This window comes from Psychrobacter halotolerans (genome assembly GCF_039680845.1).
Lineage (GTDB): Bacteria > Pseudomonadota > Gammaproteobacteria > Pseudomonadales > Moraxellaceae > Psychrobacter.
The window spans coordinates 403,701-519,043 of record NZ_JBDKWD010000002.1 but is presented as its reverse complement, the minus strand read 5'-3'; the positions used below and the strand labels follow the sequence as shown (position 1 = coordinate 519,043).

General features: G+C 44.7%; 95 protein-coding genes and 3 tRNA genes (2 of these 98 cut by a window edge). 46 read left to right on the top strand and 52 right to left on the bottom strand.

Annotated elements, in window-relative coordinates; all coding sequences use genetic code 11:
- The 3 genes from AAJP47_RS05870 to AAJP47_RS05860 form a co-directional block, all read left to right on the top strand.
- A protein-coding gene (locus tag AAJP47_RS05870) for an NAD+ synthase (RefSeq protein WP_346716964.1) crosses the window boundary here: on the top strand, positions 1-998 show its 3' portion. It extends 688 nt beyond the left edge of the window; the window shows 998 of its 1,686 coding nt (coding positions 689-1,686); its start codon lies beyond the left edge, outside the window; its stop codon occupies positions 996-998.
- Between the two features lie 427 nt (positions 999-1,425).
- Positions 1,426-2,700: a polyamine export protein PaeA gene (paeA, locus tag AAJP47_RS05865; RefSeq protein ID WP_346716963.1), complete on the top strand. Its 1,275-nt coding sequence runs from the start codon at positions 1,426-1,428 to the stop codon at positions 2,698-2,700.
- A gap of 116 nt (positions 2,701-2,816) precedes the next feature.
- A complete protein-coding gene (locus AAJP47_RS05860) occupies positions 2,817-3,584 on the top strand; it encodes a phosphatase PAP2 family protein (protein ID WP_346716962.1) in 768 nt (255 codons plus the stop codon).
- Positions 3,585-3,609: 25 nt separating this feature from the next.
- Here AAJP47_RS05860 and AAJP47_RS05855 read toward each other — a convergent pair whose 3' ends face one another.
- Positions 3,610-4,338 (bottom strand): YggS family pyridoxal phosphate-dependent enzyme, encoded by a 729-nt coding sequence (locus AAJP47_RS05855; protein WP_346716961.1) that lies wholly within the window; start codon positions 4,336-4,338, stop codon positions 3,610-3,612.
- Positions 4,339-4,727: 389 nt separating this feature from the next.
- Here AAJP47_RS05855 and AAJP47_RS05850 point away from each other — a divergent pair, with 389 nt between their 5' ends.
- On the top strand, positions 4,728-5,783 hold the full coding sequence (locus AAJP47_RS05850) for a type IV pilus twitching motility protein PilT (RefSeq protein WP_346716960.1): 1,056 nt from the start codon (positions 4,728-4,730) through the stop codon (positions 5,781-5,783).
- A gap of 80 nt (positions 5,784-5,863) precedes the next feature.
- Positions 5,864-6,985, top strand: coding sequence for a PilT/PilU family type 4a pilus ATPase (locus AAJP47_RS05845; protein WP_346716959.1), 1,122 nt, complete (start codon positions 5,864-5,866; stop codon positions 6,983-6,985).
- A gap of 190 nt (positions 6,986-7,175) precedes the next feature.
- Here the strand turns inward: AAJP47_RS05845 and fur are convergent, their stop codons facing one another.
- The gene (fur, locus tag AAJP47_RS05840) at positions 7,176-7,610 is read right to left on the bottom strand and encodes a ferric iron uptake transcriptional regulator (RefSeq protein ID WP_346716958.1); all 435 of its coding nucleotides are present in this window, start codon (positions 7,608-7,610) and stop codon (positions 7,176-7,178) included.
- A 326-nt stretch (positions 7,611-7,936) separates the two neighbouring features.
- On the opposite strand from fur, the gene AAJP47_RS05835 reads away from it, so the two are divergent.
- Positions 7,937-8,356, top strand: coding sequence for an outer membrane protein assembly factor BamE (locus AAJP47_RS05835; protein ID WP_346716957.1), 420 nt, complete (start codon positions 7,937-7,939; stop codon positions 8,354-8,356).
- Between the two features lie 28 nt (positions 8,357-8,384).
- Here the strand turns inward: AAJP47_RS05835 and AAJP47_RS05830 are convergent, their stop codons facing one another.
- From AAJP47_RS05830 to AAJP47_RS05815, 4 genes are all read right to left on the bottom strand, one after another.
- On the bottom strand, positions 8,385-8,762 hold the full coding sequence (locus AAJP47_RS05830) for an RnfH family protein (RefSeq protein WP_346716956.1): 378 nt from the start codon (positions 8,760-8,762) through the stop codon (positions 8,385-8,387).
- Positions 8,750-9,892, bottom strand: coding sequence for a hypothetical protein (locus AAJP47_RS05825; protein WP_346716955.1), 1,143 nt, complete (start codon positions 9,890-9,892; stop codon positions 8,750-8,752). Before AAJP47_RS05825 ends, AAJP47_RS05830 begins: the two co-directional genes overlap by 13 nt.
- A gap of 233 nt (positions 9,893-10,125) precedes the next feature.
- The gene (locus tag AAJP47_RS05820; RefSeq protein ID WP_346716954.1) at positions 10,126-10,794 is read right to left on the bottom strand and encodes a c-type cytochrome; all 669 of its coding nucleotides are present in this window, start codon (positions 10,792-10,794) and stop codon (positions 10,126-10,128) included.
- Between the two features lie 324 nt (positions 10,795-11,118).
- Positions 11,119-11,469 (bottom strand): c-type cytochrome, encoded by a 351-nt coding sequence (locus AAJP47_RS05815; protein WP_346716953.1) that lies wholly within the window; start codon positions 11,467-11,469, stop codon positions 11,119-11,121.
- 430 nt (positions 11,470-11,899) lie between these two features.
- Between AAJP47_RS05815 and yihA the strand changes: the two genes are divergently transcribed.
- Positions 11,900-12,685 (top strand): ribosome biogenesis GTP-binding protein YihA/YsxC, encoded by a 786-nt coding sequence (yihA, locus tag AAJP47_RS05810; RefSeq protein WP_346716952.1) that lies wholly within the window; start codon positions 11,900-11,902, stop codon positions 12,683-12,685.
- Between the two features lie 104 nt (positions 12,686-12,789).
- Here the strand turns inward: yihA and AAJP47_RS05805 are convergent, their stop codons facing one another.
- Together AAJP47_RS05805 and AAJP47_RS05800 are read right to left on the bottom strand one after the other, a co-directional pair.
- On the bottom strand, positions 12,790-13,503 hold the full coding sequence (locus AAJP47_RS05805) for an HAD family hydrolase (protein WP_346716951.1): 714 nt from the start codon (positions 13,501-13,503) through the stop codon (positions 12,790-12,792).
- A gap of 148 nt (positions 13,504-13,651) precedes the next feature.
- Positions 13,652-14,662, bottom strand: coding sequence for an RluA family pseudouridine synthase (locus tag AAJP47_RS05800; RefSeq protein ID WP_346716950.1), 1,011 nt, complete (start codon positions 14,660-14,662; stop codon positions 13,652-13,654).
- Between the two features lie 1,222 nt (positions 14,663-15,884).
- Here AAJP47_RS05800 and AAJP47_RS05795 point away from each other — a divergent pair.
- On the top strand, positions 15,885-20,207 hold the full coding sequence (locus tag AAJP47_RS05795) for an Rne/Rng family ribonuclease (RefSeq protein WP_346716949.1): 4,323 nt from the start codon (positions 15,885-15,887) through the stop codon (positions 20,205-20,207).
- A 111-nt stretch (positions 20,208-20,318) separates the two neighbouring features.
- Here AAJP47_RS05795 and AAJP47_RS05790 read toward each other — a convergent pair whose 3' ends face one another.
- A complete protein-coding gene (locus AAJP47_RS05790; RefSeq protein WP_346716948.1) occupies positions 20,319-21,248 on the bottom strand; it encodes a DUF808 domain-containing protein in 930 nt (309 codons plus the stop codon).
- 387 nt (positions 21,249-21,635) lie between these two features.
- Between AAJP47_RS05790 and AAJP47_RS05785 the strand changes: the two genes are divergently transcribed.
- The 5 genes from AAJP47_RS05785 to AAJP47_RS05765 all read left to right on the top strand — a co-directional run bounded on the left by AAJP47_RS05785 (position 21,636) and on the right by AAJP47_RS05765 (position 27,574).
- Positions 21,636-22,517, top strand: a complete 882-nt coding sequence (locus AAJP47_RS05785; protein ID WP_346716947.1) for a DsbC family protein — start codon at positions 21,636-21,638, stop codon at positions 22,515-22,517.
- A gap of 207 nt (positions 22,518-22,724) precedes the next feature.
- Positions 22,725-24,080 carry a homoserine dehydrogenase gene (locus tag AAJP47_RS05780; RefSeq protein WP_346716946.1) on the top strand — a complete coding sequence of 452 codons (1,356 nt, stop codon included), beginning with the start codon at positions 22,725-22,727 and terminating at the stop codon, positions 24,078-24,080.
- A 148-nt stretch (positions 24,081-24,228) separates the two neighbouring features.
- Positions 24,229-25,410 (top strand): thiolase family protein, encoded by a 1,182-nt coding sequence (locus AAJP47_RS05775; RefSeq protein ID WP_346716945.1) that lies wholly within the window; start codon positions 24,229-24,231, stop codon positions 25,408-25,410.
- Between the two features lie 437 nt (positions 25,411-25,847).
- A complete protein-coding gene (locus tag AAJP47_RS05770; protein ID WP_346716944.1) occupies positions 25,848-26,696 on the top strand; it encodes a DUF2382 domain-containing protein in 849 nt (282 codons plus the stop codon).
- Between the two features lie 284 nt (positions 26,697-26,980).
- Positions 26,981-27,574: a YsnF/AvaK domain-containing protein gene (locus AAJP47_RS05765; protein ID WP_346716943.1), complete on the top strand. Its 594-nt coding sequence runs from the start codon at positions 26,981-26,983 to the stop codon at positions 27,572-27,574.
- 141 nt (positions 27,575-27,715) lie between these two features.
- Here AAJP47_RS05765 and AAJP47_RS05760 read toward each other — a convergent pair whose 3' ends face one another.
- Positions 27,716-28,261, bottom strand: coding sequence for a hypothetical protein (locus tag AAJP47_RS05760; protein ID WP_346716942.1), 546 nt, complete (start codon positions 28,259-28,261; stop codon positions 27,716-27,718).
- A gap of 202 nt (positions 28,262-28,463) precedes the next feature.
- Positions 28,464-31,241 carry a preprotein translocase subunit SecA gene (gene secA, locus AAJP47_RS05755; protein WP_346716941.1) on the bottom strand — a complete coding sequence of 926 codons (2,778 nt, stop codon included), beginning with the start codon at positions 31,239-31,241 and terminating at the stop codon, positions 28,464-28,466.
- A 527-nt stretch (positions 31,242-31,768) separates the two neighbouring features.
- On the opposite strand from secA, the gene mutS reads away from it, so the two are divergent.
- Positions 31,769-34,948: a DNA mismatch repair protein MutS gene (gene mutS, locus AAJP47_RS05750; protein WP_346716940.1), complete on the top strand. Its 3,180-nt coding sequence runs from the start codon at positions 31,769-31,771 to the stop codon at positions 34,946-34,948.
- Positions 34,949-35,073: 125 nt separating this feature from the next.
- The gene (fdxA, locus tag AAJP47_RS05745; RefSeq protein WP_055123496.1) at positions 35,074-35,397 is read left to right on the top strand and encodes a ferredoxin FdxA; all 324 of its coding nucleotides are present in this window, start codon (positions 35,074-35,076) and stop codon (positions 35,395-35,397) included.
- A gap of 100 nt (positions 35,398-35,497) precedes the next feature.
- On the opposite strand, the gene AAJP47_RS05740 is transcribed toward fdxA, so the two are convergent.
- From AAJP47_RS05740 to AAJP47_RS05635, 22 genes are all read right to left on the bottom strand, one after another.
- Positions 35,498-36,007: a pilin gene (locus tag AAJP47_RS05740; RefSeq protein WP_346716939.1), complete on the bottom strand. Its 510-nt coding sequence runs from the start codon at positions 36,005-36,007 to the stop codon at positions 35,498-35,500.
- Between the two features lie 214 nt (positions 36,008-36,221).
- Positions 36,222-36,677 (bottom strand): pilin, encoded by a 456-nt coding sequence (locus AAJP47_RS05735; RefSeq protein WP_346716938.1) that lies wholly within the window; start codon positions 36,675-36,677, stop codon positions 36,222-36,224.
- Positions 36,678-36,986: 309 nt separating this feature from the next.
- Complete coding sequence (locus AAJP47_RS05730; RefSeq protein ID WP_346716937.1) at positions 36,987-37,421, bottom strand: type IV pilin protein; 435 nt, start codon at positions 37,419-37,421, stop codon at positions 36,987-36,989.
- Entirely contained in the window at positions 37,421-37,963 is a 543-nt protein-coding gene (locus AAJP47_RS05725; RefSeq protein WP_346716936.1) for a type IV pilin protein, read from the bottom strand. The genes AAJP47_RS05730 and AAJP47_RS05725 overlap by 1 nt, the downstream gene beginning before the upstream one ends.
- Before the next feature lie 18 nt (positions 37,964-37,981).
- Complete coding sequence (locus tag AAJP47_RS05720) at positions 37,982-42,151, bottom strand: pilus assembly protein (RefSeq protein ID WP_346716935.1); 4,170 nt, start codon at positions 42,149-42,151, stop codon at positions 37,982-37,984.
- 43 nt (positions 42,152-42,194) lie between these two features.
- Positions 42,195-43,058 carry a PilX N-terminal domain-containing pilus assembly protein gene (locus AAJP47_RS05715; RefSeq protein WP_346716934.1) on the bottom strand — a complete coding sequence of 288 codons (864 nt, stop codon included), beginning with the start codon at positions 43,056-43,058 and terminating at the stop codon, positions 42,195-42,197.
- Positions 43,059-43,073: 15 nt separating this feature from the next.
- Positions 43,074-44,069: a prepilin-type N-terminal cleavage/methylation domain-containing protein gene (locus AAJP47_RS05710; RefSeq protein ID WP_346716933.1), complete on the bottom strand. Its 996-nt coding sequence runs from the start codon at positions 44,067-44,069 to the stop codon at positions 43,074-43,076.
- Positions 44,069-44,629 (bottom strand): type IV pilus modification protein PilV, encoded by a 561-nt coding sequence (gene pilV, locus AAJP47_RS05705; RefSeq protein ID WP_346716932.1) that lies wholly within the window; start codon positions 44,627-44,629, stop codon positions 44,069-44,071. Before pilV ends, AAJP47_RS05710 begins: the two co-directional genes overlap by 1 nt.
- Positions 44,629-45,135, bottom strand: a complete 507-nt coding sequence (locus AAJP47_RS05700) for a pilus assembly FimT family protein (RefSeq protein WP_346716931.1) — start codon at positions 45,133-45,135, stop codon at positions 44,629-44,631. Before AAJP47_RS05700 ends, pilV begins: the two co-directional genes overlap by 1 nt.
- A 508-nt stretch (positions 45,136-45,643) precedes the next feature.
- Positions 45,644-46,489 (bottom strand): ComF family protein, encoded by an 846-nt coding sequence (locus tag AAJP47_RS05695; RefSeq protein WP_346716930.1) that lies wholly within the window; start codon positions 46,487-46,489, stop codon positions 45,644-45,646.
- 24 nt (positions 46,490-46,513) lie between these two features.
- Positions 46,514-47,968, bottom strand: a complete 1,455-nt coding sequence (locus AAJP47_RS05690) for a phospholipase A (RefSeq protein ID WP_346716929.1) — start codon at positions 47,966-47,968, stop codon at positions 46,514-46,516.
- Between the two features lie 409 nt (positions 47,969-48,377).
- The gene (gene dsbD / locus AAJP47_RS05685; protein WP_346716928.1) at positions 48,378-50,495 is read right to left on the bottom strand and encodes a protein-disulfide reductase DsbD; all 2,118 of its coding nucleotides are present in this window, start codon (positions 50,493-50,495) and stop codon (positions 48,378-48,380) included.
- A gap of 38 nt (positions 50,496-50,533) precedes the next feature.
- Entirely contained in the window at positions 50,534-51,103 is a 570-nt protein-coding gene (locus AAJP47_RS05680) for a protein-disulfide reductase DsbD domain-containing protein (protein WP_346716927.1), read from the bottom strand.
- Between the two features lie 254 nt (positions 51,104-51,357).
- Positions 51,358-51,891, bottom strand: a complete 534-nt coding sequence (gspG, locus tag AAJP47_RS05675; RefSeq protein ID WP_346716926.1) for a type II secretion system major pseudopilin GspG — start codon at positions 51,889-51,891, stop codon at positions 51,358-51,360.
- A gap of 545 nt (positions 51,892-52,436) precedes the next feature.
- On the bottom strand, positions 52,437-53,639 hold the full coding sequence (gene gspF / locus AAJP47_RS05670; protein ID WP_346716925.1) for a type II secretion system inner membrane protein GspF: 1,203 nt from the start codon (positions 53,637-53,639) through the stop codon (positions 52,437-52,439).
- Positions 53,640-53,722: 83 nt separating this feature from the next.
- Positions 53,723-54,799: a hypothetical protein gene (locus AAJP47_RS05665; RefSeq protein ID WP_346716924.1), complete on the bottom strand. Its 1,077-nt coding sequence runs from the start codon at positions 54,797-54,799 to the stop codon at positions 53,723-53,725.
- A 379-nt stretch (positions 54,800-55,178) separates the two neighbouring features.
- Positions 55,179-56,117 carry an AraC family transcriptional regulator gene (locus AAJP47_RS05660; protein WP_346716923.1) on the bottom strand — a complete coding sequence of 313 codons (939 nt, stop codon included), beginning with the start codon at positions 56,115-56,117 and terminating at the stop codon, positions 55,179-55,181.
- 523 nt (positions 56,118-56,640) lie between these two features.
- Positions 56,641-56,716 (bottom strand) — tRNA-His (locus tag AAJP47_RS05655).
- Positions 56,717-56,756: 40 nt separating this feature from the next.
- Positions 56,757-56,833: transfer RNA gene (locus tag AAJP47_RS05650), tRNA-Arg, on the bottom strand.
- 99 nt (positions 56,834-56,932) lie between these two features.
- Positions 56,933-57,009 (bottom strand) — tRNA-Pro (locus AAJP47_RS05645).
- A gap of 357 nt (positions 57,010-57,366) precedes the next feature.
- Positions 57,367-58,938, bottom strand: coding sequence for an McrC family protein (locus AAJP47_RS05640; RefSeq protein ID WP_346716922.1), 1,572 nt, complete (start codon positions 58,936-58,938; stop codon positions 57,367-57,369).
- Positions 58,939-58,993: 55 nt separating this feature from the next.
- Positions 58,994-60,511, bottom strand: coding sequence for an McrB family protein (locus AAJP47_RS05635; RefSeq protein WP_346716921.1), 1,518 nt, complete (start codon positions 60,509-60,511; stop codon positions 58,994-58,996).
- 528 nt (positions 60,512-61,039) lie between these two features.
- On the opposite strand from AAJP47_RS05635, the gene AAJP47_RS05630 reads away from it, so the two are divergent.
- Both AAJP47_RS05630 and AAJP47_RS05625 read left to right on the top strand, forming a co-directional pair.
- Positions 61,040-61,756: a DUF4442 domain-containing protein gene (locus AAJP47_RS05630; protein WP_346716920.1), complete on the top strand. Its 717-nt coding sequence runs from the start codon at positions 61,040-61,042 to the stop codon at positions 61,754-61,756.
- Positions 61,757-61,908: 152 nt separating this feature from the next.
- Positions 61,909-62,406: a RidA family protein gene (locus AAJP47_RS05625; RefSeq protein WP_346716919.1), complete on the top strand. Its 498-nt coding sequence runs from the start codon at positions 61,909-61,911 to the stop codon at positions 62,404-62,406.
- Positions 62,407-62,640: 234 nt separating this feature from the next.
- Here the strand turns inward: AAJP47_RS05625 and gspE are convergent, their stop codons facing one another.
- The gene (gspE, locus tag AAJP47_RS05620) at positions 62,641-64,182 is read right to left on the bottom strand and encodes a type II secretion system ATPase GspE (protein ID WP_346716918.1); all 1,542 of its coding nucleotides are present in this window, start codon (positions 64,180-64,182) and stop codon (positions 62,641-62,643) included.
- 349 nt (positions 64,183-64,531) lie between these two features.
- Between gspE and AAJP47_RS05615 the strand changes: the two genes are divergently transcribed.
- Together AAJP47_RS05615 and AAJP47_RS05610 are read left to right on the top strand one after the other, a co-directional pair.
- Positions 64,532-65,356 (top strand): thiazole synthase, encoded by an 825-nt coding sequence (locus tag AAJP47_RS05615; protein ID WP_346716917.1) that lies wholly within the window; start codon positions 64,532-64,534, stop codon positions 65,354-65,356.
- Positions 65,357-65,541: 185 nt separating this feature from the next.
- Entirely contained in the window at positions 65,542-66,969 is a 1,428-nt protein-coding gene (locus tag AAJP47_RS05610; protein ID WP_346716916.1) for a WS/DGAT/MGAT family O-acyltransferase, read from the top strand.
- 179 nt (positions 66,970-67,148) lie between these two features.
- Here AAJP47_RS05610 and AAJP47_RS05605 read toward each other — a convergent pair whose 3' ends face one another.
- Positions 67,149-67,976 carry an inositol monophosphatase family protein gene (locus tag AAJP47_RS05605; RefSeq protein WP_346716915.1) on the bottom strand — a complete coding sequence of 276 codons (828 nt, stop codon included), beginning with the start codon at positions 67,974-67,976 and terminating at the stop codon, positions 67,149-67,151.
- Between the two features lie 525 nt (positions 67,977-68,501).
- The gene (gene dxs, locus AAJP47_RS05600) at positions 68,502-70,556 is read right to left on the bottom strand and encodes a 1-deoxy-D-xylulose-5-phosphate synthase (protein WP_346716914.1); all 2,055 of its coding nucleotides are present in this window, start codon (positions 70,554-70,556) and stop codon (positions 68,502-68,504) included.
- A 563-nt stretch (positions 70,557-71,119) separates the two neighbouring features.
- Between dxs and ribA the strand changes: the two genes are divergently transcribed.
- The 3 genes from ribA (at position 71,120) to AAJP47_RS05585 (ending at position 73,622) form a co-directional block, all read left to right on the top strand.
- Entirely contained in the window at positions 71,120-71,848 is a 729-nt protein-coding gene (ribA, locus tag AAJP47_RS05595) for a GTP cyclohydrolase II (RefSeq protein ID WP_346716913.1), read from the top strand.
- Positions 71,849-71,859: 11 nt separating this feature from the next.
- Complete coding sequence (gene hemF, locus AAJP47_RS05590; protein ID WP_346716912.1) at positions 71,860-72,855, top strand: oxygen-dependent coproporphyrinogen oxidase; 996 nt, start codon at positions 71,860-71,862, stop codon at positions 72,853-72,855.
- A gap of 293 nt (positions 72,856-73,148) precedes the next feature.
- A complete protein-coding gene (locus tag AAJP47_RS05585; RefSeq protein WP_346716911.1) occupies positions 73,149-73,622 on the top strand; it encodes a c-type cytochrome in 474 nt (157 codons plus the stop codon).
- Between the two features lie 97 nt (positions 73,623-73,719).
- Here the strand turns inward: AAJP47_RS05585 and AAJP47_RS05580 are convergent, their stop codons facing one another.
- The 3 genes from AAJP47_RS05580 to AAJP47_RS05570 form a co-directional block, all read right to left on the bottom strand.
- Positions 73,720-74,694, bottom strand: a complete 975-nt coding sequence (locus AAJP47_RS05580) for a mechanosensitive ion channel family protein (protein WP_346716910.1) — start codon at positions 74,692-74,694, stop codon at positions 73,720-73,722.
- 114 nt (positions 74,695-74,808) lie between these two features.
- Positions 74,809-75,384 carry a lactoylglutathione lyase gene (gloA, locus tag AAJP47_RS05575; RefSeq protein ID WP_346716909.1) on the bottom strand — a complete coding sequence of 192 codons (576 nt, stop codon included), beginning with the start codon at positions 75,382-75,384 and terminating at the stop codon, positions 74,809-74,811.
- A 185-nt stretch (positions 75,385-75,569) separates the two neighbouring features.
- The gene (locus AAJP47_RS05570) at positions 75,570-76,208 is read right to left on the bottom strand and encodes a carbonic anhydrase (RefSeq protein WP_346716908.1); all 639 of its coding nucleotides are present in this window, start codon (positions 76,206-76,208) and stop codon (positions 75,570-75,572) included.
- A 344-nt stretch (positions 76,209-76,552) separates the two neighbouring features.
- Here AAJP47_RS05570 and potA point away from each other — a divergent pair, with 344 nt between their 5' ends.
- The 5 genes from potA to AAJP47_RS05545 all read left to right on the top strand — a co-directional run bounded on the left by potA (position 76,553) and on the right by AAJP47_RS05545 (position 81,125).
- Entirely contained in the window at positions 76,553-77,809 is a 1,257-nt protein-coding gene (gene potA / locus AAJP47_RS05565; protein WP_346716907.1) for a spermidine/putrescine ABC transporter ATP-binding protein PotA, read from the top strand.
- Positions 77,809-78,687 carry a spermidine/putrescine ABC transporter permease PotB gene (gene potB, locus AAJP47_RS05560; RefSeq protein WP_346716906.1) on the top strand — a complete coding sequence of 293 codons (879 nt, stop codon included), beginning with the start codon at positions 77,809-77,811 and terminating at the stop codon, positions 78,685-78,687. The genes potA and potB overlap by 1 nt, the downstream gene beginning before the upstream one ends.
- Positions 78,687-79,505: a spermidine/putrescine ABC transporter permease PotC gene (potC, locus tag AAJP47_RS05555; protein ID WP_346716905.1), complete on the top strand. Its 819-nt coding sequence runs from the start codon at positions 78,687-78,689 to the stop codon at positions 79,503-79,505. Before potB ends, potC begins: the two co-directional genes overlap by 1 nt.
- A 123-nt stretch (positions 79,506-79,628) precedes the next feature.
- The gene (locus AAJP47_RS05550) at positions 79,629-80,519 is read left to right on the top strand and encodes a LysR family transcriptional regulator (RefSeq protein WP_346716904.1); all 891 of its coding nucleotides are present in this window, start codon (positions 79,629-79,631) and stop codon (positions 80,517-80,519) included.
- A gap of 141 nt (positions 80,520-80,660) precedes the next feature.
- Complete coding sequence (locus tag AAJP47_RS05545; protein WP_346716903.1) at positions 80,661-81,125, top strand: NUDIX hydrolase; 465 nt, start codon at positions 80,661-80,663, stop codon at positions 81,123-81,125.
- A gap of 154 nt (positions 81,126-81,279) precedes the next feature.
- Here the strand turns inward: AAJP47_RS05545 and crcB are convergent, their stop codons facing one another.
- The 4 genes from crcB to AAJP47_RS05525 all read right to left on the bottom strand — a co-directional run bounded on the left by crcB (position 81,280) and on the right by AAJP47_RS05525 (position 84,071).
- Positions 81,280-81,651, bottom strand: a complete 372-nt coding sequence (gene crcB, locus AAJP47_RS05540) for a fluoride efflux transporter CrcB (RefSeq protein ID WP_346716902.1) — start codon at positions 81,649-81,651, stop codon at positions 81,280-81,282.
- A 56-nt stretch (positions 81,652-81,707) separates the two neighbouring features.
- Positions 81,708-82,757, bottom strand: coding sequence for a tRNA (adenosine(37)-N6)-threonylcarbamoyltransferase complex transferase subunit TsaD (tsaD, locus tag AAJP47_RS05535; RefSeq protein ID WP_346716901.1), 1,050 nt, complete (start codon positions 82,755-82,757; stop codon positions 81,708-81,710).
- 172 nt (positions 82,758-82,929) lie between these two features.
- A complete protein-coding gene (locus AAJP47_RS05530) occupies positions 82,930-83,445 on the bottom strand; it encodes a c-type cytochrome (RefSeq protein ID WP_346716900.1) in 516 nt (171 codons plus the stop codon).
- Between the two features lie 206 nt (positions 83,446-83,651).
- Positions 83,652-84,071, bottom strand: a complete 420-nt coding sequence (locus tag AAJP47_RS05525; protein WP_346716899.1) for a hypothetical protein — start codon at positions 84,069-84,071, stop codon at positions 83,652-83,654.
- 477 nt (positions 84,072-84,548) lie between these two features.
- On the opposite strand from AAJP47_RS05525, the gene rpsU reads away from it, so the two are divergent.
- Positions 84,549-84,764, top strand: coding sequence for a 30S ribosomal protein S21 (gene rpsU, locus AAJP47_RS05520; protein ID WP_010195908.1), 216 nt, complete (start codon positions 84,549-84,551; stop codon positions 84,762-84,764).
- A gap of 198 nt (positions 84,765-84,962) precedes the next feature.
- Positions 84,963-85,412 carry a GatB/YqeY domain-containing protein gene (locus tag AAJP47_RS05515; RefSeq protein ID WP_346716898.1) on the top strand — a complete coding sequence of 150 codons (450 nt, stop codon included), beginning with the start codon at positions 84,963-84,965 and terminating at the stop codon, positions 85,410-85,412.
- Between the two features lie 103 nt (positions 85,413-85,515).
- Here AAJP47_RS05515 and AAJP47_RS05510 read toward each other — a convergent pair whose 3' ends face one another.
- Positions 85,516-87,156, bottom strand: coding sequence for a M48 family metallopeptidase (locus AAJP47_RS05510; protein WP_346716897.1), 1,641 nt, complete (start codon positions 87,154-87,156; stop codon positions 85,516-85,518).
- A 555-nt stretch (positions 87,157-87,711) separates the two neighbouring features.
- Between AAJP47_RS05510 and AAJP47_RS05505 the strand changes: the two genes are divergently transcribed.
- The 4 genes from AAJP47_RS05505 to thiS all read left to right on the top strand — a co-directional run bounded on the left by AAJP47_RS05505 (position 87,712) and on the right by thiS (position 90,105).
- Positions 87,712-88,167, top strand: coding sequence for a sulfurtransferase TusA family protein (locus tag AAJP47_RS05505; RefSeq protein ID WP_346716896.1), 456 nt, complete (start codon positions 87,712-87,714; stop codon positions 88,165-88,167).
- A 241-nt stretch (positions 88,168-88,408) separates the two neighbouring features.
- Positions 88,409-89,272: an RNA polymerase sigma factor RpoH gene (gene rpoH / locus AAJP47_RS05500; RefSeq protein WP_346717109.1), complete on the top strand. Its 864-nt coding sequence runs from the start codon at positions 88,409-88,411 to the stop codon at positions 89,270-89,272.
- A gap of 70 nt (positions 89,273-89,342) precedes the next feature.
- Positions 89,343-89,717: a DUF423 domain-containing protein gene (locus AAJP47_RS05495; RefSeq protein WP_346716895.1), complete on the top strand. Its 375-nt coding sequence runs from the start codon at positions 89,343-89,345 to the stop codon at positions 89,715-89,717.
- 187 nt (positions 89,718-89,904) lie between these two features.
- On the top strand, positions 89,905-90,105 hold the full coding sequence (gene thiS / locus AAJP47_RS05490) for a sulfur carrier protein ThiS (RefSeq protein WP_346716894.1): 201 nt from the start codon (positions 89,905-89,907) through the stop codon (positions 90,103-90,105).
- A 271-nt stretch (positions 90,106-90,376) separates the two neighbouring features.
- Here thiS and hpf read toward each other — a convergent pair whose 3' ends face one another.
- Positions 90,377-90,757, bottom strand: coding sequence for a ribosome hibernation-promoting factor, HPF/YfiA family (gene hpf / locus AAJP47_RS05485; protein WP_346716893.1), 381 nt, complete (start codon positions 90,755-90,757; stop codon positions 90,377-90,379).
- Positions 90,758-91,114: 357 nt separating this feature from the next.
- Entirely contained in the window at positions 91,115-92,761 is a 1,647-nt protein-coding gene (locus AAJP47_RS05480; RefSeq protein ID WP_346716892.1) for an RNA polymerase factor sigma-54, read from the bottom strand.
- 373 nt (positions 92,762-93,134) lie between these two features.
- Between AAJP47_RS05480 and AAJP47_RS05475 the strand changes: the two genes are divergently transcribed.
- Positions 93,135-94,043: a nitrilase-related carbon-nitrogen hydrolase gene (locus AAJP47_RS05475; protein WP_346716891.1), complete on the top strand. Its 909-nt coding sequence runs from the start codon at positions 93,135-93,137 to the stop codon at positions 94,041-94,043.
- A 56-nt stretch (positions 94,044-94,099) separates the two neighbouring features.
- Here AAJP47_RS05475 and AAJP47_RS05470 read toward each other — a convergent pair whose 3' ends face one another.
- The 4 genes from AAJP47_RS05470 to lptM all read right to left on the bottom strand — a co-directional run bounded on the left by AAJP47_RS05470 (position 94,100) and on the right by lptM (position 98,195).
- On the bottom strand, positions 94,100-95,119 hold the full coding sequence (locus tag AAJP47_RS05470) for a tyrosine recombinase XerC (RefSeq protein WP_497198697.1): 1,020 nt from the start codon (positions 95,117-95,119) through the stop codon (positions 94,100-94,102).
- A gap of 53 nt (positions 95,120-95,172) precedes the next feature.
- Complete coding sequence (gene dapF / locus AAJP47_RS05465; protein WP_346716889.1) at positions 95,173-96,060, bottom strand: diaminopimelate epimerase; 888 nt, start codon at positions 96,058-96,060, stop codon at positions 95,173-95,175.
- A gap of 342 nt (positions 96,061-96,402) precedes the next feature.
- Positions 96,403-97,629 carry a diaminopimelate decarboxylase gene (gene lysA, locus AAJP47_RS05460; protein WP_346717108.1) on the bottom strand — a complete coding sequence of 409 codons (1,227 nt, stop codon included), beginning with the start codon at positions 97,627-97,629 and terminating at the stop codon, positions 96,403-96,405.
- Positions 97,630-97,886: 257 nt separating this feature from the next.
- Positions 97,887-98,195: an LPS translocon maturation chaperone LptM gene (gene lptM / locus AAJP47_RS05455; RefSeq protein ID WP_346716888.1), complete on the bottom strand. Its 309-nt coding sequence runs from the start codon at positions 98,193-98,195 to the stop codon at positions 97,887-97,889.
- Positions 98,196-98,933: 738 nt separating this feature from the next.
- On the opposite strand from lptM, the gene AAJP47_RS05450 reads away from it, so the two are divergent.
- From AAJP47_RS05450 to AAJP47_RS05395, 12 genes are all read left to right on the top strand, one after another.
- On the top strand, positions 98,934-100,166 hold the full coding sequence (locus tag AAJP47_RS05450; RefSeq protein ID WP_346716887.1) for an acetate/propionate family kinase: 1,233 nt from the start codon (positions 98,934-98,936) through the stop codon (positions 100,164-100,166).
- Positions 100,167-100,338: 172 nt separating this feature from the next.
- A complete protein-coding gene (gene pta, locus AAJP47_RS05445) occupies positions 100,339-102,486 on the top strand; it encodes a phosphate acetyltransferase (RefSeq protein WP_346716886.1) in 2,148 nt (715 codons plus the stop codon).
- Positions 102,487-102,923: 437 nt separating this feature from the next.
- Positions 102,924-103,808: a nicotinate-nicotinamide nucleotide adenylyltransferase gene (locus AAJP47_RS05440; RefSeq protein WP_346716885.1), complete on the top strand. Its 885-nt coding sequence runs from the start codon at positions 102,924-102,926 to the stop codon at positions 103,806-103,808.
- A gap of 138 nt (positions 103,809-103,946) precedes the next feature.
- Complete coding sequence (rsfS, locus tag AAJP47_RS05435) at positions 103,947-104,354, top strand: ribosome silencing factor (protein ID WP_346716884.1); 408 nt, start codon at positions 103,947-103,949, stop codon at positions 104,352-104,354.
- A gap of 250 nt (positions 104,355-104,604) precedes the next feature.
- Positions 104,605-105,054: a carboxymuconolactone decarboxylase family protein gene (locus AAJP47_RS05430; protein WP_346716883.1), complete on the top strand. Its 450-nt coding sequence runs from the start codon at positions 104,605-104,607 to the stop codon at positions 105,052-105,054.
- A complete protein-coding gene (locus AAJP47_RS05425) occupies positions 105,044-105,781 on the top strand; it encodes a helix-turn-helix domain-containing protein (protein WP_346716882.1) in 738 nt (245 codons plus the stop codon). The genes AAJP47_RS05430 and AAJP47_RS05425 overlap by 11 nt, the downstream gene beginning before the upstream one ends.
- 135 nt (positions 105,782-105,916) lie before the next feature.
- Complete coding sequence (locus AAJP47_RS05420; RefSeq protein ID WP_346716881.1) at positions 105,917-106,681, top strand: MOSC domain-containing protein; 765 nt, start codon at positions 105,917-105,919, stop codon at positions 106,679-106,681.
- A gap of 48 nt (positions 106,682-106,729) precedes the next feature.
- Entirely contained in the window at positions 106,730-107,917 is a 1,188-nt protein-coding gene (locus AAJP47_RS05415) for a competence protein CoiA family protein (protein ID WP_346716880.1), read from the top strand.
- Between the two features lie 94 nt (positions 107,918-108,011).
- Entirely contained in the window at positions 108,012-108,887 is an 876-nt protein-coding gene (locus tag AAJP47_RS05410) for an N-acetylmuramoyl-L-alanine amidase (protein ID WP_346716879.1), read from the top strand.
- A gap of 645 nt (positions 108,888-109,532) precedes the next feature.
- Entirely contained in the window at positions 109,533-110,723 is a 1,191-nt protein-coding gene (gene kbl, locus AAJP47_RS05405; RefSeq protein WP_346716878.1) for a glycine C-acetyltransferase, read from the top strand.
- Positions 110,724-110,792: 69 nt separating this feature from the next.
- Positions 110,793-111,818 carry an L-threonine 3-dehydrogenase gene (gene tdh / locus AAJP47_RS05400; RefSeq protein ID WP_346716877.1) on the top strand — a complete coding sequence of 342 codons (1,026 nt, stop codon included), beginning with the start codon at positions 110,793-110,795 and terminating at the stop codon, positions 111,816-111,818.
- A gap of 262 nt (positions 111,819-112,080) precedes the next feature.
- Complete coding sequence (locus tag AAJP47_RS05395; protein WP_346716876.1) at positions 112,081-113,826, top strand: anti-phage protein; 1,746 nt, start codon at positions 112,081-112,083, stop codon at positions 113,824-113,826.
- A gap of 1 nt (position 113,827) precedes the next feature.
- Here AAJP47_RS05395 and AAJP47_RS05390 read toward each other — a convergent pair whose 3' ends face one another.
- Together AAJP47_RS05390 and purL are read right to left on the bottom strand one after the other, a co-directional pair.
- A complete protein-coding gene (locus tag AAJP47_RS05390; protein ID WP_346716875.1) occupies positions 113,828-114,433 on the bottom strand; it encodes a Cap15 family cyclic dinucleotide receptor domain-containing protein in 606 nt (201 codons plus the stop codon).
- A 457-nt stretch (positions 114,434-114,890) separates the two neighbouring features.
- Positions 114,891-115,343 carry the end of a phosphoribosylformylglycinamidine synthase gene (purL, locus tag AAJP47_RS05385; RefSeq protein ID WP_346716874.1) on the bottom strand. Its footprint extends 3,564 nt past the window's final position, so 453 of the gene's 4,017 nt are visible here — the last part of the coding sequence; its start codon lies beyond the right edge, outside the window; it ends in the stop codon at positions 114,891-114,893.

Here is a 115,343-nt window from a genome sequence, read left to right as displayed (position 1 = left end):
TATTTGACGGCGGATCTATGGCCGTACAAGCTGACGGTAGCGTGGCCCATGAAGCACCGCGCTTTATGAGTCAATTGTTGCTTGCAACATTAGATATTAAAACGTCTAAATTTAATAATCAGCCCAAAGCGCCATTGACCTTGAGTCATGAGTCAGAGATGTATCAGGCATTGGTCGTCGGTTTACGCGACTATGTCAATCATTCAGGGTTCTCGGGTGTCATTGTTGGCTTGTCTGGTGGGATAGATTCAGCATTGACGCTGTGTATCGCAGTCGACGCCTTGGGCGCTGACAAAGTCTATGCGGTCATGATGCCATACGAGTATACCTCTCAAATCAGCTTAGAAGACGCGCAGGCACAAGCACGCCGCTTAAACGTTTCTTATACGGTTTGTCCTATTTTTGATGCAGTTGAAGGCATTCGCCATACGCTTGCCCCATTATTTAATAAGTCGCCAGCAGATACCACAGAAGAAAACATCCAAGCGCGTGCGCGTGGCGTGGTGCTAATGGCACTGTCTAATAAATTCGGCCATCTGGTCATTACGACTGGCAACAAGTCAGAATTGGCGGTTGGTTATGCCACCTTGTATGGTGATATGGCAGGCGGCTTCGATGTGTTAAAAGACGTTTATAAATCGCAGGTTTATAAATTGGCCAGTTATCGCAACCGTTTAGAGGACACACCTGTTATCCCTGAGCGCGTTATTACTCGTCCGCCATCGGCTGAGCTACGTCCCGATCAAAAGGATCAAGACAGCTTACCGGATTACGATGTGTTGGATGAGATTTTGAAGTCCTACATCGACGAAGACATGGGCTATCAAGATATTGTGGATAAAGGGTTTGATGCTGATTTGGTCGCAAAAGTCATCAAAATGGTTGACCATAGCGAGTACAAGCGTCTGCAATCGCCCATCGGTACTAAAATTAGTCACAAAGCCTTTGGTCGTGAACGCCGTTATCCCTTAGTCAATAAATGGTCGATAAAAGGCTAAATGTTTCTGCTTGCTCAGCTTTGATACTTATCAAAGCTGAGTGACACAGATATAGTCGATTTAGAATAAAATCGGCACATAAAATAAATTGGTATATTAATAGCCACGTGCTACTGGGGAAATTTTTCTTGCTTGCTGCTCATAAGCGCGGCAGAGGCTATAAAAAATTTATCTTAGTAGCACTTTATCGATTTTAAAGTGACCCGACTACAGCAGTCATTTTTTATAAAGAATCTATTTGAACAAAGTCTACTGATAAAATATCAAGCCTATAAAAATATGACTCTTTATAATTGGCTGGGAACTCTCCCAGCTTTTTTAGTTTCATAACCAACATTTTTATACCCAGCACCGTACTGCGTGCTAGCCATCCTGCCTCAACCTATTACTATTATTTCTAATCCCTAGACTTTTTACCGAGTATGTCATGAGTTTGCTAACCGCCAGTCTCTTCCTTGTTGTATTACTTGCTCTCAGTGCCTTTGTTTCCGCTGCTGAAATTGCCATTGCTGCGGCTCGCAAAATCAAGCTGCAAATCATGGCAAAAGAAGGCGATGTGCGTGGATTCGATGTCCTAAAAATGCAAGAGCATCCGGGCAGTTTTATCACGGTCGTCCAAGTGGTGCTCAATGCAGTCGCTATTTCGGCGGGTGCGGTTGGAGAGTCTGCCATCAGCCCCTACCTTCAGCAGTTGGTGAATAACGAAGCGATATCGTCTGTCATATCCTTTGTGTTGATTACCAGCTTGTTTTCTTTACTTGCTGATCTGATGCCCAGACGTCTAGCCATGTCAAACACTGAAACGATCGCGGTGCGACTCGTTAGACCGATGATGCTGTTGATTTTTTTATTCAAACCTGTGATTTGGGTTTTCGATGGCGCTGCCACGGGCCTTTTTAAGCTATTGGGTATCTCCACCATACGCCAAGACGATATGACGCCAGAAGATATTTATGCGGTGATGGATGCAGGTGCGGAAGCAGGGGTAATCAAGAAGCAAGAGCATCATCTCATCGAAAACATCTTTGATATGCAAGAACGCACGGTGACATCAGTGATGAATCCGCGCGAAAATATCGTATATTTCGATACCAAAACCAGCACCGAAGCCGTCGTTGAGGTTATGATCGAACAGCCGCACAATAAATTCTTGGTCTGTCATGAAGATGATTTAGAACAGATCTTGGGTTATGTAGAATCGCGTAGTTTTTTGGCATTGGTTCTCAACCAGCAACAGGTCAGCCTAACTGACAAGGCGCTACTCAAACCGGCCTTGTTTGTTCCTGATACCTTGTCGTTGTTTGAAGTGTTAGAGATGTTTAAGTCTACGGGTGCTGACTTTGCCGTGATTGTGAATGAGTATGGATTGGTGGTTGGGGTAATTACCCTCAAAGACGTCATGAGTATCGTCATGGGCGAGCTTGTGACCATGGAGGAGCAGCCCATTGTCCAGCGTACAGACAACTCTTGGTTAATCGATGGCATGACGCCCATTGAAGATGTGGTTCGCGCTTTAGATATTGTCAGCTTGCCGCGCAGTCAAAACTATGAAACCATCAGTGGCTTTATGATGTATATGCTACGCAAAATTCCAAAGAAAACAGACACGATTGAATATGCCAATTATCGGTTCGAAATTATCGCCACTGACAATCTCAAAATCACGCAAATGCTGGTGACCAAGTTTGATGACCTGATTTGATGATTTGATGATTTGATGATTTGATGATTTGATGATTTGATTCAAAATTATCCTATTTATAATCTTTTACCATTCACAAAATGAGATAAATTTTACTAAGCAAAGGCAAGTGCATTATGGAAGCAGAAACTAAGCGTGCAGGGCTTTTAGCGATGTTTCTGATCATCGGTTTAAGGATGGCCATATTACTGATGTGGCTGTTTTCTGCATTGGCAAGCCAAGTCTTAGAAGACAAGTTAGAGACCTTTGACAACCACATCATTGGATTTTTTGAAACCATCGCCACCTCCTCACTGGATGTCATGTATACGTTAGTGACAGAAATCGGCTCTGTGTGGTTTTTATCCAGTGTGTCGGTGATTGTGGTTTTATTACTGTGGTTTAAAGCCAAAGATAAGTGGACAACGTTATTTTTTATCATTGCAATCGGCGGCAATGGCGCATTGACGTGGTTATTAAAACAAATTTATGAGCGAGGGCGACCGTCTATCAATGAGGCAATCGATGCGATTGGCTTTAGTTTCCCAAGTGGTCATTCCATGGGCTCGTTTGTTTTTTACGGGTTTCTGATATATTTAATTATCAAAAGCACACATAAAAGCGCTATAAAAACAGCGCTATCCATTATCCTCAGCGTACTCGTTTTATTAATTGGTACCAGTCGAATCTACTTGGGTGCCCATTTTCCAAGCGATATCGTAGCAGGTTACCTTGCAGGCACCATTTGGCTCACGCTCTGCGTATTGGCGCTTGAATGGGTACAATGGCAACACCGCAGCAAGTTGCCTTTTGTCCATGCGTTACGGAAACTTTTTCTCACTCAGTATGGTGCTTTGATACACCATCACAAACTTGACGAGCCTTCAATAAAAAATCGCGAATAAAGACAGCCATGTTAGCAAGTTATCACTACTCTCTTGCGCCAAAGATTGCTGTTCCCACCCGTACGATGGTGGCACCGTTAGCAATTGCCTCGGTCATATCGCCGCTCATGCCCATACTTAACGTATCCCAGCCACTCAGCTCTGGGTGGCGATGCTTAATATCGTCAAATACTTGCTTGGTGCGAGCAAAAGCATCGGTATCTGCTTTGGCAGGAATAATCATCAAACCTCGCAGCTGCAAGCGTTCATATTCCTTAATAGTATTTATTAGTTCAGGCAATTGTTCTGGCAAGCATCCTGATTTACTTGCTTCATTATCAATATTCAACTGAATTAGAATGTTCAATGGTGACATCTCGGCTGGACGTTGGTCATTTAAACGCTTGGCAATGATATCGCGCTCAACCGTTTGTACCCAATCGAAATGTTCGGCAATATCGCGGGTCTTGTTACGCTGGATACTACCGATATAGTGCCAAACGATATTCTCGCATTCAGGTTTGTCTTTTAAGGCGTCTATTTTTTCGATGGCTTCTTGCAAGTAATTTTCGCCAAAATGCGTTTGTCCCTGTTTAGCCAATGTTGCCACCATATCCGCAGGTTTGGTTTTAGAGACTGCTAGCAATCGCACGCTTTCAGCGGGCCTGCTTGCTTGCTCACAAGCCTGAGTTACTTGTTTACTGACTTGTTGCCAATCATTGATAAGACTTTGGTCATCGATATCTTTATTAATATTGTTTTTAGAATTTGTCATAGAAGGCTCACAAGGATAATGAAACAGATCGTTTGTAATGATTGGACACGCTTTAGCATATTACCTTTAGCAATTATCACTGCCAGTCTTTGTGACTACTCGTATTTATCACTAAAGTTCTGCCAAAAGTTGGTTATTTAGCAGTCCACGCTTTGATTACCAGCATAACTAATTTTACATTTTGTTGATGTAGTAGATGGTTAAATGACAATAGTCTTGTTATTATATTGTTACATGAAATAACATATATGGCGGCATGTGAAAGTAATGGTAAGTGGTATCGCTTATTATCCATCAAATTTATTGGCCGAAACAAGAGCATCTATCGATTGGCAACCGCACACCTTTAAGCTCTTTTGTCTTACTCTTATTGATAGGAATAGTTGATTATGGCTGAAAAAAACACCTTAAGCATTGAAGACCTGCTGCGCTTTACCGTCAAACACAAAGCGTCAGATTTGCATATTTCGGCGGGTATGCCAGCCATGATTCGAGCGGATGGCGAGATGACCCGCATCAATATGCCTTCGATGACGCATCAAGTGGTGCATCAGCTTATTTATGACATTATGAATGATAAGCAGCGTGCAGACTTTGAAGAGTTTTTTGAGACAGATTTTTCTTTTGAGATCCCCAATTTAGCGCGTTTTCGGGTCAATGCTTTTAATCAAAATCGCGGCGCCGGTGCTGTCTTTCGTACCATTCCTTCCAAGGTCTTGAGCATGGAAGATTTGGGGATGGGCGATGTATTCAAACGCGTCTCAGACTTTAAACGCGGTGTGGTATTGGTTACCGGTCCGACTGGTTCTGGTAAATCGACCACCTTGGCTGCCATGATTGACTACATCAACGAAAACCGCAAAGAGCATATTTTAACCATTGAAGATCCGATTGAATTTGTCCATGAGTCCAAAAAAAGCCTCATTAACCAGCGTGAAGTTCATCGTCACACGTTAGGGTTTGAGCCTGCCCTACGCTCTGCATTACGTGAGGATCCAGACGTGATTTTGGTCGGTGAGCTGCGTGATCTTGAAACCATTCGCTTGGCATTGACGGCGGCCGAAACAGGGCATTTAGTATTTGGAACCTTGCACACCAGCTCAGCAGCTAAAACCATTGACCGTGTTATTGATGTGTTTCCCGCTGCAGAAAAAGATATGATTCGTGCGATGCTATCAGAATCACTACAAGCCGTTATTTCACAAACGCTGCTGCGTCGTCAAGGCGGTGGCCGCGTGGCTGCTCACGAAATCATGCTGGGCACGCCTGCCATTCGCAACTTGATACGGGAAAATAAAATCGCTCAGATGTACTCGGCCATTCAAACGGGTGCAGGTGACGGGATGATTACGCTTGACCAAACGCTCAAGAATTTGGTTGGTAAAGGCACTATCACCAAAGACGTGGCTCGCCCTTACGCCAAACAACCTGAAGCTTTTTTATAGTAGTACCATCATTATTAGCAATCTTTACAGCATGATTTCAGCCACTTTTCTAATCGATTTACATCGAATGCAGGTACGATATGGACATTGATAAACTATTGCAATTAATGATTAATAAAAATGGCTCTGACCTTTTTATTACTGCTGATGTCGCCCCTTCTATGAAAATAAATGGGAAAATCCTGCCAGTGGGCAAAACGCCCTTAAGTGCTGAGCAAACCATGAGACTGGTTAAAGGGGTGATGACACCAGGCCAGCAAGCGGAATTTGAAGAGACAAACGAGTGTCAATTTGCCATCTCTGATGAAGCGCAGCAAGCACGTTTTCGGGTCAGCGCCTTTATACAGCGTGATATGGCAGGAATGATTTTACGAAAAATTGAGAATAAAATCCCAACGGTTGAAGAATTGCGCTTACCGCCCGCACTAAAAGAGCTGGCAATGAAAAAACGTGGGATTATCTTGTTGGTTGGTGCCACGGGTACGGGTAAATCCTCGACCCTTGCGGCCATGATCGGACATCGCAATCAAAACTCTCAAGGTCATATCATTACCATTGAAGATCCGATTGAGTTTGTTCATAAGCATCAAGGCTGTATCATTACCCAGCGAGAAGTCGGTATTGATACACACTCCTTTGAAGCGGGTCTAAAAAATACCTTACGCCAAGCGCCTGATGTTATTTTGATTGGTGAGATTCGTAATCGTGAGGTCATGAGTTACGCGATTCAATATGCTGAAACAGGTCACTTAGTTTTTGCCACCTTGCATGCCAATAATGCCAACCAAGCGATTGACCGTATTATTCACTTCTTTGAAACCAGTCGCCACAATCAGTTGTTTATGGACTTGTCGCTTAACCTACAGGCCATTATCGCGCAGCAGCTTATTCCAACCCCGGATGGTAGAGGACGACGCGCCGCCATTGAGATTTTATTAAACTCACAATTGATCAGTGACTATATCCGTAAAGGTGAGGTTCATGAAATCAAAGATGTGATGACGCGCTCACGCGATAGCGGTATGCAGACCTTTGATCAGGCCCTATTTGACTTATACGAACAAGGGGAAATCACTTATAAAGAAGCCATTCTCCATGCCGACTCGCCAAATGATTTGCGCTTAAAAATCAAACTGAGTAGTAAAAGTGGAACGGTCAATTTGGATGAAGGCGCTGATAGCTTATCACTCGATATCACTTAGTTACACCTATCCTGTCCAATCTACTGTGCTGGTTTTGCGACTGGCACACATACGTTTTAAAATGCAAAAAGCCTTCATTTTTAGTAGTGAAGGCTTTTTTAATGTCGAGACTTTGATTACTTTCTCTAAAAGGAGCGTTATTTTACTTAACTAAGCGATATGTAATTATGCTGCTTAATCGCCAACCTAACTATTTGGCGCTGTCGCGACATTCTTGGTTATTACAGATGCCGTACAATACCAATGAGTGTCCTGATAATTTAAAACCATGCTTTTCCGCGACTCGAAGTTGCTCTTCTTCAATCACCTCGTTATGGAACTCTATAATTTTGCCGCAAACGTCACAAACCAAATGATCGTGATGTCCTTCTTGAGTGATTTCAAACACCGATAGATTGTTTTCAAAGTTGTGACGCTCAACGATTCCAGCTTGCTCGAACTGGGTGAGCACACGATAAACCGTTGCCAAGCCCACATCCTCACCTTGCTCGATGAGCGCTTTATAAATCTCTTCTGCACTCATGTGATGCAACTCGGCACTCTCGAGCAGCTCTAAAATCTTGATACGAGGTAATGTCACCTTTAATCCGGCTTTACGTAAATCTTGATTGGTAAAAGAAGCCATAGTATTCCTTCTGACTATAAAAGTCTTAGCAAATAAAAAATCAAAAATATGAGATAAATAATCGTTAATGATTACTTTTTATTCGATATAAAATATTCTAATAACCGCAAACTGGCTTGCTCTAAATAAATGGCTAGCTTGTTCTTTTTGAGAAAATCTCAATGCAAGTCTATGAATTTTAAATATAAATAACCAAATCGCTCAGGTAGCGTTTGGTAAATAATGTCGTAAGTGGTAGGAAATTGCAAGTAAATGACGTATCATTTGTCCAAGATTGTCGGCCAGACAAGTATCAATCAACGTTGGCCGTGCCTAATTCATTTCTTATGAGTCATCTTACCATGATAAAGACATTAAATTTTCGTCCATTAAGCCCTACCAGCGCATTACGCAAGATTGTCATTACCAGTATGCTAAGTGCTGCTGTGGCTATGTCTGGCTGCTCACTACTGAGTGTTTATAGGATTGACTTGCCACAAGGTACTGCGATTACTCAGACCCAAGCTCAAAAACTACAAGTGGGCATGAACCAAAACCAAGTGCTTTATATTCTTGGTAGTCCGGCCATTAGAGACACGCTTGAGCCTAAGCGCTGGGATTATATTTATGACTATCAAGCGGGTACAGAAGGCCGACGCAAAGGCATCGCCGATGTGAAAGATGCCAGCCAGCATTTGGTTGTTTATTTCGATGATAATGGCTTGGTTAGCCGTATTGAAGGTATAGAGAGCCTTCCGGTCTCTTAATTGCCATCAACGCTCTATCATTGCCGTTTTAGCCCCGAGTTTTACTTTTGCGCTGAGACATTGGATCAGCGCTTAAGCTACGATATACCTCGATGCGGTCAAGTGGCTGCAACTGATAGTTGAGCGGTTGTTTTTTTGCATAGACACCCACATGCCAACGCTTAGCCGTGGGTGTGACAATGTCTATAACCTCCTGACACCAGTTATCAAGCTCTGGAAACTGCTCCAACCATCCTGCTTGCACAAGCGCATCATACAAACTGTTTCCATGGCTCACTTGTAACGCCAAATAATGCTGGCGCTGTGCGTCTTCTGCATAGGCCAAATATACTGTCATTGGCTCGCGTCCTACAGATGCCGCACTTTGACTGTCTGTTTTATCGTCCTTCACTATCAGCTCAGCCACTGCATTACCCAACCGATCAGAGCAAGTAACAACGCTAACGGTACCACTAAGCGTATAGCCACCCTCCATAAGTTGTACAAGGCTTCATTACCAAAGTTCAATGACTTGCGCAAATGGCTGATTTTCATTTGCCAGCCCACGAATACTGACAACAATAAAACCGCCACGCTACTAATAATGACCAAGATACCAACCAACCATGTGGTTGGAATAGCAACGACTAATATCAGTGCTAATACTAAGGTTGCGACCAAGCTGATCAATAGACCAAACTTATGCGCCAATTGCTGAGTACTATAGTGCAGCAAATAGCTAACCACAAACAGCACCCCTACCCAATATAATAGCTGACCAATCGGTGGTAATGACATACCGCTTAATAGTAATGCAACCACCCCAACGACCAACTGCAATATCCAGATCGGTAGTACCAATTTGCTCGCGCGATACTCGTTAGCTGCACGCTTGCGCGCAGACTTTTGCGCATTAGCTTTGTTGGCATCGACGGCTGTAATGACCTGTTTGCTCACAAGATTTTGACCAAACCAATATAAGCCGGTACCCGCCCCAACACTGACCAATGCCAGCGCCACCGCACGTGCCCATTCACTTAAGCTGATATCCGTCATGGCAAAATCAATCGTGGGCAAGCCATTTGCCACGCCCAATAATAAACCCACCACCATCAGCCCTAGCCCAATGGGTAAAGGTGCCACACCAAGCAAACTTAGTAGAACCGTAATAACAATTAAACCTGCACCAAGCGCAAAGCTTGGCAAATCTGGTGCGCTATTGAGATCAGTCAGTGCGGCTAATATACCTGTGCTAGCACCCGATATAACCAGTGCGGCAATAACAATAGATACCAATGCTGCCAACCAACCGAAGCTACGCCATACTGGGCTGGCATCCGCCTCACGAGTAAGCTTCTGCATTCCTGCTAATGGTGCCTCGACACTGCGATAGGCCAACGCGATTTCAGCATAAACGATCGGCAGCGATACCACTATCATGGCAAGCAGCCAAAGCAACCAAAAATCGATCTCACCAACTGAGGCAGGCGCAAACCAGCGAAACAGCAATAACGGTAGCAAAGCTGCGATAAAATAAGAAGCATAACGGATCATCATAATCTAAATCCAAACGATCTAATGGGAATAACGACAATGTATCATCACACAGAGTAATGGCAAACGCCTGTATATGATTTTACTTTGATATTGTCTCTATAATATGAGGGACAGACAGCTGTAAAAAAACCCCGAAATCGGGGTTTGATAGCTAAATCGTAACGAAAATAAATTGTGCGTGCATGTTGTTGTCGATAAAGGCGACAGCAACTGGCGTAAACAGTACCGATGAGTTAGTGGATAGCGCTTATATAGTCAGACAATACGCGAATGTCGCGGTCTGATAGCTTAGAGGCCACTGTTTGCATCATGCCCATTTCGCCTTCTTTTGCCGCATCGTTGACACGCTTTTGCTCATCACTATCGATGTCATCAACACGGCCTGCGGCACGGAATAATTTTAACTGAGTGGCGATATATTGAGCGTGCTGACCACCTAGACGTGGAAATGCTGCCCATTCATTACCAGCAGCATCTGGACCATGACAACCTGCACAGCCAATGATACCGCGTGTTTTATCACCACCTAAGAAAAGCTTGGTTGCTTCTTGGTTGGTGGCAGGATTACCAAAACCCACGCCCCAAGGTGCTTGACTGGCATAGTAACCGGCCACATTGGCCAAGTCCTGCTGAGATAAGTTTGCCACTTGCGACTGCATGATACCATTTTTACGGTAGCCCGCTTTAAAGTTGACCAACTGTTTGTAGAGATATTTTACGTTTTGACCGCCTAAATTAGGCTGCGCAGGAACCACACTAACACCATCAACACCATGACAAGCGGCACAAACGGTTTCTGCAACTTGCTTACCGGCGTTAATATCATACTCAGGAACAACAATAGCAGCTTGTACGCTGAAACTTGCAACGCATAAGCTGGCAGCAGCGATTAACTTTTTCATTGATACAAATCCTACTAGCTCGGCGTAAGCATTATTTAGAGTGATTGTACTAATAAGATACCCAGTATAAGCTGCCCTTTTATTAACAAAGCAGACATGTATTTTAAGGTCTTGGAGACAAGCAGTCTGAAAGTACTTACTATCATCAGGGTTTATTTTTAATTATTATAGCAAGACTTTGCAGGATTTGCCTACTTAATCGTCATATCCGCCAGTTTTTCTAATGCTGTACTAAAAAATCACTTAAATAAAAGTGTGCAAAAACACCTGTGCTTTGTCTTAATAATTCGGTGTCTTAATAATTCGGTGTTATTGATAAGGCCTTTATTTACTCATATAATCAATCAGCTGACGATAGTCATCATCGTCACAATTGCCGCACAGTCCGCCAGCAGGCATTTGACTCATGCCGCGCTTTACTGAATTGATCAGGGTTGGCATACCTTTTTGCTGTATAAGCTGTTGCCATTTTGCGCTGTCACCTTTTTTGATGGCATTTAACGCGCCACTATCGTGGCAGGCAGCACATGAGTTATCATAGGTCGTTGCGATATCTGCGGCTTGCGCGCTGGTCATCATGGCACTACTTGCTAATAGCCCAGTCAACAGTAATCCAGCTGCATTACCGATTAGAGTTCGAGGAGTTTGACTGAAAATCTTGGTAATTGAGAACATAGAACACCTCCATTTGATGTGTCATCCGTTTAATCAGCCCTTCGACCAAACGATGTTCATTCAACATATCTGAGTAAACATTGTAACAATGTATGTCATGGAAACCTAGACAAATAAAGTTTGGCTTTGGTAACGCTTTTTATGCCAGTGCTAGGGTCAATCACAGATGACATTTAATGTTATGCTGGCATTTATATGATGTTAATCACCGTTATTTCAATCAGTAAGACAGGTAATAGTATAGAATAGTCAGTATTCTAAAAAGATTGCTTTAAAGATTGTCTTGTTGTCTGCTGATGACCAAAAATCAATCCACACTCTCTATCAGTCCGTTTGTGTCCCTGATCTTTTTATCTTAATTTTGACTAGAACCATTACCCCATTAAAGATTTGCGACCGTATCCATTTTTTGAAGATTAATGAGCCATTTATGAGTACCCCGTTTACAGATGTTGCCGCAGAACACGCGTTGTTCAACACCAAGTCTCGTCAGAAAATTCAACAAACCGAATTTATGACATCAGCGCCTACCTTTCGTCTCTGTCCCCCTGATGTGGGTCTAGAGGTTGCTTTTGCAGGACGCTCAAACGCAGGCAAATCTTCGGCGATCAATGCCTTGACCAATCAGCGACAGCTGGCCCGCTCATCTAAAACGCCTGGGCGTACGCAGATGATTAACTTTTTTAGTATCGGCGATACTGATAGAAGATTGGTTGATTTACCAGGCTATGGCTATGCGGCCGTACCGCTTGAGATGAAAAAAGAGTGGCAAGTTGAGCTAGAAGAATATTTGGTTTCACGCTCAAGCCTTGCAGGGTTGGTGCTGATGACAGATATTCGTCATCCGCTAAAGTTTTTCGATGAGCAAATGCTACACTGGGCCAAAGATGGTGACCTGCCAGTACACATCTTGTTGACCAAAGCAGACAAGCTTAAGTACGGCGCTTCCAAAAACGCCCTTCTGAACACGCGCAAAAGACTGAAAAAACTGGGTTTGAAGTGTACGATTCAGTTATTTTCAGCGTTAAGAAAAGAAGGTCTTGATGAGTTGGCGGGCGTGATGGGCAACTGGTATGACTACCAGCTTAACGATGACAAACTTATTGAGACCGATCTTAGTGAGTCAGATGCTACTGACAATGATGCTACTGACCATAACGATACTGAAAACGGTGACAATAAACCGTCAGATATTGTGCAAAACATTGATAAGTAAAAAAGCGCTAACTAAGCAGCGTCTGTCATAAAAAAGGGTTTATCGTTATTTGCGATAAACCCTTTTTGATTAGTGCCTTTATTAAACAGTTATAGCTTTTTGCACTATCCGCATAATAAATCCGCTAAAGCTTGCGGCGTCTCTACTTGATAAGTGGGGTTCTGCGCAGCCAGCTCCGCACTTGATGCTGTACCGTAATTAACCGCAATACTGGTCATGCCCAGTTGCGTGGCCATCTGAATATCATAGATGCTATCACCAATAAAAACGGCGTCAGAAATCTGTTGCTGCGTATAATCTAAGATGTCGTTAAGCATCTGTGGATCAGGTTTTGAACCTGCCTCGTCCGCACAGCGTGTCATAACAAAGTAGTCATGGCTTTTGGAGGCATCCAATACCCGATCAAGTCCTCTTCTTTTTTTGCCCGTGGCAACCGCCAGACGTTTGCTTTGCTGTTGCAAGGTCTGCAGCATCGCTTCTATGGGCGCAAAGAAGGGCGTGCGATGACTATTAGGAATATAGTAATCGGCGTAGCTTTGTTGAATGGCCAGCTTTTGGGTATCGGTTGCTTGAGGATATAAAATCTCAATGCCATTCATTAGACTCAGTCCAATGATGTCTTGTACTTCCTTATCCGTCGTTTGGAAGCCATGCGCCTCGCCTGCTACATGCATGGATTCAACAATCAAGCCGATTGAGTCCATCAGCGTGCCATCCCAATCAAAAATAATCAGCGTTTTATCTGCTAAGAGATGCGAGTCTGATGATTGAGAGGGTTTCGCGGGTGCTCGATTAGGGGCGATAGAGGGTTCACTCATGAATTGACCTTAACGAATAGTGATAGTAAATAGTGAATACAAAAACGTCACGGCAAATTATTAGTGATTAATAATAAGGGATCGTGACGTTTAAGGAGATAGTTTTCAACAGAAGTAGCCTGTAGACAATGACTTCTACGTTTCAATCTTATTCAGGCAATTTGGTTTGCTCTGGTAACCAGTCTGCCATATCTTCTGGTAGCGGTGCAGTAATTGTCTCATAGCCTGGAATATCTAAGCGCCACGCATGTAGACACAGACGATGTACGCCTGATTTATCATGTACGTTATATTTATCATCACCCAAAATAGCGTGACCGATATGAGCCAAATGCACACGGATTTGATGGGTGCGGCCTGTTAATGGTTTGGCTTCGATCAAGCTAACTGACTGACCTGCCAGTGTAAAACGATTATGTACGACAATGTCCGTTTGGCATTCTTTGGCCTGTGGATCTTGCGCATCAACTTTGACACGGCGCTCGCCGCTCGCCAGCGTATAACGTAGTAATGGCGCATCAATACATTGCTCATTGAGCGCAGGCTGTCCTTTAGCAAGACATAAATAGTGCTTTTGAATGGTTTTGTCCACAAGATACTGCTGCAACGTTTTTAAGGCTGAGCGTTTTTTAGAAATCATCAATAGCCCTGAGGTATCTTTATCGATGCGATGTACCAGCTCTAGGTATTTTTTACCCGTCACTTCGCGCATGGCTTCAATCACCCCAAAGTCCAAGCCACTGCCGCCATGAACCGCAATGCCAGAAGGTTTGTTAAGAACCAGCATGCCTTCATCTTCATAGACCACACGTGCCAGTAAGCTGTTGGCAAATTCGGTGCTGATAATGGGTTTGTCGCGCGTTGCAAGCTCTACCGGGGCAATACGTACCACGTCTTCACGCTGTACTCTGTCATGCGCTTTACAACGTTTGTTATTAACGCGCACCTCGTCGGAGCGAATCATTTTATAGATATGCGATTTTGGTAGCCCTTTTAAGCGATTGAGTAAAAAGTTATCCAAACGCTGGTCGTGCTGATGGCGCGTGACTTCAAGATAGTTCACCTTGCCAAAATTGCTGATCTCATCGTCAGCGCTTTGCGGGCGTGTTTTACTATTGAAGATAGCAGGGGCTTCATGGATTGGTGCGTCGTCGGTCATTTTTGAGTTCGTCATTTTTAGTTAGGTATTTACACAAAGATTTGTTATAGTTTAGCATGTTGAGCGCCAATTAAGCAGAAGCTACAGCAATAATCATTGTTGTTTCAGATAGCCTATCCTCATTTTTACTACTAGTTGGTAAGATGGTATACGCTATATACCCTGTAAAGGTTGAACGTTTCATCTGATTTTAGGGCCTACGGTCTATTGGCATATATCACTTATAGATATTAATAGATGTGACCCCATAAATTGAAGTAACTGCATTGATTATAGTCAATTACATGAAATAATCAGTGCCATAAAATAAATAGTGATACTACATACTTTTGTGTTCATAGACTCAGCGTGAATAAGCAAGGCCAAGCGCCTGTTTGTTGACCGATAATGACACAACATTGACTCACCACCCGCATGACAACGACTTTACTGGATAACTATTTATTATTTAATAATTACTTATCTGATGGTCTTTTACGCGAGCGTCGTTGAGCAAGTATGGGCTGTTTAACGTTAGGATCGAGAAGTAACTCGATAGCTGCCTAAGTATTGGTGGCCAAACAGATGACAATAAATAAGATGTAAATACAGCACTGCCCCTATAAGTTTGGTCATGTATTCTGTTTGCCAAGTACGCCCCGCTGATCACCGAAGCTGCGATACTTAATGTTAAAACGCCCCAAATATTATTGACGTGACATTTGACAGAACGATAAATAAAGAGTAACCAATTGCTTCACCTAAATGGATAACCGCTGCGACACCTATTTTAGATAATAGACTTTGTAACAGCGATATTATTGCTAGACTTTGATGGATGGACTGCACCAGCACGATACTGCTTTAGTATCAGTATTTTTAAACCAGTAACTGACCGTCGCGCGCTTTTGTAACGTGCGCCGCCCAAGCTACCACCAGAACTTACTGATAATACAATAGTATGCTTATGCATTAATATTTAACCCAAGCCGACCAATAATAGGATAAAAATATAAATACATAGACTTACACCCTATTGCGTTTATATTCTCATTAGCGACATTACTCCTGCTAATCATTTTAGGTAAATAAGCCATTGAAAACCGACGTGTTTTATTAAACCCACCATTTACGTTTTACTGTTAATCACAATCCGTCAACGCTAATCTTACCATTAGCCATACTTGCCACCACGCTTGAAAGCCCATCTTGTCGTTGTTATGCGTACTCATAGGATATTAATATGAAACGCATCTTGATCAACGCTACTCAAAACGAAGAAATTCGTGTCGCCTTATGTAAAGGCAACCATCTATACGATTTCGACTTAGAAAACCGTACCCGTGAACAAAAAAAATCCAACATCTATAAAGGTCACGTAACGCGTGTCGAACCGTCACTTGAAGCCGTGTTTGTCGAATATGGCTCACAGCGTCAAGGTTTTTTGCCCATTCGTGAAATCTCAACCGAATACTTGAGTGGCAATCCACGTGATGAAAATATCAAAAAGCTGATCAAAGAAGGCGACGAGCTGATCGTTCAAGTCGAAAAAGAAGAACGCGGCAACAAAGGCGCTGCATTATCGACTTATGTATCATTAGCGGGACGCTATCTGGTATTGATGCCAAACAACCCTCGCGGCGGCGGCATCTCTCGTCAAATCTCAGGCAAGCTGCGCGAAGACATGAAGCGTATGCTCAGCAATCTTGATTTACCAAAAGGCATGAGCGTCATCATTCGCACGGCTGGTATTGGCAAAACGCAAGAAGACTTGCAACATGATTTGAACCATTTGCTCAACATTTGGCAAGCCATCCAAGAACAAAACCAAAAATATCCGTCGCCACGTTTGGTGCACCAAGAAGCAGGCGTCGTTACCCGTGCTGTCCGTGACTATTTGCGCGATGATATTTCTGAGATTTGGATCGATAACGAAAACGCTTACATCGAAGCGGCAGGTTTCATTGACGCCGTCATGCCAAAACAAGCGGAAAAATTGCGCAAATATACCGATTATGAGCCAATGTTTTCACGCTTTAATATCGAAAAACAAATCGAAACGGCGTACCAACGTGAAGTGCGTCTGCCATCAGGCGGCTCAATTGTTATTGACCAAACAGAAGCGTTGGTTTCTATCGATATCAACTCAGCCAAATCGACCAAAGGCTCAGACGTTGCTGAGACCGCTTACCATACCAACTTAGAAGCCGCAGATGAGATTGCACGCCAACTGCGTCTGCGCGATATGGGTGGTTTGATCGTTATCGACTTTATCGACATGAACGACAATAAGCATCAAAAAGAAGTTGAAAAGCGCCTGATTGATGCCACCAAATACGACCGCGCGCGCGTACAGTTTGGCGATATCTCTAAGTTTGGTTTGATGGAGATGAGCCGTCAGCGTCTGCGTCCGTCATTAGAAGAATCAACGGGTTATATCTGCCCGCGCTGCCATGGTAATGGCATGATTCGTGATTTGCGCTCCTTGTCACTATCCATCATGCGTCAGATTGAGCAAATTGCGTTAAAAGAGCGTCAAGGTGAAGTACAAGCAGAAGTACCGACTGACATCGCCGCCTTCTTATTAAATGAAAAGCGCGACAGCCTCGTATATCTTGAACAAGACAGCGGCACTCGTATCACGATTTTACCGCATGCACACTTAGAATCACCGAACTTTAAGCTGCACTTTAACCGTGACGGTTTTGCTCCATCGAGCTATGAGCGTATCACGGATACCCAGCAGCAAGAACACAGCGATCTTGGCTATAATGTGGATTGGCAAACTGCTGAAAAAGAACGTCCAGAACAACAGCCAACGCGTCAGCCACGTCAAACGCCAGACAATAAATCTGCTGTTAAGCAAACCGATACCGTTGACCATAGCAATGATCATCGCAACCACAAAAACAATGGTTCGTCTAATGCTACTCAGCAATCCGGCCAGCATCAAAGTGTTGCATCAGCGCCAGTAGCAGCGCAACCTGCCAATAGTCAGACGACCGCACAGCCACAAGCGGTTGCCTGGCTGTCTAACCTGTTTGCTCAAGCGCCGCAAGCCACCACCACACCAAGTGTCAGCAGCCGTGATGCCGCTGAAGCCATCGAAGCGCTGGTCAATACGGGTGCGCAAAGCTTAGGCTCATTTGGACAAGTGGATAGCAATGCGTTGCACACTGCTGCCAATAATGCACCAGTCGCTCAACAAAACGATCAGCAAAATGACCAGCAAAAGAATGACGCTGGATCGTCGGACAACAATGCCAATTGTCAGCAAGCACGTCGTCATTCGGACAGCGATACGGATGATAGCAGCAATGAAGACAGAAGAAGACGTAAGTCGCGCAAATCGAGATCTTCTAAGCCGCGCCAAAGAAAAGAGCAGACAGATGACACCAACAACGAAGTAAATAGCAATACTGACAGCCAAGCTTCAAATGATGGCGATGATAAGCAGTCTGGTCATCAAGATAAGCGTCAGCAAGACAACAGACGTACGAATGATCGCAATCGCAACAATCGTCAAGACAGTAATCGCCAAGACACTAATCGTCAAGATAGCAATCATCAGAACAACAAACGCAATGCAAATGAGCGTAATGACTCTGAAGACAAAAACGATAATGCAGCCGCTGAGCAGACTCGAACTAAGCGCAAATCACATAGTCAACGTGGCTCACGCGGGAAACTTGAGCGCGGCGAGACACTAACCGCTGAGAATACACAGCAACATCAGCAGACAGCGACAGAGGGCAATAGCAATAAGAACACTTCGGACAAGCGCCGCAATCAAGACCCTAATGAGGTCGTGTTGCAAGTCAATGAAGCACCAGCTGTTCTCAAGTCTCCAGAAGTTGTGCATTTGTCTCTAGATGACAGCAAATCTGCCCCGACAAAACATCAACTGGCTCAACAAGACTCAGTGAATGCTCTATCAAAAGACGATGCAACGACAGAAGTTAGCAATCAACAACGTGCCGATCAACAGCGTACTGATAAACAAAGCAAAGACGTAAAAAGCGCTGTTGAGCAAACTGCTGAGCCAAAAGTGACGGACAAAGGCGCTGCAAAAACTGATGAGTCTAAGCTTGATGAAGCTATATCTGGTGCGTCTAAGTCTGGTGAGCATAAGTCTGGTGAGCATACGTCTGATGAAGCTAAGATAAAAGCTACTGAGAATACGGTACAAGAGAGTGCTTCTAAAACCGAGCCTAACCCAGCGGAAAAAGAAGCTACGCTAGACACAGCAACGCAGTCACCTTCTGAGCAGACAGCGGATGCTCAAACGGATGTGTCAGACGCAAAAGTGCCTGAAGTAGCAACTGTTGAAGCATCACCAAAGCATCCAGAAGCAAGCAATACGACTGACGTTGACAAGCGTGAGGGTGTAAAAGATGCTCAAGAAAATAGCACGAGCAACATTAGTGGTTCAGCGCTACAACTGACCCATGAAGTCTTGTTTGCCACGCGCTACGTGACCGCTGAGAAATTTGGTCAAGCCAGTAACGACCCACGTGTGGTGCGTCGTCAGCGCACGCAAGCACAAACCACTCAAAAGCCGCAAGCCAATGAGCAAGCCGCGATAAGTGTCCCAACTATTCGTGGTACGGTTGGTGAGTTCATTCGTGCGACGCTGCCAGACGCGCAAACGCGCTTAGATGAAAACGGCGTGATTAACTGCTTCATCGAGACGATTGCTCTATATAAAGCAAAAGTACAGCAGGCTGAAGAAGTTGCCAACACCGATAGCGTGGTGACCAATACAGAAGCAAGTACAGAAGCCAGTGAGGCGTCTGTCGATCAGAGCTTTAACTTTAGCAACTATGGTTATCAGCCTTTGACTATTGATTACCTAGCGCGCTTTGAGACAATGACACAAGCTGTCAGTAAGTTTGCAGCGCCGCAAGGTAAAACGGATGTTGAACCACGCGCTGTTGGCAAACGTGCCAGCAACGATCCTCGTGGCCAGCATCCTGATTATCAAGAGTCAGCACACCTAAGCGCTGCTCCTGAACAGGACGCTGAGACAGACGTTGCCAACGAATCAAGCACTGAGTCGCCGCACACTGGGAACGAAGTTGATGCGCATGATGTGGCGGCAACTGCTCTGACCAATCAAGCACAAACAGAGGGTGTCAGTAAAGATAGCGAACAACTTCTAGAAGCAGACCAAGCACAAGCATCATCTCAGCAGTCTGAGGCTGAAGATGCTGACGCTCAAAGCGCAGCGGTTGAAGCAGCGGTTGAAGCAGCGGTTGAAGCAGCGGACACTATGATTAGCGAGGAACAAGCCGATGCTGTCACAGAGGTTGAAGCTGATGCTAAAACCGAGCAACTAACCAAAGAAGAAAGTCAGGCTGCGAAGTCAAAAACTACGATTGCCAGCTACAAGAACATGATTGAAAATGTGGCGGAGCAACTGTTACCACAGACAGGTATGTTTAATTTGACCACGCCAAAAGTGCCAAAAGCGCGCACTCGCAAGCCTAAAGTCGATCATAAAAAGCCAACCCAAGCTGAAAAGCTAGAGGCAAATGACGTAAACGATGTAGATGGCGATAGCTAGTTCTATAAGCTTAAGCCGAAAGGCCCCAACATTGAACACAATGTTGGGGCCTTTTTTATTGGACTACTGTCAGTTTTTCTATGGTCAGCTTAATATATAAAAGATAGGCTATTAATGCGCAGATGAAGCGTCACCGTCTTTATTCCGAAGTTTACTAATGATGGTCATAATAGCAACGATTGCCGCACCAATGATGAAACCGATAGCACCATTTAGCAGGGTGGTCGTGATGCTTTCAAAAATACCAGTCAAATGAGCAATGTCTTCTACGCCATGGTGCAAAAAGTCAACACCATGAACCAAGATACCACCACCGACCAAGAACATCGCCAACGTACCAACGACAGACAGAATTTTCATCAATTTGGGTGCTGCTGCAAACATAAGCTTCCCCAGCTTTTGTAAAAACTTGCCGTCTTGTTCCATCAGATGTAAACCCGCATCATCTATCTTGACGATACCGGCAACCAAACCATAAATACCCACAGTGATACCGATGGCCAAAATACTTAGCACCAAGCTGCGCTCCAGCAAAGTAGCAGTGGCTGTTGATCCAAGGACAATCACAATAATTTCCGCGGACAGGATAAAATCCGTTCGTATGGCACCGTTAATTTTCTGCTTTTCAAAAGCAACCAGATCGACCTTTTCATCGGCATTGGCTTCTCGACGCGCATTTTGCTCTTCATCGTGTGGCAAGATGTGCGGCCAGAATCGATGGATGACCTTTTCTGCCCCTTCATAAACCAAGTACAAACCACCACACATCAATAAAAAGGTGATTAAAGGCGGATAAATGGCACTAATCAATAGTGCTGCTGGAACTAAAATAAGTTTATTAAAGAATGAGCCTTTAGCCACCGCCCAAACCACCGCCAGCTCACGATTGGCCTTGACACCAGAAACTTGCTCAGCATTCAGCGCCAAATCATCGCCCAGTACCCCTGCGGTTTTTTTGGCAGCGACTTTGGTCATGACTGAAACATCATCTAAGATCACACTGATATCATCAAGTAAGGTTAATAAACTGGCACCTGCCATATGGGCTCCTTAAGGCAAAATTTTGATTAAATACGTTGTAAGTGTCTGTGATAAGAAATCTTATCAAAACACTGTCTTAGCTGTAGCCTACCTAGACGAGCAGCAACATTACATAGTACAAATGTATCTTACGTTTAAATGACCGTCTGTCGGCATTTTGACCATAATTGCTTTTATTTATGTTGTTCACCGATGTGCCGCTGGCTGTTATTTATCACAAATATGGTAATATAGAGGCTATGACACTCTACCTTTTATTATCAATAAGTTATAAAAACGCTTTCACAGTTTTTAACGTATCAACGATACGCCTTACCAAGTACAAAAATTAATAGCGCTTTTTTAGCGCGAATTCATGATTAGACGTGCTGTCTATAGGAAACCGTTATGCCCTCTTCACTCAGCAAAAATACCCCAGCTCGTCACCGTTTTTCTCGAAGCGCCCTATCTCGTTGTATGATGGGTGCCTTATTGGTGATTATTGCCGCTGGTTGTTCCAACAACGCGGCAGACGCTACGAGCAATACCAGTGTGGTCGGTGGCGCAGAGACCAATGTTAGTCAGGTGAGTTCTGCTAAAAAAGTCAGTGCGGCGACTGTAGCAGCGGATAGTGACCCAGCCGTGGTAGAAGCGCTACAAGCAAACCTAAAAGCTTCAGGTATCGAAGAGACCATCGTGTCAGCAGTGCCCACTGAGATGGACGGTATGTACTGGGTCACCGCTGAAGGGTTGCCATCATTTTTTACCGATAAGTCTGGCAAGCATATCATTCAAGGCCAAATCATTGCCGTGGGTGATGGTGCGCCAGTGGATATCAGTGCCTCATTGGTGGCTAATACCGCAAAAGAAGCCCTCAGTGCTGTGGATAAAAAAGAGATGATCATCTATCCAGCAAAAGGCGAAACCAAATCTGTTATTTATGCCTTTACCGATGCCGATTGTGGTTACTGCCGTAAATTGCATGAAGAGATGGCGGATATCAATGCGCGTGGTATTGAAGTACGTTACCTCGCTTGGCCACGTAGTCAAGAATCAGTGCCCAAGATGGAAGCCATTTGGTGCAGTCAGGATCGCCGGGCGGCAATGGATCAAGCAAAAATGGGTGCCAACATTCAAGCGCCTAGCTGTGCCAATCCAGTACAAGAACACATGGCATTAGGCGCAAGATTGGGCGTACGCGGTACACCTGCCGTCTTTACCGAAGCAGGACAGCAAATAGGTGGCTACCTTCCTGCTGCAGAACTGGCACAAGCAGCAGGCGCCAATTAATACCTGCCATCATGATTGGATAGAGTTTACTGTTCAATCGTGAGGGCGGCATAAATGCAGACATCACAATTGGACATTACAACTGCCAGTGTAGACGTCACAACTGCTTGTCGATATGATACGATAAAGCGCTAAGCAAAATCAGCGGCACACTTTTATTTTGGTCTTTTCATTCAACGATTTTTTATTCAACCTTTTGAGGATACTGTGAGCAACTCCATCAAACTAGCGATACTTGGTCTAGGCACCGTCGGAACGGGCGTGGTCAATCTAATCAATGACAACTTAGGTGAGCTAAAACGCCGTAGTGGACGTGATATTATCATTACCGAAGTGGGTACACGTCGTCAGCGCGATGATATTGACTCCAATATTATTCAAAACAGTGACTTAATGGCGGTTGCTGAAAGTGACAACGTTGATATTATTATTGAAGTGATTGGCGGTACTACCCTCGCAAAAGACGTCATCATACATGCTATCAAACACGGCAAGCATGTGGTCACTGCCAATAAAGCGCTATTGGCTGAGCATGGCAATGAGATTTTTGCGTTTGCTGAGGCCAACCAAGTCCATGTCGCTTATGAAGCGGCGGTGGCAGGCGGTATTCCTATTATTAAAGTCATGCGTGAAGCATTGGCTGCCAATAAGATCGACTGGTTAGCGGGTATCATTAATGGTACGGGTAACTTTATCATGACTGAAATGCGTGATAAGGGTCGACCGTTTGCCGATGTGCTGACTGAGGCGCAAGAGCTGGGTTATGCAGAAGCAGATCCAACGTTTGATGTTGAGGGAATTGATGCCGCGCATAAATTGGCATTGCTGGCCTCTATTGCTTTTGGTATCCCTCTACAGTTTGACAAAGTTTACTGCGAAGGTATCACTGGCATTACCTTGCAAGACGTGAACTATGCTGAAGAGCTTGGCTACCGTATCAAGCACTTGGGCTTTGCAGTACGTCGTGTAGGACAAGAGCATGCTGCTGCAGGTATTGAGCTACGAGTCCACCCAACCCTAATCCCGCAAGATGCTTTGCTGGCTAACGTCAATGGCGTAAAAAACGCCGTACTGGTCAACTCGCATCCGCTTGGACAGACGCTTTACTGCGGTGATGGTGCTGGCGCTGGTGCCACCGCTTCTGCGGTAATGGCTGATGTCATGGACTTGGTTCGTGTGCTAGGCAGCAAAGATCAAGACGATCAAAGCAACAGTGATCAAAAAAACCACGGTCACCATGTGCCGCATTTGGCGTTTATACCTGAACAGTTATCAGACACCCCGATTCTGCGTGCTGAGCAGATGACGACTGGTTATTATCTGCGCGTCCATGCTTATGATAGTCCAGGCGTATTGGCAGATATTACTCGTATCCTGAGCGATGCTGGTATTAATATCGATGCCATTTTACAAAAACCTGCCCATAAAGTAGGTCAAGTGCCCGTGATTATCCTAACGCTGCCTGTGATCGAAAGTCAGATGAATCTGGCCATTGAAAAAATCGAAAAATTGGATACCATTACTGATAAAGTAGTACGCATTCGCTTAGATGAGCTGGCTTAAAGCACCACTTTAATAAACCAGTTTTAGCAATTCGTTTTTTTGTAAGCTAGGCAAATGCTTGCCAATAAAGATTGATAGTGAACCAACCCTTATCTTCACTCTATGTGATGTACTTTCATTTAAAATACGTAAATAAGGAATAATAACGATGACAAATGATTCAATTGTAATTTTAAACGGCGCACGTACCCCGATGGGTGGCTTTCAAGGCGCTTTAAAAGACATGAGCGCAACCGATCTTGGCGCGGCAGCTATTAAAGCGGCTGTTGAGCGTTCAGGCGTTAGCGTTGACAATATTGACGAAGTAATCATGGGCTGTATCTTGACCGCAGGTTTGGGTCAAGGCCCTGCCCGTCAAGCAATGCGCAAAGCAGGTCTGCCTGATGCCACGGGTGCGGTCACCATCAATAAGCTCTGTGGCTCAGGCCTAAAAGCCGTCATGCAAGCGCATGATGGTATCAAAGCCGGTAGCTTTAATGTGGCGGTTGCAGGTGGTATGGAGTCGATGACCAATGCCCCTTACATCATGCCAGGTTCGCGTGGCGGTTACCGTATGGGACATCAAGAAGTCAAAGACCACATGTTCCTAGATGGGTTAGAAGATGCTGAAACTGGTAAGCTAATGGGCAAGTTTGCTCAAGAAATGGCGGATGAAAAAGGCTACACGCGTGAGCAGATGGATGAGTTTGCTATCGAATCGCTGAATCGTGCGCTAACTGCGATCAAAGATGACCATTTCAAAGACGAGATCGAGCCTGTCACCTTTACCACCCGTAAAGGCGAGCAAACGGTAGATACTGATGAGCAACCCGCCCTTGCCAATGCTGAACGCATCCCGACTTTGCGTCCCGCTTTTGCTAAAGACGGTACCATTACTGCGGCAAATGCCAGCTCCATCTCTGATGGTGCGGCGGCCGTTGTGGTCATGAAAGAGTCACAAGCAAAATCAGAAGGTCTTGATTACTTAGCGCGCATCGTTGCTACTGCATCAAACTCTCGTCATCCAAGCGAGTTTACCGTTGCCCCCATTGGCGCGATTGAAAAAGTCTTGGCGGGTGCTGACTGGTCAGTAGAAGAAGTTGATCTATGGGAAATCAATGAAGCCTTTGCCATGGTCACTATGGCAGCGATGGATGAGCTCAACATTGAGCACAGTAAAGTCAACGTTGAAGGCGGCGCATGTGCCCTTGGTCACCCAGTTGGCTGCTCAGGAGCTCGTATCCTTGTCACACTTATCAACTCCTTAAAGCGTACTGGTGGCAAAAAAGGGGTCGCTACTCTATGTATTGGTGGCGGTGAAGCCGTTGCCGTTGCTATTGAATTACCATAAATCTAACTACTGCTAAAAGGTTATAGATTTAATCCAATATACCTTTTAAGACATTTTTAATGCTTGTTCTAAAAACCGCAGAATTATTCATGCTGCGGTTTTTTTGTGCCTTCTCGCTTTTAAATAACTCAAAACATTTCATGATGTAAAATCGCGTTAACTTATACCCCCTGCTATGTTATGCCACTTACAGCCTATTACACGCAATTACTCCAAGCCCACACTTTGCTACCTTGCTCATATATCTCATCTAAAATCTCGGTGTTACGATAATCACAAGTTGAGGTAACGGCTAGACCTTAAGTTTGTAGAAAGTTATAAACCACTTTTTAAATAACTGCTGTTATAGCATTTGTTTAATCGCAAACTTAAATTATAAATATTTTTATACTCAAACAATAACTATTACTTACTCACTCATAAAAAGGAAGACAATAATGAGCCAACTAATTCGATTAAAAGACATCCAAGCCACTCACCGTGATCTTATCGGTGATGACTATTATGATCCAACAAACAAAACTGCTTACGGTGTTAACGAAGAAAAAATCGGTAAAATCGAAGGCGCTTTGGTAGAAGATACCACTGGTCGCATTCGTTACTTAATCGTTGATGCAGGCGGTTGGTTCAGCTCAAAAGAAGTGCTTGTACCAGCAGGTCTGGCTCGTATCGTAGGCGATGACGTATTCTTTGACAGCTTGACTAAAGATCAAGTAGAAGCCATGGAAGTCTATGACCACGACTATCAGTACAGCTACAAAGAGCAGTACGAAAAAGATCGTCAAGCATTTACAGCAGACACTATTCCAGTAGAAGATCGTATGGAAGTGGCAGACCATGCTTATGACGCGCCAAACACGTTAGAGCTATTAGAAGAGCGTCTGACCGTCAATAAAGACCGTATCGTAGCAGGTCTTGTAAAAGTCGGTAAGCACGTTGTTACTGAAGAGCGTAATGTCGATGTAGAGCTAGAAGAAGAGCATGCAAACATTCAACGTACCAATGTTGATCGTCCAACAGATCGCCGTATCGGTGACATGGACGTTAACGAGACCGTTGAAGTACAACTAGAAGCAGAACGTGCTCGCGTTGGTAAAGACACTTATGTGGCTGAAGAAGTCAATGTAGGTAAAACCACCGAACGTCATACTGAAACAATCGTCGAAACTATCCAGCGTGAAGAGCTAGATATCGATAACGATGGTAATGTCGTTGACCGTGAAGGCAACATCGTAGACCGTGATGGTATTACTGCTGAAGATGTACGCCGCGCTCGTGGTATGTAATCAGCACATATGTCACATCTGCTGTAGAGAAAATCTACACAGACTCAGTTAATTAGAAAAACAATGAACTGTGACCATAGTGAGCAACTGAATCTTTTGATTTAGTGATTAAGACCAGAGCCTTTCTCTGGTCTTTTTTATGGTTTATCCTTTAATATTTATCGATATTATGATGCTAGTACTTAAATTTTAAGAACCATAACGTTTTAGCGATAGATAAATTCTAAAGACAACGATACCGTCTTTTAAAAGTATGACAATCAAATAATAATAAGGAAATCACGATGACTATCGACAATAACAATCCTTTATCAGCGAATGATATAGACAATTCCCAAAACTTATCAGCAGAAGAACGCTTATTAAACAATCAAAGAAAGGCAACAGATAAGACAGGACAAGGTGGTTATTTGGAGCTACTAGAAGAGCGTCCTGTGATCAATAAAGAGCGCTTAGACGTGGGTAAAGTCACCGTGACTAAGCACACACGTACCAAAACCATCGAAGTACCGATTGAATTAGTAGAAGAATATATCACCGTCCGCACTGAGTTTCGTGATGCTGAAAGTCAAGACTTACTCTCAGGCAATTATGATGAAAAAGAAGTACTCCGTCATGTCGAGCCGTCATTAGACAGCAAAGCCGTCATTACGATCAATGATAAGCAGATTGAAATTGGCGATGAGCCTATTGATATTGTGTTATCGCGTCAAGTAGCCACCGTTACTAAAGAGACTTATGCTGTCCAAGAAGTCAATATCAGCAAAACCGTTCATACCCATACTGATAGCATTCAAGTCGCGCTTAAGCACGAAGAGCTTGATGTGACAGAAGAAGGCTTTTTAGACCACGGCAATGGCACTACTTACGATAAATAGTGCTTTGATTATAAGTCATAGATAAGCGTCTTCTCTTTTGAAAGTGCTAAAAAAAGCAACGCTTACGTTGCTTTTTTTATATCGGACTTTTTTAGACATTGCACAGAATTGTACTCTATACAGAACGATTTAAGGTTTCCCTTATACTGCGCCCTCTTCCGTCTTTTTACATTCATAAGTACTGACGTTTTCAGCATCTGCGCCAGCGGTACGCATCACACCAGTTTCACGATCTTGATGAGCCACACGCCATTGTACAAAACCTGTGCCGCCTTCTAGCGCATTATCAACTTCGAATACTTCAGGATTGGTGGCATCATTGGTCTTCATCAACGTGACTGTGCCTTGCGGTGTGCCGATAACCACTTGATTGTCTTCATCTTTGTAAGTCGCTTCCACTTGCAATTCAGGCGAGCATGAATAAGTAATTTGATTCACAGCAGTATTAACAGAGGCAACCGTATCGCCTTCGACTTCGTTAAGGGAGGGGTCTTGCGTATCAACCAAGACGTCATTAGGTTCTGCAGGCTCAGCAGACATAGGTACGGATTGCTCCTCACTAATACTGTCCTCAAGACTTGGTTCCGTCTCTTGCTGCTGCTGACAAGCACTCATAGTCAGAGCACAGGCCAGCAAGCCTGTCAAAGCAATCGGAGTACGCCGCTTTTTTAATAATTCTAATCTCATAACACTCTCCCAAATAAATATGTTAATTACTATAGCGTGTCCACAAATGCACGCCTATGTTGAATTTGTAAGTAATCGCTACAAAACCAGCCCGCGTTTTAAAAACCTAGCTGTGCCTTCCTCATACGCCTACAAAAAAAGCCCCTATCTGTTTTAGATAAGGGCTTTTTATCATAGCTTAACCATTTTTGCTTAGCAATATTTAGATTTTCCCATGGCATTGCTTATACTTCAGTCCCGAACCACAAGGACAAGGCGCATTACGACTGATATTCATACCCGCATAAGGGTTTGGCTCATTACTGCTGCCAGCGGCTATGGCACCGGCGGCCGCAACACCGCCACCTAGCGTACGGTTTTGTGGTTGAGGCTGCGCGGCTGGCTTATTGTCTAAGTTATCAACGTCATCGTGCTCGAACTGCATCTGCATGTGCGCGGCATTCTCACGTTGCTGAGCTTCCAAGGCTTCTAGCTCTTCTTTGGTCGGAATATGGACACGTGATAAATCTTGTACCGTCTCAGACTTAATAGCACCAAGCATCATTTGGAACAACTCAAACGATTCGCGCTTATATTCCTGCTCAGGGTTTTTCTGTGCATAGCCGCGCAAATGAATACCTTTACGTAGCTGATCCATCTGCGTCAAATGCTCTTTCCAATGCTTATCTAGGCTTTGTAGCATAAAGTGACGCTCAAGCTGGGCGGCATCTTTTTCGCCCATTTGATCACGGCGATCATGATAACGATCAAGAGCGGTTTGAATGATTTTTTCACGCAGTCCTTCTTCATCCAAGCGGCGATCTTCATCCAACCAATCGTTAATCGGCATTGAGATTTTGAACTCATCTTCAAGCTCATCTTCCAAGCCATCAACGTTCCATTGGTCATCGACAGACCCTGGCGGTATAAACTGGCTGATCATGGCGTTATAAACGTCACGGTGCATCATGTTAATGGCTTCGAGCAAATCCATCTCTGCCAGTAGATCATCACGCTGACCATAGATCACTTTACGCTGCTCATTGGCCACGTCATCGTATTTTAGGAGGTTTTTACGGGCATCGAAATCGCGGCTCTCAACTTTACCTTGCGCGTTCTCAATGGATTTGGAAACCATTTTATGTTCAATGGCTTCGTCTTCTTTAAGACCCATCGCCCGCATCATGTTGACCACGCGGTCGCCTGCGAAAATACGCATCAAATCATCTTCAAGCGATAAGAAGAAACGCGACATACCAGAGTCACCCTGACGACCGGCACGACCACGGAGCTGATTGTCAATACGGCGTGATTCGTGACGCTCAGAACCGATGATATGCAAGCCACCAGCCGCAACCACTTGGTCATGTTTTACTTGCCATTGCGCTTTGAGACGCTGCATCTCTTCTTTACTGACGGACTCTGGATCTTCAATAAATGATTGCCAGTTACCACCAAGGATGATATCGGTACCACGGCCTGCCATGTTGGTCGCGATCGTAACTGATTTTGGGCTACCCGCTTGCGCGATGATTTCAGCTTCACGCTCATGCTGCTTGGCATTTAGGACGTTATGTTTGACGCCTTCTTGATCGAGCAAGTATGACAACTCTTCACTGGCTTCAATCGTCGCTGTACCGACCAAGACTGGTGCGCCTTTGGCTTGGATTTCTTTAATCTCGCGAATGATGCCTTTATATTTGCCCAACTTCGTTAAGAAAATCTGGTCATCCATATCGATACGAGCAATCGGCTCATGCGTTGGAATCACGATGACATCTAAGTCGTACGTTGATTTAAATTCTGCCGCTTCGGTGTCAGCGGTACCCGTCATACCAGACAATTTGTCATAAAGACGGAAGTAATTCTGGAATGTGGTGGTCGCAAGCGTTTGGTTTTCGGCCTGAATCTCCACGTTTTCTTTGGCTTCGACCGCTTGATGTAAGCCTTCTGACCAGCGACGACCGGGCATGGTACGGCCCGTGTTTTCATCAACGATGACCACTTCACCATCATCAACGATGTAGTGAACGTTTTTGACAAACACATGATGGGCACGAATGGCCGCTTGTACGTGTGCCAATAGCGGCAGACGGCTTGGGCTGTATAAGCTTTCGTTTTCACCAAGTTCGCCCACTTCGATTAAGAAGCGCTCGATTTTTTCATAACCTTTTTCACTGATTTCGATCTGGCGGTTCTTTTCATCGATCCAAAAATCTTCTTCTTCGTTATTCTTGTTGGCTTCTTCGTCTTTTGAACGTATGAGCAAAGGAATGATGTTATTGATCAGCGCATACATGCGTGACGAATCTTCGGCTTGACCTGAAATAATCAGCGGCGTACGGGCTTCATCGATTAAGATAGAGTCAATCTCATCGATGATACAGAAGTTTAGTGAGCGCTGCTTTTTTTCAGCTAGGCTAAAGACCATGTTATCGCGCAGGTAGTCAAAACCGTATTCGTTATTGGTACCATAAGTAATATCAGCTTGATAAGCGTCGATCTTTTCTTGCGGCGGCTGCTGAGAGTAAATGACCCCAACGGTCATGCCCAAAAACCCAAATAAAGGACGGTTCAACTCAGCATCACGCGCCGCCAAATAGTCGTTGACCGTCACCAAATGCACGCCTTTACCGCTGATGGCATTTAAGTACATGGCCAAAGTACCCATCAGGGTTTTACCTTCACCCGTCTTCATCTCAGCGATTTTGCCTTCGTGCAAGGTGATACCACCGATCAGCTGCACGTCATAATGGCGCATACCATTGACACGCAAAGACGCTTCACGGCAGACAGCAAATGCTTCTGGCAATAGAGAATCTAAGCTTTCGCCATCTTGGTGACGTGCCTTAAACTCTGCCGTTTTTTGCTGTAATTGCTCATCAGATAGGGCTTGTATCGCAGCCTCTTGTGCGTTGATCTTGCTGACCACCTTGCGCATACGCTTGAGTTCGCGGTCGTTTTTGGTGCCAACGACACCGCCGATAATCTTTGATAACATAATTTTTTGACCTATGGAAATATTCGATAATTAGTGCGCATTAGCCAACGCTCAGCTTGTCGCCTTGTCATCATCCGACTAAGTACTATCTAATAAAGTAACGCCTAATGAAGTATCGCCCAATTAAGTGTGACGTCATTATATATGGTTATGGCGCTGATGGATACAAGAGCAGTGGCCAGATATTTGCCGACGTAAAAAACCAGCAAGACGTGTTAAAATAGTCGTTACCTTATTAAATTTACTCGTTTTTTCTATTGTTTGATTTGCGTACTGTGATGCCTCTTTACTCAAGTCTACTTGTTAGTACTCAACTGAGATGTGCTCAAACGACACCTTGTAAGCGTTTACTAAGCCCTGACTGGTATAAATTTTCCTTGCTTGCTGTGCCTTCGCAGACATAGCCTTCGCAGACATAGCTTTCGTAAATAGCCTTCGTAAAATGTATACCAGTCACGTTGAGCTTTTTTTCTACTGCCCTAACGATACCTATAAAAAACCCATCTAAATATCATAAGAGATCCTGCATGACCGCTAAGCCATTTGCTCCAAACCCTACTGTCTCAAAAAAAGTCTCAAAACCTGCGCCATCAGAATACGCCTTATCAAAAAAATCTGTTTCTGATCTATCCCAATCTGATCGATTGGTGATAGGCGATGCCGTGTACCACTTAGCAGATCACACACCAATGATGGTGCAATACTTGACCATGAAAGCCAACTATCCGCAAGCCTTGCTGCTCTACCGGATGGGTGACTTTTATGAGTTGTTCTTCGATGATGCCAAGCGCGCTGCCCAAATATTGGACATTACCTTAACCCGCCGCGGTACGGACAAAGCAGGTAATACCATTGCGATGGCGGGTGTGCCTTTTCATGCAGCAGACAGCTATATGGCGCGCTTGATTGCGGCTGGGCAAACCGTGGTGGTCTGTGAACAAATCGATGAAGCAACGAGTAATAGTAACGATGACACTGACTCATCCCTTCCCAATATAGGCAATAAGCAGAAAAAAGACAAAAGCAAATCGGGTGCTGGTACGATCATGCGCCGTGAAGTGGTCAAAACGTTGACCGCAGGGACGATCACGGATGATGCCTTGATCGCACCCAATCACACGCCTACTGTGGTCGCCATCGATATTGTCATCCCAACGTCAAAAACAAGCAGCAAGCAACCTTTGCAAGCGGCGATCAGTCAACTGGATTTGGCCGCGGGCACGCTCACAACACAAACACTAAGTGCGCAACATGGAGACAATGAATCGCTGCAAACCCAAATGCTGACGGTGTTGGCACGTTTTGCCCCGAGTGAATGTATCATCAGTGAAACCCTTTTTGACAAAATTGGCGAAGACTGGATGCTGTGGGTACGCCAACATCTTGACTGCCCCATCATAGAAGTGGCGGCCAACGACTTTCATCGTGAGCATGCCACCGCCACATTGTGTCAGCAATTTGATGTACAGCGCCTCGATGGGCTCGGTATTGGTAATGACTCGCTCAGCCAAACCAGCTGTGCCGCGCTTATTCATTACGCGCAGCAAACTCAGCAGCGTCATGTGCCCCAAGTGAATCAATTGATCGTCGAGCACAGTGATGATTACTTAATCATCGATGCCAATAGTCAACAAAACCTTGAGTTGTTTGCGCCTGTTAGTAGCAATGGTACGTCATTGATATCAGTGCTCAATCACTGTCAAACCCCAATGGGACGACGCTTACTTGTGCAGCAAATGAAGCGTCCACTCAGGCAGCATACCCGCATCAATTTGCGCTTGGACGCGATAGCCAAACTGCTCACTATAGATACTCAACCTGACCATATTAAGCAGCCTAATCAAAAGCTGATTAAACAAAAACAGACAGATCACGCACTCGTGATGAATTTGCGCGAGACGCTCAATGCCATTGGTGATATCGAGCGTATCAGCAGTCGTATTGGTTTGATGAGCGCCAAGCCTCGCGACTTGCGAAAGCTGGCTGATGCTATTGCCAGTAGCGACCATCTCACCACTCTACTGACAAATTCTAGCATCAGTAGTGATGAGACGGGTTTATTATCAACGCTCATGCAGCAACTGCCTGCTCAACTACCCGCCGTACAATCTGTCGCTGACTTGATTGAGCGCGCTATTGTCATAGAGCCACCTGCCCATATTCGTGATGGTGGCATGATAGCAGCAGGTTTCGATGAAGAGTTCGATCGCTTAACGCATCTGCATGACAATATTCAAGTGACGCTAGATGAGATGGTCGAGCGTGCGCGACAAGACAGTCAGTTGCCCAGCCTCAAAGTTGGTTTTAATAAAGTGAGTGGCTTTTATTTTGAATTGCCAAAGATGCAAGCAAAAAACGCCCCTGCTCACTTTATCCGTCGGCAAACGCTCAAAAGTAGCGAGCGCTTTATCACTGATGAACTAAAAGACGTTGAGACTGAATATCTAAGCGCACAAACGCTAGCATTAACACGTGAAAAGCAACTTTATCAAACGCTATTGACCACGCTCAGCGGGCACTTAGCGGAATTGCAACAGCTCAGCGCGGCTGTGGCACAAATAGATGTGCTCAGCAATTGGGCACAGCTTGCCGTCGATTATCACTGGCAGCGTCCCGTCATGAGCACTCATTCAGACAATGCGCGCTTAAACCCGCAGTCAGATCACCATGACAACCAAACCAGTATTTGTATCAAACAAGGTCGCCATGTCGTTGTCGAAGCCGCATTAAATCCTGCGAATACCGACCATAAAAATGCCACGATTCAATCCGCCAACCATTTCGTTGCCAATGACTGTGTGCTCGGCTATACCCATGATACTAACCGTTCTGATGAAAAAGACCAGCCTGAGCGACTGCTCATGATTACGGGGCCGAATATGGGTGGGAAATCGACCTACATGCGTCAAACGGCGCTGATTGTCTTACTCGCACATTGCGGCAGCTTTGTGCCCGCAGCAGAGGCCTATATCGGCGATATCGACCGTATCTTTACGCGTATTGGTTCAGCCGATGACTTGGCTGGCGGTAAATCCACCTTTATGGTTGAGATGATAGAAACGGCCAATATTTTAAACCAAGCAACCGACAAGTCGCTGGTACTAATGGATGAAGTCGGGCGCGGCACCGCCACCACTGACGGTCTGGCCATCGCTCATGCTTGTGTCAACAGACTGGTAGAGATTGGCTGCCTGACGTTATTTGCCACCCACTACTTTGAGCTGACACAATTGGCACAGAGTCATAAAAACCAGCATGCCAATATTCGTAATGTGCATGTGGCAGCCAGCGAAGTCGATGGTCAACTGCTGCTGTTGCATCAAATTAGAGAAGGCGCTGCCAGCTCCAGCTTTGGATTACACGTTGCCAAAATGGCAGGTATCCCCGCGCAGGTACTCAATGATGCCAAGCGTTATTTAGTCGATCACTTAAATAGCGACGCGCTAAAGGCGAATCACACCAAAGCCATTGATGACAAAAATGACTTAGTTAAGTCAGTAACGGATAAAAGCGGACAGCCTCATCATGATGAAGCAAACAAAGTAAATGCAGTATCTATTGAGCAAGATCAAGTAGTGATTGACATTCCACAGCAAAATCAGTTATTTAGCTTACAAGATGAGCTTAGTGCCATAGATCCTGACAGTCTAACACCCAAACAAGCCCATGACTTACTGTATCATCTCAAAAAAATCATTAGTCACTAAAGGGAATTGTCAAATAGTAGTAAAGGCGCTAAAATACGCTTTATTTTCAATCTATTCTATTAGGGCGTATTGAACATTCGACACGCCCTAGCCAAAAGCCAAATTAATAACAGGTAGACATCACTATGACCTTTGTCGTTACAGATAACTGCATTCTTTGCAAATACACCGACTGTGTAGAAGTCTGTCCTGTGGACTGCTTTTATGAAGGTCCAAACTTCCTCGTCATCGATCCTGATGAGTGCATCGACTGCGCCCTATGTGAGCCTGAGTGTCCGGCCAATGCCATCTTCTCAGAAGATGAAGTGCCAAAAGGGCAAGAGATGTTCACGCAGCTCAATGAAGAGCTTGCACAAAAATGGCCCAACATCACAGAGATGAAAGGGCAACTGCCAGAAGCTGAAAAGTGGGATGGTGTGGAAGGCAAGATTCAGTATTTAGAGAAGTAGTAATTATTTTAAAACAACTCAATAGATCTATATTGAGACAATAAAAAACCACCTAACGGCGATATGCGGTTGGGTGGTTTTTTATTAACTGCGGATAAGCCTATAGGCTAGCGTTATGAGTACACGACTGTGGCAAATAAACATTCTCTATATTACTACTGCAACTCCAAGATCCAGTGCTGGTGCGTAGCCATTCTATCTTTTTACCTACTAATTTTGGGTTTACTTGCGAAGATACGGTTGCAGTAATATTAGTTGTCAGAGTCAAAGGATTACTCATCTGTGCCACACCCATGTTATTAGGTAATACAACGCCTACTTGTGAGCCGCCCACTACAAGGTTAGAAGCTGATGCTCGTGGATCGCACTCATCCGTACGTAGCCCAATGTCAGTCCTACCCGTTTGTATGCACTCTTCTACCGTTAGCCGTAGTTGTCCCAACTCATTGACTAATCTGGTGGCTTGCGTTTTACCCATGTAAATTTGGTATTGGGGAATCGCAATCGCAGCAAGAATACCAGCGATAGCGACAACAATAATTATCTCGATTAAAGTAAAGCCAGACCGAGAGTTAATAGGACTACTTGAAGGCTTTACAGTTGATGTCATAGTCGTAAACAATTTTGTGAGTAGTAACCTACTATTGCATATGCTATGCCACTACTCTTATATACATGGTAATAGACTTTGCATTTAATCTTTAAGTTATAGGAGAAGCTAGAAATTTATTTTTAATACAGAAAATAATATAAAAAAAGCCAAGCAATTTGCTTGGCTTTTAAATATAAATCTTTACTAATAATATTTTAAATAAAAATATTATTTACTCACCTGCTACTGGGCAACCACTTGGAGCGTATTTAGCATCACCATCAAATACACAACCCCATGAACCATCATTTACACGAGTCCAAGTTACTGTAGAGTTTGCAGTTTGTAAAGTTTGCGCTGCATTATTATCGAATGTTGCTACAATTGAAGTAGTTTCTGTTAAAGCTGCTCCATTCATTCCATTCTCATCTTGTCCGCCTTCATTTACTTCAGTAGTTTGAATATCTGAAGCTGTAATACCTAGTGGACAAGTACCTTCTGCAGCCTTACCTTCATTTAAACAAGTTTCAACTGATGTTTTAATAGATGAGGTCTCACCCATCGCACGGCTAACTTGTGACTTAGCGATGTAGTTCTGATATTGAGGAATAGCGATCGCAGCTAGAATACCGATAATAGCGACAACGATCATTAGTTCGATTAAGGTAAAACCTTTTTGAGCGTTCATAGACATGTCCTTTGGGATAATGTGACAGTAGAAACATTGTCTAGCTGCCAGTTATAAATATGATGTTTCTCTTACTATAACTGTTGCAGTTAGTGTGCCACATTATTACTACGGGCTATTTTTCATAAAAAAATTGAGTAAAATCCAGTAATTTGCTTATAAACGGGCTAATTATCTATTTTTTAATTACAATCACTTACCTAGTTTACGCTTTAGTTACTTAAAATTGTCAATAGACATACATTTTATGGTTTGCTGTCTATATACTCTGACGTTTTTTGTCAGCTATACCTACCATAATCCTTTTTGTCAGTCCATCCATTCATCACCACTACCGCAAACGTTAGCGCGACACTTAATACCCTGATGATTTAGCGTCAACTTGCCATCGCTTTTCATTTGCGCACTCGGTCTTGGGGTGGCAGTAATTGTCCATTTTGTCACCAACGGATCAGTGATAGAGATGTCATAGAGTGCTTGTCCTTGCGCAGGATACGCTTTTGCAAAATCGGTTTTTACTTTTGCGCTGATATTACTGTAGCTACCTTGTGCCAATTTTCGACTTTCAATTTGGCTGGCAATATTCTGCATCTCACTCATCATATCCGTGCGCTTGGTCTTGATGACATATCGCTGATAGCTTGGAAGAGCAATAGCGGCTAGTACACCGATGATAACGACAACGATCATTACCTCAATAAGAGTAAAACCTTGCTGTTTAGTTGGTTTAACGGATACTGACATTACCAGTTCTCTCCTGTATTACCACAATTAATAGAAGCAATAGTGACCGTTCTGTTTTTAGTCTTGCACTGTACACCGGTACTGCTGGTCATTAATATAGAGGCGTTTGACCCTTCTAGGGAAGCATTCGGTACTGCCAATATGCGCCACGAATTACCTGCTGTAGAATAGCCTGTATTCGCCGGAGCCAAAGTATTGCCTGTATTGCCGTCTACTAAGGTAATCTGATAACTAAAATTGGTACTATCACTGCCTTTTGGAACGTAGATGGTTTTATTATCAGTAGCATCATATGTATAAGTAGGCGTGCCATCAGCAGCCAGTTTTTTTGGTCTAAAGCCTTTATAAGTCAGTGCACTAGCCCGCCAGCGATTGAGTTCTATCTCTAACTGCTGCATCCTCGCTTGCGCTTGTGACTCAGCATTGCGTACCACAAACTGACGATAAGATGGCACCGCGATGGCTGCTAAGATTGCCACTATCATCACGACCACCATCAGCTCGATGAGCGTAAAGCCTGACTGTTGTTTCAATATTTTCATCTTCATATCGCTATTCCATCAGTCTGCTTCGTACCACGTTTTTGGCTGTAGGATAAAACGATCATTGTGTACCAGAGTAGGGGCAGAACCATTACCAAGGATTTGATCAGCGGCTCCCAGATTTTGTGCCAAACCTTTCGAATCTTGTCTGCTAGGATCATAAATGCCTTTATCACCATCCGTGCCAAAGTACACTCGATCATTACTCAATTCTGTCACGGGCCGTGTACCAATAAGCATACGTAGATTAGACAGGCTAGAACTGGCTGGTCCAAGCGTAAGCTCTTGGATACCTTTACCTGCTCTAACAAATCCGGCCGTACCATTCTTGGACTCCCCTGTACCAATAGACGCGTCATCCAAACAGATGCCGTAAGGTAGACAGTACAGTTGTCGCTCTGAGCCACCAGTGATTTTGGCAGAACAAGAATCAACCGCCCCATAGTTCATATCTGGATTGTAAACAGTGGTATATAAGAAACTGTCAATCACGACAGATTTACCAACGCCTTTGGTGTATCTGACATTACCATAGCCGTCAAATCGTGTGAGAGGATAATACCATCCCTGTTTGCTACCTGCTTTCATCGTATCGATAACAGTATTTTTTTGAGCTCTTGTATACCCCGTCTGTGTCAAAGTGCCAATAGTAGATGGCAATTCCACCAGATTGCTACTTGCTGTATTGTTCGCTGTTAAATTCACTATTTTTTGACCATTAGTATTGGTTGAATCAGTAAAATTATCAGCGTAAAACACGTTGTCAGGCTTAGTTACATCGCTGTCCATAATGCCATAGAGTCTATCGGCTCTGCTAAGATCGCGTATCTTTGATAAAGGTGAGCTACGATCCCCTGAAATCACATTGACCATCGCAAACAAAGTGTTTCTTACTGGATTGCGATAAAAACTCACCACAGGGCGCTCATAAAAACGATGATTGTACTTGGTATCAGCGCCAGTATAGGCACCTTGGAGAACACGAGTCACTCTAGTATTAGTAAAAGAAGTATCAGGTGGTGACGGCGTTGCTGTTGTTGACGGCCTTACAAAGCCGGCATTGGTAAAGTCTGCACGGAACACCTGACCGCCCAAATCTGCAAAATAGATGTGATCCATAAAGCCATCATTATCACGATCTAATGTCGTCACACCCGCGACGATACTATTGGTCATTGTAGAGACAGTCCTTGAGGCACCACTACTACTAGAGGCTGACCAGAGCAACGCACCTGTTCTGGCGTTGATGATATAAACCGCATTGCCCCTAGTGGAAGATACGTTAGAACAAGCACCTAGTGCCGTATCTGTTATCCCCACTTGGAATCCTTCGTTTTCGTAACACATGTCATAGCCACCACCGAATACCAATACATCGGTCCCAGTATCAGACGCACTGGTTTTTATTCTAGCTTTAGTTGGCTTTGACCAAATTTGTCCCATACGCGCAAACCCAGTAGTCGCTGGCGTAATGGTAAACATCATATTAGGGGTATTGTTAATGTTATTACTATTAGTAAGATCCAAACCGTAAAAAGCCTCACCGCCCATACGTAGACCGCCATAAGCGTAAAGACCTCTATTACCTGATGTATCGATATTTACTCGTCTATTGGCAAAATCATATCGATAGTCAGCACTAACCAACCAAGGGGCATCAATACCAAAATTTGGTGATCCTATATCGGCTTTGGTTGCGCCTTTAATAAGAGCCTCCGACTTACTAGCATCTCGGAGCATCTCTCTAGGTATAATAACAAACCGTTCTCTACCGCCATTATTAGTACCCGCATCAGAAGCGTTGACCAAATGCAGACCGCCTTCTGTCGAACCAAATAACACGTAATCATCACGCGCTGCCGTGACGCGGCCCTCCTCATCTAAGGTCGCTGAGTAAGATACTGAAGCAGGAGTAGAATGTATGGTAGCACCAACTACCTTAATAGGTTGAGTCACGTTAGCGTTGGTAAGCGTTATATCTTTGACACTTGTTGCTGGCAAGTTTACAAACCCTAAGAAATTTAATAGCTTTCTTAATGTCGCTTGAGTATACGTAGCCGTATCATTAAAAGAAGTATCAGTTAACGCGACATTATCGACTAGTACTTTACCAGCACCGCTGACGCTTACTCTTCTCAAAACAGGAGATCTATCCGTGCTACTTCTCCAATCTTCTACATACAAAACCCTAACTGAGGCAACGCCAGTAGCAGGTGTATTGAGTTGCGAATAAAAGCCACCCGACTCCACCTTATCATTGGCTCCTGGGTAGTTTTGATCTGACCAAAGGTCTTGAGCAGCTGGATTTAACTCACCTGCTACGTTTCTAAAAAGTCTTGTATTGTTTCTACCAAAAAGCGTACCTTGATTGAGATTATATTTTTTCATGTTACCTTCCCAAATCACTGCATTATCAGCGACTTTGGGCTGTAAGGTTGGGTAATAAGCGACAGCAAGCTGACTATCAGCGCGGTATGGGTCATCTGGAATGACAATCGTACCTGAAGGGGTAGACGGTAACGTTTGATTCAAATCACTCACGAAGCTCACGATACTATTGACAATATCATCTGTAGACTGGGCTGAGTAAAATCCACCTTCCCCAAAGCCACCAACACCAGACAACGATGGATGTGCTTTTTCTCCCCAATTACAAGCATTTCTTGCATCAATATTAGTAATGTTTGCGCAATTATAAAACTCACGATTGGTCGTAATACCCGTTTTTGGATTGGTGTAAGGTAAATTACGAATGACACGATCCGCTACAGGTTTATTAGCATCTACAGCTTTATCGACATCAAATACTGAGCCAAAACCAACCACTGCGGTATAAATCTCTCTATCGGTACCCAGTGGATTTTTTGTTGGATCACGTAAAGCCTTGGCAAAAGCACCCACTTCCGGCATACCATTGCTATCCTGACTACCATTCGGCAATGTGGCCGCTGGCACACTAAAACTTGATAAATTAAGCGCAGATTGCATCAATTGTAAAGCGTTAGGCGAACTGTTTGGCTCACCATCCGTCAAGAAATATATTCCGCGTCCATCACAGCTAGAAGGTGACGAAAGAGGACTTACGTAGTTCGCAGATGTTTTTGTAGTTGTCGTAGAATTAACAAAGCCACTAAATCCCCAATCTGCGGCACTTTGACTCAAATCTCTTATTAGGCAGTTGTTACCAGTATATAAGCTACATCTTCTAGTCGTATAGCCATTTGAAGAAAGAGTTATTGTATTATTAGTGAGACTACTACATCTAGATATATCGGTAGTCTCATTCCAAGCGTTACACACACGATAGGAGTTTCCTCCTACGCTTACATATAATTCTCTTGGGCGAGTAATAGAAGTCGATGTATTTTTTCCTAACATATAAGCACCGACTTCTGCATAAGCATTGGCAGTCGGTGTACCGTTTTCGCCTGTTAATGTAGCCACTGCTCGTTTGATATCATTACGCTGTGTCTGATCAACTAACTTAGCAGGCACCATTATCTTACCACTAGTACCATCAGCACCTGTATATGCATTATTACTATTGCTTTGCGTTGAATATTGACCAATACCAATAGCCACTTTATTGGCATCTAGTTGGGGGTTATCCATCAGTGCAAAAATAGCATCTTTAAGACGAGTCAAGCGATCATAATATCTATCGCCTGCAATGTTTCTATAATAGTATGTAGAACTAAGAAACCCTCCGCCTTCGGTTTCGTAACCACCGACTGATGGCTGGTTGATAACAGTACTACAAGCATTAGTATCTGTGCTACCCGACCCATCGGCTGGCCCGCAACGGTACCATGTTGTACTGAAAAAACCTGAAGCTTTTCTAAAAAAATATCTTCTATTACCCGCTGTTTCGCAGTAACTTCTAGAATAAGAAGGCGTAGTCGAAGAAGTCTCACTTCTGACAGCACTAGAAGATATACCTGAAGGTAAGTCACAAGCATCAGACCCCACAGCAATGGCAGACATACTACCAGACGTATCCAACATCATAGTAATGGTGGTCTTACCCCCTTCAGCGGCTTTATAAATCTCTAGATCACCGATTTTTTTACCAGTCACATCTGCTTGCGCCATAGGTATCGCCATCGCTGACGCCACGACAACCACTAGATATCTAAACGGTAAAACCATCGTATCGGTAGCTGATAGTAGTTTGTCAAATCGTTTCATGACCTCGGTCCTTATATGGGATAACTATAAATCGGTAAGCTTATTAAGGGTTTGCTGCTAATAGCAAACACTGTGAACTCAACGCGCCTCTACCAAAAGGAATGCAAATAGTAGAAGAAGAAACGTTTTCAACCTCTGCTTGCTCATATAGCATTTTGCTAGGTGTACTCGCCTCTAAGAGACAATCGCTTAATGACTTATTTCCTGTTGTCACATTCGACTTTATGCTAGTTTGATCCAAGCATTTGGTACTACCTACTTTAGGTTCACTATAGGCAGGTAAAACAGAGGTTGCTCGAACATCAAACTTATACTTCTTACTGGTTCTATCCTCGATCTCTTTGCCAATAACCATATGTCCAAACCTTTCTGCATTAGGCTCAGGTGGCGTGGTAGTAACGCTCATTTGTGTCATTACCGTCTGTCTGGCACTGGTATAATCATTTGCATTGGTATAATCGCAAATACCATTATTTAAGCTCTCAATATAGCCGCCAGAAACATCTTTTATGGTTGCATTTGCTTTCACGTACGTTTGGGTACGCGGGTTAAAGCAGTAAATAAACTCGTTGGTCGCGTGTTTCTCATCTAGTAGAAAATGACCGAACACACCTGATGCGCTGGTGGCATCTTTATATTCTGGAGATGTTGGATTTCCATTAATCATCATTTCTAACTTTTGGTTGGCACTATCAGCCGATTGTAATAGGACAGTATTGATCTGATCACTAGTGGCAATCTTTAGATCCGTGTTACTTTGTCTTACCGCGATTACCCCTGCTAGCATGATCAACACTAAAAATAATAGCACCACTATCAGAGTGGCACCTTGCTCTGTGCTCCCATATGTCTGATTGATACTGACATTTTTTTTTGCTTGGGTTGATAGATATCGTTGGTGAACCATTTTTAGTTTCCCTACTTAAGGTGATAAGCTAGTACTTACGCTTACCACACGGGCGTTACGCAGTAAGGTGGTGGTCTCATAACTCGTACGCACCTGTTTGCTACGACTGGTATCGGTTTTTAATACATTGCTCTGACCTAGTAGCGTGAATGAAGTTTGATCCTCACTGCTTAAGACAGGTGTCGTACCATGAACAATCAATCCCATCTTCACAGCAGTGATGGCGGGTTTGTCAGTAGCAATAGCAAGATAAGCACTACTTGGTAAATACATGGTTTGTCCTATACTGGCCCCTCTGGTGTACTGTACACCTAGTAGGACTTTAAACTGATCAGCATTGACAATCAGCTCTTGACCGGCCCGACCAAACTGGCGTGAATCTGTGCCTGCCATCGTATTGTCTATGCCACCAGACTTATTGACACGTCCTGCATCACAAGCCAATACCAAATTTTTGATTGCACCAGTACTGGTATCGTCTGTTGCTCGACGTAAAAAATAACGCTCGATAATAATAGTGTTCACCGCGGCTTCGGCACCTTCACAGTCTCGTATTGGGCTACCTGTGATATTGGTATATTGAATGGTTAGCTGATCGCTAGGCACATCCGTTATGTTTGATATACCTGACCAGCCATTTGAGCCACCTGCAGTGTCGCCTGCCCGTCTCGTCAAGTAACCTGTATTAGGATAAGGAGTGGGTACATCTGGCACACCGATATTCAAGCCTGTTAATACAATGCCTCCGTTAACTGTGGTGCTATCAATTTGTGGGCTTGGATTACCAAGATTGGCTAAGCGTACTTTTCTCTCTAACTGTTGTAAGCCAAAAACACTGGCATCCTGCAACTCGCCACCACTCGCTTGAATACTACTCGTCTTGACGTTGATTAAATAAACTTGAATGACGGCGGCAGACACAATCAAACCGAGCACTAAAGAAATCATAAGCTCTATGAGCGTAAAACCTGCTTGAACATTTCTGTGTTTATATGGTTGATTAGATGACATCAGTACGCCTCCATAATAAAGCACTCTGCGCCATTTTTATAAGTACCATCTGCATTGGCACAAGCTTTTGGTGCGCTATCGTTTAGCGCAACTGTCGTATCGCCCCAGCTTGCGACAAAACACTGACGTCGATTCGCTGTGCCTGGACAGCCATTAGGCACCATCCCCATGTTGATATCATTGGTCGTAGCATACGACTTCAGCAGCAATCCATCACGCGTTGCCAGCTGATTAATCGTACAACTTGCCGCTGCCGTAGGTGCTTCATTGGTATTTTGCACGCAGCTGTCTTTTGTAATGGCTTTTCCACCAATATTTACAAAATCTGTAGTTCCATTTATTGCAGTTTTAAAAGCAGGGATACCAGTAGGATTGGTACGTATCGCTTCCGCGCCCCCTCTCATAATTGTTAAAGAGCGAGTACGCATCAGACTTTCATCAGTCGCTTTTATAGCGGTCATCTGCATGGCGCTAAAGCCTAAAACAGCCACCGCAAGCAATAGCAATGCGACCATTACTTCTATTAGTCCTACACCAGCTTGTGTGGCTTTAATCTTCATCAACATCTCCCAGCGTTCTTAGTATCAACATTACCAATACGACTAAGACTCACTTGTCTAGCTGTTTCAGAATTAGAACCACTATCGCAGACGGTATAGAGTACTGTTGCACCATTAGCTATTGTTTTATCAGGTCGGAAGACAATACTAGTAACACTAGACGGGTTAATGGTTGGAGTAACGCTGCTTTTACTATTGATATTATAGATAGCTATATTGTTACTATTGGCTCGTAACGTTAATGTTTTGGGTGTAGCGTTGGCATTATATATAACCTCAACATTCTGACGGCGAATAACGCTTTCAACTTTCGCTTCTTTTAACGCATTAGCAAACGTGGCAGCCGTCGACTTGACCCGCTGATTGGCCAATTGCGTACTAATATTGGGCGCGGCAATACTGACAATAATGGCAAGCACCGCAATCGTTACCATCAGCTCGATCAGAGTAAATCCTGAGCTGGTATTTTGTCGCTTGAGTGATAAATTATTCGCACATGCGTTCACATCAGATTCCTATTCATAACTGCCATTGTCTGTCTAATACCCATGCTTATTTAAAAAAGGTCATAGTGAGCTTACTTTTTTATCGCTTAGCCCGTTACCTTTATATATCTCATAGATACTATGCAATTTTTATTCCATAATATCTAGGAAATAGGTTCTAGCCTAGATATCAGTAATTGCATGAATAATATACATTTTCTCATGCTCTTCGTATCGATAGAGTCGATACTCAATAAAATCGATACACGACCTTATAATACGTAGCTGGTACAAAATTTTCTGGCTGGCTGCGGCGTTACTGACAGAGGCGGCAAAAAATTTATCCCAGCAACGCTAACTCTTTTTTATAACGACCTTACTATAGTGAGCGTTATCGAATAAGACGAAAATCTTGTCACTAATAGATAACAGATTGTAGATAACAGATTGATATATTTGATATTTATAATATAACGTTAAGACCATGTATTAGCAATAAAATAGTGGTTATAGAAAACCTAAAATGGCGTCAAGATTGACTACCATGAGCTAATGCATAAGCACGAATCTGAGGATAAATCGTGGTATGAGATGGCTCGCTTGTCGAACTTGTCGTTTGCTCGCATAATGACCGCCCCAATGCTTGCAAGCTCGCCCCCGTGGTCGCGACATCATCAAATAATAACAGACGCTTAACGGGCGGTTTTTCTGTCAAAGCAAAAGCATTGTCCAAATTACTTAAGCGTTCAGCGCGCGTCAATCCTTGCTGACTGACTGTATTATCAATACGCTCAACGCCTTGCCACAGCGGTATTTGCCAGTGCTTAGACAATTGCTCGGCCAAGACAACGACCGGATCAAAGCCACGCTTTACCAGTCGTTGCTCGGTCGTTGGCATAGCGACAATCACACTATTGTTTTGATGACAGCCATGAGGTCGCGGCAGTTGACGTAAGGTGTGTAGCAACAAGGGCAACCTAGTCATGTTTTCATGATGTTTGAATGATCGGATGGCTTGCCGTATTGGATAATCGTAATAAGTGGCGGCTTGTATGGGTAGGCTCATGCCAGCCGCTATATCTACGTCAAACGGTTTTGGCAACCAAGCGATACTGTGATGACACTGCTCGCAAAGCAGCCCGCTGTGAAAGCGGTGTTCGATTTTTTGACGTAGACTGGCAACCGATGACTGCCGATTTGGTAAAAAATTGGTGTTTTTGGCATCATCGCTGCTACCCCCAACGACTCCTTGCAACGAAGAAGCGCGTAAGAGCTGAGCTTGCGGCATACTGCGGTAGACACGGCAAAGCTGGCAGCGTATATCGATATACGCTGCCAGCCATAATCCTGTTTGATAAGGCGTAAAACGATGCATCCCTGGCTCTAAGTGGTGATATGATTAAAAACCTTTCCAGTCATTGAGCACGATACCAAAGCCAATGGAGGTGTTTTCATGATTATAATCTATGAGAGATTCGCCATAACCTTGGAATAGCTGAACAAAACCATTGACGTTTTTGGTGAGTGGATACACATAATCGATCTGAGCGGCGCCTTTATTGGTGCCCGGATTGTAGCGCAGAGTACCGCTGATACTTTGCTGATTGGCTAAGTCATATAAGAATTTGACATCGCCATAACCCATGAAATCTTCGATATCTGGATTGTCATCCTCATCAGCTTTTTCATTGCTCACTCGAGTCCACAGACGCGGTATCACTGATAACTTACCCCACTCAGCTCCTGCCATCAGATAAGCACGATTCCATGAGCGTGATAATGGATCATCTTGACCGTTAGAGTGGTGAATGGCACCTGCGCCAAGCATCCGTAGACGCCCGCCAAAAGGCAAGTCGGCGGTGACTGGCTGTGTTAGGAATATCTCAGGCTGATAATCGGTGGCGCGAAACGGTCGTGAGTTGTCTTCGTTAAAAACCTGCCAGTGCGATTCTTGAGTATAACCAAACCACAAATCGGCACTGGTATCGAATAAATCTTCCGCAACTTTACTCTTTAAAGACAACTGAAATTTTAATTCAGTATTGCGCACATCGTTAGAGGTATAAGGCTCTACCGGTTGTGATGGCGTACTTGGGCCTAAATTTGGATCAAAGGTATAAAACAGTGGCAATATATAAGTGGGACGATATGGACGAACCGTCCATGTACCGCGCTCACTGTTTTGATCAAGATCATAGGACAAGCTAAGTGGCGTATACTTTTCAATATCAGTTTGACTAACGCCCGCGTTTTCTAAAGCTTCAGCTTCTTTTTGTGTCAGTCCCACAGTGTCCAAGCCATCAGTTACAGGCTCATAGGCAGTTAGATCCGTCGCTGTATTATCTACGCCCGTAACTGTGGTATTTTCTTCACTAAAAACAACTTGAGGATTACCCGAAATCGTTGTTTTAAACGTCTTTGCCAAATCGACTGGCTGTTTGGTCGTGACATAGCTTGGTGTCCGACCTTCCTCGGCAACTTTATCAAAGCACGCCAAACGTGCTGCACTCGCTTGAACTTGCGTACAATCAAAAAACAACTTGGCTTGTTGCGCAATAAACGCTTTGCTAACCACTTTACGACTTTGTTCTACTGGAGCTGTCGCTGCCGTATTCACTGATGGCTGATCAGCCATTTGTGATGAGTCATAATCTTCATATTCAAACGCCGCTTCTGCTGCTGGCAACTCATTGTAGGTTTGCTCAGTGCTAGCAGCCTGTACTTGGACGGTAAAACAGCTGAGTGCGACGCCAACAGCGACGGTCAGATACTGTTTATTGGTTTGAAGTAAGCGAGAATGAGGGGTTTTATTAAAATGCATAGACTGATGCCGGGGAGTGAGGTGGGAAAACATAAGTGTCCTTTATCTGACTAACATGGAGGTCAGTAGAATAGATGAGATAATAGGTATGTCCATGGAGAATATTGCTAAATATAATCAAAGACAGTTGGACATAAAAGGAAGCGATTACAACAAGTAATACTCCTTCGACATTGTTGCTTTATTGTAGTGAAAAGAGTGTCACTATACTAGCGTTATCGTTACGCAATACCAATGTAAATAAGCAAAAATGAGGGTCGATTACATAAGAAAAATGGTCGCTAGTAGAGCACTAGGAGCGTAGGCGCTACTTTTATTTTGGTTTAATGAGCGTTTAGGGCATATGAAATGACATCAAAAAAGCCAACACACTGATATAACAGTCGGTTGGCTTTTTTATCGCCTAAAAGATTTTACAAATGCCGGATGATTTTGGCCGCTATTAATTATTGAGTGTTGTCAGCGTCTGCTCAAAGTCCGAGCGCGCGATTTCACCGACTTGTTGCTGCACCAACTGACCATTTTGATAATAGAGCAAAGCAGGTGGCCCAAACAATTTATAACGCGCTAAGATCGCTTTAGAATCGGCGGTTGTGTCTGTAATATCAAGCTTTACTAATTGCCAATCTTGCATCTGCGCCGGACGATTATGGAAGAGGTTTTTATCCATAATACGACATTCAACACACCAATCTGCTGTCAAATCAACAATGACATTGGGATTAGCCGCGACGATGGTATCAAGCTCAGCAAGTGTTTTGATGTGCTCATCTGCGGCACTATTGGCAACTGGTTGACCCGTGGTTGATTGCATCATTGGGGCTGCACTAAGTGACGCTAACGGATGTAAGCTGTCATCATTTCCTAATGCCGCTCCTACTATCAAACACACACCCCAAATACCCGCAATCAAACTTAGTGCTTGGGTCAGCATACGACCCTTACCCAACCAGCTCCATGCCCACGTCGCAACGACCATAAACCACAATGCCCAAACGATGAGCATGACGGGTGAAATAAATACCCGCTCGATCAATAATAGCGCAACGGCAAAGAGCAGTAAGGCAAAACCTAACTTGACCCAATTCATCCACTCGCCCGCTTTTGGCATGATTTTGCCTTGGGTTGCCCCGATTAAGATGAGCGGTGCCGATAGGCCAAAACCCAGCATAAATAAAGCAGCAAAACCCAGCAGTGGACTTCCAATCGTCGATACGGCCAACAGCGCCCCAAATAATGGTGCTGAGACACAAGGCGATACCACCAAGGCCGACAAAAACCCTGCAATCAAACTGCCGCCCGTACTCCCAAGTTTGCTATCGCCTGCCTGACTCAAGCCTTGCATCTTATTACTAAGGGCGCGTGGTAAGCGAATGCTAAATACCCCTAGCATATACAATGCCAATAGCACAAAAACGATAGCAAAGCTGATAAGGATAATAGGGTTTTGTAGCCAACCAATAATGCCTAATGACTCACCAAATACGGCAATAAGCGCACCCAAAATACCATAAGCGATGGCCACACCGATGGCATAGCTGGTGGTTAAGGTAACGCCGCGTTTGACCGTTGGATTTTCTTCCCGCGCCACGATATTGGCAACGATCGGCAGCATCGGCAATACGCAAGGCGTTAGCGCCAAGCCCAAACCTGCCAAAAATAACAATACCAATGCCAGCCAAGGATGGGACGCCAAACCAAAGGGGTCGCTATCGACGGCATTTTGAGTGGTCATTACCGCGTTGTTGGTCGCGGTGCTGCTGGTTATCTCGCTATCATCACTACCCGCGCCCGAAATCGTATTGGTCGCCGTCAGCTCACCTTCTAACGCCTCATCATCGATTAACGCATAATCAACAACGTCGTCCTCTGCCTGAAGATCAGCGTCAGCCTCAAGACTGTCCGTATTGTCCGTATCTGTTAGATCAGATGTCGCTGTTGTCGCTCCAGCATTTGCCGCTATCGGTTCAGCAATTGCTGCGTTTGTGGCAGCGATATTGACCGTGGTTTTAATCTTCTCTGGCGGATAACATAGCCCTGCTTTGGCGCAGCCTTGCCAACCAATAACCACAGCCGCATTGTCCAAACGTTTACCGCTATTATTGGTCAAAATAGTGGTGGCAACCAGGTTGGCTTGGTCAAATACTGGTACTTGCCCAAAGGTTGGGTCATCGATTGAGACAGGCGACTGACTAAAAGTAAAAGGCGCGGCTGTTACGCCAGCGGGTAAGGTAAGCTTAATCTTATCTTTATAGACATAATGCTGAGGAGTAATATCAAAATTAATGGCCAAACGCGTACCAGTCTTGGCTGCCTGACTGCTAGTACTGACCTGAAACGCTTCGTCGACTGGTAAAAACGCAGACTGCGTGCCGCCTTGCGTGTCACCAAATAAGTCGCCCAACCCTGCCGCTTGCGTTGTCGTAGATAGGCCGCCAAGTCCAGTAGCGACTACTCCTGTGAGTAACGTGCTACTGGCAAACGCCAACGTCAATAGATAAGACGGTTTGGAAGCACGTTTTGCCGTTCGCGCTGCTGTTTTTTCTAGCTGATTGGACATAAGTGACTACCTGTTGGTGACGAATGGCGACGAACTGTCTATTTGCGGGCGACAGCAATATCAACCGTGGTTTTGATTTTTTCTGGTGGATAACATAGCCCTGCTTTGGCACAGCCTTGCCAGCCAATAATAACTGGTGCATTTTTTGCGCCCTTACCATTATTGGTGGTCAGCACCGTGGTGGCTGTCATGCTTCTTTGCGTAAATACAGGCACTTTGCCAAAGGTTGGATCATTGATAAATACGGGCGACTCACTAAAAGTCAAGGGACTGGCACTCACCCCTTTGGGGAAACGCAGGGTCAGCTGATTTTTATACACGTAGTGACCAGGCGTAATGTCAAACATGATCGATAAGCGCGTCCCTTTAGACGTCGCTTTGGTCATGGTATTGACCTGAAAAGCTTCCTCCACTGGCAAAAATTTCGATTGCGCGGCATTGTTTTTGCCAAACAGCTCATTCAAGCCAGCAGCCTGAGCGCTCACCGTCACCATTGACATACCCACTACCAACGAGGTACTTAAGAGGACTAACGCAAGTGGCGTAGGTTTTTTAGAAACGCTTTTGTTTGTGCTGACAGATTTTGGTATTAACGTATGGATTGACATAATAGACGACCTTTGATGGCTGCTTACGATAAAAACGGTAAAGACCCGACTTTTCTAGCAATGGTATTGGTATCGATGTCAGAGTGGATCATGTAAGAATATATTTGCTGTGACAATGACGTTGTGAAGTGACAAAAAATATCAACCAATAATGCATTATTGGTTGATAGGTCATGATTATTAGAAGTGGGCAATTAGAAGTGTGGCAACAGGTAGAAGTATGGTAATAGGCGAGCGCTTATCGCCCTATCGCCTTATAACTGAGCATAAATATCAGTGTCTTGACCCTCACCGCCCTGCTGTCCATCTGCACCTAACGAAAATAAATCGTAAGGTCGACCCTCACTTCCTGGCGACACATATTGCATCTCGTTTTCCCAACCATCTGTTGGATAACCGCCTTTGATATAACCACCATCAGGATAGTTTTTGGCATCAGCAGGCGGCGTCGTAAGTGCCTCAAGACCTTGCGCTGTGGTTGGATAGCGCGAATTATCAACCTTGTACATATCTAGTGCATTTGACACAGTTGCCAGCGCCGTTTCCGTGGTTTTAACACGCGCTTTATCACTTTGTCCCACTACTTTTGGTACGACCAAACCCGCCAGAATGGCCAAAATCACAATGACCACCATAATTTCAATCAGGGTAAAACCTGATTGAGTAAAGCGGCCTTTCGATCTAGCGCATATAGCAGATGGTTTAACGTTGTTCACATTCTGTGCCTGAAGCGTGACATGATTTACAGCGCTTTTTGGCATCGTGTTTACTTGAATTGTATCAGTCATAGCTTTTGTCATCACGGTTGTCTAAATAGTAAAAGTGGCGTCCAAGTCGCTTTCTTTAGCGTCGTCATCATGAGTATTGAAACGATTCTTACTATAAACCATGATTTTACTTTTATCCAGCACTGCCAATAGATTGTTATTACTGAGTATGAACAAAGCGAACTATTATCAAAAGTCATCGAAAGTCATTGATAATTAATAATAAATAAGAGCCACTGAATGACGGTTACTTACTATAGCCTGATAATGAGTGTCGCCCTAGAAAAAAAGCATGGTAATCAAAAATCTACTACAGTAAGTAAATCTTAAGAAAGCTAACTGAGTATTTAGCAAGATTGAGGTAATAAAAGAAGGAAAGAATAGAGTCGACATTCAATAAAATCGATACACAACATTATAATTTGCGACTGGTACAAGTTTTTCTTGCTGGCTGCGTTGTTGCTGACAGGAGTGACAAAAATTTATCCCAGTCATGCTGACTTTTTTATAATGATCTTAGGGCGTGAAAATCAATCAACGAACCTAACGTTTAAACTAATCACTCGCTAGCCTGCCAAGTCGTTCATGTTGACAATCGGAAGCATCACTGCCATCACAATAATCATTACCACGACGCCCATAAACACCAGCATCAAAGGTTCAAGCAATGACAGCAAGGTGCTAATAAAATTGGTGGCTTCCGCTTCTTGCATATTGGCAGCACGGCTAAGCATGTTTTCCAGCTCCCCTGAATTCTCACCACTTTTTATCATTTGTACCATCATGGGTGGAAAATAGGTCGATTTCTCAAGCTGGCTGGACAAGCTTGAACCCTCGGTCACTCGATCAGCAGCGATGATGATGGTTTGCTGAATATGCAAGTTGGTCGTCACTGCTGCGCCAATATGTAAAGCCTCAATCAATGGCACTCCTGAGCGCACCAATATGGCAAGCGTACTGGCGAAACGCGCCGCATTGAGTCCTTTGGACAGTCGTGCCAAGATGGGCAGTTTGAGCACCACACTATCGATGGTCAATTTGCCTGCTTTGGTCTGCGCGAAACGATAGAACAAAAACGCCATGCCTCCCAATACCAATAGCATGAGCCACCACCACTGCGTAATGAGGTTCGACAAGCTAAGAACGATTTGGGTAATCAGCGGCAACGCTTGCTCTGATTGCTCAAATACTTTGACGATTTTGGGCACAACAAAGCTCATCAAGCCCATGATTACCCCAACTGCCATCACCATGAGCACAATGGGATAAACCATCGCGCCTTGGATTTTCTTTTGTAAGGCAAAACGGTTTTCGGTGTAATCAGCCAACTGATTGAGAATCAGATCCAAGTGACCTGATTTTTCACCCGCCGCAATCGTTGCGATATACAGGGGCGGAAAACTGGTGGCTTGCTGCAACGCGCGCGCCAAGCTCAACCCTTCTAAGACGTGCGAGCGCACAGCAAGCATCAAGGACTTGATATGAGTTTTCGGTGATTGTTTGGCGACGGCGGCCAAGGTTTCTTCGAGCGGAATACCAGCCGCCAGTAATACAGACAGCTGACGCGTCAGCAATGCCAGCTCATAAGCCGATGGTTTTTTATAGCGGCTTTTATGCTGGCTTTGGCGGTCACTAACCGCATTGACCTCAACTGGCGTCCAGTGCTTTTCGCGCAGCTGCTGCCGTATTTGCCGCGCCGAGTCCCCTTCGAGCAGGCCTTTTTGGACACCGCCGCGATCGTCAAGTGCTTTGAAATGATAAGCAGGCATAGCAGCAAATATCCTAAGGTGATCAAAGGTAGGCGGGGTGAAGCCCCTGCTTAAAAAGCGTCTTTATTTTGCGTACAAAGCGTTTAAAAAAGTGGCGTAGAATCACTACTGTCAGGCATTAACCCTTGTAATAATAAAACATCTAGATGCTGCTGTTGCAGTTTTTTATCAAAATCATTGACCTCTGCTATCAGCATCCTTTCGATACGCTTGTCACTCGCAAACACACTCAAGCGGGCGCAGATAACCGCCAACTGATAAATGCGTTTTTTGCAGTAAGTATCCAAACCCTGTAGCAATCTCACCATATGCGGGGTTTCGAGACTGGCATACTCATAATCTGCGACCACTTGCTCACCAAGGGCGGTGACGCCATAGCTGATCGATAGATGGGCGCAAAAATAGCAACTGAATAAATACCCAACCACATGACCGATATAATAACCACGATCATAGGTAAAGCTACTCACGCCAAAGTGACCGAGCACATAGCTGTTTAGACTACCTTGATCGCGAATGGGTTTGCCATTTTTTAGCTTACCGACAGTGGCAAAGCAAAGCGGATTGCGGCCATCTTGAGTGGTAAGCTGCCAACCTGCTGGTTGCTGTGCGGGCATATGGCGGACAATATCTGCAATGATGTCATCAACCACATGCAGCTGCTGCCATAACCGTTCAAGCCCATCCGTATCCATCAAGCCGCGCTTATCAAGCTGCTGGGCCAGTAAATACTGTTGATGTTCTACAAACTGAGACTTTAGGGTTTGCACCAAATAGGTGGGCCGAATATCCGCAGAGGCCACATACAGTAGCCGAGTACGCTCGTGCTGCGCGTGATAAAGCGCCACTCGCTGTTTGGCAATACTGCTCTCACTCAAGGCCGCAGATGAGGTATCAGATGCCGTGAGTTTCTCACTTTCTTTAGATCCATCTTTAGACGCCGCCTCTTCGCTATCTGGCAACACAAACAACGCCAATAACGCCGCTTTGTTAGGACTTTCAGGCACAGCCTCTTTTTGTGACTTATCTAAAAGTCGTTGGCTGTCCTTATTTTCCGCGTTGGCAGTATTATCAGTGGTATTGCTTTGGTTTTTGGCAGACGACGTAGAGCCCTTTTGGTTATTGGGGTTGGCAGTTGTCTTTGCAGTCGGTTCAGTCATAACATATCATCAGCAGCAGAAATAAACATCTTCTAGGCCATACTATACAACTATCACATCAGAAGATATAGGGCGCTAAAAAACGCGCGCGCCTAGACGACTCAGTCCTCCATAGTACCTGAACACAAGCCCATTGTCAGCCGTACCTCATCAAAATACCCTTTACCAGACCAGATAAAAACCGTTCTCAAATCGTCATATTACGCCGTTAAAAAAAGCGCTAAGACACAGCTGACTTAACGCTTTTGATAATAATGACCGCTTTTGACACACGAGGCTTGTAGATAATATGTTTCAACAGGATTTTTAGCCAATACCTTTAACCAACACCTTCAGATCATGACTTTAGACCATAAGTTTCACCAACAAGCTGATGGCATTAAGCAATGTTTTGTTTTTGATATTGTTGACGATACGCTTTTGGCGATACACCATAAACACGCTTGAATGCCTGACTAAAGGTGGAGTCTGAGGCATAACCGACCAGCTCACTAATACGGCTAATGCTGTTTTGTTGCAAGCGCAAATAGCGCGCTGCCAGTCGCAACCGGTAATCAATCAAATAGGTCAAGGGCGGCATACCAACCGTATCTTTGAAACGCTGGGCAAAGCTTGAGCGTGACATGCCGGCCGTTTCAGCGAGCTTATGAATGGTCCAACTTTGATTTGGTGCTTCGTGCATCGCTGCCAGCGCTTTGGTCAAAAAAGGATCTTTCATGGCTTTTAGCCAATTTTCTGTGGCCTCAGGCAAGCTTTCGATATACACGCGCAAGCATTCAATCATCATAATACTTGCCCAATGATTGATAATGGCGGTTTTGCCCATGCGCTCACGCTCGGCCTCTAGGGTCAACAGCTTAATTTCAACATCAATGACTTCAAACCTACCCGACTTGTCATTAACTTCAGGTAAGATCGACGGCAACATAGACAATAAAGGCCGGATCATCTCTTTGTCATACCGACACTCAATCAATATCAAAGACGAATTGGATTTGCCATCATCATGACCATCAACAGCAAGCGTGTGATCTTTACAATTGGTCAGTAACTCATCGAGCGGTTTGGCATCGTCGCCATGATGATTCAGTGCATAGCTGACATGCTTATAAGCATTGGGTATCATAATGATATCACCAGCATGCGTTTGACGCAGACCATTACCGACATCAATACAAAAACTACCACTCATGACTAAATAAAATAAAAGCGTGTCTTTTCTGGCGATGGAATAAGACCAATTTCCAGCACAATTCAAACGGTAATACTTGGTATCAAACAAATGCACGTTTTGCAACAATACACTTAATGCGTCCATCCATCACTTCCTCAGTTGTAAAAAGGTCGCTTGCAGCTCGTTACAAAAAATCAAACCTCTACCTGCTACGACTTCAAACTTACTTCATAGATTCAATATTTTTTTAAACTGACTCAATCAAACTGGCTTTAGTAATAATTGTGCCAAAACAAATCACTACTGCCTTAATTTAACGGCGCTTCTCATTTATATACCCGTTAATATTAACACTCTATAACAATTTTTATACTTAATACTCTATGTATTCTCGCTTATAGCAGCGTAATTATCAAACGATAAGGTAATACAATAGCTTTAGGCTTTTAAAAAAGGCATATGATAAGAATAAACCACGCAAAAGACTAGCAAACTTATAGAGCAATAAATGCCCAATAAGTTCATATTTATGAATATACTTAATGCAAAGAAATGAATCGTGCAGACACGCAAAAGTGCCAAAATTGGCAAAGGATTTTTATGGATAGTATGTTTTTATAATCAGATAGGGTGTACAGAAATTAACAACATTTACTGTAGAATAAAATGGGGCGACTGATGGGACTCGAACCCACGACAACCGAGATCACAACCCGGGGCTCTACCAACTGAGCTACAACCGCCATAACTACTGCCAAGGACTGGCAAAATATGCAGGCTAAATGGTGCGCCTGGCAGGATTCGAACCTGCGGCCACCTCCTTAGAAGGGAGATGCTCTATCCAGCTGAGCTACAGGCGCTCTTAGAGGACTTTATATATTCAATTCAGTTTAAAATATAATATATAAAAAACTAAACTATTATACATAAAAAAAAGCCTGTAAGGCTCTTTAAATAGATGGTCGGAGTGATAGGATTCGAACCTACGACCCTCTGGTCCCAAACCAGATGCGCTACCAAACTGCGCCACACTCCGAAATTCTCTATTATCACGATAGTTTGTTAATCAACTGGTTGTTGGCAATGCCGCTAACTGGTTAATGTTCCTCGCTATCGAGGTGCACATATTAAGGGGAAAAGCCAATTGTGTCAACACCTATTTTTGATTAATTTAAAATAATTGCCAAATTATTCTAAAAACACCTATCGCGTGTAAAAAACATGGTGCCAACAAGTCTGACCAACCTTGATACCTGATAACCGTGGGCGAATTATACTATCATAAGATCACTATAAAAAGCGTCAGCGTGGCTGCAACAAATTTTTTGCCGCCTCTGTCAGTGTCATGGTTGAATATTCAACACGCCCTAATGTCTTGTATCGACTTTATATTCTATGTGGGAAGCAAGCCACTATTGATGGTGCCAGTTAAAACATTGAACGGCATCAACCACAACTGTGCCTGACTCGGCTCATCGTCGACATTTTCACTATCGCGGCTGTTTTTATTGTGGCTGTTTTCCTTATGACTGTCATTATGACTTTTATGATAAATGGCTTGCTTAAGCGCCACAGGCTGGCGCTCCTCATCTTGCACCGGATAAACGAGCCAAACCTGCCCTGCTTGGTAAGCCTGCGCGTAACTTGTCAATTGATAGGCATCGCTGGCACTGATGGCGGCCGCGTGAGACAGATGCTTCCATTTAATATCGATGACATGGCTGTAGCTACCTGAGGCTCTAGCGCTAGAGGTATCACGGATACAGGCTTGATACTCAGTGTCACTACTCGCCTTATATATGAGTAAATCTGGACGTATGGACAAGCACGCCTGCCCTGCCTCATCACTGAGCCACACTCGCTGCGTTTGATATAACGGTCGATACTGGCAACTCATTTGAGTAAATGTCGCCGCTATACGCTGACTTGCCCATTGCTCAAATGCCTGATTCATATCAATCAATAGACATAGCCGCAGCTGGCTTACCGTTTTTTTGCAACCATCTTGCGGATCGATACCATGACCTGTCGGTATCTTTGTCTGCTGCAATAGCCAATAACTCAAGTCTAATAGTTGCTGCGCGGCTTGTAATTGCTGGGTGCTAAGGGGTTGAATCATAAGTTCGCGCTTTGCGCGCTGATAGATGGATGTTAGTTGCTGCTTTTCATGAGCTGTCAGCGTAGGTATTTGCTGCCACGCCTGCATAAACTTGGGATAAAGCACTTGAGCGAATAGAGGCGTTAATAACAGCAAGGCACTTTTTATCAATCGATTGCCGAGCATGTTTTGATTTAACACACTGCTCTCACACACAAACTTGTGCGGCTGCATACTGTTGCAACGCAGCTGTTCTTTGATAAGCAAACGGCCTTGTAACGATGACTGGTTGCGAATTTGCGATTGATAATTTTTAATCGGTTGATAATGCGTCAGGCGCTGCACAAACTGCTCGATAAGCCACTCGGACAGTGGCAATGCGGCGATTGATGAAGGCGCAAGTTGATGACTCATTTGGCCCAATTGCTTTGTATTGGGCAACTTACCATGAGATGTGTCATTGCTATTGGTCAAATCGGACAGCATCTGTTGTACCCATTGGCGGGTTCTTCCAATAGTGACCGTTTGCGTGGCCGTATAAGACTGTAGCTGATGCTGCGAGTGACGGTTTTCATTGCTAATAAGTAGCTTTGGCAGTATCTCAAGCGTCATACCGCTGGGCAATAAAATAACGCCGATATAATGTCCGACCTTTAACTGCCATCTCTTTTGTTTGCGCTTGATGGTAAATACCGAAAACTCTTGCGCCATCAACCAGTGAAAGTCAGAGACGCGCGCAAAATCGTGAACAGTTAGACGTTGGTGTTCAAAGACAGTAATAAGGTCAGTACGAGACGCATTGACCTGAGTATGAGGCGTATGACTATTTACATGGCTAGTCTGCCTGTCTGCACGGCTAATTTGCATGGTGGTAAGGACGGCTTTGATAGGATGCCTTGTTATTGATAATCACCAAGTCTCCTTATAAATACAAACGTTGATAGACAGCAAGATTGGCAAATTCACCGGTCTTATTGAGAAGATCCTCATTTATTTTATAGCCTGCTGTGCCCATCGCCTGACCGATAAAGGCGCTTGGTGCTGAATAATTGTGTCCTGAAAAATGCTGTGTGGAAAAATGCGCTTGTTGTCCTGCGTCATAACTATAAGGGTCTGTTTGATTGTCCACACCCTCTACGCTCGCCAATAACATTTGATTGTCTTGAACAAATTGCGCACTCATCGGCTGCTGCTCGTCCTTAAAAATATATTGCAAGGCGGCAACTTGTCCACTTGCGGCTTGCGCCAATTGTGGAATGATTTGTTCAATCAGTGCCACCTGCAATTGCTCAAGCGTATTAATTGACCACAAAAACGCATGACCCAGCTGCGCCTCTGTACCCAACGCTTGGGCAATACGCGTGTTTAAACCCGTTAGTAATTTGGCCAAACTTAGGATTTCTGCTGTACTAGTGGAATTAGCATCTGCACCAAAATAGATACTAGATAATAATTCAGGCTGCGGCGGACAGTCAATAAAACGAAAACGGCGACGCATCGCCATATCTAACGGCGCTAAAGAATGGTCTTGGGTATTCATGGTGGCATAAATATCAACATTGGCAGGCATACTAAAGGCGCGTCCAGAATACGCCAGATTGACCGTCATAGCGTTTGCCATCCCTGCCCGTTTGTCCGTCTCAATAAGGCTTAGCAGCTCGCCAAAGACACGCGAGACATTGGCACGATTGATCTCATCAATCAGTATGGCATAACGCTGATTGGGGTCATTGGCCGCGCGTTGACAGAGTTTTAAAAACGCGCCCTCTTGAATGGCATAGCTCATTTGAGACGGCGCGTTATTTGTCTGTCCATGGTTGCCGTTGTTTGCTTGGTTTGCGGGTGTCATAACGGGACGAATGCCCTCGACAAACTCTTCATAGCCATACGCTTGATGAAAACTGACCATACTAAAACGCTGCTGGCTAAAGCGTTGCTCTTGGTTTTTATGCTGATCTCGCTGCGCCTGCTGCCACTCTGTCAGCTGCTGCGCTAAATCCTCTAATAGCGCGAGGCTTTGGGGCAATAAATGCCATGCGCCGCTAGGGTCTTTATCAAAATACGCTTGGCTGGCTCGATTCTTATGTATCACCGTTTTTGAATCCGTTGGGCTGTGCATTTGTAGTACAGACCACGCGGTATTGCTCAAATGGTTCTCACGCGCTTTTTGCGCCGCTTTTGCGATAAAAAACTCATGATTGACAATTTCGGGTACTTTGACCAAATCCTGCTTATTGGATTGAAAGTCCAATAATATTAAGCACACCACTTCACGCCAGCTAAGCGATTGCAACAGCTGCGTAAGCAAATCCTCATGACTTGCTTTTGGCAGATACTCGGTGTAGTTTTGCGCGATTTGTAGCAGTTTATAGGTTTTACCCGTTCCAGCAACGCCTGTATAAATGATATTGATCGGCTTATGATACGGCATGTCAGGCATAGCATTATCCAGCAGTAAACAAAGAGGTGAAAAATAGATGACGTACGCTAAAATCGATTCATTATAACGTGGCTCATCGCCCAGTATCTAGCAATGCCGAATCTCATCATGATAAGCCTAACGATGATAAATCTAGCCATAGCTGATCTTTGACAAATCCGTAGGTGTTAGTAAGGTAGATCAGTCACATAATTACGTTATGGGGTTTCATGGGCGCAGCAGTTCATGGTAATAATGGTCGATGCGCAGCCGTTGAGGTAACATAGAAGCTGAGGCAAACAGCGACAGTAGCCTCTTGGATAAAGCTTGCGAGATCGTGGCTATGCTAAATTATTAGCATTGATCATGCCCTATTAGATAAAGCTATCGGCTAAAGGCGCTAGGCACCTTATTAGTCAACGCTGCTAGTGAAAGTTAGTAGTAACAGTTATTAGTTAACGTCTAAGCCTCGGCTATCTATCTACTCCGCCATGTACTCACTACTGAATCACCAAAATAGTCAAACCATGTCAACTTAAGGATTTTTGTATGTCAGGATTACTTAAAAAACTGCCCAGCAAACTGACCGATAAACTACCAGCCAAAGTCTCTGACAATACAAGATTGCCAGTCGAAAAACCAAGCACCACCCTCAAGCCCATCAACAACCAATTCACCAAGCTGTTATCTGTCACTAAGTACTTACCTGCCAGCGCGCGCTCAAGCATCTTATCCAAGGCATTTGGCAAAGTGGTGCCATACGTGGGCACCACTGGCGTTTATTATGAAACCGTCGAACCCAACCAAGTGGTCGTGAGCTTAAATAACAATAAATCTGTACAAAACCATATCGGTTCTGTCCATGCGGTTGCCATCACTTTGCTTGCTGAAACAGCGACGGGTTTTATTTTGGGGCTAAATCTGCCGTCTGATCGTGTGCTACTGATCAAGTCTTATTCGGTCAATTTTTATCGTCCGATTAAAAAAGGACAGATAGCGGCCATCTCAAGCTTATCTGATGAGCAGCGCTTAGATATTTTAAACACGCCAAAAGGTGAGATGGTGATACCTTGCGTCATTCATGACCGTGAATCTGATAGTGAACGCGATCCTATCGTGGTTGAGATGACATGGGCGTGGATACCCAAATCGGAACTAGAGGCACGCCGTCAAGGTAAAACAGAAGACAAGTCTACGGGTATCAAAACTGATACTGATACTGATACTGACATCGACACTGACGATAAAGCGAATAATGACCAATAATAAAACGAGTCGCGAAACTGAGCAAATCGTTAGACCCATAAATTCCGCTGCAAACTCGTAGCGGATTTGGCATAATCAAAAACACTGTACGACTTGCTTTATCGCACGTTTCGGGCAGCGATACCCAAAACACTTATAATAAGGAGACAATGATGTCCAAAACTGCTCATATCTTTGGCAACCAATTATCTAAAGCATTGCTTATAAGTGCCTGTGCGCTAAGCTTGTCAATCAGTGCCAATGCGGCGCCAGCGATGAGTACAACGAATACGGCTACGACCGCCAAATCCAGCCCTGTATTTTTGGGTGATGGCGGTGATTATCCTTTGTCAGAAGCGGTGCGCGTCGGCAATACCTTATACCTGTCTGGTCAGATTGGCTTTAAAAATGGCAAGCTTGCCAAGGGCGGCATCAAAGCCGAAACCAAACAAGCGCTAGATAACATCAATGCCATCTTATTAAAATACGGCTACCAAAAGACAGATATCGTTAAATGCATGGCAATGCTCACTGATATGGATGATTTTGACGACTTCAATAAAGTCTATACGGCTGAAATGGCGAAGCCCTACCCTATACGTTCTGCCTTTGGCGTTTCAGAGTTGGCCGCTGGCGCGAGTGTGGAAGTTGAATGCATGGCGGTAAAATAGCTTATAGTCAATCCTAAATAAAAAAAGGTCGTTTATTATCACGCGCTACTGAAACAAATTTTTCTTGCTTGCTGTGCCTTCGCAGACAGAGGCTGCGCAAAATTTATCTCAGCAGCGCTGTATTTATTTTATAGTGGATCAACGATATCTATTAAAAGCTGCCCATAAAAAAGTCGTCCTTAAAAACCATTATTAGCTAAAGACAGCTAGCCAGTAATGGTTGGCCAATGAGGGTTAGCTAATGATTTCTTCATCCGTAAGCACGCTCTCTTTCGTCACTCGTAATACTTCCTCGAGCGTCGTCCGTCCTTCTATCACCTTACGTAACCCATCGGCACGAATCGATGGGGTTTGCTCGCGCGCGTATGTTTCTAACTCATACTCCGCGATATTGCTGTGAATCATCCGGCGCAAGGTATCATCAATAGGCACGACCTCATAGATCGCGGTCCGTCCTCTAAACCCTGATTGATTGCATTTATCACAGCCGACTGGCTTGGGTAGGTTAATCGTTTGACCTCTCGATGCCTCAACACCTAATCCAATACCAATTTCGGTAAACAGTTTGGCTTGCTCTGGGTCTGCCGTTTTCCAGCCATGACAATGGGTACAAAGGGTACGAACCAGACGCTGCGCCACCACGCCAATGAGTGAGGATGATAATAAAAACGGCTCAACACCCATATCTTGCAAACGCGTGACCGCACCAATGGCGGTATTGGTATGTAGCGTTGATAGCACCAAATGCCCTGTCAAAGACGCTTGTACCGCGATTTCGGCTGTCTCCAAATCACGAATCTCACCCACCATCACCACATCGGGATCTTGACGCAGCATCGCGCGCAAACTCTTGGCAAAGGTCATATCAACCTTGTTGTTAACTTGCGTTTGCCCAATACCATCGAGCTGAAACTCAATCGGATCTTCAGCCGTCAAAATATTGCGGGTCTGATCGTTTAAGTCCGTCAATGCCGAATACAGCGTGGTGGTTTTACCTGAACCCGTCGGTCCTGTCACCAAAATAATACCATGTGGACGATGGATCAAGCGCTTAAGCTCACTATAATCACTATCAGACAAGCCCAAATAAGTCATGTTTAATCGACCAGCTTGTTTGTCTAACAAGCGCATCACGACGCGCTCGCCAAAGCTTGAGGGCAATGTCGATACCCGCACATCGACCTCACGGCCTGCCAATCTCAGGCTGATACGGCCATCTTGCGGTACCCGCTTTTCGGCGATATCTAGCTTTGCCATGACCTTAATACGCGATACCAATAATGGTGCCAATTGGCGTTTCGGGGTGATAATTTCTTTCAATTCACCATCGACACGAAAGCGCACGACCAATCGCTTCTCAAAGGTTTCGATATGAATGTCTGACGCACTCAGACGTATCGCCTCCGACAACAGCGCGTTAATCAGACGGATGATAGGCGCATCATCTTGTTGATCCATCAAATCTTCGGTTTCAGGCACACTGTCTGCCAAACTATCCAGATCTGGATGATCCTCAAGGCCAGCGGCAATATGCTGCGACTCGCCCGTATTACCCGCATAAGCAGCATTCATGCGCCTTTCAAAGTCGTCCGAGCTGATGCTTTCATAGGTTGGCACAGCGCGCACGCCCTGCTGCTGTAAAAAGCGCACCGCTTCGTTGATCGCGGATAAAGGCGTGGCTTTGGTCAGTACTAACGTTGGGGGCAGCTCAGGATCGATCGCAAGTATGACCAAAATCTGATGGCGTTTCGCAAAACTGTACGGCAGTTGCAGCATAAAGACGACCTGATAGATAAGAGTGATGTCAAAAAGAAAATCGTGCCACAGCACCGTAAATGCACGTCGCCGGACTGACTAAACCAAAAAGTTGCAAGTAAGATTGCATGAGTTTGTTATAATAGCATTTTGTGTGAAACGCGTCGTATTTTATGTGGAGAGTGTGGCTTGTCTGTCATTTTCCATAAGATTTATGGTAGCAGTGCCAGAACAACAAAGCGTGAGACCAACACGCGATTGTTTATTTTACTGACAGTGCGTTACTATTATCGATGATGCTCGTTTTATACCATTAAGACAATTTATTGTCGCTTGTCTTTCATTTTGCTCGCTATTAGGATGTTCCGTTATGTCAGAGAATATTAGCACCACTACCAACCCGGCACCACTTTTACAAGATACATTTACTGTCGGTAGTCGCACCTTTTCCTCTAGGCTATTAGTAGGAACTGGCAAGTATAAGGATATGACTGAGACTGGGAACGCCATTGCTGCATCAGCCGCGGAAATTGTAACCGTCGCCATTCGTCGTACCAATATTGGTCAAAATAGTGATGAGCCCAATCTGCTCGATGTCATCTCTCCTGACAAATACACCATATTGCCCAACACAGCAGGTTGTTTTGATGCAGAAACGGCGATTCGTACCTGCAAACTGGCACGCGAGCTATTGGGCGGCCATAATCTAGTAAAACTCGAAGTATTGGGAGATGAAAAAACCCTTTATCCTAACGTGACCGAAACGTTAAAAGCGGCCAAAGTATTGATAGACGATGGTTTTGAAGTCATGGTTTATACATCGGATGACCCGATTGTCGCCCAAGAGCTAGAAAGCATGGGCTGTGTGGCAATCATGCCACTGGGGAGCTTGATTGGTTCAGGTCTCGGTCTGCTCAATCGCCACACCTTAAGCCTCATTATTGAAAACGCCAAAGTACCTGTATTGGTCGATGCTGGTGTGGGTACAGCTTCTGATGCAGCGATGGCGATGGAGCTTGGTTGTGATGGTGTCTTGATGAATTCAGCCATTGCCAACGCCCAAAACCCTGTAATGATGGCACACGCGATGAAGCATGCGATCTGGGCAGGTCGTGCTGCGTTTTTGGCAGGTCGTATGCCGATGCGCAAGATGGCGACAGCAAGCTCACCGCAGACAGGGTACTTTTTTCAATAAATTTGTATCCAATCTCTGTTCATAAAAACCCGGTTATACCATAACAATAAAAAAAAGAGACTGCGCGGATTTATATCAAGCGTCTCTTTTTAATAACCATTTGATAATTGAGTAATGAATAGCGATGAGTGAATGGCGATGAATGACGTTTTCTTGTTCAATTTATCATTGTAAAAGGATTTATTATGCGACTTCTCACAGCAGTCGATCAGTTGTTCTTATTTCTTGAGTCGCGTAAACAGCCCATGCATGTGGGCGGCTTGTTTTTATTTGAATTGCCTGAGGCGGCGGACAGCGATTTTGTCTATCAATTGGTCAAGCAAATGCAAGACTCGGATGTGCCGCCAAGCTTTCCTTTTAATCAGGTGTTAGAGCACTTATTATTTTGGAAAAAAGACAAGAATTTTGATGTTGAGCATCACTTTCATCACGTCGCACTGCCAAGTCCTGCCCGCGTCCGTGAGCTGTTGATGTATATCTCAAGAGAACACGGGCGTCTGTTAGATCGCGCGATGCCATTGTGGGAATGTCACATCATTGAAGGCATTCAACCAGAAACTGAGCACAGTCCTGAGCGTTTTGCCTTATATTTTAAGATTCATCACTCTTTGGTCGATGGCATCGCGGCCATGCGTTTGGTACAAAAATCGCTGTCACAGTCATCAACTGAGCCGGTCACGCTGCCGGTATGGTCACTGATGACGCGTCATCGTAATCAAGTCAACGCCATGCTTCCTGTTCAAAAGTCTGTCAGACACATTCTCAAAGAGCAGATATCGACCATCAAACCCGTCTTCACAGAACTATTAGACAATTTTAAAAATTATGGCGATGATGGCTACGTGGGTACGTTTGATGCGCCCATGAGCATTTTGAACACGCGTATTTCAGCCTCACGGCGCATAGCTGCCCAGTCGTATAATATACAACGCTTTTACGATATTGCCGACAGATTAAACATCAGCAAAAACGATGTGGTACTGGCCGTATGTTCAGGCGCTATTCGTCAATACCTAATCTCGATGGGTGCGCTACCAAGCAAACCCTTAATTGCTTTTGTGCCAATGTCGCTGCGTACCGATCAGAGTATCGCAGGCAACCAGCTGTCATTTGTTTTGGCCAATTTGGGTACTCATCTGGACAATCCATTGCAAAGGATTAAGCTGATTCATCGCAGTATGAACAACGGCAAACGTCGATTCCGCCGCATGAATCAGGCGCAAGTCATCAACTACAGCATCATTGCTTATGCGTGGGAAGGGATCAATTTGGCAACGAGCTTGTTTCCTAAAAAACAAGCTTTTAACCTTATTATCTCTAACGTTCCTGGCTCTGAAAAGCCGTTGTATTGGAACGGTGCGCGCTTGCAGTCTTTATATCCTGCCTCGATCGTATTCAACGGCCAAGCCATGAACATTACCTTTGCCAGTTATTTGGACAAGATTGAGTTTTGTATCACCGCTTGCAGCAAAACCTTACCGCATGTGCAAGACATGCTGACGCTGATAGACAAAGAGTTGACGCTGTTAGAAACTGTCAGTAAAGAGCTGGCGCTTCAAGGCATCACAGTTGAAGACAAATTTGACCACTCAACAAAAAAGCTGGCTCCATAACGGAACCAGCTTTTTACACCTATCATTTTTTGATAACAGCGCTTGCTAATCTAACGATTCAGATAAAAAACACCATGTGACTGGTATAAATTTTGCGTCGCCTCTGTATCAGCCGCACGCAAGAAAAATTGATATCAGTCGCACACGCTTATTAACGTAACGATTTTATTTTAAGCGGCTTATAGCGCATCGCCCCATGAAGGCACAACGATTTGCATCAAAGGTTTGAGCAGTTTGACATTACAAGCAAAGATAGAGCCTGAGGTCATAGAGTTGTGAGCGCCTGTGTGATCGACCACCACACCGCGGGCTTCGGTCACGATAAGCTCACCCGCTGCGATATCCCAAGGCTTGATAGACATCTCAAAATAACCGTCAAAACGACCAGCCGCCACGTAGCATAAGTCTAGCGCTGCTGAACCCAAACGGCGCACTTGACCGCCTGCTTCAGATATCTTTTGTAAGCTTTCAAAATGCTCTTTAGCATAAGAAATCACTTCACCGTTGCGCTTACGCTCAAGCGGATGACCCGTGGTAAATAGACCACCATCGAGCGTTTTGCGTTCGCTTACATTGATGCGGCGCTGATTTAGACGCGCGCCTTTACCGCGGCTGGCAGAGAACATCTCATCACGAACTGGATCATAGATAACGCCGTGTTGCGTTACCCCTTTGTGCTGCACCGCGATCGACACACAAAATTGCGGCACGCCATGAACGAAGTTTTTGGTGCCATCTAGCGGATCGATAATCCAGCACCAGTCCGCATCTTCACCGCGGCCTTCTTGCATACCAAACTCTTCACCCAAAAATGAATGGTTTGGGTAGCTGGCTTTTAGCGTCTCAATAGTTAGCTCTTCGCTAAAGCGATCAATACGCGTAACCAAACCATCAAGACCTTTAGATTCAATATCTAACTCGATTTTGTGACGGTTTTGATGAGCATATAAAATCTCTTTACCAACTTTTTCAGCAGTACGCGCTGCGATGACGACCATGGGTTCCATAAATAACCTATTTGTTTGAGGAATGAATAAAAATAATAAGACCAACTCTGTGCCCACAACATGCCAATCAGCCGCCGCATCACACCGTACCTAAACACTGTACCTAACACACACTGTATTTATGCGATTTAAAAAACGTACCTTTTAAAACGTTCTTCTTAAAATGACAATCGCATTATACTAAAATTGTTCGACAAAAACGAAAAAACCATGACGCGCATCAAACCAATGATGGTTAAACCAACCATATGTTGATGGTCATCGCACTACGTAAGTTGTAAAAAAGTCAGCACCTACGGCTAGTAGGCGTTTGCTCTATCATCCGTTCTAAATACAGTAAATACAAATGCACAAACATGATAACGTGTGATGAAGATAAATTCTTCTTGCTTGCGGCGCCATTACAGACGGAGGCTGCAGCAAATTTATCTTAGTCGCTCTGTATTTATTTTATAGCGGATCGAGCTTTTATTTATTAAAACCCATGCTCAATAATAATAATGAGCGTGGCAAATCTTATGTTATTTACGACAGCAGCTTTTTTAGCTGCGCGGTGACGCCATCAACGTCTAAACCACTATCAGCCCATTGCTCCACTTGTGATCCATGAGCGATAAAACGATCAGGAATGCCTATATTGCAAATCGCGGGGCGACTGTGCTGAAAGGCCACCGACTCGTTGAGCAAGTATTCGTTCACCGCACTACCCGCGCCGCCCATAATCATATGCTCTTCTAACGTTGCAATATGAGTGATGCCTTGCGTCAAGAGTGTCTCTAATAGTGCCGAATCTAAAGGCTTCACCCAGCGCATATTGACCACCTGCACCTGACAGTCCCATTCGCGCTCAGTGATAAGGCTTTCGGCTGCCTGCTGAGCAGTTGCAACCATGGTGCCAAAGGCCAATAGTGCCAGTTTTTTGGGTGCCGCATCGCTGCCAAGCACAGACTCTACCACTGCCTCACCTATATTATATGTCTGAGCGGGCTGCTCAATGACAGCGCCAGTGCCCGCGCCGCGCGGATAACGTACCGCCGTACAACCTTCGTACTCATAGCAGGTATTGAGCAAATGGTAGCACTCGTTCTCATTTTTTGGCGCGGCAATCAACATGTTGGGCACGCAGCGTAAGAACGCAAAGTCAAACACGCCTGCATGAGTGGCGCCATCTTCGCCGACCAACCCTGCGCGGTCAATGGCAAACATCACATCTAGATTCTGTAACGCCACATCGTGAATCAGCTGATCGTAACCACGCTGCAAGAACGTCGAGTAAATCGCCACAATAGGCTTAACCCCTTGCGTTGCCATACCAGCCGCTAGTGTGACCGCATGTTGCTCTGCAATGGCCACATCAAAAAAACGCTCTGGAAACTGACGCGCAAAGTCGATCATTCCTGAGCCTTCTTCCATAGCAGGCGTGATGGCAAGCAGTTTATCGTCTGTATTCGCTTTGTCGCACAAAAACTGTCCAAACACCTGGGAGTATTTTAGAGCAGGTTTTTTATCGGTGGCTGTTTTTTTAGCAGCGCTTTGATTGCTATCGCTTTGCATCTCTTCAGGCAATTTACTGATTGCATGATAGCCAACCGGATCCAATTCGGCGGGTGCAAAGCCTTTGCCTTTGGTCGTATAAATGTGGACCAAAACGGGCCCTTTTAACTGCTTGGCAATTGATAAAACCCGCAACAGTTCAGGAATATCGTGACCATCAAAAGGGCCAAAATAAGTAAACCCAATGGCCTTAAATAAATTGTCTTCTAGCTGAGGAACATCACGCATCTCTTTGTGACGTTTACGGCGATCAAACGTTTGCATATCAGGGCGGCGACATAAAATAGGCGCGCCTGTATCAGAGATATCAACCTGATAGCCTGATTCCCAAAGCGTGGCCAAATGGCGTGAAAAACCGCCAATAGAACACGAAATCGACATGTCGTTGTCGTTTAAAATCACCAAAAGATCGGCATTTTGCTGTACTGCATCATTCATGGCTTCAAACGCCATGCCACCAGTCATCGCGCCATCACCAATAATACAAGCAACGGTTTGCGTGCGTCCTTGATAACGTAGCGCTAGGCTCATGCCCAACCCTGCCGAAATAGAGGTAGAAGAATGCCCGACACCGAAAGTATCGTATTCAGATTCTGCACGCTCAGGAAAAGCAGTCAGACCATCTTTTGAGCGGATAGTGCCGATCTGATCACGGCGACCCGTCAATACCTTGTGAGCATAAGCCTGATGGCCCACGTCCCAAACGATTTGATCAGCGGGTGCTTCTAACAAATAATGTAAGGCAATGGTCAATTCAACCACGCCTAGATTGGCGCCAAAATGGCCGCCACTTTGTCCCGCCGAATACAACAAAAAAAGACGCAGCTCATCAGCCAACGTCATCAGTTGCGTGGTCGTTAAACCATTAAGATCAGAGGGGCTGGCGATACCATCAAGCAGTGGCGTCTGAGGACGCACGCGCGGTATCACCGTATAAGTTTGCTGTAAATTCGACAGCTGGGCAGCAGAATCAATGGCTGACTCAGATACGGAATGAGACTGTGGGGAAGAAGGTGACTGCTGCATAAACCGTACGATACCTACCAATCTGCTGACAAGACGTTGTCTTAGCGCATGACGCTAACCAAGCGACGTCAATAATATCTACACCATTATTGATGTAATTGACCATATAATTATTTAGGCAACTTTATAGATGCCTGTGGCTGCTAGCTGAGATGTTTATAAAAACAAATGCACTGTCACCACGGACAGCGATAGATCATAGCTATAACGCTTCAATGCCGGGGGTTGATATTATGCCTTATTCTTTGGCATCAATATCGGATGTTAGTGACGACATAGTTTAGTGACGACATAGTAATGTAAGGACAAAGACTTGTCACTGTATCCGTCAAAATAGTATGGCATAATAGCATTTTTTTTTAATTGTCGCTTTAATCATCGTGCGCCGTTTGTGAACTTTGTGTGTTTTTATCATAACGACAATGAACCCGTGGCCTCTACGAACAGGTTATACTGTTCACTCTAACGTATCTAAAAAATAATGTGTCTAGGATCACATCGCTGTTTAATGTGGTTATAACCCATCTGCTACCGACACAATTATCGGCTTATGTAGGACATTAATGTCATATCAATTTATCACCAGTGCCAAACTACCCACTCGTCATGGCGAGTTTGATATTCACATCTTTGAAAACGATGAGGGTCAAGAGCATGTCATGCTGACCGTCGGTTTGTCGGCGGTCGATCAAAATACAGACGATGTTGCCTTGTCTCATCACTTGCCTAATAGCTTGTCTAGTAGCTTGTCTCATAAAGATGCGGCATCAAATCAAAACGATGAGGCACTAGCAAAGCGGCCGATTCCGTTGATTCGTATTCATTCTGAGTGCCTAACGGGCGACGCCTTCAGCTCTTTAAAATGTGACTGTGGCCCGCAGCTCAATACCGCAATGCAGGCAATTCAAGAGACGGGATGCGGGGCGATTTTGTATTTGCGTCAAGAAGGTCGCGGTATTGGGCTTACCAATAAGATTCGCGCTTACGCCCTTCAAGACCAAGGCCATGATACGTTGGACGCCAATCTCATGTTAGGCTTACCTGCTGACGCGCGCATCTATGATATGTGCGGGCCGATGCTTGCGCACGTTGGCGTTCAGGCCGTCCGACTCATCACCAACAATCCAGATAAAGTTGCGTATTTGACAGAGCACGGTATTGACGTCATCGAACGCGTGCCATTAGTGGTCGGCGTGAATGATATGAATGCTGAATATCTAGCGACCAAACGTGATCGCATGGGACACTTACTGGATAAAGACTTCAATACCGCCATACACCTCAATAAATAAACGGATATTTTATGAATATTCCAAAGATAGACGATACCCAAAACTCCACCGCGGACTCAGCAGTGACCCCGACCCATCTTGATATCATGCGTGTGCGTGAATTTTTAGTCGATTTGCAAGCGCGTATCTGCCAAGCGTTAGAAGCGCAAGAACGCGCGGGCGGTGGCGATGCAACCTTTGTTCCTGATGACTGGGAGCGCCCTGAAGGCGGCGGTGGTCGATCAAACGTGTTGGCGAATGGCACAGTGATTGAAAAAGCAGGCGTGATGTTCAGTCATATTCACGTTCATAACTTGCCTGCCTCAGCAACAGCACGTCACCCCGATATCGCTGGTCGAAAAGCTCAGGCCATGGGCGTCTCTTTGGTGGTTCATCCCACCAATCCAAACGTTCCAACCAGCCATGCCAATGTACGCCTTTTTGTGGCTGAAGCGGCGGGCGAAGATCCTATTTGGTGGTTTGGTGGCGGTTTTGATTTGACGCCGTTTTATCCGGTGCTTAGCGATTGTGTGCATTGGCATCAAGTCTGCCATGATCTGTGCGCCCCTTTTGGTGATACTGTCTATCCTGATTTCAAACAGTGGTGCGATGAGTATTTTCACTTGCGTCACCGTGATGAGCAGCGCGGTATCGGCGGTTTATTCTACGATGATGTCAATATAGAGAGCCGCGGCTGGGACTTTGCAACCTGCTTTGACTTTATGAAAGCCGTCGGCAACGGCTACCTTGAGGGCATCTTGCCAATTTTTGAGGCACGTAAAGACACGCCTTATACCGAAGAGCAGCGGGCGTTTCAACTTTATCGTCGCGGACGCTATGTGGAGTACAATCTTGTCTACGATCGCGGTACGTTATTTGGTCTGCAAAGCAATGGACGAATTGAATCTATCTTGGTCAGTATGCCACCGCTTGCCAGCTGGCATTATCGCTTAGAACCAGCCGAAGGAACGCCTGAATTTGAGTTGACTGATTATTATCTAAAGCCGCGTGATTGGCTGGCGCTTTAACACGTTGATGCTTTAAACATTATTGATAAAGTCAGCTATGTTAGCTGGCTTTATTTTTATGCGCTTAATAGCACATATAGTTGGTTATGCCCCTATTACGATGCTATAACAACTATCTTAACTATTGTTGCTTCAATAACGGTTACAATACCCATTATTCTTTGAAAAAGCACTTTAGAAGTGACAGTCCTTCTAAAGGATGCGGCAGTAATTCTATTCATAATAATATTTTAATATCAGGCTAGCATTTGCAAGCCAGCCTATTATTAGCCATCGTTAAAGGAGTAATTTTTATGGCACAGGTTCGTACCCAAAAATCATTGAAGTCGGTCTTTGGCATCAGTTTGATGGCAGCGGCTTTGACGCTATCTGCCTGTAGCAGTCCAGCAACCGATACTGATGTAAAAACCCGTCAAGACAGTATGAAAAGCTGGGGTGATGCTGTGGGTGTCATGGGCGATATGATCAAAACACCTGACATGTTTGATGCAGCGGTGTTCAAAGAGCAAGCGGCTTTTTTGGCGGATGACGCCGCCACGCCGTGGAGTCATTTTGCAAACCAAGACGCCGCTGGTAATGCCACTGAAGCCGTTTGGTCAAATGCTGATGGTTTTAGTAGCGAGGCTGACAACTTTCAAAAAGTCACGGCTGAATTAAATGCGGCGGCACAAACAGCAACCAGCGCCGCTGATGTGGCACCTGCCTTTGGTCAAGTAGGTGAAAGCTGCAAATCCTGTCACACAGAGTTTAGAGTCAAAAACAATTAATAGTGTTGATGATATGATATAAAAAACCGCCGCATCATTTGATGGGGCGGTTTTTTTTGGTGTCTGAGTAAAGGTTTAAAAACTCGAATAAGCAAAGCTACTCAACCGTTGCCTTCTTAGTATCAACAGCTTGCTGCTCATTGATTTTATTGACAATGGCGGTCACTGACGGATCGCTCAAATCAATGGTTCTGATTGGGAATGGAATATTCACACCTGCCCCATCCAGCGCCGTCTTAATTTCTACAATAACTTGATGGATCGAGGCGACTTTGTTGGCTTGAGTGCCATCTTCAATAAACCAGCGCACCATCAAATCAATCGTTGAGTCACCAAAACCGGTGGCAATCACGCTTGGTTCGGCTTGTTTTGAGACCGTATCGGCTTTATTTAATGCTTGTATAATTTCAGCTTTCGCCGCTTCAATATCATCTTCATAACCAATCCCAACGGCCACTTGCAAACGGCGCTGCTTATACGCAGTATTAACTGTTAAAGCAGAAGTATACAAATCAGAGTTTGGAATCACCACTTGCCGACCATCATAAGTCCGAATGGTCGTGGCGCGGATTTTGATGTCCTCAACCGTGCCCTCATAATCCCCTGAGACAATCTGATCACCGATACGAAACGGCTCTGAGATGAGCAGCAAAATACCGGACAATAGGTTTTGAAAAATATCCTTAAAAGCAAAACCAATAGCGACCGAACCAATACCGAGCGCTCCAATCAGCTTAGCCGGCGTAAATCCTGGTAAGGCGATCACCATGGCTATCATAAACCCAATGAATAAAATCAATGAGCCGCCAACGCGCTGGAACACCTTAACCAAATTCTGATGCCGAATACGGCTCCCCAAAAGTTTATACACCACTTTTTTGAAGACGATAGACAAAAACCAAAAAATCAGGATAACAATGAGCGCCGCCACAAAATAGGGAATGCGCTCCATGAAGCCGACGACTATTTCATTGGCCGAATCAATAATGCTTTGGTATGTCAACGCCTCCATTGGCATCGTTTCGGCAGTTGTCGCTGCATTTACTGTCGTGTCTGCCTCAGATGTCGGCATCTTGGTGTCGCTCCCTTGATTAATTGGTTTCGTTGCTATCTATTCCATTGACTGAGTTTGCTCATACAAATCAGTCTGACTTGCTTATTTGGCTTACTTGTCTGACCTCTAAAACTAACTCATCAGCTCAGCTTGTACAATTTCAATCCAGTAGCCATCGACGTCTTTAATAAAGGCAATGCCTTTCATCTTGCCTTCTTCTGGACGTTTTTTGAATTCGACGTTGTTTTGATCAAACCAAGCGACTGCTTCTTCTAAATTTGGTACGCTAAAGCAAATATGACCAAAGCCTTGTGGCTCTTGATTGCCGTCATGATAACTAAAGTCCGCTTTTGTTTCGGTGCCATAGTTATGCGTCAATTCTAAAATGCCGCGCTGACGAAAGGCAAAGATTTCTAAGTCATCGCCCGTCGGTAAATTGTCGCGCTCGCTTTCAGTGAGCTTAGCCAAAAAGTACAAATCAAATCCCATATCAGGGAATTTTTTGCGCGCCAGCAAAGTCATACCCAGCACACCTGTATAAAATGCCAATGATTTGGCCGGGTCTTTTACGCGTAGCATGGTGTGATTGAAGGTAAAACCAGTCGTTTGAGTAGAGATGGCTTGAACCCCTTCTGCCTTGATGCTGCTGGCAGGCTGGACGATGTGGGCTGTGTTATCGGTGGTTGAGTCGGTATTTGAAGTAGACATAGTAAAAGTTGTCCCATGGTTTACAGAATATAAAAGTGAAAAACAAGCGAGTAACGGCGATGGTGCCTCGCTAGACCTCCTCATCATAATAAAAAAATGCTAAAAGATTGAGGAGGTTTTGTAAGAAAAAGTACTAAATAAACCGCATTTGATAAAATAAATTAACCTCAAACTAGCTGTCAGAATTAGCTATCTAGGAATCTTACTATTCCTGTCTCTAAATCATACTCTGCCCCGACGACAAGTAATTGACCGCTGTTGGTTAAGTCCTCTAACGCGCGCGACCCATGTTTAAGCTGGCTCACCGACATACGCACATTGGCGCGGATAGCGCGATCGACCAACTCATCAGCATCGACGTCTTGACCGTTGGCGGTCGCCAATTCGTGCAAGTTATAGACACTCGGACGGATACGGTCAACGATCGACTGTAAATTGGGCGAGTAGTTTTGCTCAGGGTTGATTAGCGTCTCAACGCACGCTGTGACCGCGCCGCAATGAGAATGTCCAAGCACGACCACCAGCTTGGTGCCGAAGGTTTCGGCGGCAAACTCAACCGAGCCAATCTGCGATGGCGCAACCACATTGCCTGCGACCCGAATGACGAACAAATCACCCAACCCTTGATCAAATACAATCTCAACGGGGACGCGCGCATCCGAGCAGCCCAAAATAATAGCCAGTGGGTCTTGTTTACTGACCAACTCGGGGCGTTTTTGCATGAGCGGATCAGCATTGGTTAAGCTGTCCACATAGCGCGCGTTACCTTCTTTTAGCAGAGCTAGCGCTTCTTGACCGGTGGTTGGACGTGCACTGTTAGGCATAAAAAATCCTTTATTCTCTAACGATTAAAATTATGGTTTTCAACTTACCAATAGGTATTGACTAAATGGTTTGCAAGCCTTGATAGCGCAAGCTTGCCTCTCACATCATTCAGCCACAAAGTGATTGTATAGCAACAAGCGTCAAAAAATGACAAAAAGATTCATTTTAATGTCGTTATATAAGTGGATCGCAGAACTTTAACGAACTTGCACTGATTTATATTCGCGGTTTGTTATAATACGCAGCAACCAGACGACCACGCATATGCCCATACCACTCACCTGTATGACAGCGATCTATTTTTACCACTGCACAGCATAGCCGCTGCTGAGGAACCAATGCCATGACCAACGCAACTTTGAACACGCATAAAGCTCCTGCGTCCTCCGATACAAATCCTGTATTATTGCAGCTGACTGGTCTCAAAAAAATCTATGAGCAAACCGAAGTCTTAACCGATATCAACCTTGATATCAGGCACGGCGAGTTTTTGACGTTGCTTGGACCATCGGGCTGCGGTAAGACAACTTTACTGCGCTTGATTGCAGGTTTTGAGCAACCAAACGCTGGGGCCATCTATTTAGATGGTAGTCAGATGGCAGGATTATCCGCCGATAAGCGTCCCGTCAATACAGTCTTTCAGCAGTATGCATTGTTTCCGCACATGACCGTTGCCCAAAACGTGGCGTATGGACTTAAGCTCAAAAAAGTCCCTAAAGATGAAATTCAGACCCGCGTGCGCGAGATGCTGGCCATGGTACAGCTAGAGCATTTGGCCAATCGTAAGCCGCAAGACCTATCAGGTGGCCAGCAGCAACGTGTGGCGATTGCACGCGCGGTGATCAATCGTCCCAAATTACTCCTGCTCGATGAGCCACTCTCGGCCCTCGATCACAAACTGCGCTTACAAATGCAATCTGAGTTAAAACGTCTACAACGCGAGCTTGGCATTACCTTTGTTTTTGTGACCCACGATCAAGAAGAAGCGCTGTCGATGTCAGACCGTATTGCGGTGATGAAAGACGGCAGGTTTCAACAGATTGGCACACCCATTGAGATTTATGAAACCCCTGCCAACTTATTTACCGCCAAGTTTATTGGTGAGACCAATTTATTTAGAGCTGAAGTTAAAGGCGTTTATCCAGACCAGCCAGATCGTGATGGCAAAGTGACCAACGGACGCATCGAGGTCGAAGTCTGTGAGGCACAAGCACAAGAAGGCCCAACCACCTTACGTAATCTGCGCCGTCCTAATTTTGCCAGCGACGTACAGGTGGGCGATATGGTCAACCTATTGCTCCGTCCGGAAGATTTACGGATTTACGATCCAAAAGATTCCAATCATACGGGGCTACTGGGCCGCGTTATCGAAAGTAACTATAAAGGCAGCACATTAGATTCCATCATTGAGCTTGCAAACGGTCACATTATTAAAGCGTCCGAGTTCTTTGATGAGGACGATCCAAGCTTTGATTATAAGTTAAATGAGGGCGTAAAAGTCTCTTGGGTAGATGGCTGGGAATGGGTACTGCCGGACGACTCTGAGGCTTTAGAACACGGCTTAGAGCAACACTCGCCTGACCTAAAGGATGACAGCTAATGGCGCGTAACAGCTTAGGCAATAAGAGTGCTTTTCGTACCGCAACCCTTTGGCTGATTTGGGGTTGGCTGCTGATATTTGCGCTACTGCCCAATATCTTGGTCATCGCGGTCAGCTTTTTGACCCGTGATAGCGGCTCGTTTATCAGTTTGCCCGTTAGCATTGATAGCTATGTACGCATGATAGACCCGCTTTACTTTGAGGTGTTCGTGCATTCCTTATGGATGGCCAGCATCACCACCGTGATTTGCTTATTACTGGGCTATCCTTTTGCTTGGCTGGTCTCTAAGGTGAAAGTGCGCTGGCAGCCACTGCTGATGATGCTATTGATCCTGCCATTTTGGACCAATTCCTTAGTACGGACTTATGCTCTCAAGTTGCTGTTTGCCAATAATGGGCTGATTAATAAGGCACTATTAGCAATCGGCGTCATCGACACGCCTATTGATATTTTATACACACAAGGCGCGGTAATTGCTGGCCTTACGTATTTGTTATTCCCTTTTATGGTATTGCCGCTATACGCTGTTTTTACCGATTTGCGCAATGACATGCTGCTTGCGTCACAAGATTTGGGCGCGTCGAAAACGCAGACGTTTTGGCATGTGGTACTGCCTTTGACCACACCGGGTATCATATCAGGCGTGCTATTGGTGTTATTACCAGCCATGGGCATGTTCTATGTGGCGGATATTTTGGGTGGATCACGCAATTTATTGGTGGGAAATATTATTAAGAATCAGTTTTTGGATGCGCGCGATTGGCCGTTTGGGGCAGCCGCCAGCGTATTATTGACCGTGGCGATGGCGGTGCTATTATTGGCTTACCGCGCCAGTAGTCGCCGTATTGGCAAGACTGACTTCAATGAGGTGGCCTAATGTCCAATCGCTCACTCACTCATGCAACCATTAAAAACAAACCTTCTATTAAGATGGGTAGCATCGTAGCCAAAGGCTATCTTGGGCTTATTTATACTCTGTTATATCTACCTATCATCGTCTTGGTAGTGATGTCATTCAACCAGTCAAAAATTGGCTACAACTGGGGCGGCTTTAGCCTAAAGTGGTACGAATCTCTCTTTAATAATCAAGCCATGCTCGATGCGTTTTGGCATTCCATTGTGCTCGGATTGGTCGCGGCAACGGTTTCCACTTTAATCGGTACGCTGACTGCGCTTGCTCTGCATCGCTATAACTTTCGTGGTAAAGGCTTGCTGAATGGGCTGCTCTTTGTGCTGATGATGTCCCCTGAGATTGTGCTTGCCATCTCATTGTTGGCGCTGTTTTTGCTGATTGGTTTACAACTGGGTTTTATCTCGTTGCTCTTAGCGCATATAACCTTTTGCCTGCCTTTCGTGGTCATCACTGTTTTTGCCCGTTTGAGCAGTTTGGATGAGCGTTTGATGGAAGCGGCACGCGACTTGGGTGCCAGCGAATCAACGATGGTGCGTACAGTACTGATTCCTGTGATCTTGCCAGCGGTCATGGCAGGTTGGTTGCTCGCCTTTACCTTATCGTTAGATGACGTGGTGGTATCGACCTTTGTCACAGGCCCAAGCTATGAGATTTTGCCGCTACGTATTTACTCTATGGTAAGAGTCGGTCTCAAACCCGAGGTCAATGCCATCGGTACATTGCTACTGGTTGCCTCCTTAATACTGGTCATCATCTCGCAGCTCTTGTTACGTCGTCGTTAATCGACACGTCGCCACGTTGACAAATTACCGCAAACATTTGTATGTTAATGACGCAGTTTGAGTGAAAATCATTACTGTATCGATTATAATGAATTTTTCTCATTTCTACCGTTAGGTTATATTATGCTTGAGCTTCGTCATCTGAATACGTTAACGGCGCTGCGCGCGCATGGCTCACTGGCTGCCGCAGCCGATGAGTTACATGTCACCGCTTCCGCAGTCTCTCATCAGCTAAAAGAGCTGGAGAATTATTACGACATAAGCTTGGTGAATCGCCGCACGCGGCCGCTTACTTTTACGCCAGCGGGCAAAACGGTATTGGCATTGGCGGACAGCATCATGCCGCAAGTGACTCGTACGAAAGCCAATCTAAAGCGTCTGGCTCATGGGCAAGCAGGCAGACTGCGCCTCGCCTCTGAGTGTCACAGTTGCTTTGATTGGCTCATGCCGATACTCAATCAGTATCGCCGCGAATGGTCAGATGTGGAGCTGGACTTTGCTACCGGATTCGAGCCTGAACCGCATCATTTATTGATGGAAGGGGATATTGATCTGCTGATTACCACCAGTGATTTGCCCATAGAAGGGATCAGCTATCAGGCATTGTTTGAGTACGAAAGCCGTTTGGTGCTCTCGCCCACCCATGATTTGGCGGCAAAGACTGTCATTGACCCAGAAGATTTGACGAATGAGACCTTGATTGCTTATCCAGTAGAAGCGAAGCGTCTTGATATTATTGCCAACTTTATGACGCCAGCACACGTAAGCTTCGATAGTATTCGTACGACCGAGCTGACAGCAATGCTCATACAATTGGTCGCCAGTGAGCGCGGTGTGGCAGCCCTACCCGATTGGGTGGTGGCGGAATATGAGAGAAAAGGCTGGGTCGTCTCGCGCCCATTGGGGAGCGGTGTACGTTGTCAGTTATATGCGGCGACTCGTACCGCCAGTCAGGAGATGGCTTATATGCAAGGGTTTGCCAATTTATTGGACGGGATCGTCAAGCCGCTTTAATACTCCACTGCTTATTACATTTTTTTGTTATAAAATATCGTTTGCTTTCTTATGTTATGGACGTTGGGGGAAAAAGATGGTTCCCTAGTGAGGGCTTGAATACTCAGCTATAATCTATGTCCTATTCTCAATTGAGTTTTTATGTCTAGTAAATTAAATAATGAACCTATAATACAATACGAGCCGCAGAGCCTACGTCCAATAGTAGCTACCATTGGAGTACTTTTTAAAGATGGAAAGGTGCTTTTAGTACGCCGTGCTAACCCACCCGATGCAGGTCGATGGGGTTTTCCTGGTGGTAAAATTGAACGTGGGGAAACTGTTACAGATGCTGCTGTTCGTGAACTTTATGAAGAGACAAGCATTGTATCAAATGCCTTCAAAACATTTAACGCTATAGACGCGTTTGATTTTGATAGTAGTGGTAAGCTTCGTCACCATTTTGTTCTTGTAGCCGTACTTTGTATTTGGTTTTCTGGTGATCCTCTAGCAGGTGATGACGCCCTAGAAGCTAGATTTTTCGATATTGAAGATTTGATCAATACAGATTTAGCCCTTAGCTTAGATGTTAAAGAGATAGCATTACAAGCAGCTGAGTTACTCTAAAAAGTAAGAATATTCGATATCCTATACCCCAGCGGAACCAGTCATTTTGCCTTTTAAACTCATTTCAAACCTATTAATAGCCCCTTAAAATAGACTGTATTTCGGTAACTACTTAAATCAGACCGCCAATTAAGCAGGAGATATCGATAAAAGCTCAAAGTACGCACTTAAAGCAGTAAAAGCCAATGGCGGTTGCTAATAATGTCAGTCCAACGTGTAGACCGATTAATATCAAACCCGATAGTAAACGACCATCATTAATGAGTGTAAAAGTCTCCGCACTAAAGGTACTAAACGTCGTCAGTCCACCTAAAAAACCTGTGACCACGAACAGTCTGACGTTGGGAGACAGGCCACTCCCCATACGCTCAAACCATACCAGTGCCAGTCCTATCAGCAGTCCGCCCAAGATATTGGCGCCGAGCGTGCCTAAAGGAATCCAGCTGTGATGCGGATTAAAACGCCCAAGCCATGCTCGCAAGCAAGCCCCAAACGCGGCTCCTAAACCAATGGCAAGCCATTGCATAGACCATTCCTAATATTGACAAACGTTAATAGGCACAACACAAAATAAAGCAGTCTTTATACCGCTGGCAGCTCAGTCATCGGCCAACGCGGCACACAGCTAACTGCCAAATCATCAGACTGCCCAGCTTGCAAGCGCTCATAACCAGCATAAGCAATCATCGCGCCATTATCCGTACACAAAGCTGGCGGCGCGTAATGAACCGTGGCATTTATTTTCGCCAGCTCGGCTTCTAATGTCTCACGCAAATGGGTGTTGGCACTGACGCCGCCTGCGATAACCAATCGGCTCATATCTACTTGCTTAAGGGCTTTGACGCATTTTTTCACCAAGGTGTCGACCACCGCATGCTGGAAACTGGCGGCAATATCAGCTCGAACTTTTGGATCGCTATCAGAGCCATTGCCTGAACCTGCCGTATCCTTGATAAGATTATGCACCGCTGTTTTCATGCCACTGAAAGAAAAGTCCAAACCGCGATGGAGCATTGGACGTGGCAAATCATAGGCATTCGGGTTGCCAGTTTCGGCCAATTTGGCAATGTTCGGGCCACCCGGATATGGTAAGTTGAGCATTTTGGCCGCTTTATCAAAGCACTCACCTGCCGCATCATCTATCGACTCACCCAGTATTTCGTATTGCCCTACCCCATGTGCCGCAATCAGCAACGTATGACCGCCCGACACCAAAAGCGAGACAAAGGGAAATGCGGGTGGATTGGCTCCCATTAGGGGTGCCAACAGATGCCCTTCCATATGATGAACACCAATGGCTGGGATATCCAAGCCATAAGCCAAGCTGCGTCCAAATAATGCCCCTGTCATCAAAGCACCAATAAGCCCCGGCCCTTTGGTATAAGCAATAGCATCGATCTCATTTTTTTCGATAGCGCACTGCTCGAGCAGCTCATTGAGCAGAGGCACAAGCTTACGTATATGGTCACGACTGGCAAGCTCAGGCACCACACCGCCATAAAGGGCGTGCAGCTCTATTTGTGAATACAATACTTGTCCAAGCAAGCCTTGGTTGTCACTATCTATCTGCTCGCTATCAAAAATTGCCAGCCCTGTTTCATCACAGGAGGTCTCTAATCCCAATACCTTCATACTTTTGCCTTCATACTTTTGCCTTCGTGCTATTTTTTGCGGCGTTTTTGGTTTGCGACTATGTTTAAAATGTCAGTGGCAAGAAAAACGACCATAAAAAACCGTCATTGTCAGTCACAATGACGGTCAGTTTAACAAATTTCAATGGCTGATATACTCTATATATACCGTATCAGCTTACTGATGCAGTCAGATAATCAACAGCCGCTTTTACTTGTGCTTCGGTGACGCCATCTACCGCTTGTGCAGGCATTTTATTAAAGCCTTTGGCTGAATGCATATAGAGCGTTTCTTTATCTTTGGTCAAACGCGCCGACCATGCCGCTTTATCACCATATTTTGGCGCGTTAAGCAAACCTGCTTCGTGGCATACCTTGCAGTTGGATTCATACAGTTTGACGCCTGCATCCGCTGCTAAAACCTCAGGCTCGGCGGTAACTGCGGACGCTGCTTCTGGTTCAGTAACAACAGGTGTGTCAGTAGTCTCTGCCTCAGCACTAGCGTCAGATGCCACAACCTCAGGCTCAGCAACTGGCGCGTCTTCTACTACTGCCGTTGTCTCAGTTGACTCATTAACAGCAGTCGATTCTTCAGCGGCATTATCGCCACTACAGGCGCTGAGTGCCAATAACGCGCTCACGCCAATAGCCGATAAAGTGAGTTTATTGTTACGCTGTTTTTTTATCATGATGCCCCTCTACTCGATATTCATAGTGACTGTTTGCCCTATTGCTTGCCATATTGCAAATTGACGACAATGCAGGTTTACGCCATTGCAAAGCTATGACAGTGCAAAACTACGACAGTACAAAGCAGTCACTACAGTTATCGCGCTTATTTTTTAATGATATTATAAGCTCAGTTGACTGACCATTTTTATCGTCAAGCAAATACTTATTGCGCAGTCGTCGTCGCGTCGGTCGCTGCCGTATCAGTACTGTCCGTACCAGCCACACCGGCATCGGTAGTATCAGTCGCTGCGGTTGCTGAAGTATCGTCACCCGTGGTTACGGCCTCAGTCGCTGACCCACCCGCTGTTGTATCAGTCGTTGCATCCGTTGCTGCCGCCCCATCTACAGCCGCCGCGTCTTCACCTTCCGCCGCTGGCATTGGCGCTGTTTCTGGAAAATCCATTTGCTCAGCTTCAGGCGCGTTTGCACGAGCAAGCTCAGCCGCTTCATTCACACGATCTACTGCCATGACTTCGTGTGACTCATGTTCGCCTTCTGGTTCACCACTACAAGCACTAATCCCAAAGCCAAGTGCGACAATAAATGCGGTGCTTAGCGCCGTATTTAGTACTGATTTTTTCATTGCAACATCCTCAATAAAAGACCTATAAAACGGTTGATATACTCACTACTTTATGAAAATTATCATAGCACAAACTCGAATCAAACCGTTATAGACAGTAGGGGTTTTTTATTTACGCCCTTGTCTATTGCGCCATCTAGAAACAAGTTAAACACTCTAGGAATCCGCTTATCCCAGTAGCCCTGCTCTGGTTTTAATGGTTGCCAGTATCGCATGATCGTATGCGTAGCCTTTTTATTTAGGGCTGACTATATAATCATTACTCTACGCTACCCCCTGCAACTTAATGATAAATAGGGATTAATCCATTAAAATCATTGACTTTGTTGGTATTTTTTATTAAAATACCTGCCCTTACGCCAATGCGTAGGATTATCCTAGTTTGAGCTGATGCCTGTAATCTTGAGATATTACGGCTAAATACTAATACACAGCCAAACTAATGCCCTTATATCTCATCCTAATCAAGGAGTCTTCATGCCTGCAGTTAAGGTTAAAGAAAACGAACCAGTTGACATCGCTATCCGTCGTTTCAAACGTGCTTGTGAAAAAGCTGGTGTATTATCAGACGTTCGTAAGCGTGAGTTCTATGAAAAACCAACGCAAGTACGTAAGCGTAAAAAAGCAGCTGCTGTAAAGCGTTATAAGAAAAAGTTACAACGCGAAACTATTCGTACCACTCGTATGTACTAATTACTAGTCTGATTAGTTAAGTACCAGTGCTACACTAACGCCACTGTTATCCATCGATATCAGTGGCGTTTTTTATGCTACAATTTTTGTTATTATTACCGATAGAATATTTATTAAAGGCCGTCACGCTAGGCCTTTATGTAAAAATTTTACGACTAGCATTTAACAAATAAATTTCAATGTATAAGGATAATAACAGTGAGCCAACTTAAACAGACGTTGTCAGATACGATTAAAATCGCTATGAAAGCTCGTGAGCTTGAGCGTGTGAAAGTCTTGCGCAATGTGCAATCGGTCGTCAAACAAATTGAGATCGATCGTCAAACAGAACTTGATGATGCCCAAGTATTAGAAGTACTACAAAAGCAGCTAAAACAGCGTCAAGAGTCACTCACTATTTTTACAGAAAATGGCCGCGATGACTTAGCGACCAAAGAGCAGTTTGAGATTGATATCATTAATGAGTTTATGCCACAACAAATGAGTGATGATGAGATTAGTGCGTTAGTCAACGCTGAGATTGCTGAACAAAACGCCACATCTATGCGTGACATGGGTAGCGTGATGGGTGTGCTAAAGACCAAAACCGCTGGTCGTGCCGATCCGGCTCTAATCTCTAAGCTCGTAAAAGACGCACTACAAGGTTAATCCTTCCCTATTTAAAAGCACGTTTTGTAGTGGTCTTAAAAGATTAAATCAGAGACAAGATAAAACCATCGACTAAAATATATTCAGCGCAAAACAGAACCGCCTAAGGCTCAAAGTCTTGGGCGGTTTTTACGGCTTTGATTTCGGCATTGATGTTGGCCAAAAGCGGACGAGCGCTGCTGGCTTGCGCAGTATTTTGCATTTTTTCCGCCAGTTGCTTGGCTTGCGTCAAAGACGTGAGTGCACGCTCGTAGCGACCACTCCATAGCTGATCTTGACCGCGATAACGTAGCGCATTGATGGTTGCAATACTGGCCAGCTGCGGTGAGGTTGTGGTTTTAGCAAGTTTTTCATTGGCCAGTTGTAGACTTTGCCACGCATAGCGGTCACTTGGCTGCTGCTCAGTCAAGGGTTTGAGCAATGCTTGCGCGCGTGTTGGCTGATCGCTGTTGGTGAGCGCCTCTGCCAGATAAAGCCGCAAATCACGACGCTCAGGATACACGCGCTGCTGCGCCTCTAAAAGTTCAGCGGCTTGCGACCACTTGCCTTGTTCACTTAAAACCTCGCTGTGGGTAATGCTCAGTAACGGCTCTAAAGCTTGCCGCTGAGCCGCTGGTAATGCGGTCAGCTCAGTCAATAGATCAGTGGCATCCTCAAAGCGCTGCTGCTCGCTATACCAGTGTATCAAGGCAAGCTTTGCGCCAAGGCTATTTTTAGCCGCTGTCGTTAATACCGTCTCCGACGCACGCTTGCCCGCACTTTGTACGCGCCAATAAAGCAAATCAAACAGCGTTTGATAGCGTTGCTGCTGATTCAACGATAAGGACGGATAATGCTGCGCGCGGCTTTGCGCCTCACTCAAACGCTCAGCGCTCAGCGGATGCGAGCGCACAAAGCTTGGCAAAAACCGATTTTCGACTTGATTCAACTGACTTTGTTGATTCATCGTTGCAAAGAAACGCGGCATGGCTCTTGGATCATAGCCTGCTTGCGTCATGATTTGCATACCAACTCGATCGGCTTCGCGCTCATTGCTGCGACTAAACGCCATACTGCTGTTCATCGACGCCGTTTGGCTACCCATCATTACAGCGGCGGCGGCATCACCATCGACGGCTGATGCCGCAATGGCAGCCAACATCCCACCGAGCTGCATCAGCAAGGCTTTTTTGCGCTCATCAGCACCGTTTTCATAATGATGTTGACTCAAGTGAGCGACCTCGTGCGCCACTACGCTTGCCAGCTCATCCATACTATCGGCCGCCAATATCGTTCCTGTATTCAGGCCGATGATGCCGCCCGGCGCGGCAAAAGCATTAATACTTGGACTATCGATAATGACCAACCCCATGGGCGCTTGTTGCCGTGCTTGCGCATTGAGACGCCACGTCATGTCTTTTAAGACTTCTTGTATCCAAGGATCATGTTCCATCTTGATGCTAGCATTGGCGCTGCGCAATGACCATTCGCCAAGCAGTTTATTTTGGTACTGCTCATCAAAACTCAAACCCTGCCCGCGTAGGCTGGGTAAACTCAAGGATTCCAAATCTTTTGATTGCCACGAATTATCCGAAAATGGCGCTGCTTGGCTATTGTTATTACTGGTATTGATAGTGTCAATACTATTTGCCGCGGTGGTCATGAACAATAATGCCGCTGAAACCCCAAACTTAATCGCATTCGATAAAAAAGGGGTCGCCACTGACGAGCGTTTGATGGTCACGTCCATATTTAGCGGATGCATAGATGCCTCATTGAGCATTGGTCGTCTGTGGTAACGGGACAATTTATAGCGTGGCGATTGATAGTATGACGATTGATAGTGTGGCAAGGGCGTATCCTATTTAAGTAATGACACTCTTTTTAATAAAACCTTTTAATAACACCATTTTTTAATAACAGTCTCTGCAATATTTTCTTTAATAACATTTTCTACAATAGCATGGTCTTTTCGACTATACGGGCTTGCTGATACAAGGTCAATTCACATAAGCAGCCGACTACCAATCCAATAGCCGCGCGTCACTTTCGTGAAACATAGCTGTGTAATTCTAATGAGCCAAACATTACGTTGATAATATTCAACTGCAATTACCTACTAACGGTTTGGTATAATAATAAGCTGCGGCAATATACTCAGATCGTTATGGAGATGTCGTGATGTCACCGTTACTACCTATTAAGCGATGTTTTATAATTGCTATCCAAAAGCAGATATTGCCTAATGTCATCTTAAACCGGATGACCAATAAAGAAAATAATAACACATTAACAGATTGATATTTATAAGGTTTATTTTATGGCTGCTGTTTCCTCATCCATGGTAAGTGCACCTTCTTCTATAAATCTGTCATTAGCTTTGTCAGATGCTGAGCAGCGAGTGGCTGAACCGCTTTTATCATTATTGCTTGCAGATAATGAGCATTTAACTTACTTCTCAGATAGAGATCAGTCGTCAATCATGATCAAGCGTTTTATCGACGGTCGAGGACTTGCGTGTCCAATGCCCCTATTAAAAACCAAAGTGGCACTACGCGATGTAGCAAACGAAGAGTCACTATACGTGGTTGCAACAGATGCTAACTCGCAAGCCGATATTGCCGCTTTTTGTCGCCAAAGCCAGCAAACAGACGCAACAGATACTTTATTATTGACGGTCAACCAAGTCACTACCCGCAAGGTGGCGACTGGTTCTTCAGTACAGCATTCCGATACAATATATCACTTCATCATTACCAAAACTGATAGCAACTAAACGCTGCTATCCTTTACAATTAGAACTATAAAGATTTTTATCTGACTATTTGTGTCACTATTTAACCAAGGTCAAGAATATGGCTAATACTTCTACTGATGCTGCGAATACCAGTAAAAAAGATGACGCAGCACCTATAAAAAATGAAGCACGCGATGCCGCATTGAAAGCGGCCGCCGAGCGACCACCTTACGATGCCAATGCGCTTGGCGATACCCGTACCCGCGATTTGGTGCCTGCGATGCCCACGCATTTGTCAGCGCCTGGCGTTAATTTGGGTGCTTATATTAATACGGTCCATCAGATTCCAATTTTGACGCCTGTACAAGAGCAAGAGCTGGCTCATCGTTATTATGATGAAGGCGATGTTGAGGCGGCGCGTCTGCTGGTGATGTCACATCTGCGTTTTGTGATTCATATTGCCCGCAGTTATTCCGGTTATGGCTTACCGCAAGCGGATTTGATTCAAGAAGGCAATTTGGGACTGATGAAAGCGGTCAAACGGTTTGATCCCAATAAAGGCGTCAGATTGGTGTCTTTTGCGGTGCATTGGATTAAAGCTGAGATCCATGAGTTTGTCATCCGCAACTGGCGTATTGTCAAAGTGGCCACCACCAAGGCGCATCGCAAACTGTTCTTCAACCTGCGTAGTCTTAAAAAGACCAACAATCAGCTGACACTAGAAGAAGCCGATGCCATTGCCGCAGACTTAAATGTCACACGCAAGCAAGTGTTAGAGATGGAGTCGCGCCTGACGTCTTATGATGCCTCATTTGAAGCGCAGTCGAGTGACGACGATGATGGGCGTTATGCCCCGCAGCTATTTTTAGAAGATGGTATTGATCCTGCTGAGCAATTAGAAGAAGAAGATTGGGAAGAAAATAACTCTTCCGCGCTACTGGCTGCTATGGGTACACTAGATGATCGCTCACGCGATATCGTTGAGCAGCGCTGGCTCTCTGAGCAAAAATCTACCTTGCATGAACTGGCAGCGGTTTACTCCATTTCGGCAGAGCGCGTACGCCAAATTGAAAAAAATGCCATGGATAAAATCCGTGACGCCATGACCATCGATAGTGTGATTTTGCCAGAAGACGTTCAGTAGCCAGTGATGTTCATTAGGGCGTGTTGAATGCTTACGCTACCCATTGCTTTTAGATAATATGAGTGTTGCCATGATAAATTGGATAGGGATCGCCGCCATCAATATGGCTGTGGCCGTAGCTTTGGGCGCTTTTGGTGCCCACGGTCTTAAAAATCTGGTCAGTGTTCAGCAGCTTGAATGGTGGCACACGGCAACCCTATATTTGTTTGTCCATGCGCTTGGCTTATTGCTGGTTGGCTTACTAATGCAACTCAAATACACCACTCAAACCACCGCTTGGCTATTGCAAATCGGCATTGTCATCTTTGCGGGTAGTTTGTATGCCATGGCGCTGGGAGCACCGCGCTGGTTTGGCGCGATAACGCCTATTGGCGGTGTATTGATGATTGGTGGCTGGTTGTGGCTGGCATTCTCGGCTTTCCGTTTGGGTCATTCCATTCGCTAGTTCTTATGATCCGTACTATTTGATTGCTTATTGCCTTGTTCTTGCTTATTGTCTTGCTCTTCAAGCCACTATCTTTAAATCTCTATCTTTGAGCCCTTGGGTCAATAAAAAGATCGGTCAAGCTCTATGAAACCTTTACAATAGTCAATTGAAGACAAGGATTATTCCCTTATTAAGGAGCAATTTTATGAGTAACATTAGTGTGAATGGCAAACACTTACAAACTACCCACCAGACCGTACAGCTGGTTATCAATGAGCTTGGGCTGAGCCAAGGTCGTTATGCGGTTGAAGTAGACGGTGAGCTTATCCCGAAGAGCGAGCTTGCTCAGTTACGTATCGATGAAGGTATGAATATCGAGGTGGTACAAGCCGTTGGCGGTGGCTAATACTTATGTTAGCCTGAAATACCCTACTGGTTTGAATGACGGTATTGGTTTAATAGCTTTGGGTTGATGCAGTCATTAACTGTTATTAGACAGGCAGAACTGACAGCATTTACAATAAAAAAGACCTCAACGTATTATACGTTCGAGGTCTTTTTTCTTTTCTCATAGTAACTGATAGAAGTGTCAAAACTGAATAAAATGATTGCTTACATACTTGTTATTTTACCAATCGATATTCACCCAATCTTGCTATCACTAAACCGCAATAATATTAAACCGCTGGCGCCACTTCGGCAGTATCAAGGTCTTCATAGCGATTATCACGTCCGGCACCTTGAGTCTTCTTACGCTCTTGACGCGTCTTGTATTTACGCACTTGTCTATCAAGCTTGTCAGCCATCTCATTAATGGCTTTATACATATCATCTTCGCAGGATTGGACAAACATCTCTTGACCTGAGACTCGCAAAATCGCTTCAGCTTTGTGGCACTTTTGACCGCCATCACTTGCGCCGCTATTATCTCGCGATAGGATGACTTGAATACTTTGTATCTGATCAAAATGTCGCTCTACTTTTACAAGCTTTTCACGAACTGCTGTGTCCATAGCTTCGGTAACACTGATATGGTGACCACTGATAGAAACATTCATATTATCGTCCTTTTATTGTTACTTATATTATTACTTACCATCAACGGATGAGTGAGCATACTTGCTCATGTCATCCTGCCTTACCAACAACGATCCGACCATTTTTAACATAAGACGACCCATCCTTTTTTTGCCGTCACTCTATTGATCTATACCAATGATCGGGTTTTCGTTCTTGGTATGACTCTAATTTGTCATGAAAGTTGAATAGTAGCAAGACAGTTAATTGTAATTAAATGTAATAAAACATGTTGTTTCCTTAATGTTTCTATATAATCAAAAAATTTTATTTTTTATATTTGTAAGTCGCCATATTGATATGGCAAAAGCTGCTCATACTTTATGGTATTAAGGCCATCAATATTTTTGTTTGCGCTGAGTAGATGAGCCAATATTCATGGCCTCACGGTACTTGGCCACCGTTCTTCTGGCGATATCAATGCCCTCTGCTAATAAGTAATCTTTTATCCGACTGTCCGACAAAGGCTTTTTGGGATCTTCATCAGTAATCAGCTGTTTAATCATGGCGCTGATCGCTGTCGATGAGATGTCACCCTCTGAGCTACTGACGTGAGATGAAAAGAAATGCTTGAGCGAGAATAATCCTTGCGGCGTCAAAATGGTTTTACTGGTGGTCAAACGCGACACTGTGGACTCGTGTAAGTCCACTTCTTCTGCAATGGCTTTTAAGATGAGCGGTTGCATGGCAGTCGCTCCATACTGTAAAAAGTCTTGCTGATAGCGCACGATACTGGTCGCCACTTTTAGTAGGTTTTGATTGCGCTCCTCAATACTGCGAATAAACAGGCGCGCATCGGTCAGGTTTTCGCGTAGATATTGATTATCAGGGCTGTCATCCCCGCGTTTGACTAAGTTGGCATATTCTTGATTGACGCGCAGCTTTGGCAGGGTCTCAGGATTGAGACGGACGTGCCAGCCCTCATTTTGTGTCTCTGAGTCATTATTACTTTTTTGGCGACGCACAGGCGTGACCAGTACATCGGGGATATCATAGCTTGGCGTTGGCTGAGTATAGTCTGGTTGATTGCTTTGAAACAACAGTCCTGGTGATGGGTTTAAAGTCCGCAATAGTGTAAGGGCTGGTGTAATGTCGGAAGCAGCAAGGCCTGTACGCTCAGTCAACGCTTTGATATTGTTGCTGACCAAATGCTCACTGGCTGACAACAACGCCTGCGCCTCTTTTAGATATTTGGTGCCCGTATCGAGCTTGGACAACTGAATGGCAAGGCATTCGCTCAAACTACGCGCGCCCACACCCAATGGATCGCAAGATTGAATGATGCGAAGTACCGCCATGATTTCGTCGTGCTCAACCCGCTCATCCCACTGATAAAAGCTTGCCATCGTATCAAAGCTTTGTAACAGCTCATCGATATCAAGCTGAATAAACCCCATGTCATCCATCGCGTCTATCAAATAAGTGGCAATGACCATGTCCGCCTCTGATAGCCGTTTAAAGTTTAGCTGCCAGCGCACGTGATCTTGAATGGTGGCAGAAGTGCCACCTTGATAAACATCAAAATCCTCATCGCCTTTGTTGCCAGCGGAGCTGGTGGCGGCAGAAGCAGGATGATTGTTGCTCTCAAATCCATCAGTATCAAAATAACTGTCATCACTATAGTCGCTTGCATAGCTGTCTATCGCATCTCCATCGATACTGGCCTGCTGCAACTTATCCAAACTGTCACTAAACCCCTCATCGTACTCAGAAATAGAGTCAGATAGCGACTCTGTACTGGTCGCCTGATTCCAACTATCGAGCGTCAAGGATTCATTTAACCCCTCTGCTCTGTCCGCGCTATCATACTCGTACTCATCTTCCTCTTCGATACGTTCAAGCAACGGGTTACTGTCCAGCTTGGCTTGCACCTCTTGTGCAAGCTCAAGACTAGAGAGCTGCAGCAATTTGATGGCTTGCTGCATCTGCGGTGTCAGTTTTTGTGAGGTACTTAGCGTGGTCGCCAATCCGAACGACATACTCATAAGTGAATTATTACACTCCGGTGATGATTTGACATATAGAAGCCAGTTAAAGTGTTGCTTTAACCTTACTAAGACATGACGATAGCATTTTTTGCCGCAATTTTGCTATGATAATTTATATTCGCCTTAGATATACCTCTGGTACATCGCTTACCAATTGCTATCAGCTTGTCTGTTTTGACCTCGATAACGCCCGTATTTATAAACAACTTACTTGTAACGTCACGTCAGACAATTTATCTCAATCGCGCTGTATTGGTTGTAAAGTAAGTCGGCGATGCATCAGATACGCGCTACAAGATAGTGAAAAATAAAAGACGACCAAGGATGTAAACCTACTGAGCCTGTCTTAATCATAAAGGAGAAGCATACGATGCATGACAAACATGACAAAATAGAAACGTCTCAATTGACCACGGCTGCGGTACAAATGAACAGCCAGCAAGACATCGCAAAAAACTTAACTGATATACAGGCAGCCATCATCGATGCGCAAGCAAAAGGCGCCGAGCTGGTTGTCTTACCTGAGAACTGTTGTAGCATGGGCGCTCAGTTTGCCACCGCCGAACGCTTTGATGATTTATCGGCAACAATCGCAGGCTATGCCAGCACTCATGGCATTCATGTCCTTGTCGGCTCTCTACCTTGCCTGTATCGTCCTGATGGCACCAGCGTTCCTAATAACAGATTACGACAAGTCAGTCAGCTGTTTGCGCCGGATGGCACACGGGTTGCGCGTTACGACAAAATTCACCTATTCACAGCGACGGTCGCAGACAAGCAAGGTAATTATAATGAAGCGGCTACCTTTGAGCCGGGTACGCAAACCGTGGTCGCGCCGATTGAAACAGCCGATGCGGTGTATCAGCTGGGTATGATGGTGTGTTTCGATCTGCGCTTTCCTGCATTGGCGCAGCGTTTGCGTCAAGCGGGTGCAGATATCTTGAGCGCGCCTTCGGCCTTTACCTACTTGACGGGGCAAGCACACTGGTCGCTTTTATTACAGGCACGGGCTTTAGACAGTCAGTGCATGGTGATTGGCGCTGCGCAAGGAGGCGATCATGTTTATAAAGATGGCAATATCCGTCAAACGTGGGGACACACGGCGATTACCGCTTATGATGGAACGATGCTGAGTAGCTATGATGATAGCGCCTTGAATAAGGCTGACAGTAATGCCGCAGAGCAAGACTACGCGCTTGTCATGGCGTCATTGGATAGAGACGCTCAAAAGCAAGGCCGTCAAAAACTGCCTATCTTTGATTGTCACCGTTTGGCGTAAGATTAGTTAAATGCGTCAATTTAAGGAACGTCATTTTCTTAAGGAACGCTACTTTCTTAAGAAATGTCACTCTCATTTTGAGCGTGAGTGGCGCGCGGATGGGCGCGGTCATAGACTTGTGTTAATTTGGCAAAGTCTACATGAGTGTAGATTTGGGTGGTACTGATATCACTATGTCCAAGCATCTCTTGTACGGCGCGTAAATCCCCACTACCTGATAGCATGTGTGAGGCAAAACAATGACGCAATAAATGTGGATACATGTTTTGCGCAATACCAGCGCGGGTCGCCGCCACTTTTAAGCGCTGCTGAACCGCACGCGTAGACAGGCGCGTTCCCAGCTTTTCGCTGATAAACAATGCTCGATCTTGCTGCTCTACCCACAAATCACGATGCGGCAGATAACGTCTAATCGACTCTGCTGCTTTTGCGCCCAGCGGCACTAGGCGCGTTTTGTTGCCTTTACCCGTCACGCGTACGCGCAAATCTGACAAGTCCACATCTGCCATATCGAGCGCCACCAGCTCACCCACACGTAAACCGCTGCTATAAAGCAATTCGAACATGGCTTTATCACGTAACCATAGGCGGGCTTGTTCGGGTGTATCGGGCATGTCTTGGTCAAGGAGTTGTGTTAACAAATCCACATCAGCAATCGACGGCAAGGGTCTGGGACTGCGTTTTAATTGATAGCCAGTCGTCGGATTAATGCGCGCCAAGCCCTCTTCAATCAACCAGCCATAAAAATGGCGAATGGCCGACAGCTCTTGCTGGACACTGGCTAAAGCAAGCTTATCTTCATCCAAGCGCTGGCTAATATGCTGTGCCAATTGACGCTTATCACAGCGCGTCCACGTCAAGCGTTTGCCGCGTAAAAACAGCGCCAATTGATTTAGTCCCGCAAAATAGGCCGTCAGTGTATGCGCTGAGTGATTGCGCACGGACAAAGTATGTAACCAACGATGGACAGGTGATAACAATGCTTGTAGCGCGTCATCCGATTCGATTGTGGCCGCAAGCTTAGCCGATAGCCATGAGTCTGACTCGGTAGACTGACTGCCACTACTGGGCATCATTTTATTAGCCACACTTTTATTAGACGCACTCATACTCACCTTAATATCCGCCCTTAGCCTTCTGGACCAGACTTGATACCCGCCTGCGCCATCAAACCATCCGGACTAAATACGCCTTCATAAACAAAAGCGGTTGGCCCCGTCATCATGACCGCATAGCCTGGCTGCCATTTAATAATCATGCTACCGCCATAAAGCTGCGCGCGTATGTCCTCACCCTCATCGAGCCAGCCTTCTCGTATGCCGACGGCGACGGCGGCACAAGCGCCGGTACCGCAAGCTTGGGTCTCACCAACACCGCGCTCATAAACACGCAAGCGAATATGGCGCTGGTTCATGACTTGCATAAACCCAACATTGACCCGAGCCGGAAACGCAGGATGCGACTCGATGGCTTTGCCCAATTGTTCGACATCTGCCTCCAATACATCGTCAACTTTGATGACCGCATGCGGATTGCCCATATTGGCAACGTACAATTGCACGGGCGTACCGTTGACATCTAAGTGATAGGCGTTTTGAATCTTGGTCGTGGCTCGCGGCGTAAATGGAATCTCGTTTGGCTCAAACTTTGGCTTACCCATATCCACTTCAACCCAGCCATAACGATCAGTGGTCAGTGAAATCACACCGCTTGCGGTTTCGACACGGAGGCGCTGCTTGAACGACAATTTACGTGCCTGCACAAAACGGGCAAAACAACGCGCGCCATTACCGCACTGCTCAACCTCTGTGCCATCCGTATTGAAAATACGATAACTAAAATCAACGTCAGGGCGCATTGGTGGTTCAACCACCAGCAGTTGATCAAAGCCAATGCCCAAATGACGATCTCCTAATAATTCTACCAACTCCTTGGTTAGCTCTAAGCGTTGCGTCACCAAGTCAATGACCATAAAATCATTGCCCAAACCATGCATCTTAGTAAATTCTATTAGCATACCCTTGATATCCTATCCTATTTTTATGTATGTCTTATATTAGCACGCTGTCAGATACAATCATAATGGTCACTGCTATCAAATACCTTGTAGTATGAGCCACCACGTTCTGCAAAATCTGCAAAAATTATCAGTTGGCATGGTCATTAACACTGGCACCAATGATGCGATTTTATGACCTTGCTGATGCTGGTTTTCTTAGGATTTGGTGTTGATTGATCAAATTACCTCGCCCAGACGCACCCACTCTCACCATAAAAAAACCCATTGTCATGATGACAATGGGCAATTACTAACCATCAAATACGTTGACGATTTTAACGCGGTGGTTTGGAGGTCTCTTTAGTCCTGCCACAACACTTCATTTTCATACAACGATTCGATGGTTTCGCGCTTACGAATCAGTTGATGACTCTCATCTGACACCATCACTTCACAGGCACGTGGACGCGAGTTGTAATTGCTACTCATGACAAATCCGTAAGCGCCCGCGCCTGTAATTGCTAGTGTGTCGCCTTGATTTAAAGACAACAAACGGTCTTTTGCCAAAAAGTCACCCGTCTCACAAATCGCGCCGACGATATCCCATGCTTTTGTGCCGTCGGTATCGATACCAGCGTTTGGCAACACGCTAGGGATGACCGCCATTTCTGCTTGATATAAAGCCGGGCGAATCAAGTCATTCATGGCAGCATCGACGATGGCAAAATTTTTGTGTGCCGTCGGTTTTAATACATCCACTTGCGTCAGCAAAATACCCGCATTGGCCACAATACTACGACCCGGCTCAAAGAACACGGTCAAGCCAAGCTTGCTGAGGGTGGGCAACAACGCCGCGGCAAACGTCTCGATCGACACAGGCGTCTCATCGATATAACGCACGCCCACGCCGCCGCCCAAATCGATATGACGCAGCTGAATGCCTTTGTCGCGTAGACCTTGTATTAATTCAACGACTTTGTCCAATGCCGCAACAAAGGGCGCAACCTCTGTCAACTGTGAACCAATATGACAATCAATGCCAACGATCTCGATATGAGATAATGCGGCCGCTTGCTCATAGACGGCAATCGCCTCTTCATGCGTGATGCCAAACTTATTATCTTTTAAGCCCGTCGAGATGTAGGGATGGGTCTTGGCATCGACATTTGGGTTGACGCGTAATGAGATGGGTGCAGACTTATCAAGCGTCTTTGCCACCTCGTTGATCAATGCCAGCTCACTGATAGATTCCACGTTAAAGCAGCCGATGCCTTGGGTGAGCGCATACTCAATATCGCGATAGGTTTTGCCAACGCCTGAAAATACGACGCGTGATCCTTCAACACCAACGGCTAAGACTCGCATCAGCTCACCGCGTGAGACGATATCAAACCCTGCTCCAGCTTGCGCCAATACGCTAAGCACGGCCAAATTTGAATTGGCCTTGACGGCATAACATATCTGGTGATCCAAACTGGCAAAACTATCGGTATAAGATCGATACTCCTCCAATATTGCTTGTTTTGAGTAGACATAGCATGGCGTACCATATTGCTTGGTCAACGACTCAATACTGACCTGCTCCATATACAGCGCATCCCCTTGATAATGCAAGGCGGACAAGTGGGTCGTTAAGGCTTTGGGATCGACGTACAATCCTTGCTCAGTTTGAGTGGTGACGGATTCGCCAGTTTGTAACTCAGAATGACTCATAAAAACATCTCTAATTTAATCAGGACACAAAGGTTGTAAGCGTAAAGTTAGTAAGCGTAAAGGTTGACAGCGTGAAATTTAAAAGTATGTAGCAAATAAAGCGTGGGAGAGCATCGTTATGCTAATGACCATTAATAGTCGTTGGGATCATCACTGGGTTTTGGCAGCGCCATGTCAGGTGTCTGTTGGCGGTTATCCTCATCAATCCCAGCAAAAGCGGCATCTTGCGGATGACTGGTGCTCTCTAACATCTCGGTACTGCTTTGACCTGTTTGGCTATTAGACTCCTCCAGATACAAAGCGCCCTTTTGACCACAGCCCGTCATCCCTAGCATCACGGCCCCACTGATAAGTAGCGTAGAGACGACTCGGCGACTGGCGCTAGAGGTATTGGCGACAGTAATACAATCGAGTTTTGAAGCGCGCTGGATAGTAAGCATAAAGTGGGTAACCTATGATCTGACAACGAAGGCAGTGTAAGAGAACGTATAATGTAGAGGCTTTGAATAATAGCATTATTACATAAAGCGGTGCGCATACTGAATACGACAGGGTAATAAATTTAGCAAAGACACATAATAACCATCAACTACGGCCATCGATTATAGCCATCAATTATACCCATCGGTTAAGTAGCTGATTTGGGCAGCACACTCAAATAACGTTTTTAAAGTGATTAGATAACACTCATTAAACAAGATGGATTAGATAAAAGTAATTTGATAGAAATGGTTCGATAAAAACAATAATATTTAACATGATTGAGCCGCCATTCTCGCCGGTAATATTCGTTTATATTTGTTTAGAAAAATTTTCTTACAATTTTTATTGGCGGTATTTTTGTGCCAAATTGCCTGATAATCCCTAGGAACAATCGGTGTACAATTGTATTCAATGTATAGCACGCTTGCCTGTTAATCCTTATGGTTATCGTGGTATGGTCATAAAAATGTGTTACATTATGCTCAGCCTTGTGTCTATTACGATAGAAGGATGGTGGAAGCTAGTATGCCCTTTCGCCCGCACTAATCGGTAGTGCCCTGTCAGACCAAGCGCCACCAAAATCAGCAATATACTTTGCTCCATGTATATCAGCAGGGATGTGGCTGGTTTTTGTTTATTTAACCGGTATTCATCGCGGATGAAACCATTTATAAAATATAATCTAAGGATAGAGTATGAGCGCCAGCCCAACCACCACTTTTGATGACAAAAATACAGAAACATCGTCCCTTACCAACCCTACCTTAGTGCTCAACTGTGGTTCTTCTTCCATTAAATACGCGCTGATTAGCGATGACAATGCGACTCGTATCACAGGTCTGGCCGAAAACTTAGGACTCGATACTGCCCGTATCAAACACACCACCTTAAATGGCGAAAAGCTTGAGATTTCTATCTCAGGTGGCCGTCATGAGTTGGCGTTACAAAAGATTCTTGAGCTGCTAGAGCAGTATCAATTTATCGCCGTTGGTCATCGTGTGGTTCATGGCGGCCGTGAATACTCAGAAGCGGTACGGGTCGACGATCATGTGCTTGACGAAGTTAAGCGTCTAAAAGTACTGGCACCGCTGCATAACCCTGCAAATGCCTTGGGTATCGAGGCGGTTAAAGCCATTTATCCTGATATCCCGCAAGTGGTCGTTTTTGATACCGCCTTTCACCAAACCATGCCGCCTGTGGCTTTTCGCTATGCCATACCCAAAGACCTATACGAAGAACATAAAATCCGTCGTTACGGCTTTCATGGCACGTCACACGCTTACGTTTCAGAGCGCGCCAGTGAAATCACAGAGGCGAGCGCTACTCATGGCTGGCTAACCGCGCATTTGGGTAATGGCTGTTCAGCGGCTGCGGTCTACGATGGCAAGAGTCTCGACACCAGCATGGGTTTGACGCCACTAGAAGGCCTGATGATGGGTACACGCAGCGGCGATGTTGATCCAAGCTTACATATCCATCTCAAGCGCCAACTTGGTATGAGCTTAGAAGATATCGATACCATGCTCAACAAAGAAAGCGGCTTACTGGGTATTTCAGGGTTATCAAATGACTTGCGTACCATCGAACAAGCAGCGAGCGAAGGTCATCAAGAGGCGAAGCTTGCCATTGAGATGTTCTGTTACCGCGTGGGTAAGTACCTTGCCAGCTTGAGCTGTGCGCTACCTGAATTGACAGGTATTATCTTTACGGGCGGTATTGGTGAAAACTCTGTCAGCACACGCGCCCGCATTTTGGATGTGATGCGTCATTTTGGCATCAAAGTAGACGCGGACAAAAACGCAAAACTGGTTGGCGGTAATGAAGGCAGCTTCCATAACAGTGACAGTAGCCTTGAGCTGTGGGTCATCCCAACCGATGAAGAAGGCCGCATTGCTCAAGAAACGCGTGAGGCATTGAATCTGGTTTAAGCGCAACTGGCTTTAGGGGTTGTTAAAGCGTTGAAGCCCCGCACTTCTTATTAGCAAATAACTTGTCTGCAAATAAGCAAAGGATAAGAAGTGCACCGCGTTACTCATTGTTTTACTCATTTCAGCAAGGATGAAATGAGCCTTAAAAATATAATAAACCGTAGGATACATTATGCAAACCATTTTACTTGTTCCCATTAGCCGTGGCATCGGTGTTACCTCAGCGGCGCTCGGACTGATTCGTGCTTTTGATTATAATGGTATCAAAGCAGGCTTTATGAAGCCGTTTTTGCAAGATGACACATTGGATAAACAGCGCAGCTTAGACAGCTCTAGCGCCTTGACCATGCACGCGTTTGGTTTAAACCCACCAAAATCCATCAGCCGTCAACACGTCGAGCGTATGATTGGTGATGGCAATCTTGACGACTTGATGGAAGAAGTGGTCGTCAATTATCACACCATCGGTGACGATCATGACGTGGTTATCTGTGAAGGTCTGGTGCCAACTACCGAAACCTCTTACGCGTCGCAAATCAACCGCGCCATTGCTCATGCACTAGATGCCAAAATCATCTTTGTCAGCACTGCGGATACTCGCAAACCTGCCTATCTAGCGGATAAGCTCGACGTCCACGCGCGTGAGTTCGGTGGTATCTCAAGCTCTCGTACGCTGGGTGTGATTTTGATGCGGGTACAAGATGTGCCCAATACGTTTGAGACACAGCCTGTAGCACCGGGTGAAGCAGTCGTCCACCTAGACGACACCTTTATGCAAGAAGTGAAACGTTTGTCACCGCATTTTGATACGGATGCCTTTCGTCTGATCGGCGTGGTGCCGTTTAGCGACTCCTTATCCGTGCCTCGCACTTGGGATATCGCCACTGAGCTGGACGCCAAATGGCTAAACGTGGGAGAAGCAAAAACTCGCCGCATCAATCATATTAGTCTAACGGCGCGAGCTGTGGCACGGGTCGATGAAGTGTTCAAACGTGGCACACTGATTGTGGTGCCGGGCGACCGTGACGATTTGCTACTGGCGGCAGGATTGGCCTGTATCAATGGCATTCCGCTTGCTGGTTTGGTCTTGACGGGCGGCGTTGAGCCAAATGAAACGGTTGCTGAGCTGTGGCAGTCCGCTCTCAAAACAGGTATCCCTGTGATGAGCGTCGAAAGTGACAGCTATGAGACTGTACAGAGCTTGGTACACATGAGCTCTGAGATTCCAAGCGATGATACAGAGCGCGCTGAAGAAGTGGCGCGTTATGTGGCAGCTCACTTAAACTTGGAATGGATTAAAGACTATTTTAGCCGCGATTATGAGCGTCGTTTGTCGCCATCAGCCTTTCGTCATCAAGTGGTCAAAAAAGCGCAGAACGCCAAAAAACGCATCGTGTTGCCAGAAGGTTCTGAACCTCGTACAGTCGAAGCGGCTTGTATCTGTCAAAGCCGTGGTATCGCCAATTGCGTGCTACTGGCTAAGCGTAGCGAAGTTGAGCAGGTCGCCAAAAACCGTGACCTCATTATTCCAGACGGTTTAGAGATTATCGATCCTGATGATCTCGACATGAGCAAATATATCGCCGCCGTAGTGGCACGACGTAACGGCAAAACCAGCGAAGATGTCGCGGCTGAATACCTAAAAGACACGGTGTATCTCGGCACCACCATGCTACAGATGGACGAGGTCGATGGTCTGGTTTCTGGTGCGATTCATACCACTGCCAACACCGTACGCCCAGCGTTCCAGTTGATTAAAACCGCGCCGCAGTACTCTCTGGTTTCATCCGTCTTCTTTATGCTATTGCCTGAGCAAGTGGTCGTCTACGGTGACTGTGCCATCAATCCTGATCCAACAGCAGAAGAGTTGGCTGAGATTGCTATTCAATCAGCACAATCTGCGGCCGCCTTCGGTATCGATCCAAAAGTTGCCATGATCAGCTACTCTACTGGCTCATCAGGTGCAGGTGCAGATGTCGAAAAAGTCACGCGTGCGACCCAAATCGTTCGCGAGCGCGCACCAGACCTAAAAGTCGATGGCCCGCTACAGTATGATGCCGCCTCAGTCATGAGCGTTGGTAAGCAAAAAGCGCCAGACTCGCCAGTTGCAGGACAAGCCAACGTCTTTATCTTCCCAGACCTCAACACGGGCAACACCACTTATAAAGCGGTACAACGCAGTGCCAATGTCGTCAGTGTCGGGCCGATGCTACAGGGCTTGAACAAGCCTGTGAACGATTTGTCACGCGGTGCCTTGGTCGATGACATTATTTATACCATCGCGCTTACTGCCATTCAGGCATATAGCGATGCGATCTAATTGCTGTCTGGTTAATTATAAATAAGAGTGATGCATAGAGTAACGCTGTTCTACTGAGATGAATTTTTCTCGCTGGCTGTTCGCAAGCGTGACAGAGGCTTTGAAAAATCCATCTCCGTGACGTCGTGTCACTTTTAAGCTTGTAATGATGGTTAAAATTATATTTCACATTACCGACTGTCACCCTGATGGTCGGTTTTTTATTGGCAAATATAGTCGAGCTACTTTAAAACCACCATCGTGCGACTGCTAGGGATTTTTTGCCGCCTCTGTTTAGAAGCCAGCAAGGAAAATTCATAACAGTCGCACATAACTATTAACGCATCGATTTTATACTGAACGTCGTAGAAACAAGCAGCTAATAAAAACATGATTAATGACAGCTGATCACTCACCCTCTACAATAGCGCTTCTCTCTTGCGCTTTTTTCCTTCTTTATGCCAAATACTGCTGATACGTTCTCTAAAAAAACCCCTAGACCCGCCATTCGCGCTTATCTTGGCGGCTCCTTTGATCCGGTGCATAAAGGTCATGTGCAAATGGCGATGATCGTTTATCAGCATTTATTGCCCATAGCAGAGGAGGAGCAGCGCGACCTGCATGTGTCACTATTACCAAACGCACGTTCGCCTTTTAAAACCCACAGTACCGATCCGGCACATCGATTGGCAATGCTCAAGCTGGCAACACAAGAGACACCGATTCAAATCAATGAGCTTGAACTCTGGCAAGCGCCGCCTGTCTATACCATCGACAGTGTGCGCACACTGCGCCAGCGCTATCCCAACGACAGCCTGATATTTATCATGGGAATGGACAGCGCCCGTAGTTTAGATCAATGGAAAGAAGGACTGCGGCTGACGGATTCTGTCAATCTTTGGATTTTTAGTCGTGTGGGTATGTCTGACATGCAAGGCGGCCCTGATGAAACGAACAATGGCCTGACTGCTAACAATGTCATCGCGCAAGAAACAATGGCGCTACCCGACCCGCTCAAATCCCTTATTATTGGTGACCCCACTGAGTTGATCATATCGTCTACGCAAAACCTGACGGCCAGCAATCACTTGAAAAATGTTCATCAAGGCCATATTTATATAGACTCACGCTCGGTGGTCGCGGTATCGAGTACGCAGATACGTGAGCAGCTACAGTCGATGGGTAGACAAGCAGATATAATATCTCACGCCGACACGCAAATTACCGCTGCTATGCCAATAAATGCTATCATGAGCCATACTATTCCCAATCCATTCGCTAAATGGCTAAATCCTGCTGTTTATCACTATATTATCGCCCATCAGCTATATTCTGGGGCTTAATTCCGTTAAAATCGCCTTATCCTTGTTATTTTGCCTTTTTGTCTTTATACGTGACTGGCGATATCCAATCAGTTGGACAAACTCATTAAAGCTTTACCTTTTTATTTTATATATTGACGATTCAAGAGATTAAAATTTATGATCAACACCATGACTGAAGAACGCTTAACCGTGTGCTTAAACCTTGTCCAAAGCGCGCTAGACGATATGAAAGCGAAGAACATCACTGTATTGAATGTGGAAGAATTGACGGACGTTACCGAACGCATCGTCATCGCGGATGGTACCTCAAAACGCCATGTACGCGCGATGGCTGACACCGTTGGCGCAGAAGCCAAGCAAGGCGGCTTTATGCCACTTGGCCGTGAAGGCGGTATCGACTCTGACTGGACATTGATTGATTTGGGCGCGGTTGTCGTGCATATGATGACGCCACAAGCCCGTGAGTTCTATGACTTAGAAGGCCTATGGTCATCACCTGAGCAGTTGGCTGAGCTGGTTGCTACGCCGCGTGAAAAGAAAACCGCCGGTCGTCGCAACAAGTAAGTTTGACTGTTAAGCGCTGTTTATAGAAAAGACCAGAAATTTATTCTGGTCTTTTTTTTGTTCTGATATTTGGGCGTACTTGTCATGATAAACAACTACGATGCGCTGTAATCTGTGAATTTTTGAATATAAGCTTAAATGAATGGGCTTATAAAAGTTGTATAACAGGATAAAAAGTCGCTTTTTTCCAATTATTCTTATCTATTGGAAAATATACTTAATGACAGTTATTTATCCATTAGGAACGATTATGAAAAGAGCAAATTACTACAATATCGAGCCTGAGCTAGTTAACTACTTGGTGGATCAAGAAGCACTGATCAAAAAAAAGGTAGAGGCGAGCTTTGGGTTAACAATTTGGGAACTGGTGAAGTTAAGAGTGTCACAGTTGAATAAATGTGCTTATTGCTTGGCTATGCATAGTGCGCAAGCCCTGGAATACGGCGAAACCATGAACCGAATTATTGCCCTTAGTGCATGGCAAGATGTGCCTCTTTATAATGATAAAGAACGTACAGCATTAGCACTTTGTGAAAAATTAACACTATCACAAAGCATTGATGATGACTTTTATCTCGCTCTTACTGAGGTGTTTGATCAGCACAGTTTAGTAACGCTAACCGTGGCCATCAATGCCATAAATAGTTGGAATCGTATAGTCAAAATGTTTAAACCTGCAGTCGAGTTTAATGAACAATAACCTATTACTTGAGCTTTATAGTCCAACAGGCGATATTGCTCATTATATCCAAGCAATTTGGTTTGCTAGCGCTCCGTTTTCAGGGGAGAGCTGGCTTCCCTGTGACGGTGCGAATGGTGTTATATTTCTAATTTCTGGTCAGCTTGAATTATCAGGAATAAGATTGCAGCCGCCCTACTTTATGCAAACTATATCAACACAATCAAAAAAAGTAACGTTTACAAGTGGCACCGTTTTTTGCGGGATCAGATTTAAGCCTGCAGGTCTTGCACATCTACAAAAGATTAAACACGCCCTAGTTGCTCCTGCAACCCTTACAAAAATCGCGCAAGGACTTGATCAAGACGCTAATTTAGATTCGTTTATTGACTTGCTGTCAACGTATCTCAATGCGCCAAAAACCCCTCACCATACTATTGAGCAAACACAACAGTTCATTCATAAAATAATTAACCTTACCCCACTCAATACAGCCTACGACAATAGTCCTAAAGGTAAACGTCAGTTAGAGCGTTACGTAAAAGACACCTGTGGAATCACTGCAAAACACCTTGCCCGCATTTACAGAGTCAGACAAGCCAGACAACTCATAAAAGATAACCCACAGTTGAGTTTGGCGCAACTAGCGCTTGAGTGCGGGTTTACTGATCAATCTCATTTAAACAACGAGTTCAACACCATTTTACAAATAACCCCTGCTAAATATAAAAAGCTCATTCATAAATGAGAGACTGCGTTTTTTATCAATCATCCTATCTATATACTCGGTATAAAAAAGCTGAAAGCTGCTAATGATTGCGCTAAGATGATAGCAATCATCCAATCGTATTTGCTAAAAAATGATCAGCCATTAGGGAACGCAATGCACACAGAATCAGCCGACACCAGCGCACAAAAACAGACCAACTCCGACTTTAACACGACTCTGCCGCTCCATATTGCCAATCTAGTATGCGTACGCGCGGGCAAAGCCATGCCGTTCTCCCGTGAGCAAATGAGTGCGATTGATAAAGCACCTATCAAAGCGCCCGTCGCCGTCAACTTTATGGGCTTGAGCACGGATGAGCAAGCTGATCGTAAGCACCACGGCGGCCCCTTAAAAGCGGTGCACCAATTACCAACCGCAACGTACGACAAGATTAACGCAGAGTTTGGGCTAAAAGTGCGTGTCGGTACATTGGGCGAAAATCTCACGACTGAAGCTGTCGATGGTTTACCTGAGATGGATGAGTCTACTGTCTGTATTGGCGATGTTTATCAGTATGGCGACGACAAAATAAACGGTGAGGATAGCGTGCAACTGCGTATCGTCCAACCGCGCCGCCCGTGCTACAAAATCAATGATCAAATTGGCCAATTTACCAAGGTGCCTAATATCGCGGCGTGGGTCAGCAAGCAAGGCATCGCTGGTTGGTACTTTGAAGTCGTACGCGATGGACTAATCAATGCTGATCTACCTGTCTATTTAATCGACCGCCCCTATCCGTTCGCCACGCTTGAGACACTCTGGCAATTAGCGAATAGCAAAGAGAAGTTCGACGCAAATGTCATTGAGCCATGGCTTGAGATTGAGTGTTTAGAGGACAGTTGGAAAAAGGTGTTGGCTAAGAAGGTTGTGAAGGATTAGATATGTTTTATGAATCTAATTTCATCATCAGGGATGATTTAAACTAAGATGCCATTTTCATGTATAAAAGACAGCATAGAAATTTTTAGTTTTTCTTTTTCTACAGATGAATGGACTGATTTAAAGAAAAACTATCATCAAATAGAAATATGTATGTCTTGTTGCGGCGCTAAAGCGTTACCTAAAACCAGTCAGTATGGGACACAGTTCTTTGCTCATAAAAAACGTGGTGAATGTCCTATCACTGATGAATCTAATGAGCATATGTACGCTAAGTACTTATGTGCCCGAGCAGCCTTAGAAATTGGCTGGCAAGTTGAATTTGAAAGGCGTTCAGACGATAAGAAACCGAATGTCTGGATTTCTGATTTAATAATTTACAATGATAAGGTTGCCATACCTGTAGAAATACAATGGTCATCCCAAACATTCAGTCGAACTAGAGAAAGGCAGGCAAAGTATAATTCAAGAGTATTCCAATCTTTACCTATAAGAACGTTATGGCTTCAAAACGTTGGAAAAAGAAAGCTAAAAAGTTTAGAGTTTCATCAGAAAAGATGGTTACCTCTTTTTGATCTGCAGCTTATGGACTCAAATACTCTACAGGGTAGAGGAACAAAAGAGTTCATAGTTTCAGGTATAAAACCTTTATCCATGTTATTGAATCCTAGAACCATAATTTGGCAACACCTCAAAAGTTCAAACTCTAAAACTGATGACTCACTTAAGTTTGAGTTAACAGTTTTTATCAAACATTTGTTATCTGGTGATATTCAGTGGTTTCCAAGTAAAAAACTTCCTATACATGCCTATCCTGATATTAGTTCTACTAAGTGTCCAACATGTAGAAAAATGACTAGCTTGATTCAAGGTATAGATTTTTACTTGCCTGAAGCTCATAATTCATCTTATTACTTATTGAATAGTTTACCTTTATCAAAAATTACTAACTTCGAGTACCAGAGTATTTTAGAACAATTAAATAGTAATAAATGGCAGACTAAGTTTGGTCATGGTGAAATACTTTTATCAACTGACAATAGTTATTTATCAAACCATTGTCGTTATTGTGCATCTGAAATAAGCCCATACATTAGTGAGAAACTAGCTTCTTCAAGACGTAAACATAGTTTCGAAAAAAACTTCTATATCGAGCTTTATAAAGAGGACAGATTGCTTAATTACGTTATCAGAGACTCATTGAGGTTAGTTCACGGATGGTATTTCATAAAATAGTGTAATCAAAATTAATTGAGTAACTACTCATTGATACAATGTCCGTAACTATAAGTCAATATTGATTATTACACCCTCCCAAACCGAGCATTTCATGGTAAAAAACATCTTCTTAGCACTTGGCTTAACCTTGCCTTTGATTGGCTGCGTGACCACAGCGCCGCACGTAGCAACCACCAAAAACTACAGCGTCGACAGCGACACCTATCAATCGACTGGCAAAAGCCAGCGCATCAAAACCATCGTCTTGCATTACACCGTCTCAGACAATGAGCGCTCAATCAAAACCTTGACCACGGGCAATGTGAGCGCGCACTATCTGGTCTTGGACAAAGACGACGATAAAATTTATAACCTTGTGCCAGAATCTGAACGCGCATGGCATGCAGGCGATGGCGGATTTTCAGGTAGAACCATCCTCAACGATACCTCTATCGGTATCGAAATCGTCAACGCAGGGATTAAGCCTGAATATCGAGACGCCCTTAAAAATGGCGAACTCGATTATCATCCATACGACCATTATATCGAATTTGATGAATTGCAGATTAAGAAAGTCGCAGAGCTGGTACAAGATATCGCCACGCGTTATGACATCGCGCCAAAAAACATCATCGGTCACTCGGATATGGCACCCTCGCGCAAGATAGACCCTGGTGCAAAATTCCCTTGGGAGCGACTGTATAAGGAATACGGGATCGGCGCTTGGTATGATGAGGCAGACAAGCAAGAAATCATGAGTCGACGTACCTTGGTCGCGCCAAGCGTGCATGAAATCAAGCAAGCCTTTCGCAAATATGGTTATCAAATCAACGATAGCGATGAGTGGGACAAACCCAGCCGTGATGTCATTTATGCGTTTCAATTGCATTTCAGACCACAACAGCCAACGGGTATGATGGACGCAGAAACCTACGCGATATTGCAGGCGCTCAATCAGAAATATGCGGGTCGAGATGATTTTTATTAACCTATACAAAGTATTAGGAGACATAAACCATGAGCAATTCTCAAAAAGATGAGCAAGACGAGCTACAAAAATACCTAGAAGAAAAAGCCAAGCAAGCATAGGAACAGCAAGAGAAAAAAGCATCGCAACCGCTCTCTGCCTATGATGCCTGTGTACTCAAAGAAAGTGCTAAGATTCATGAATTGGTGGCTAAGGCGCAAAGCAAGACTCTGGATAGCTCGATAGACGAATAGACATCTACCCGTCAACACCTTCTACCATTAGCATAATAATTGGCATCCTTATTTATATTGTGTTCTATGCTTTAGTTGATATAGTGAATCCACTATAAATTAGCTACAGCACTACTGAGATAAATTTTGCGTAACCTCTGTCTGCGAAGGCACAGCAAGCAAGAAAAATTTTTTCCAGTAGTGCGTGATAATAGGTGCGCCTTTTTTATTTAGGACTAATTATAAAAAGTTGCTTGCACCTCATCTCCTTCAGTCACCTCATACTTTACGCAAAAGTGTCTATATCAAAGCAAAACGATAGATTCTCAACATAGGATTGTTGTCTGGGCTACTTATTACGATGGGCTAATGATAAAATTATTGCTTCTGCATTACTAATGCAGACTCTAATAATAGTAAAAAAGGAATACTCATGTATCAAGCCTTTCAAAAACATCTACAGCAAGAAATCAGCGATATCCGCGAAGCAGGATTGTATAAAAACGAGCGTATTATCACCTCGCCGCAAAATGCCCTCATTAAGATCACCGATGGCCGTGAGATGCTTAACTTCTGTGCCAATAACTACCTTGGATTGTCTGACCATCCTGAGATTAAAAAAGCGGCTACCCAAGCCATTGAAAACTCAGGTTATGGCATGTCATCGGTACGTTTTATTTGTGGTACGCAGGATTTGCATAAGCAATTAGAGGCGGCGATCTCTCAATTTTTTAATACCGAAGATACGATTCTGTATGCAGCCTGTTTCGATGCCAATGGCGGTGCCTTTGAGCCACTTCTGACCAGCGAAGACGCCATTATTTCTGATTCGTTAAACCATGCCTCTATCATCGATGGTGTGCGCTTGTGTAAAGCCGCACGTTATCGCTATGCCAATGCGGATATGCAAGATTTAGAGACTCAGCTGCAAGCCGCGCAAGCACAGCGTTTTCGTTTGATTGTGACCGATGGTGTGTTTTCAATGGATGGTAACGTGGCGCCGATGGATGAGATTTATGCGTTGGCACAAAAATATGATGCCATGGTGATGATTGATGAGTCGCATTCAGCAGGCGTCGTCGGTCACACGGGTGGCGGCGTGACTGAATTGTTTAATCTACGCGGTGATATTGAGCTGATCACGGGTACTTTGGGCAAGGCGTTTGGCGGTGCGATTGGCGGCTTTACGACAGGTAAAAAAGAAATCATTGAGATGCTGCGTCAACGCTCACGTCCGTATCTGTTTTCAAACTCCATTCCGCCTATGGTGGCTGCCGCTGGGGTAAAAGCGTTTGAGATGCTGTCGCAAGACAATACGCTACAAGACAAACTGCATGAAAATACCGCCTATTTTGTGAAGCAAATGCAAGATGCAGGCTTCGATATCAAGCCCACCGAATCAGCCATTTGTGCAGTGATGCTCTATGACGCCAATGTCTCGCAACAAATGGCAGATGCACTGCTTGAAGAAGGCATTTATGTGATTGGCTTCTTCTACCCTGTCGTACCCAAAGACGAGGCTCGCATTCGTGTCCAGCTCTCTGCTGCCCATACGCGCGAGCAGCTCGACCAGTGTATCGCCGCCTTTATCAAAGTCGCCAAGCAAATGAAAGTGATTGATTAAGACGTGTTTGATACACGCTAAGAGTCGTTCGGTATTTATTTTTTAGACACAGCTAAATAAGAGAACAATATGAAAGCACTGGTGAAAGCCCATGACAAAAAAGGTATCTGGATGCAAGACATGCCAGAACCGACGGTCGGCATCAATGACGTAAAAATTAAAATTAAAAAAACCGCCATTTGTGGGACAGATTTGCACATTTATAAGTGGGATGAGTGGTCACAAAACACCATCAAGACGCCGATGATTATCGGACATGAATACGTCGGTGTCATTAGTGAAATGGGCGATGGCGTCAAGCATCTTGAAGTGGGTGACCGAGTCACAGGCGAAGGCCATATCGCTTGCGGACATTGCCGTAACTGCCGCCGTGGTAAGCTACATGTGTGCGAAAACACCATCGGCGTGGGCGTTGACCGCGATGGCGCGTTTGCCGAATATTTGGTGATACCTGCCGATAATGTCATCAAACTCGATGAGCGTATCAGCGATGAGATGGCAGCCATTATGGACCCCTTTGGCAACGCCACTCATACCGCCTTATCCTTTCCGGTACTTGGCGAGGATGTGCTGATTACGGGTGCAGGGCTGATTGGCTCAATGGCAACCGCGATTTGCCGATTTGCCGGGGCGCGTAATATTGTGGTCAGCGATATCAGTGATTATCGTCTGGAGCTTGCCAAAAAAATGGGCGCGACGATGACCATCAACCCAGCTAAAGGGGAAACTATCGAAGGCGCTATCGATCAGTTAAAAATGCACGGCTTTGACATTGGGCTTGAGATGTCAGGCTCGCCTCAGGCCTTTGATTCCATGATTAGCAACATGTATAACGGCTCTAAAATTGCGCTCTTGGGTATTTTGCCTAACACCACCACGGTGGATTGGAGCAAGATTATCTTCAAGGCGTTAACCCTAAAAGGTATTTATGGGCGTGAGATGTGGGAGACATGGTATCAGATGGAGCAAATGCTGATTAGCGGTATTGATCTGTCGCCTATCATTACCCATCGCATGCACATCGATGACTTTCAAGAAGGCTTCGACATCATGGAAAGTGGACAATGCGGTAAGGTGATTTTAAGCTGGGATTGATTTTGATGATTCAGCATTTCAGGAGTCGTGGTTAGCTTTTACGTTGTCACGACTTATAAAACGGCGCTGGTTTCAGTGCCGTTTTTTTTAGTTATTAAAAAGTGATAAGATTTATGAGTTGATTGCTGAGGCTCAGGAGGGCGAATAGTTTAAAAATACTTAAATGAAAACAACAAATCGCTATTGGTCAAATGTTTGCTATTATACAATAACTCTATTTATCTAAGCTAACTTCGAACAATAAAGCAAGGAGTTTTTCTAAGTGCAAAAAACAATAAAATATTTTATGTGGGGATATCAAGAGCATTTTAGATTTTCACTAAAATATGATACAGAAAAAGTCTTAGAGAAAATTGGCTTGTATGGCGTAGATTTTGAGGTACTTCTTGTTGGTGTGCCTTCATCAGATTTTGAGAGTATTTATCCAATCTGTATAGAGCCAGAAGATGGGAAATGGGACTTAAAGATTTTTGGTAGTTTAATAGAAGATATTAAAAAGGAAATAGAAAATCATCCATTAAAAAACATGTTCTATTCTAATGATAAACAGGCAATGAAAGACAAGCCAGAAAATATAAGAAAGGACTCTGTTTCAATAGCTGTGAAAAAATCTTTATTGCAGTATGATGAAGATAATGATTTAGAGTCGTATGTTGGATTGAGTACTTTGGTTGAAGGTTATTATGTAGTTCCAATCATACAGATTCCCAAAGAGGTTTTCCAAAAATATCCTAAGTTAGACAAAAAAACTTTTCGAGATAGGAATTTACCTCAAGGCTCTTTAAGTCTTATTGAGGCAGTTTTAAAAACATTGTTAGGAAATGCCAGCAAATTATTGAAGACAGAAAATCCGGGGCGAGGACGCAGTGGTATTGAGGTTAGAGAAGTAGTACGAAGTGCTGCCGACAACTTTATGTATACGCCATCGATAGCGATTTATGAAAAATATGCTTTTACTAACCTTTTTGAAACACTTAATTTAATCTCTTCACTATTTTATGAGGGAGTGCATAGCTTAGGTAAAATGATTATCAGCAGCCCTGAGCATGCTTCGATAATACTTTCTTTAGAATTTCAAGACCCAGTACCTATAAGTAAAACACGTTGGGTACGAAAAGTTTTGGAAATGTCGTCAGAAAAATTCTCTTTAATAGCTGATAACGAATTTATTTATGGTTTAGGAAATTTAGCAGCTGATTACGACTTCTCTGACCAAAATATATTCATTGTTGAATTTCTAGATCACTATTACTGGCAGATTTCTTGTGGTGATATGATTTTATTACAAAGTCATTATAACGAGCCTCGCCTTTATGCTGATACTGGCCAAGAGGAATTACTTCTTGATAACTTGAATAGACTTTATCCCTATACAACTCATAATGAAAAACAGAATATTTTAAATTTGGTACTCATACTCACTAATTTAAATCGTGGCAGTATGCTAGTAATTTCTGAGGATGCTGAAACCGAAGTGAAGAGACTAGCTAAGCTGGGAACGCCTATTAAACCTGTATTGTTAACTCCTGATCTTTTAGAGCAAGTGAGCGGGATAGATGGTACGGTTATGATCGATCCTAAAGGGGTGTGTTTCGGTATTGGTATAATTTTAGATGGAGATGCAATGCCAGAGTGTACACCGTCAAGAGGATCAAGGTATAACTCTGGCGTACGTTATGTCTATCCAACTGAAAATAAAAAGCGCTTAGCAGTTATTGTATCTGATGATAAAACGGTAGATATCGTTCCAAGGCTTAGACCAATGATAAGTCTCAGTGCAATTGAGCATAATATTAGTCTCTTAGAAAATGCCACATTAGAAAATTATCACCAACCTAGGAATTGGATTGATGATAATCGGTTTTATTTCAATGAAAAACAATGTGTTAGAGTGAATGACGCGTTGGGTAGAATAGAGAGCTCAAAATCTGAAGTCGGACAAATACGTTTCATAACTCAAAGATTAAGTCCAAATAAAGATATGAATAGTAGTTACTTGATAGAATAGCTTATTTCTTGTTCCAAGTAATTTTTCCAGATGTTTTGCGGCCACTCACATTATAGTAATTCCCAGAGGCTGAGTTATTTTCAGCACTTATGTTTAAATCAACAAAGCCTATATGTGTTCTTAAACTTGTATCATCTAAACTATTTGGTTTATTTTCATAATTATAAACTAGCTTATAACCACGAATATCGTCATAAGTAATTGCAGCCAAAATGCTTTCTGAACTAGACTGTTCTGTAGTTAAAACTATTCTTATTTTGTCCCAGCTTTGAGTAATTTGAACGTTTCCATGCCAATTAAAATTCTCATGATCACTTTTACCATAACATGACCAAGCGCCTGATATATTTGGAAGCTTTAACAATTTTGAGATTGGTTTCAGCTTCCAAACCCAATTATTAAAAGAATAATAAATAATATAGAACAATATTATAGTTAATATAACTGTAGAAATTAACGTAGGAACACTCTCAAACCATGTTAAATATCTAATGAGTTGTGAAACAATAAGTGCTGTCAAAATAGTGGATAAAGAGTATAAGGTTTTTCCAACTTTGGATCTATTCATTCCATTTTGAACAGTGTATTCATGACCTTTAATAGACACTTATCCTCCAGTCTAGTTATTACGAATGTTTAAGCACATCCATTGCAGATTAGATTATTTTTACTCTATCTTCATATTAAATTATGATAAAACATAACCCATCACTTAGATTTTGCCATACCGACAGTGAGTTATGCTATCACTAATTTGACCTACCAACTTTTCAAGCTGTAAATTTGAACCACTGTAGATATCTACAAAAACAAAATGCTGCCGCTAGCCCTGATTGCAGCGGATATACTTGGTTGGTCACTGGGCTGCGGTGGCTTGGCTAGAGGTGGTCGCTCGAATGTTGGAACGCCTCTAGCCTTAGCCACCGCCCCAGTAGACGACCAAGATAGCAGCGAAAAGCAGGATCAGCTCCCCTACTTTAAACACCCAAATCCCAAACACAAAAAAGGTGAGCATTACGCCCACCTTTTTTTATGCCTAAAACAATACTCTAGACGAACTTAGCTTATCTTAACCAAGCGCGAGCGTTACGGAACATACGCATCCACGCGCCGTCCTCGTCCCATTCTTCTGGTTTCCAGCTGTGGTTATGAGCGCTCAAGTTACGCTCAGGGTGCGGCATCATGATAGTGACGCGACCGTCGGTGCTACACAGACCCGTGACCCCGCCGAGCGAGCCGTTTGGATTGAGCGGATACGTCTCGGTTGGATGACCGTGGCTATCAACATAACGCATCGCAAGCTGACCGTGGTTTGCCATACCGTCGATCTCGTTGTTATCCAGCGTGGCATAGCCTTCACCATGCGCCACAGCGATTGGCAAGATACTGTCTTGCATGCCTTTGAATAGGATCGACTTGGTACGCTCGATTTTTACGTTGACCGTACGCGCTTCAAATCGAGCTGATTTGTTAGCGACGAAACGTGGGAAGTTTTCCGCGCCTGGGATCAGATCTTT

Coding starts and splice junctions, on each gene's coding strand:
- gloA (WP_346716909.1), bottom strand. CDS start 75,384: ATGTCTACTTCAAATACCGACTCAACCACCGATAACACAGCCCACATC.
- AAJP47_RS05735 (WP_346716938.1), bottom strand. CDS start 36,677: ATGAACGCTCAAAAAGGTTTTACCTTAATCGAACTAATGATCGTTGTC.
- AAJP47_RS05440 (WP_346716885.1), top strand. CDS start 102,924: ATGCCAAATACTGCTGATACGTTCTCTAAAAAAACCCCTAGACCCGCC.
- AAJP47_RS05795 (WP_346716949.1), top strand. CDS start 15,885: ATGAAACGCATCTTGATCAACGCTACTCAAAACGAAGAAATTCGTGTC.
- lysA (WP_346717108.1), bottom strand. CDS start 97,629: ATGGAGCAGGTCAGTATTGAGTCGTTGACCAAGCAATATGGTACGCCA.
- hemF (WP_346716912.1), top strand. CDS start 71,860: ATGAATATTCCAAAGATAGACGATACCCAAAACTCCACCGCGGACTCA.
- AAJP47_RS05730 (WP_346716937.1), bottom strand. CDS start 37,421: ATGTCAGTATCCGTTAAACCAACTAAACAGCAAGGTTTTACTCTTATT.
- AAJP47_RS05530 (WP_346716900.1), bottom strand. CDS start 83,445: ATGATAAAAAAACAGCGTAACAATAAACTCACTTTATCGGCTATTGGC.
- kbl (WP_346716878.1), top strand. CDS start 109,533: ATGTATCAAGCCTTTCAAAAACATCTACAGCAAGAAATCAGCGATATC.
- AAJP47_RS05425 (WP_346716882.1), top strand. CDS start 105,044: ATGAACAATAACCTATTACTTGAGCTTTATAGTCCAACAGGCGATATT.
- AAJP47_RS05765 (WP_346716943.1), top strand. CDS start 26,981: ATGACTATCGACAATAACAATCCTTTATCAGCGAATGATATAGACAAT.
- gspG (WP_346716926.1), bottom strand. CDS start 51,891: ATGACTGATACAATTCAAGTAAACACGATGCCAAAAAGCGCTGTAAAT.
- pilV (WP_346716932.1), bottom strand. CDS start 44,629: ATGAAGATTAAAGCCACACAAGCTGGTGTAGGACTAATAGAAGTAATG.
- AAJP47_RS05775 (WP_346716945.1), top strand. CDS start 24,229: ATGACAAATGATTCAATTGTAATTTTAAACGGCGCACGTACCCCGATG.
- rpsU (WP_010195908.1), top strand. CDS start 84,549: ATGCCTGCAGTTAAGGTTAAAGAAAACGAACCAGTTGACATCGCTATC.
- AAJP47_RS05835 (WP_346716957.1), top strand. CDS start 7,937: ATGAGTCATCTTACCATGATAAAGACATTAAATTTTCGTCCATTAAGC.
- AAJP47_RS05850 (WP_346716960.1), top strand. CDS start 4,728: ATGGCTGAAAAAAACACCTTAAGCATTGAAGACCTGCTGCGCTTTACC.
- AAJP47_RS05480 (WP_346716892.1), bottom strand. CDS start 92,761: ATGAGTATGTCGTTCGGATTGGCGACCACGCTAAGTACCTCACAAAAA.
- crcB (WP_346716902.1), bottom strand. CDS start 81,651: ATGCAATGGCTTGCCATTGGTTTAGGAGCCGCGTTTGGGGCTTGCTTG.
- AAJP47_RS05695 (WP_346716930.1), bottom strand. CDS start 46,489: ATGCATCGTTTTACGCCTTATCAAACAGGATTATGGCTGGCAGCGTAT.
- lptM (WP_346716888.1), bottom strand. CDS start 98,195: ATGCTTACTATCCAGCGCGCTTCAAAACTCGATTGTATTACTGTCGCC.
- AAJP47_RS05415 (WP_346716880.1), top strand. CDS start 106,730: ATGCCATTTTCATGTATAAAAGACAGCATAGAAATTTTTAGTTTTTCT.
- fur (WP_346716958.1), bottom strand. CDS start 7,610: ATGGCTTCTTTTACCAATCAAGATTTACGTAAAGCCGGATTAAAGGTG.
- AAJP47_RS05790 (WP_346716948.1), bottom strand. CDS start 21,248: ATGGCAGGTGCCAGTTTATTAACCTTACTTGATGATATCAGTGTGATC.
- AAJP47_RS05570 (WP_346716908.1), bottom strand. CDS start 76,208: ATGCCTAACAGTGCACGTCCAACCACCGGTCAAGAAGCGCTAGCTCTG.
- fdxA (WP_055123496.1), top strand. CDS start 35,074: ATGACCTTTGTCGTTACAGATAACTGCATTCTTTGCAAATACACCGAC.
- AAJP47_RS05860 (WP_346716962.1), top strand. CDS start 2,817: ATGGAAGCAGAAACTAAGCGTGCAGGGCTTTTAGCGATGTTTCTGATC.
- AAJP47_RS05720 (WP_346716935.1), bottom strand. CDS start 42,151: ATGAAACGATTTGACAAACTACTATCAGCTACCGATACGATGGTTTTA.
- AAJP47_RS05580 (WP_346716910.1), bottom strand. CDS start 74,694: ATGCCGACATCTGAGGCAGACACGACAGTAAATGCAGCGACAACTGCC.
- tsaD (WP_346716901.1), bottom strand. CDS start 82,757: ATGAAGGTATTGGGATTAGAGACCTCCTGTGATGAAACAGGGCTGGCA.
- AAJP47_RS05525 (WP_346716899.1), bottom strand. CDS start 84,071: ATGAAAAAATCAGTACTAAATACGGCGCTAAGCACCGCATTTATTGTC.
- hpf (WP_346716893.1), bottom strand. CDS start 90,757: ATGAATGTTTCTATCAGTGGTCACCATATCAGTGTTACCGAAGCTATG.
- potB (WP_346716906.1), top strand. CDS start 77,809: ATGGCGCGTAACAGCTTAGGCAATAAGAGTGCTTTTCGTACCGCAACC.
- dapF (WP_346716889.1), bottom strand. CDS start 96,060: ATGCTAATAGAATTTACTAAGATGCATGGTTTGGGCAATGATTTTATG.
- AAJP47_RS05615 (WP_346716917.1), top strand. CDS start 64,532: ATGTCAGAGAATATTAGCACCACTACCAACCCGGCACCACTTTTACAA.
- secA (WP_346716941.1), bottom strand. CDS start 31,241: ATGTTATCAAAGATTATCGGCGGTGTCGTTGGCACCAAAAACGACCGC.
- paeA (WP_346716963.1), top strand. CDS start 1,426: ATGAGTTTGCTAACCGCCAGTCTCTTCCTTGTTGTATTACTTGCTCTC.
- AAJP47_RS05510 (WP_346716897.1), bottom strand. CDS start 87,156: ATGCATCCGCTAAATATGGACGTGACCATCAAACGCTCGTCAGTGGCG.
- AAJP47_RS05800 (WP_346716950.1), bottom strand. CDS start 14,662: ATGACCGACGACGCACCAATCCATGAAGCCCCTGCTATCTTCAATAGT.
- gspF (WP_346716925.1), bottom strand. CDS start 53,639: ATGCCTGCTTATCATTTCAAAGCACTTGACGATCGCGGCGGTGTCCAA.
- AAJP47_RS05805 (WP_346716951.1), bottom strand. CDS start 13,503: ATGAGTGAACCCTCTATCGCCCCTAATCGAGCACCCGCGAAACCCTCT.
- AAJP47_RS05725 (WP_346716936.1), bottom strand. CDS start 37,963: ATGAAAATATTGAAACAACAGTCAGGCTTTACGCTCATCGAGCTGATG.
- AAJP47_RS05640 (WP_346716922.1), bottom strand. CDS start 58,938: ATGCAAATTAGCCGTGCAGACAGGCAGACTAGCCATGTAAATAGTCAT.
- potA (WP_346716907.1), top strand. CDS start 76,553: ATGACCAACGCAACTTTGAACACGCATAAAGCTCCTGCGTCCTCCGAT.
- AAJP47_RS05585 (WP_346716911.1), top strand. CDS start 73,149: ATGGCACAGGTTCGTACCCAAAAATCATTGAAGTCGGTCTTTGGCATC.
- gspE (WP_346716918.1), bottom strand. CDS start 64,182: ATGCTGCAACTGCCGTACAGTTTTGCGAAACGCCATCAGATTTTGGTC.
- AAJP47_RS05770 (WP_346716944.1), top strand. CDS start 25,848: ATGAGCCAACTAATTCGATTAAAAGACATCCAAGCCACTCACCGTGAT.
- AAJP47_RS05845 (WP_346716959.1), top strand. CDS start 5,864: ATGGACATTGATAAACTATTGCAATTAATGATTAATAAAAATGGCTCT.
- AAJP47_RS05710 (WP_346716933.1), bottom strand. CDS start 44,069: ATGTCATCTAATCAACCATATAAACACAGAAATGTTCAAGCAGGTTTT.
- yihA (WP_346716952.1), top strand. CDS start 11,900: ATGAGTACCCCGTTTACAGATGTTGCCGCAGAACACGCGTTGTTCAAC.
- thiS (WP_346716894.1), top strand. CDS start 89,905: ATGAGTAACATTAGTGTGAATGGCAAACACTTACAAACTACCCACCAG.
- AAJP47_RS05505 (WP_346716896.1), top strand. CDS start 87,712: ATGGCTGCTGTTTCCTCATCCATGGTAAGTGCACCTTCTTCTATAAAT.
- dsbD (WP_346716928.1), bottom strand. CDS start 50,495: ATGTCCAATCAGCTAGAAAAAACAGCAGCGCGAACGGCAAAACGTGCT.
- AAJP47_RS05625 (WP_346716919.1), top strand. CDS start 61,909: ATGTCCAAAACTGCTCATATCTTTGGCAACCAATTATCTAAAGCATTG.
- AAJP47_RS05680 (WP_346716927.1), bottom strand. CDS start 51,103: ATGTCAATCCATACGTTAATACCAAAATCTGTCAGCACAAACAAAAGC.
- AAJP47_RS05760 (WP_346716942.1), bottom strand. CDS start 28,261: ATGAGATTAGAATTATTAAAAAAGCGGCGTACTCCGATTGCTTTGACA.
- pta (WP_346716886.1), top strand. CDS start 100,339: ATGCAAACCATTTTACTTGTTCCCATTAGCCGTGGCATCGGTGTTACC.
- AAJP47_RS05665 (WP_346716924.1), bottom strand. CDS start 54,799: ATGACTGAACCGACTGCAAAGACAACTGCCAACCCCAATAACCAAAAG.
- AAJP47_RS05610 (WP_346716916.1), top strand. CDS start 65,542: ATGCGACTTCTCACAGCAGTCGATCAGTTGTTCTTATTTCTTGAGTCG.
- AAJP47_RS05495 (WP_346716895.1), top strand. CDS start 89,343: ATGATAAATTGGATAGGGATCGCCGCCATCAATATGGCTGTGGCCGTA.
- mutS (WP_346716940.1), top strand. CDS start 31,769: ATGACCGCTAAGCCATTTGCTCCAAACCCTACTGTCTCAAAAAAAGTC.
- AAJP47_RS05785 (WP_346716947.1), top strand. CDS start 21,636: ATGCCCTCTTCACTCAGCAAAAATACCCCAGCTCGTCACCGTTTTTCT.
- AAJP47_RS05420 (WP_346716881.1), top strand. CDS start 105,917: ATGCACACAGAATCAGCCGACACCAGCGCACAAAAACAGACCAACTCC.
- rpoH (WP_346717109.1), top strand. CDS start 88,409: ATGCCCACGCATTTGTCAGCGCCTGGCGTTAATTTGGGTGCTTATATT.
- AAJP47_RS05430 (WP_346716883.1), top strand. CDS start 104,605: ATGAAAAGAGCAAATTACTACAATATCGAGCCTGAGCTAGTTAACTAC.
- rsfS (WP_346716884.1), top strand. CDS start 103,947: ATGATCAACACCATGACTGAAGAACGCTTAACCGTGTGCTTAAACCTT.
- AAJP47_RS05470 (WP_497198697.1), bottom strand. CDS start 95,119: ATGATGCCCAGTAGTGGCAGTCAGTCTACCGAGTCAGACTCATGGCTA.
- AAJP47_RS05815 (WP_346716953.1), bottom strand. CDS start 11,469: ATGTTCTCAATTACCAAGATTTTCAGTCAAACTCCTCGAACTCTAATC.
- AAJP47_RS05410 (WP_346716879.1), top strand. CDS start 108,012: ATGGTAAAAAACATCTTCTTAGCACTTGGCTTAACCTTGCCTTTGATT.
- AAJP47_RS05450 (WP_346716887.1), top strand. CDS start 98,934: ATGAGCGCCAGCCCAACCACCACTTTTGATGACAAAAATACAGAAACA.
- AAJP47_RS05740 (WP_346716939.1), bottom strand. CDS start 36,007: ATGACATCAACTGTAAAGCCTTCAAGTAGTCCTATTAACTCTCGGTCT.
- AAJP47_RS05605 (WP_346716915.1), bottom strand. CDS start 67,976: ATGGAACCCATGGTCGTCATCGCAGCGCGTACTGCTGAAAAAGTTGGT.
- AAJP47_RS05635 (WP_346716921.1), bottom strand. CDS start 60,511: ATGCCTGACATGCCGTATCATAAGCCGATCAATATCATTTATACAGGC.
- AAJP47_RS05630 (WP_346716920.1), top strand. CDS start 61,040: ATGTCAGGATTACTTAAAAAACTGCCCAGCAAACTGACCGATAAACTA.
- AAJP47_RS05715 (WP_346716934.1), bottom strand. CDS start 43,058: ATGGTTCACCAACGATATCTATCAACCCAAGCAAAAAAAAATGTCAGT.
- AAJP47_RS05690 (WP_346716929.1), bottom strand. CDS start 47,968: ATGTTTTCCCACCTCACTCCCCGGCATCAGTCTATGCATTTTAATAAA.
- AAJP47_RS05660 (WP_346716923.1), bottom strand. CDS start 56,117: ATGGACGCATTAAGTGTATTGTTGCAAAACGTGCATTTGTTTGATACC.
- tdh (WP_346716877.1), top strand. CDS start 110,793: ATGAAAGCACTGGTGAAAGCCCATGACAAAAAAGGTATCTGGATGCAA.
- AAJP47_RS05820 (WP_346716954.1), bottom strand. CDS start 10,794: ATGAAAAAGTTAATCGCTGCTGCCAGCTTATGCGTTGCAAGTTTCAGC.
- AAJP47_RS05475 (WP_346716891.1), top strand. CDS start 93,135: ATGCATGACAAACATGACAAAATAGAAACGTCTCAATTGACCACGGCT.
- AAJP47_RS05825 (WP_346716955.1), bottom strand. CDS start 9,892: ATGATGATCCGTTATGCTTCTTATTTTATCGCAGCTTTGCTACCGTTA.
- dxs (WP_346716914.1), bottom strand. CDS start 70,556: ATGCAGCAGTCACCTTCTTCCCCACAGTCTCATTCCGTATCTGAGTCA.
- AAJP47_RS05550 (WP_346716904.1), top strand. CDS start 79,629: ATGCTTGAGCTTCGTCATCTGAATACGTTAACGGCGCTGCGCGCGCAT.
- potC (WP_346716905.1), top strand. CDS start 78,687: ATGTCCAATCGCTCACTCACTCATGCAACCATTAAAAACAAACCTTCT.
- AAJP47_RS05855 (WP_346716961.1), bottom strand. CDS start 4,338: ATGACAAATTCTAAAAACAATATTAATAAAGATATCGATGACCAAAGT.
- AAJP47_RS05545 (WP_346716903.1), top strand. CDS start 80,661: ATGTCTAGTAAATTAAATAATGAACCTATAATACAATACGAGCCGCAG.
- ribA (WP_346716913.1), top strand. CDS start 71,120: ATGTCATATCAATTTATCACCAGTGCCAAACTACCCACTCGTCATGGC.